General features: G+C 35.6%; 118 protein-coding genes and 3 pseudogenes (2 of these 121 only partly in view). 76 read left to right on the top strand and 45 right to left on the bottom strand.

The features are described from left to right. Both ACHRVL_RS09530 and ACHRVL_RS09525 read right to left on the bottom strand, forming a co-directional pair. Positions 1-1,564 (bottom strand): annotated as a pseudogene (locus tag ACHRVL_RS09530) (hypothetical protein); its annotated part reaches 4,230 nt to the left of the window's first position; the annotation flags it as partial. Beyond that, the gene (locus ACHRVL_RS09525) at positions 1,501-3,048 is read right to left on the bottom strand and encodes a hypothetical protein (protein ID WP_395412168.1); all 1,548 of its coding nucleotides are present in this window, start codon (positions 3,046-3,048) and stop codon (positions 1,501-1,503) included. The gene ACHRVL_RS09525 and the pseudogene ACHRVL_RS09530, both read right to left, overlap by 64 nt. 1,106 nt (positions 3,049-4,154) lie before the next feature. On the opposite strand from ACHRVL_RS09525, the gene ACHRVL_RS09520 reads away from it, so the two are divergent. From ACHRVL_RS09520 to ACHRVL_RS09465, 12 genes are all read left to right on the top strand, one after another. After that, on the top strand, positions 4,155-5,465 hold the full coding sequence (locus ACHRVL_RS09520) for a site-specific integrase (protein ID WP_395412166.1): 1,311 nt from the start codon (positions 4,155-4,157) through the stop codon (positions 5,463-5,465). Positions 5,466-6,139: 674 nt separating this feature from the next. Continuing rightward, the gene (locus ACHRVL_RS09515) at positions 6,140-6,517 is read left to right on the top strand and encodes a single-stranded DNA-binding protein (protein ID WP_395412186.1); all 378 of its coding nucleotides are present in this window, start codon (positions 6,140-6,142) and stop codon (positions 6,515-6,517) included. Positions 6,518-6,552: 35 nt separating this feature from the next. Continuing rightward, on the top strand, positions 6,553-7,626 hold the full coding sequence (locus ACHRVL_RS09510; RefSeq protein ID WP_395412165.1) for a DUF932 domain-containing protein: 1,074 nt from the start codon (positions 6,553-6,555) through the stop codon (positions 7,624-7,626). A gap of 52 nt (positions 7,627-7,678) precedes the next feature. Further along, positions 7,679-8,161, top strand: a complete 483-nt coding sequence (locus tag ACHRVL_RS09505) for a hypothetical protein (protein WP_395412163.1) — start codon at positions 7,679-7,681, stop codon at positions 8,159-8,161. A gap of 11 nt (positions 8,162-8,172) precedes the next feature. Beyond that, positions 8,173-8,508 carry a molybdenum ABC transporter ATP-binding protein gene (locus tag ACHRVL_RS09500; protein ID WP_395412162.1) on the top strand — a complete coding sequence of 112 codons (336 nt, stop codon included), beginning with the start codon at positions 8,173-8,175 and terminating at the stop codon, positions 8,506-8,508. A gap of 10 nt (positions 8,509-8,518) precedes the next feature. After that, positions 8,519-8,713 (top strand): hypothetical protein, encoded by a 195-nt coding sequence (locus tag ACHRVL_RS09495; RefSeq protein WP_395412160.1) that lies wholly within the window; start codon positions 8,519-8,521, stop codon positions 8,711-8,713. 11 nt (positions 8,714-8,724) lie between these two features. Next, complete coding sequence (locus ACHRVL_RS09490; protein ID WP_395412158.1) at positions 8,725-9,336, top strand: PRTRC system protein E; 612 nt, start codon at positions 8,725-8,727, stop codon at positions 9,334-9,336. 18 nt (positions 9,337-9,354) lie between these two features. Continuing rightward, on the top strand, positions 9,355-9,573 hold the full coding sequence (locus tag ACHRVL_RS09485) for a PRTRC system protein C (RefSeq protein WP_395412156.1): 219 nt from the start codon (positions 9,355-9,357) through the stop codon (positions 9,571-9,573). Between the two features lie 16 nt (positions 9,574-9,589). After that, positions 9,590-10,765 (top strand): hypothetical protein, encoded by a 1,176-nt coding sequence (locus tag ACHRVL_RS09480; RefSeq protein WP_395412184.1) that lies wholly within the window; start codon positions 9,590-9,592, stop codon positions 10,763-10,765. After that, entirely contained in the window at positions 10,762-11,484 is a 723-nt protein-coding gene (locus tag ACHRVL_RS09475) for a PRTRC system protein B (protein WP_395412154.1), read from the top strand. Before ACHRVL_RS09480 ends, ACHRVL_RS09475 begins: the two co-directional genes overlap by 4 nt. Next, positions 11,484-12,281, top strand: a complete 798-nt coding sequence (locus tag ACHRVL_RS09470; RefSeq protein WP_395412151.1) for a PRTRC system ThiF family protein — start codon at positions 11,484-11,486, stop codon at positions 12,279-12,281. Before ACHRVL_RS09475 ends, ACHRVL_RS09470 begins: the two co-directional genes overlap by 1 nt. Positions 12,282-12,623: 342 nt before the next feature. Continuing rightward, on the top strand, positions 12,624-13,616 hold the full coding sequence (locus ACHRVL_RS09465) for a hypothetical protein (RefSeq protein WP_395412149.1): 993 nt from the start codon (positions 12,624-12,626) through the stop codon (positions 13,614-13,616). Here the strand turns inward: ACHRVL_RS09465 and ACHRVL_RS09460 are convergent. The 3 genes from ACHRVL_RS09460 to ACHRVL_RS09450 all read right to left on the bottom strand — a co-directional run bounded on the left by ACHRVL_RS09460 (position 13,597) and on the right by ACHRVL_RS09450 (position 14,900). Then, the gene (locus ACHRVL_RS09460) at positions 13,597-14,031 is read right to left on the bottom strand and encodes a DNA-binding response regulator (protein ID WP_395412147.1); all 435 of its coding nucleotides are present in this window, start codon (positions 14,029-14,031) and stop codon (positions 13,597-13,599) included. The genes ACHRVL_RS09465 and ACHRVL_RS09460 overlap by 20 nt on opposite strands. A 280-nt stretch (positions 14,032-14,311) precedes the next feature. Continuing rightward, a complete protein-coding gene (locus tag ACHRVL_RS09455; RefSeq protein WP_395412145.1) occupies positions 14,312-14,608 on the bottom strand; it encodes a helix-turn-helix domain-containing protein in 297 nt (98 codons plus the stop codon). Further along, complete coding sequence (locus ACHRVL_RS09450; RefSeq protein ID WP_395412143.1) at positions 14,592-14,900, bottom strand: helix-turn-helix domain-containing protein; 309 nt, start codon at positions 14,898-14,900, stop codon at positions 14,592-14,594. The genes ACHRVL_RS09455 and ACHRVL_RS09450 overlap by 17 nt, the downstream gene beginning before the upstream one ends. 196 nt (positions 14,901-15,096) lie before the next feature. Between ACHRVL_RS09450 and ACHRVL_RS09445 the strand changes: the two genes are divergently transcribed. Both ACHRVL_RS09445 and ACHRVL_RS09440 read left to right on the top strand, forming a co-directional pair. Then, on the top strand, positions 15,097-16,695 hold the full coding sequence (locus ACHRVL_RS09445; protein WP_395412141.1) for a hypothetical protein: 1,599 nt from the start codon (positions 15,097-15,099) through the stop codon (positions 16,693-16,695). Beyond that, entirely contained in the window at positions 16,695-19,346 is a 2,652-nt protein-coding gene (locus tag ACHRVL_RS09440) for a hypothetical protein (protein WP_395412139.1), read from the top strand. The genes ACHRVL_RS09445 and ACHRVL_RS09440 overlap by 1 nt, the downstream gene beginning before the upstream one ends. 61 nt (positions 19,347-19,407) lie before the next feature. On the opposite strand, the gene ACHRVL_RS09435 is transcribed toward ACHRVL_RS09440, so the two are convergent. The 13 genes from ACHRVL_RS09435 to ACHRVL_RS09375 all read right to left on the bottom strand — a co-directional run bounded on the left by ACHRVL_RS09435 (position 19,408) and on the right by ACHRVL_RS09375 (position 30,197). After that, positions 19,408-20,697, bottom strand: coding sequence for a hypothetical protein (locus ACHRVL_RS09435; protein ID WP_395412138.1), 1,290 nt, complete (start codon positions 20,695-20,697; stop codon positions 19,408-19,410). A gap of 54 nt (positions 20,698-20,751) precedes the next feature. After that, entirely contained in the window at positions 20,752-21,054 is a 303-nt protein-coding gene (locus ACHRVL_RS09430; RefSeq protein ID WP_395412136.1) for a molybdenum ABC transporter permease, read from the bottom strand. 125 nt (positions 21,055-21,179) lie between these two features. Next, complete coding sequence (locus ACHRVL_RS09425; protein WP_395412135.1) at positions 21,180-21,629, bottom strand: DUF3872 domain-containing protein; 450 nt, start codon at positions 21,627-21,629, stop codon at positions 21,180-21,182. A gap of 12 nt (positions 21,630-21,641) precedes the next feature. Further along, complete coding sequence (locus tag ACHRVL_RS09420) at positions 21,642-22,202, bottom strand: conjugal transfer protein TraO (protein WP_395412132.1); 561 nt, start codon at positions 22,200-22,202, stop codon at positions 21,642-21,644. 21 nt (positions 22,203-22,223) lie between these two features. Further along, entirely contained in the window at positions 22,224-23,117 is an 894-nt protein-coding gene (gene traN, locus ACHRVL_RS09415; protein WP_395412130.1) for a conjugative transposon protein TraN, read from the bottom strand. Between the two features lie 24 nt (positions 23,118-23,141). After that, positions 23,142-24,458, bottom strand: coding sequence for a conjugative transposon protein TraM (gene traM, locus ACHRVL_RS09410; protein ID WP_395412128.1), 1,317 nt, complete (start codon positions 24,456-24,458; stop codon positions 23,142-23,144). Next, complete coding sequence (locus ACHRVL_RS09405) at positions 24,445-24,732, bottom strand: nitrogen regulatory IIA protein (protein ID WP_395412126.1); 288 nt, start codon at positions 24,730-24,732, stop codon at positions 24,445-24,447. Before ACHRVL_RS09405 ends, traM begins: the two co-directional genes overlap by 14 nt. Positions 24,733-24,743: 11 nt before the next feature. After that, entirely contained in the window at positions 24,744-25,367 is a 624-nt protein-coding gene (traK, locus tag ACHRVL_RS09400; RefSeq protein ID WP_395412124.1) for a conjugative transposon protein TraK, read from the bottom strand. 21 nt (positions 25,368-25,388) lie between these two features. Then, positions 25,389-26,384: a conjugative transposon protein TraJ gene (traJ, locus tag ACHRVL_RS09395; RefSeq protein WP_395412122.1), complete on the bottom strand. Its 996-nt coding sequence runs from the start codon at positions 26,382-26,384 to the stop codon at positions 25,389-25,391. 2 nt (positions 26,385-26,386) lie between these two features. After that, positions 26,387-27,019 carry a DUF4141 domain-containing protein gene (locus ACHRVL_RS09390; protein ID WP_395412121.1) on the bottom strand — a complete coding sequence of 211 codons (633 nt, stop codon included), beginning with the start codon at positions 27,017-27,019 and terminating at the stop codon, positions 26,387-26,389. Positions 27,020-27,046: 27 nt separating this feature from the next. After that, the gene (locus tag ACHRVL_RS09385) at positions 27,047-29,551 is read right to left on the bottom strand and encodes a TraG family conjugative transposon ATPase (RefSeq protein ID WP_395412119.1); all 2,505 of its coding nucleotides are present in this window, start codon (positions 29,549-29,551) and stop codon (positions 27,047-27,049) included. Beyond that, the gene (locus ACHRVL_RS09380; RefSeq protein WP_395412118.1) at positions 29,548-29,880 is read right to left on the bottom strand and encodes a DUF4133 domain-containing protein; all 333 of its coding nucleotides are present in this window, start codon (positions 29,878-29,880) and stop codon (positions 29,548-29,550) included. Before ACHRVL_RS09380 ends, ACHRVL_RS09385 begins: the two co-directional genes overlap by 4 nt. Before the next feature lie 11 nt (positions 29,881-29,891). Further along, a complete protein-coding gene (locus tag ACHRVL_RS09375) occupies positions 29,892-30,197 on the bottom strand; it encodes a DUF4134 domain-containing protein (RefSeq protein WP_395412116.1) in 306 nt (101 codons plus the stop codon). 210 nt (positions 30,198-30,407) lie between these two features. Between ACHRVL_RS09375 and ACHRVL_RS09370 the strand changes: the two genes are divergently transcribed. Next, complete coding sequence (locus ACHRVL_RS09370) at positions 30,408-31,208, top strand: TIGR02391 family protein (RefSeq protein ID WP_395412114.1); 801 nt, start codon at positions 30,408-30,410, stop codon at positions 31,206-31,208. Between the two features lie 14 nt (positions 31,209-31,222). On the opposite strand, the gene ACHRVL_RS09365 is transcribed toward ACHRVL_RS09370, so the two are convergent. Genes ACHRVL_RS09365 through ACHRVL_RS09355 form a run of 3 tightly spaced genes read right to left on the bottom strand, consistent with a single transcriptional unit; the run spans position 31,223 to position 33,045 of the window. Further along, a complete protein-coding gene (locus ACHRVL_RS09365; RefSeq protein WP_395412111.1) occupies positions 31,223-31,858 on the bottom strand; it encodes a conjugal transfer protein TraD in 636 nt (211 codons plus the stop codon). 3 nt (positions 31,859-31,861) lie between these two features. Beyond that, a complete protein-coding gene (locus tag ACHRVL_RS09360) occupies positions 31,862-32,266 on the bottom strand; it encodes a DUF3408 domain-containing protein (RefSeq protein ID WP_395412109.1) in 405 nt (134 codons plus the stop codon). An 11-nt stretch (positions 32,267-32,277) separates the two neighbouring features. After that, positions 32,278-33,045, bottom strand: coding sequence for a ParA family protein (locus ACHRVL_RS09355; protein WP_395412108.1), 768 nt, complete (start codon positions 33,043-33,045; stop codon positions 32,278-32,280). A 698-nt stretch (positions 33,046-33,743) separates the two neighbouring features. Here ACHRVL_RS09355 and mobA point away from each other — a divergent pair. The 21 genes from mobA to ACHRVL_RS09250 all read left to right on the top strand — a co-directional run bounded on the left by mobA (position 33,744) and on the right by ACHRVL_RS09250 (position 48,450). Next, positions 33,744-34,181: a conjugal transfer protein MobA gene (gene mobA, locus ACHRVL_RS09350; RefSeq protein ID WP_395412106.1), complete on the top strand. Its 438-nt coding sequence runs from the start codon at positions 33,744-33,746 to the stop codon at positions 34,179-34,181. 2 nt (positions 34,182-34,183) lie between these two features. Beyond that, positions 34,184-35,476, top strand: coding sequence for a conjugal transfer protein MobB (gene mobB / locus ACHRVL_RS09345; RefSeq protein WP_395412105.1), 1,293 nt, complete (start codon positions 34,184-34,186; stop codon positions 35,474-35,476). A gap of 100 nt (positions 35,477-35,576) precedes the next feature. Further along, positions 35,577-37,577: a conjugal transfer protein MobC gene (gene mobC, locus ACHRVL_RS09340; RefSeq protein WP_395412103.1), complete on the top strand. Its 2,001-nt coding sequence runs from the start codon at positions 35,577-35,579 to the stop codon at positions 37,575-37,577. Positions 37,578-37,658: 81 nt separating this feature from the next. Further along, the gene (locus tag ACHRVL_RS09335) at positions 37,659-38,282 is read left to right on the top strand and encodes a Crp/Fnr family transcriptional regulator (protein ID WP_395412101.1); all 624 of its coding nucleotides are present in this window, start codon (positions 37,659-37,661) and stop codon (positions 38,280-38,282) included. A 60-nt stretch (positions 38,283-38,342) separates the two neighbouring features. Beyond that, positions 38,343-39,140, top strand: a complete 798-nt coding sequence (locus ACHRVL_RS09330; RefSeq protein WP_395412100.1) for a sulfite exporter TauE/SafE family protein — start codon at positions 38,343-38,345, stop codon at positions 39,138-39,140. Positions 39,141-39,156: 16 nt separating this feature from the next. After that, positions 39,157-39,591 carry an OsmC family protein gene (locus ACHRVL_RS09325; RefSeq protein WP_395412098.1) on the top strand — a complete coding sequence of 145 codons (435 nt, stop codon included), beginning with the start codon at positions 39,157-39,159 and terminating at the stop codon, positions 39,589-39,591. A gap of 84 nt (positions 39,592-39,675) precedes the next feature. Then, positions 39,676-41,094 carry a rhodanese-like domain-containing protein gene (locus ACHRVL_RS09320; protein ID WP_395412096.1) on the top strand — a complete coding sequence of 473 codons (1,419 nt, stop codon included), beginning with the start codon at positions 39,676-39,678 and terminating at the stop codon, positions 41,092-41,094. An 11-nt stretch (positions 41,095-41,105) separates the two neighbouring features. Next, the gene (locus ACHRVL_RS09315; RefSeq protein ID WP_395412094.1) at positions 41,106-41,420 is read left to right on the top strand and encodes a rhodanese-like domain-containing protein; all 315 of its coding nucleotides are present in this window, start codon (positions 41,106-41,108) and stop codon (positions 41,418-41,420) included. Beyond that, positions 41,413-42,042 (top strand): methyltransferase, encoded by a 630-nt coding sequence (locus tag ACHRVL_RS09310; protein ID WP_395412093.1) that lies wholly within the window; start codon positions 41,413-41,415, stop codon positions 42,040-42,042. Before ACHRVL_RS09315 ends, ACHRVL_RS09310 begins: the two co-directional genes overlap by 8 nt. A gap of 5 nt (positions 42,043-42,047) precedes the next feature. Beyond that, entirely contained in the window at positions 42,048-42,257 is a 210-nt protein-coding gene (locus ACHRVL_RS09305) for a DUF2892 domain-containing protein (RefSeq protein WP_395412092.1), read from the top strand. Next, positions 42,254-42,511, top strand: coding sequence for a heavy-metal-associated domain-containing protein (locus tag ACHRVL_RS09300; protein ID WP_395412090.1), 258 nt, complete (start codon positions 42,254-42,256; stop codon positions 42,509-42,511). Before ACHRVL_RS09305 ends, ACHRVL_RS09300 begins: the two co-directional genes overlap by 4 nt. 2 nt (positions 42,512-42,513) lie before the next feature. Next, on the top strand, positions 42,514-42,747 hold the full coding sequence (locus tag ACHRVL_RS09295; RefSeq protein ID WP_395412088.1) for a hypothetical protein: 234 nt from the start codon (positions 42,514-42,516) through the stop codon (positions 42,745-42,747). Further along, positions 42,731-42,937 carry a DUF6132 family protein gene (locus ACHRVL_RS09290; RefSeq protein WP_395412086.1) on the top strand — a complete coding sequence of 69 codons (207 nt, stop codon included), beginning with the start codon at positions 42,731-42,733 and terminating at the stop codon, positions 42,935-42,937. Before ACHRVL_RS09295 ends, ACHRVL_RS09290 begins: the two co-directional genes overlap by 17 nt. Then, a complete protein-coding gene (gene trxA, locus ACHRVL_RS09285) occupies positions 42,934-43,227 on the top strand; it encodes a thioredoxin (protein ID WP_395412083.1) in 294 nt (97 codons plus the stop codon). Before ACHRVL_RS09290 ends, trxA begins: the two co-directional genes overlap by 4 nt. Beyond that, positions 43,228-43,926 (top strand): thioredoxin domain-containing protein, encoded by a 699-nt coding sequence (locus ACHRVL_RS09280; RefSeq protein WP_395412081.1) that lies wholly within the window; start codon positions 43,228-43,230, stop codon positions 43,924-43,926. A gap of 65 nt (positions 43,927-43,991) precedes the next feature. Then, complete coding sequence (locus ACHRVL_RS09275) at positions 43,992-44,348, top strand: hypothetical protein (RefSeq protein WP_395412078.1); 357 nt, start codon at positions 43,992-43,994, stop codon at positions 44,346-44,348. Between the two features lie 91 nt (positions 44,349-44,439). Continuing rightward, positions 44,440-45,453, top strand: coding sequence for a TQO small subunit DoxD (locus ACHRVL_RS09270; protein WP_395412075.1), 1,014 nt, complete (start codon positions 44,440-44,442; stop codon positions 45,451-45,453). Positions 45,454-45,533: 80 nt separating this feature from the next. After that, a complete protein-coding gene (locus tag ACHRVL_RS09265) occupies positions 45,534-46,097 on the top strand; it encodes a YeeE/YedE family protein (RefSeq protein ID WP_395412072.1) in 564 nt (187 codons plus the stop codon). 11 nt (positions 46,098-46,108) lie between these two features. Next, positions 46,109-46,597, top strand: a complete 489-nt coding sequence (locus tag ACHRVL_RS09260; protein WP_395412070.1) for a DUF6691 family protein — start codon at positions 46,109-46,111, stop codon at positions 46,595-46,597. A gap of 26 nt (positions 46,598-46,623) precedes the next feature. After that, positions 46,624-47,373, top strand: a complete 750-nt coding sequence (locus ACHRVL_RS09255) for a DUF2490 domain-containing protein (RefSeq protein ID WP_395412069.1) — start codon at positions 46,624-46,626, stop codon at positions 47,371-47,373. A 246-nt stretch (positions 47,374-47,619) separates the two neighbouring features. Then, entirely contained in the window at positions 47,620-48,450 is an 831-nt protein-coding gene (locus ACHRVL_RS09250; protein WP_395412066.1) for an RteC domain-containing protein, read from the top strand. A 3-nt stretch (positions 48,451-48,453) separates the two neighbouring features. On the opposite strand, the pseudogene ACHRVL_RS09245 reads toward ACHRVL_RS09250, so the two are convergent. After that, positions 48,454-49,362: pseudogene (locus ACHRVL_RS09245) on the bottom strand (DNA methylase); the annotation flags it as partial. Between ACHRVL_RS09245 and ACHRVL_RS09240 the strand changes: the two are divergent. The 15 genes and pseudogenes from ACHRVL_RS09240 to ACHRVL_RS09170 all read left to right on the top strand — a co-directional run. Continuing rightward, positions 49,356-50,312, top strand: a pseudogene (locus tag ACHRVL_RS09240) (TraM recognition domain-containing protein); the annotation flags it as partial. The pseudogenes ACHRVL_RS09245 and ACHRVL_RS09240 overlap by 7 nt on opposite strands. Before the next feature lie 187 nt (positions 50,313-50,499). Then, on the top strand, positions 50,500-50,892 hold the full coding sequence (locus ACHRVL_RS09235) for a hypothetical protein (RefSeq protein ID WP_395412064.1): 393 nt from the start codon (positions 50,500-50,502) through the stop codon (positions 50,890-50,892). A gap of 179 nt (positions 50,893-51,071) precedes the next feature. After that, a complete protein-coding gene (locus ACHRVL_RS09230) occupies positions 51,072-55,394 on the top strand; it encodes a CusA/CzcA family heavy metal efflux RND transporter (RefSeq protein ID WP_395412062.1) in 4,323 nt (1,440 codons plus the stop codon). 9 nt (positions 55,395-55,403) lie between these two features. Then, positions 55,404-56,531 (top strand): efflux RND transporter periplasmic adaptor subunit, encoded by a 1,128-nt coding sequence (locus ACHRVL_RS09225; RefSeq protein ID WP_395412060.1) that lies wholly within the window; start codon positions 55,404-55,406, stop codon positions 56,529-56,531. Between the two features lie 148 nt (positions 56,532-56,679). Continuing rightward, a complete protein-coding gene (locus ACHRVL_RS09220) occupies positions 56,680-59,178 on the top strand; it encodes a cation-translocating P-type ATPase (RefSeq protein WP_395412058.1) in 2,499 nt (832 codons plus the stop codon). 132 nt (positions 59,179-59,310) lie between these two features. Next, positions 59,311-59,904, top strand: coding sequence for a TetR/AcrR family transcriptional regulator (locus ACHRVL_RS09215; RefSeq protein ID WP_395412057.1), 594 nt, complete (start codon positions 59,311-59,313; stop codon positions 59,902-59,904). A 7-nt stretch (positions 59,905-59,911) separates the two neighbouring features. Beyond that, a complete protein-coding gene (locus ACHRVL_RS09210) occupies positions 59,912-60,367 on the top strand; it encodes a hypothetical protein (RefSeq protein ID WP_395412055.1) in 456 nt (151 codons plus the stop codon). A 43-nt stretch (positions 60,368-60,410) separates the two neighbouring features. Continuing rightward, complete coding sequence (locus tag ACHRVL_RS09205; protein ID WP_395412053.1) at positions 60,411-60,806, top strand: VOC family protein; 396 nt, start codon at positions 60,411-60,413, stop codon at positions 60,804-60,806. 3 nt (positions 60,807-60,809) lie between these two features. Next, on the top strand, positions 60,810-61,370 hold the full coding sequence (locus ACHRVL_RS09200) for a cytochrome b/b6 domain-containing protein (RefSeq protein ID WP_395412052.1): 561 nt from the start codon (positions 60,810-60,812) through the stop codon (positions 61,368-61,370). A 26-nt stretch (positions 61,371-61,396) separates the two neighbouring features. Continuing rightward, on the top strand, positions 61,397-61,723 hold the full coding sequence (locus ACHRVL_RS09195; RefSeq protein WP_395412050.1) for a cupin domain-containing protein: 327 nt from the start codon (positions 61,397-61,399) through the stop codon (positions 61,721-61,723). Between the two features lie 83 nt (positions 61,724-61,806). After that, complete coding sequence (locus tag ACHRVL_RS09190; protein WP_395412048.1) at positions 61,807-63,141, top strand: TolC family protein; 1,335 nt, start codon at positions 61,807-61,809, stop codon at positions 63,139-63,141. A 15-nt stretch (positions 63,142-63,156) separates the two neighbouring features. Then, entirely contained in the window at positions 63,157-64,206 is a 1,050-nt protein-coding gene (locus ACHRVL_RS09185) for an efflux RND transporter periplasmic adaptor subunit (RefSeq protein WP_395412046.1), read from the top strand. Between the two features lie 11 nt (positions 64,207-64,217). After that, positions 64,218-67,313 carry an efflux RND transporter permease subunit gene (locus ACHRVL_RS09180; protein ID WP_395412044.1) on the top strand — a complete coding sequence of 1,032 codons (3,096 nt, stop codon included), beginning with the start codon at positions 64,218-64,220 and terminating at the stop codon, positions 67,311-67,313. A 2-nt stretch (positions 67,314-67,315) separates the two neighbouring features. Then, positions 67,316-67,762 carry a DUF2141 domain-containing protein gene (locus ACHRVL_RS09175; protein WP_395412043.1) on the top strand — a complete coding sequence of 149 codons (447 nt, stop codon included), beginning with the start codon at positions 67,316-67,318 and terminating at the stop codon, positions 67,760-67,762. 81 nt (positions 67,763-67,843) lie between these two features. Further along, a complete protein-coding gene (locus tag ACHRVL_RS09170) occupies positions 67,844-68,668 on the top strand; it encodes an RteC domain-containing protein (protein WP_395412040.1) in 825 nt (274 codons plus the stop codon). A gap of 13 nt (positions 68,669-68,681) precedes the next feature. On the opposite strand, the gene ACHRVL_RS09165 is transcribed toward ACHRVL_RS09170, so the two are convergent. From ACHRVL_RS09165 to ACHRVL_RS09155, 3 genes are all read right to left on the bottom strand, one after another. Further along, positions 68,682-74,072, bottom strand: a complete 5,391-nt coding sequence (locus tag ACHRVL_RS09165) for an N-6 DNA methylase (protein WP_395412038.1) — start codon at positions 74,070-74,072, stop codon at positions 68,682-68,684. Continuing rightward, entirely contained in the window at positions 74,059-74,496 is a 438-nt protein-coding gene (locus tag ACHRVL_RS09160) for a DUF1896 domain-containing protein (protein ID WP_395412037.1), read from the bottom strand. The genes ACHRVL_RS09165 and ACHRVL_RS09160 overlap by 14 nt, the downstream gene beginning before the upstream one ends. A gap of 113 nt (positions 74,497-74,609) precedes the next feature. Then, positions 74,610-75,182: an MT-A70 family methyltransferase gene (locus ACHRVL_RS09155; protein WP_395412035.1), complete on the bottom strand. Its 573-nt coding sequence runs from the start codon at positions 75,180-75,182 to the stop codon at positions 74,610-74,612. 144 nt (positions 75,183-75,326) lie between these two features. On the opposite strand from ACHRVL_RS09155, the gene ACHRVL_RS09150 reads away from it, so the two are divergent. After that, the gene (locus tag ACHRVL_RS09150; RefSeq protein ID WP_395412182.1) at positions 75,327-75,521 is read left to right on the top strand and encodes a histone H1; all 195 of its coding nucleotides are present in this window, start codon (positions 75,327-75,329) and stop codon (positions 75,519-75,521) included. Between the two features lie 19 nt (positions 75,522-75,540). Here the strand turns inward: ACHRVL_RS09150 and ACHRVL_RS09145 are convergent, their stop codons facing one another. The 10 genes from ACHRVL_RS09145 to rpsF all read right to left on the bottom strand — a co-directional run bounded on the left by ACHRVL_RS09145 (position 75,541) and on the right by rpsF (position 84,315). After that, positions 75,541-76,437: an ORF6N domain-containing protein gene (locus tag ACHRVL_RS09145; protein WP_395412033.1), complete on the bottom strand. Its 897-nt coding sequence runs from the start codon at positions 76,435-76,437 to the stop codon at positions 75,541-75,543. Then, positions 76,437-78,524 (bottom strand): DNA topoisomerase, encoded by a 2,088-nt coding sequence (locus tag ACHRVL_RS09140; protein WP_395412031.1) that lies wholly within the window; start codon positions 78,522-78,524, stop codon positions 76,437-76,439. Before ACHRVL_RS09140 ends, ACHRVL_RS09145 begins: the two co-directional genes overlap by 1 nt. Before the next feature lie 17 nt (positions 78,525-78,541). Next, entirely contained in the window at positions 78,542-80,008 is a 1,467-nt protein-coding gene (locus ACHRVL_RS09135; protein WP_395412029.1) for a DUF3945 domain-containing protein, read from the bottom strand. A gap of 84 nt (positions 80,009-80,092) precedes the next feature. Next, positions 80,093-80,401 carry a helix-turn-helix domain-containing protein gene (locus ACHRVL_RS09130; protein ID WP_395412027.1) on the bottom strand — a complete coding sequence of 103 codons (309 nt, stop codon included), beginning with the start codon at positions 80,399-80,401 and terminating at the stop codon, positions 80,093-80,095. 11 nt (positions 80,402-80,412) lie between these two features. Continuing rightward, positions 80,413-80,766, bottom strand: a complete 354-nt coding sequence (locus ACHRVL_RS09125; RefSeq protein ID WP_395412026.1) for a helix-turn-helix domain-containing protein — start codon at positions 80,764-80,766, stop codon at positions 80,413-80,415. Between the two features lie 239 nt (positions 80,767-81,005). After that, the gene (locus tag ACHRVL_RS09120) at positions 81,006-81,851 is read right to left on the bottom strand and encodes an RteC domain-containing protein (RefSeq protein ID WP_395412024.1); all 846 of its coding nucleotides are present in this window, start codon (positions 81,849-81,851) and stop codon (positions 81,006-81,008) included. Positions 81,852-82,544: 693 nt separating this feature from the next. After that, entirely contained in the window at positions 82,545-83,018 is a 474-nt protein-coding gene (locus ACHRVL_RS09115) for a DUF6495 family protein (RefSeq protein ID WP_395412022.1), read from the bottom strand. Between the two features lie 144 nt (positions 83,019-83,162). Then, a complete protein-coding gene (gene rplI / locus ACHRVL_RS09110; protein ID WP_089052249.1) occupies positions 83,163-83,603 on the bottom strand; it encodes a 50S ribosomal protein L9 in 441 nt (146 codons plus the stop codon). 68 nt (positions 83,604-83,671) lie between these two features. Then, positions 83,672-83,968, bottom strand: a complete 297-nt coding sequence (gene rpsR, locus ACHRVL_RS09105) for a 30S ribosomal protein S18 (protein ID WP_002987043.1) — start codon at positions 83,966-83,968, stop codon at positions 83,672-83,674. A 5-nt stretch (positions 83,969-83,973) separates the two neighbouring features. After that, the gene (gene rpsF / locus ACHRVL_RS09100) at positions 83,974-84,315 is read right to left on the bottom strand and encodes a 30S ribosomal protein S6 (RefSeq protein ID WP_007810575.1); all 342 of its coding nucleotides are present in this window, start codon (positions 84,313-84,315) and stop codon (positions 83,974-83,976) included. A 176-nt stretch (positions 84,316-84,491) separates the two neighbouring features. Between rpsF and ACHRVL_RS09095 the strand changes: the two genes are divergently transcribed. Then, on the top strand, positions 84,492-85,187 hold the full coding sequence (locus tag ACHRVL_RS09095) for a LytTR family DNA-binding domain-containing protein (RefSeq protein ID WP_071637338.1): 696 nt from the start codon (positions 84,492-84,494) through the stop codon (positions 85,185-85,187). Between the two features lie 3 nt (positions 85,188-85,190). On the opposite strand, the gene priA is transcribed toward ACHRVL_RS09095, so the two are convergent. The 5 genes from priA to nadC all read right to left on the bottom strand — a co-directional run bounded on the left by priA (position 85,191) and on the right by nadC (position 90,709). Further along, on the bottom strand, positions 85,191-87,641 hold the full coding sequence (gene priA, locus ACHRVL_RS09090; protein WP_395412021.1) for a primosomal protein N': 2,451 nt from the start codon (positions 87,639-87,641) through the stop codon (positions 85,191-85,193). A 29-nt stretch (positions 87,642-87,670) separates the two neighbouring features. Beyond that, positions 87,671-88,411 carry a subclass B1 metallo-beta-lactamase gene (bla-B1-FLAV, locus tag ACHRVL_RS09085; protein ID WP_395412019.1) on the bottom strand — a complete coding sequence of 247 codons (741 nt, stop codon included), beginning with the start codon at positions 88,409-88,411 and terminating at the stop codon, positions 87,671-87,673. A gap of 10 nt (positions 88,412-88,421) precedes the next feature. Beyond that, on the bottom strand, positions 88,422-88,853 hold the full coding sequence (locus ACHRVL_RS09080) for a DUF2147 domain-containing protein (RefSeq protein ID WP_089052252.1): 432 nt from the start codon (positions 88,851-88,853) through the stop codon (positions 88,422-88,424). Between the two features lie 2 nt (positions 88,854-88,855). Beyond that, entirely contained in the window at positions 88,856-89,779 is a 924-nt protein-coding gene (locus ACHRVL_RS09075) for a YihY/virulence factor BrkB family protein (protein ID WP_370431668.1), read from the bottom strand. Positions 89,780-89,851: 72 nt separating this feature from the next. Next, positions 89,852-90,709: a carboxylating nicotinate-nucleotide diphosphorylase gene (nadC, locus tag ACHRVL_RS09070; protein WP_395412016.1), complete on the bottom strand. Its 858-nt coding sequence runs from the start codon at positions 90,707-90,709 to the stop codon at positions 89,852-89,854. Positions 90,710-90,972: 263 nt separating this feature from the next. On the opposite strand from nadC, the gene ACHRVL_RS09065 reads away from it, so the two are divergent. The 7 genes from ACHRVL_RS09065 to rlmH all read left to right on the top strand — a co-directional run bounded on the left by ACHRVL_RS09065 (position 90,973) and on the right by rlmH (position 96,402). Next, on the top strand, positions 90,973-92,073 hold the full coding sequence (locus tag ACHRVL_RS09065; protein WP_395412014.1) for a DNA alkylation repair protein: 1,101 nt from the start codon (positions 90,973-90,975) through the stop codon (positions 92,071-92,073). Positions 92,074-92,277: 204 nt separating this feature from the next. Then, complete coding sequence (locus ACHRVL_RS09060) at positions 92,278-93,159, top strand: pirin family protein (RefSeq protein ID WP_395412013.1); 882 nt, start codon at positions 92,278-92,280, stop codon at positions 93,157-93,159. Positions 93,160-93,162: 3 nt separating this feature from the next. Beyond that, on the top strand, positions 93,163-93,558 hold the full coding sequence (locus ACHRVL_RS09055; RefSeq protein WP_395412011.1) for an OsmC family protein: 396 nt from the start codon (positions 93,163-93,165) through the stop codon (positions 93,556-93,558). 5 nt (positions 93,559-93,563) lie between these two features. Next, positions 93,564-93,848 carry a GNAT family N-acetyltransferase gene (locus tag ACHRVL_RS09050; RefSeq protein ID WP_099719669.1) on the top strand — a complete coding sequence of 95 codons (285 nt, stop codon included), beginning with the start codon at positions 93,564-93,566 and terminating at the stop codon, positions 93,846-93,848. Between the two features lie 182 nt (positions 93,849-94,030). After that, entirely contained in the window at positions 94,031-95,446 is a 1,416-nt protein-coding gene (locus tag ACHRVL_RS09045; protein ID WP_395412009.1) for an adenosine deaminase, read from the top strand. A gap of 53 nt (positions 95,447-95,499) precedes the next feature. Then, entirely contained in the window at positions 95,500-95,802 is a 303-nt protein-coding gene (locus ACHRVL_RS09040) for an antibiotic biosynthesis monooxygenase family protein (RefSeq protein WP_395412007.1), read from the top strand. Between the two features lie 126 nt (positions 95,803-95,928). After that, positions 95,929-96,402 carry a 23S rRNA (pseudouridine(1915)-N(3))-methyltransferase RlmH gene (rlmH, locus tag ACHRVL_RS09035; RefSeq protein WP_026729408.1) on the top strand — a complete coding sequence of 158 codons (474 nt, stop codon included), beginning with the start codon at positions 95,929-95,931 and terminating at the stop codon, positions 96,400-96,402. Positions 96,403-96,442: 40 nt separating this feature from the next. Here rlmH and ACHRVL_RS09030 read toward each other — a convergent pair whose 3' ends face one another. Together ACHRVL_RS09030 and folP are read right to left on the bottom strand one after the other, a co-directional pair. Continuing rightward, complete coding sequence (locus ACHRVL_RS09030) at positions 96,443-97,090, bottom strand: hypothetical protein (protein WP_395412005.1); 648 nt, start codon at positions 97,088-97,090, stop codon at positions 96,443-96,445. A 146-nt stretch (positions 97,091-97,236) separates the two neighbouring features. Next, positions 97,237-98,061 (bottom strand): dihydropteroate synthase, encoded by an 825-nt coding sequence (gene folP / locus ACHRVL_RS09025; protein ID WP_395412003.1) that lies wholly within the window; start codon positions 98,059-98,061, stop codon positions 97,237-97,239. Positions 98,062-98,208: 147 nt separating this feature from the next. On the opposite strand from folP, the gene ACHRVL_RS09020 reads away from it, so the two are divergent. The 5 genes from ACHRVL_RS09020 (at position 98,209) to tpiA (ending at position 102,466) form a co-directional block, all read left to right on the top strand. After that, the gene (locus ACHRVL_RS09020) at positions 98,209-98,751 is read left to right on the top strand and encodes a DUF1599 domain-containing protein (protein ID WP_395412000.1); all 543 of its coding nucleotides are present in this window, start codon (positions 98,209-98,211) and stop codon (positions 98,749-98,751) included. Between the two features lie 99 nt (positions 98,752-98,850). After that, positions 98,851-99,951, top strand: a complete 1,101-nt coding sequence (locus ACHRVL_RS09015) for a BT_3928 family protein (protein ID WP_395411999.1) — start codon at positions 98,851-98,853, stop codon at positions 99,949-99,951. Positions 99,952-100,104: 153 nt separating this feature from the next. Beyond that, entirely contained in the window at positions 100,105-100,767 is a 663-nt protein-coding gene (locus tag ACHRVL_RS09010) for an alpha/beta hydrolase (protein WP_395411997.1), read from the top strand. A gap of 368 nt (positions 100,768-101,135) precedes the next feature. Further along, positions 101,136-101,630 (top strand): TlpA disulfide reductase family protein, encoded by a 495-nt coding sequence (locus tag ACHRVL_RS09005; RefSeq protein WP_089052265.1) that lies wholly within the window; start codon positions 101,136-101,138, stop codon positions 101,628-101,630. Between the two features lie 83 nt (positions 101,631-101,713). Beyond that, the gene (gene tpiA, locus ACHRVL_RS09000; protein ID WP_129055666.1) at positions 101,714-102,466 is read left to right on the top strand and encodes a triose-phosphate isomerase; all 753 of its coding nucleotides are present in this window, start codon (positions 101,714-101,716) and stop codon (positions 102,464-102,466) included. Between the two features lie 97 nt (positions 102,467-102,563). Here tpiA and ACHRVL_RS08995 read toward each other — a convergent pair whose 3' ends face one another. Continuing rightward, entirely contained in the window at positions 102,564-104,900 is a 2,337-nt protein-coding gene (locus ACHRVL_RS08995; RefSeq protein ID WP_395411996.1) for a hypothetical protein, read from the bottom strand. Continuing rightward, entirely contained in the window at positions 104,860-105,996 is a 1,137-nt protein-coding gene (locus ACHRVL_RS08990) for a hypothetical protein (RefSeq protein ID WP_395411995.1), read from the bottom strand. Before ACHRVL_RS08990 ends, ACHRVL_RS08995 begins: the two co-directional genes overlap by 41 nt. A gap of 114 nt (positions 105,997-106,110) precedes the next feature. On the opposite strand from ACHRVL_RS08990, the gene prmA reads away from it, so the two are divergent. The 11 genes from prmA to ACHRVL_RS08935 all read left to right on the top strand — a co-directional run bounded on the left by prmA (position 106,111) and on the right by ACHRVL_RS08935 (position 113,870). Beyond that, positions 106,111-106,944 (top strand): 50S ribosomal protein L11 methyltransferase, encoded by an 834-nt coding sequence (gene prmA, locus ACHRVL_RS08985; RefSeq protein ID WP_395411992.1) that lies wholly within the window; start codon positions 106,111-106,113, stop codon positions 106,942-106,944. A 30-nt stretch (positions 106,945-106,974) separates the two neighbouring features. Continuing rightward, complete coding sequence (locus ACHRVL_RS08980) at positions 106,975-107,250, top strand: ATP-dependent Clp protease adaptor ClpS (RefSeq protein WP_089052270.1); 276 nt, start codon at positions 106,975-106,977, stop codon at positions 107,248-107,250. Positions 107,251-107,314: 64 nt separating this feature from the next. Then, positions 107,315-108,598, top strand: a complete 1,284-nt coding sequence (locus ACHRVL_RS08975) for a sterol desaturase family protein (protein ID WP_395411990.1) — start codon at positions 107,315-107,317, stop codon at positions 108,596-108,598. Next, positions 108,595-109,272, top strand: a complete 678-nt coding sequence (locus tag ACHRVL_RS08970) for a lysoplasmalogenase (RefSeq protein WP_395411989.1) — start codon at positions 108,595-108,597, stop codon at positions 109,270-109,272. Before ACHRVL_RS08975 ends, ACHRVL_RS08970 begins: the two co-directional genes overlap by 4 nt. Before the next feature lie 90 nt (positions 109,273-109,362). Beyond that, entirely contained in the window at positions 109,363-109,815 is a 453-nt protein-coding gene (locus tag ACHRVL_RS08965; RefSeq protein WP_129055678.1) for a 2-dehydro-3-deoxyphosphooctonate aldolase, read from the top strand. A 7-nt stretch (positions 109,816-109,822) separates the two neighbouring features. Beyond that, a complete protein-coding gene (locus tag ACHRVL_RS08960) occupies positions 109,823-110,149 on the top strand; it encodes a hypothetical protein (RefSeq protein ID WP_395411987.1) in 327 nt (108 codons plus the stop codon). A 294-nt stretch (positions 110,150-110,443) separates the two neighbouring features. After that, the gene (kdsA, locus tag ACHRVL_RS08955; protein ID WP_129024589.1) at positions 110,444-111,262 is read left to right on the top strand and encodes a 3-deoxy-8-phosphooctulonate synthase; all 819 of its coding nucleotides are present in this window, start codon (positions 110,444-110,446) and stop codon (positions 111,260-111,262) included. Between the two features lie 19 nt (positions 111,263-111,281). Then, positions 111,282-112,178: a hypothetical protein gene (locus tag ACHRVL_RS08950; protein WP_395411984.1), complete on the top strand. Its 897-nt coding sequence runs from the start codon at positions 111,282-111,284 to the stop codon at positions 112,176-112,178. A 165-nt stretch (positions 112,179-112,343) separates the two neighbouring features. Next, on the top strand, positions 112,344-113,021 hold the full coding sequence (locus ACHRVL_RS08945; protein WP_395411982.1) for a YiiX family permuted papain-like enzyme: 678 nt from the start codon (positions 112,344-112,346) through the stop codon (positions 113,019-113,021). 87 nt (positions 113,022-113,108) lie between these two features. Next, positions 113,109-113,561 carry a hypothetical protein gene (locus tag ACHRVL_RS08940; RefSeq protein WP_395411981.1) on the top strand — a complete coding sequence of 151 codons (453 nt, stop codon included), beginning with the start codon at positions 113,109-113,111 and terminating at the stop codon, positions 113,559-113,561. Positions 113,562-113,564: 3 nt separating this feature from the next. Next, the gene (locus tag ACHRVL_RS08935) at positions 113,565-113,870 is read left to right on the top strand and encodes a hypothetical protein (RefSeq protein WP_395411979.1); all 306 of its coding nucleotides are present in this window, start codon (positions 113,565-113,567) and stop codon (positions 113,868-113,870) included. Positions 113,871-113,987: 117 nt separating this feature from the next. Here ACHRVL_RS08935 and ACHRVL_RS08930 read toward each other — a convergent pair whose 3' ends face one another. Then, a protein-coding gene (locus ACHRVL_RS08930) for a M20/M25/M40 family metallo-hydrolase (protein ID WP_089052278.1) crosses the window boundary here: on the bottom strand, positions 113,988-115,343 show its 3' portion. The gene runs 36 nt beyond the window's last position; only the last 1,356 of its 1,392 coding nucleotides appear in the window; the start codon falls outside the window, past its right edge — the gene reads right to left on this strand; the stop codon is at positions 113,988-113,990.

Here is a 115,343-nt window from a genome sequence, read left to right as displayed (position 1 = left end):
CTGACACTGTTGCTTCTTTAAATCTATAAGATGCCCCATAAATATCTAAGCTAGTTGCTACAGTTGCTAATCCTCCTAATCTTACTTGAATTGCTGTAAATGGCCCTGCTGCTGCAAAACTTGCTTTAAAGCGGTTTCCGCCTAATAACTGAACATTTACAAGAGCACCAATAGTGCTCAAATCACTGTTTGGCGTTGATCCATTATAGCTTCTTAAAGTAACATTGGAAACAAGTCCAATATCTACAATCCCGCCTGGCAAGCCCAATTCTACATCTATTATATCTCCTGCTTTTCCTATTATTGGTGGAGCAAAATTTAACATTTGCTCAATATAAGCTCCAACTCCTACAACTACTGTTAATCGTGTTGCTGTATTTAAATCTCCATCGACTGAATTATCACCAGGAGGTGGAGTTGCTGTACACAATGCACATAATACCCCATCCGTTTGGGTAATTTGCGTAGTTGGTCTCAAACAAGCATCAACTGTATTAATTACCGACACATTGATTGCTGCTCTTGAACTGCTTACACAATCTGAGGCCCCACGCGCTTCAACATAAAATGTTTTACTCGCTGTTAAAGCTGGAACAGGCATATAAGTACTAGCTCCATCACTTAGATTTAAAGGAGTTCCTCCTGTTGGTGTATCAAACCATTTATAAGAAACACCAGCGACAGGATTTGAAACCTCTAAAGTAATACTTTGTCCAGACTGAATAACCACGTTCGAATTTACAGGGACAGGCACTGAAGGTCGCGGACTTACATTAAGAGTTACCGATGAACGCGGACTTACACAATCTCCAATCACAGCTTCAACATGATAAGAAGTAGTAGTCGATAAATTTTGAGTTGTATAAGACGTTCCTGTAAAAACTAAATTTCCTCCAGTTAATGCATCATACCATTTATAAGTGGTACCGACAACTGGCGAATCGACTGTTATGGTACTTGATTGTCCTGCACAAAGATTTGACGGAGATGCCGTGATAGTAGATGTAACAGGATTATTTACAGTAACAAGAACAGCTGACCTTTCACTATTAACACATCCGTTACGAGTAACCTCTACATAATAAGTTGTATTTGCTGTTAAAGCAGGAGTTGTAAAAGCAGCCGTACTTGTTAGTAAATTTCCTGCTGTCGCAGCATCATACCACTTAATCGATTCACCTAAAGCGACATCGGCTGTTAATGTTGTTGTTTGTCCACTGCAAATAGTTTTATTTCCAGTTATAGTTCTTTCTTTAAACTTATACGAAGCTCCATAGATATCAAGACTAGTTAATAATAAAGCCAATCCTCCTAATCTAACTTCAACACGATCAAAGGCTGATTTTGCAGTTAACGTAACTCTAAAGCGTTCACCTCCCAATAACTGAACATTCAAAAGAGAGTTTACAGCCGCGCGATCGTTATTGAATGTAGCACCGTTGTAAGTTGCAAGAGAGATATAACTTAATAAACCAACATCAGCCAATCCACCCGGAATTCCTAACTCAACTGTAATAACATCTCCTGCCTGACCTGCATTATTAAATTGCAAAATCTGCTGCACCAATCATTAATGAGTCCAACAGGTACAGACAGCCTTGCGGCAGTATCATTATCGCCATCAACCGACTTATTCTGATCCAATGAACCACAAAGTAAACAAAGCCCACTCTGAGAAGTCTGCTGGCTATTTGCCTGCAAGCAGCTGCCTTGCGCAGCCGCAACCGTAACCGTTATAGGTACTCTTGCACTAACACAACCAGCAGCACTATTACGAGCCTCAACATAAAAAGTTTTTGTCGCAGTTAAAATAGGTGTCGTAAAAGTATCTGAGTCTCCTAATAATTTAGTTCCTCCCGAGGGCACATCATACCAATCAAAAGTAACCCCAGATTCATTTGTAAAAGCGCTTAAAATTGCATTTTGTCCTGATAGTATTGACACACTCTGAGTTAATACGGTCGGATTTGCAGGAACTGCCGTTGATGTAACAGTTACCGTAGTTCTCGTTGTTTTACAGCTTCCAATTGCCGCCTCAACATAAAATTTTGTAACACCTATTGGAACTGTCGGACTATAAGTATTTCCAGTTGTTAGAAGGTTTCCCCCTGTTTCTGCATCGTACCAATTATAATCTGTACCAAGTACAGGATTTATTACAGATAATGTAGTTAGCTGAGTTGCCCCAGCAGAACAAATCGTCGTTCCCGTAGTACTAATCGTTGGCTGTATCGGATTAATAACATTTATAGTAACAGGTAATCGTTCATTGCTTTCGCAGCCAACCATTCTCGAAGTACTTACATAATAAGTAGTTGTAGCTGTCAAGTTTGGTGTAGTAAATGTACCAAGTGTAGAAAGTGGCGTGGTCGATGTTGCAGAATTATACCATGCAAGAGTTGTTCCTGCAGCCGCAGTTGCAGAAAGCGCTGCAGATGATCCATAACATACAGATTGTGTCTCTCCGCCAACAATTGTTGGTTTAGCAAACTGCAAGCGAACATCATAAAGGAGCAAACTATTAAGCACACCAATACCGCCTCCAAGTTTAACAACAATTCGATCAGTATCTTTAGTCAAAGTGTATCGTACAACACCAACCTTATTACCAGAAAGTAATGATAGCTGTAGAATAGAGTTGCCTAATCCAATAGCTGCACCGCTATCTACATTATCCAAAAATGGCTGAATTGTCGCAGTTGAGAGCAGTTCTAAGTCAAGTAAATCATTGCCGCTGCCAATGTATAATACAATTTGATCACCAGCTTTTGCAATTTGATTAAAAATCAAGGTTTCCTTAAGAGTACAGCCAACTCCTACAACAGTACTAAAAGATGTAGCTGTCGAAGGTACAGCAATTGACTCTGCATCGTAAGCAAAACCAGCATTTGTTATACCAGAACCAATGCATAATCCCGTATTATTAATACTATGCGAAGTGGGTCTACAAAAGGTTTGCGAAAAAGTCATATTGCTCAGAAGCAATAGAAACACCAAACCAAATAATCTCTTCTTTAAGATGAGATCGTAAAAAGTAATTTTTTTCATAATTTGGAAGATTAGAAAATGGACAATAAAATACCTGTTGCGGTAAGCACGTATGCTTAGGCAATTTTAAAATTGTTAATAATCAAACAGTTAAAATGAAGTTTAAATTTTTAATAACCCAAAATGAAACTTCACCTTAATAAAAATTATGTTGTATTATGTATACCAAAGTATACTAAAGAGCACTTTTTGTTCTTTTTCAACAAAAAATGTCTCAAAACTTTTTGGAAATACTGATCTAGACCAGACTTACTCGCGGAGTGATTTGTAATAGGGGTAATTTTCATAAAAGAAAATTTAAATTTAAGTAGAACCAGGGTAGTTTTATTAAATACACTATCGTTCAATTTTCATAGAAAGTTGATTACTCTTTCTATAAAGTTTCTTTCATTAGAATAAATTCTAAAGTTGAAGTAAGTTTCATTAATAAAAAATATACTGTTTTAAAAAAAACAGAGAAACTATCTTCATCTACAAAATCGCCGATTGGGTTTTGAAAATGAAAAAATAAAATAATTATAAAATTTGGATAACAAGTTTGAAGTGGAACTAAAATTAAATTTCGAAATCCATTCAATTTTATACAAACTCGTAAAAAATAAAGCCAAAATAATACCTAATGCAAAAATGATAAAGAAAGTAATGATTAATTCCATACGCAGCTTAATTAAGTTATTATAAAAAACTTCAACTCTCATTGTTATAGAAGTAAACAACTAAGTATCAAAAAATACTTTCTTAAGAATGTAATTTCCAAAACAGAAAAAACAACTTTGTTTAACTTTTCTAATCTAAAATTAGAAAAAAGAAAAACACTAAACAAACGTAAAATTCTTATTTTTTCATTAAAAAAGATTAATAAAAAGCAAAAGTAAGCAAAACGATTAAAACCGTTTATATACAATGCTTTATGAAACAGTAGTCTTAGTTTGGAACTCGGTGTCTGATAGGTTTTAGTCGTGAAAGCACAAAGTTAGGTTACTAATTCGTTACCGATTGACAAAGGCGATTAATAAACTAACTATCTATATTACAGTGTTTTGCGTTCTTTTTCTTATTCCCTTGTAACTCAAAATAATTTAATTTTAACATTAAACATTTGAGTTATGGAACAGACAAAAAAATCCACGTTCAAACTACTTTTCTACCTGAAAAAAAATGAGCCAAAAAAGAACGGTAATGCCCCAGTTATGGCACGCATTACCATTGATGGAACAGCTAAAACTTTAGGGACAAAGTTAGAAATTAACCCTAATAATTGGGATTTAAAGCATGGAAGAGTTGAAGGCAAGAGTGCCAAAGCACTGAGTATTAATCAAAAATTAGATAATATACGGGGACGTATCGACACTATTTATGGAGATATGCTAAAACACGAGGGCTTTGTGACGGCACAAAAGCTAAAACTTGAATTTCTCGGTGTTGGTGTTATGGAAGATTCTTTGCTGAAAGTATTTAAAAAGAACAATGAAGACTTTGAAAAAATGGTGGCAAAAGGAGAACGAGCCAACAGTACATACTACAAATACAAAATTGTCTATAATCACGTTGAAGAATTTATAAAAAGTAGATACCATCGTGATGATATGGCTTTTCGGGAATTGACTTGTGATTTTATCAGAGAATTTGATTTCTTCCTTAGAATAGACAAAGAATGCTCCCATAATACTGTTTGGGTATATACGATGCCACTTTATCGTGTTGCGGAAATAGCTGTCAAAAGTAGTCTTATTAGGAAAAATCCTTTTGAAGATTATGAAATCTCTATGAAGGAAAATGACCGCAGCTATTTACTTAAAGAACACGTTGAATCCCTTTTATTACACAATCCTTCACAACAAAAGTATGAACTTGTAAAGGATCTTTTTATATTCAGTTGCTTTACAGGGTTGTCTTATATAGATATTAAACAACTTAAAAGGACTAACATTCAATCCTTTTTTGATGGTCACGATTGGATTATAAGCCGAAGACAAAAATCTGACGTTGCTTCTAATGTAAGACTTATGGAAATACCCAAACGGATTATTGAAAAATACAAAGGTACCACCCGAAATGATTTTATTTTTCCCGTTCCCACAAACAGTATTTGCAATAGTCACATAGACAAACTTATCAAGGAATTAGAAATTGTTACCGAACAAAAAGTAACTTTTCACACGGCAAGGCACACCTTTGGAACCATGTTTTTAACAGAGGGTGTTCCATTGGAAAGCCTTAGCAAAATGATGGGACACAAAAATATTTCCACTACACAGATATACGCCAAGATTACCAGCCAGAAAATTAGTAAGGATATGGATTTGGTTTCATCAAAATTTGCAACTATGGAATCAGCATTTATTGAAATGGAATCAGAAAATGTTTTATCGAAAGAAATTGCATTGACTGAACAAGAATTTGAACTTATGACTTAATTTTCTTTTATATACCGTTAACAAACAGAAGCAGGATTCAACGATCCTGCTTTTTTTATGCCCATACTTAATCCTCAAAGCACATTTATTTTCACAACGCAAATCCCAACACTCATAAAAGAGCTTTGATTGGATCTTTAAATCAAGAATATTGAAGAAAATGCCCTTCACAGCCCATTTCAATATTTTCTTCAATACCCTTTCCGTGGCTTCCTCAGCCACCTATTTACACAAGAAATAAATAGACTAACTGCAAGGGTGCAGGTTTTGTAATCACACAGACCATTTCTTAATGCCTTTTCCATTGGCTTCCACATAGGTTTTTATCCAAGAGCCAGTATGCTGTTTTGTCCCATTTCAAGAGCAAAGGTATTTCCGTGTTCTTAACGCAACATCAAGGTCAAGCCCTGCGGGTTTGCCAAAAAATCTCCACCCATTCGGGTCGTATTTTTTGTCAAAACCTTGTTGTTGCTAAACACGAACCTTTTATGCTCGTGAAATGAAACAAAGCATACTCCGGCTCTTTAAACGAATAAAAAAAAATGTCAGAAATGAAAAAATACAGCATTAGAAATGGTAAAAGAGAAACGAAACTTCAGCACCTCCTCTCATTACCGAATAAATCAAAAAAAAATAAAATCAGAACAAAATCAATAACGCAAAAAATAGAAATTATGAACATCACAGGACGATTGACGAGAGATGCGGAGGTACGCACAACGTCACAGCAAAAACAAGTAGTAAACTTTTCAGTAGCAATCAACGACAGCTACCGTAACAAACAGGGCGAACGCATAGAGCAGACAACCTATTTCGATTGCTCCTATTGGATAACGCCCAACGTTGCCAAAATCCTAACAAAAGGCTCGTTGGTGGAATTATCGGGCAGGGTAACTGCAAGGGCGTGGACAGGCAATGACGGAGAAGCACACGCAGGACTGAATTTTCACACCTTCCAAATCAAACTGCACGGAGGTGGTAAAAAATCAGAAACTGTACAAGCTACCTTAGAAACAGCCACTAAAGAAACAGAGGACGACCTCCCATTTTAACAACAAGTATTCAAATAATTTTAAAACATTTTATCATGGCACATAATATCAATTTCAACGAGAGAACAGGACGTTATTCATTCTTTAGCGTACAACAAAAAGCGTGGCACGGTTTGGGGCAAATCGTGGAGCAATACCCAACAAGCGAGGAAGCTATCAAACACGCAGGGTTAGATTACGAAGTTGTAAAATCACCACTATTTACCAAAGGTTCGGGTATTATCGAAACAGCTAACGGCATAGAGATAGGCAGTAGTGAATTGGAAGTTCCTAACTATTTCGCCAACATACGCACCGATAACAATGCAGTATTAGGTGTAGTTGGTAAGGATTACCACATCGTACAAAACCGTGAAGCCTTTAATTTCTTTGATGCTATTGTAGGCGGTGGCGAGGGCATTCTGTATGAAACCGCAGGAGCATTAGGCAACGGAGAACGCATATTTATCACAGCCAAATTGCCCGACTATATCCGTGTAGGTAATGGCGATGATGTAACAGAAAAGTACATTTTCCTAACTACTTCGCACGATGGTAGCGGAAGTATCACAGCCGCATTTACACCTGTCAGAATTGTTTGCCAAAATACGCTGAACGCTTCACTACGCAGTATGACTAATGTGGTTCGTATCAAACATACTTCGGGAGCAAAACAACGTATCGAAAACGCCCATAAAATTATGGGACTGGCGAACACTTTGAGCAAGCAATTAGAGGACATTTTTAATGAATGGGCAAGCGTAAAAGTAACAGACCGAGAAGTAAGAAAGCTAATCCAATTGGCACTTTGCCCGAATAAAGAAACGCTTGACTTAATTAAAAAAGGTGCAGAAGATGAAATTTCAACCTTGTTTAAAAACACCGTTGATGATGCTTTTTCTTATGCAATGATAAGCGACACGCAACAAATGGATACTACTAAAGGCACATTGTTCGGAGCGTACAATGCCGTTACAGGCTACTATCAGAATGTACGCAATTACAAAAATGATGAAGCCAAGTTGCAGAGTATTGTATTGGGTGGTAATGCCCAACTCAAATCACAGAAAGCATTTGAATTGTGTACTGCCTTTGCAATGGACGGTGCGGAAATCTTAAACCTTAATTAAATAACTATAGGCTACCGCTTTAAACGGTGGTAGTCTACTAATAACAAACATTATGGCAAATTGGTGTAGTAATACGGTTGTTTTCGAGGGCAAACCCGAAGCAATCGAACAGATACAGAAGCTATTCAAGTTAATGGCAGAACAGGAACTAAAAGAAAACTGTGGACAGTTACCCGACTTTATTTCGGAAGATAATGGAGGTTATTTCTTTGCTACCTACCAGTACGAAGGCGATACAGACGTATTTCAATACGAAACAAAATGGTCGCCTAATATAGAAGTGGTACAAAAAATAGCAGAACACTATAAAGTGAATTTCATACAGGATTATGAGGAATTGGGTTGCTTGATATATGGCAGAGCAATATTTGCTGACAGGCTACTCACAGATATTTATTTGGAAGATGATGATTTTGAAAAATATCAGTTTGACGAAGAAACCGATACTTACCTTTTTGAAGGCAAAGAATACGACAGCGATTGCGAGATTTTGGAAACCTTGTTAGAGCAGAAAATAGCCAATCATCAACCTTAAAAACAAGAATAATGGAAGCGAAAATAATAGCCACCAAGTTTGTCCGCTATGATGTACCCGAATTGGAAACCCTACAATTTGCAAAGGTTTATCTATTGAGAGAGAAACTGAACAAAGGCGAAAAAATGAACCGAGCCGAAAAGAATTGGCTTGCAGAAGCAGTAAACCGAAATGCCTATTTCAAAAAAGCAGTTCCCTTGCACGGTTATCGGTTTGGTTTTGAAGATGTTTTGAAAAACTATGTAGTGAAGCTATACGGCAATTGGGCAGAATATAATGCACCCGACAAGACAAGCCTTAGAAGCATTGTATATGGCAGGATTGAACAAATAGCACAAATTAATTAATCCAACAACTATGAAAATAACAGATATAAATGGTTGTCAAATCGAAGTAACAGATTTAAAGGAAGCTATAAAAATAGCAAGACGATACAAAGAATATCGCCACGAGGACAGCAATTTTTCGGAGTTTGACAAAAGACAAAAAACCTATTGGTCGGATATGTACGAGAAACTAACAGCAACCAAAATGCAATTAACAACATCTTAAATTTTACAACAATGAATACTAATTTTTTCAATCAGATAGCACAGTTGGACTTTACAGGAGTATTACAACTGAACATTTCAAAAGGAGTAGAAAATAACCTAATCGTTTCGGTTATCCTCAACAACGAACAATGCGGAGATAACGCCAAAAACCTAATTCCGCCACTAACATTTAACGCAACACCCCAAGAGTTTGACGATGGATTTTTTGAGCAGATAACCGCACCTATTAAAACCGTTTCGGGTTTAATGGTGGATATGGAAAAATTTCTAAAACAATTAGAAGAAGTCAAAAAACAATCGGCTATGGAGAAAGAAAAAGCCGACAAACAGAAGAAAGAACAGGAAGCCAAAGACAAGAAATTTAAAGACGGAATGGCAAAGGCGGACGAGTTAGAAAAAGAGGGCAAATTCCGTGAAGCGTGGATGAAAGTACCCGAGATAACGGAGTTTCCCGAAAAAGCGGACGAGATACGCAAACGTAAAAACGCATTGTCTGACAAGTTTGCAACACCGAGCCTTTTTGGAGCAATGGAAGAAGCAAAACCCGAACCGCAACAGGCGGAAGAAGTTACAGTAGATTATCTTACTGATGAAACTGACGAAGACGAACAAAATTATTAATCTAAAAAATTAAAAGTCATGTTATTAGCAACGCAATTAGAACGAGTTTTCATACTCAAAGATAAAGGAAAGGACATCAAACTGACCGACCCTGAACCACGTTGGAGCGTGGAAGCCGTAATGAATTTTTACGCCAATATGTACCCTATTTTGACAACGGCAAAAATATCTGCACCGCAAATAAAAGATGATGCAGTTGAGTACAAATTTGAAAGCGTAATGGGTACAAAAGGTTAAACCAAAAATAAAAATGATGAATAATGCAACCACATATCCTATCGGGAATTATCAGCATACCCGAACAGAAACGACAACGGCAATTGCACCGACAGTTAAACGAGTTCGCACAATGGATGCAAAGACCAAAAGATGCAAACGAAGTGCAGAAAGACAAGCGGAAAGCAGTACCAATAACGATGTTGCCAACTATTTTCTAAAGTCGGTATTCCTGCCTAAACTGAAAACGGAACAATCCGTACAGGCTTGTAAGGAAACCGCAAAAATAGAGCGGAATTTTTATCAATCCCTTTCCAACCTTGCAGAGCATTACAGTATTGAACCAATGCAAACACAAATTTATGGCTATCCCTACAATATAGCTTTGGCGATGTGGGATATAGAAACCCAGTTAAAACGTACCCATTTAAATTGGGATAGTTTGCAATTGGTACAGGATAGTAAGAAAACCTTTTTTGTTAGCGAGGAACGATACGATACAAGAACGACCTTGTATTATATTCCTATCGTTCCGCTCTTTAAAATGCTCAACGACAAAAGGCGTAAAAAGACCGCTCAGTTATTGGTTTCCGTATGCAGTTATCTGTATCACATCGCTGATATTCCGTATTACAGACAAGAAAACAGCTACCTATTTTGGATGTATGAAATGATGACCGATTGGGTGGAACAGGACGATGAAACGGACGAAACTGAGAAATATAAGAGTGAGTTAAGACAAGCCGAACAAATTGGCGACAAAATAGAACAGAAACTATTCAACCGTATCAATTTACAATTATTTAAACAGCATTTAAACAACTTCAAAAGCCTTGATGAATTTGACCAGGAATGTTGGCAAGTAGCTTATAAAGTTTTTGAACTTTTTACGGAATATCCAACAGCAAGTATATTTAAAAATGCCCCCTTTTCCGAACAAGACTCTTACAATGATGATTATGACAATGAAACCATTGGAATGGAAAAGTACATTTCATTTGTAGCAGATACCAAAGGTTGGTTATATGAAAGTCTTTCGGATAGCATTAACAATGAATTTAATGAGTACGGAGCAATGGCAGAACCCATCATTAGCAAATATTTTGACGGAAGTGAAATAACGGCAACCAATCTTGATTTTGAAAACCGCTTGTTTCCGATACTGAACGATTTATGCGGTTTATTAGATGAATATAAAATGACGACAAAATGAACAATTTAAACGACATCACCGAAAATTTAGGAACCTTATATTATCCAAAATCTGCTTTGGTTTTTTATGAAACCAAAGGTACAAATACAGATATGTATGTGGAGCACTTCGATATGGACAGGAACGGCAACCCTATCAATGCACACCCTTTGACCGTAAAAGAAGCCAATGTATTGGCAAAATCATTACAGACGGATGAAGAAATTAAAAAAGCTTTTTTAAAACCTAAAGGAATTTTACCGACCAACATTTTACACATCAATCCGAGCGAAAAAGCTACGGTACTTTGGTACACCAAATCACAGCAAAGGCAACTGTATTTTGTGAATGGTTTGGGCATTCCGAACGGAAAAGCGCAAGTACCGTCAATGCTTTGGTTTGCCAATAAAAACAGCCTTTCAGTATTTGCTTTGGCAAGCGATAGAAGACCGACAGAAAAAACGCTTTTGCATTACGCACCATTTTTCAATGTATATGAAAACGGAAATGTATGTATGGGAACAGTAAATATTGATATTCAAAATTCGGCTTCGGTGGAGGAATTTATACAGGCTTGGGAAAGTTATTTTTTCAACAGTTATTTCAGCCATTTATTGGGTAATTACAATCCGATAAAAGGAAATTGTGTAACCATTTGGAAAGACATAATTGGTATAGATAAAACCTTTCCGAAAGAGGTACTGAAACTGAATAATAAAACCCTCAAAAATCTATTGTGATGAAAACGAAAATACATTTTACAGATAGTGATTTAATCAATCCGACCAATCCGATTTTAGTAAATTTAATTGGTGCAGGTGGAACAGGTTCAAAGGTTTTGACTGCATTGATGGAAATGAACCACAGTTTAACTGAGTTGGGACACGCAGGACTACAAATCCGCCTTTGGGATGATGATGTAATTACCCAAGCAAATTTAGGAAGACAGCGTTTTGCCGAATGTGAAATTGGATTATACAAATCCGTTGCATTAATCAACAGAGCCAACCGATTTTCGGGAACAAATTGGAAAGCGGAAACGGTAAAGTTTGAAAAAGACCGTTTAGATAAATTGCCCGAAAATGCAGGAGCAAGTATTTATATTTCTTGCGTGGACAGCGTAAAAGCAAGGTTTGGGATTGCGGATATTTTGAATATTCTGAACAACGGTAAAGCCTATTCCAACCGCCCACGTTATTGGTTAGATTTTGGTAACAGCCAGCACACAGGACAAGTGCTACTATCTACAATAGGAACAATTAAACAACCCAATTCCGAGAAATACGAAACGGTGGCAAGCCTGCCATTTGTTACCGATGAATTTGGCGAACTTTTAAAACAGTCTGAAGAGCAGGACGACACGCCAAGTTGCAGTTTAGCTGAGGCATTAGAAAAGCAGGATTTGTTTATCAATTCGTCATTGGCACAAATGGGTTGTTCTTTACTTTGGGGCTTATTTCGTTATGGAATGACAGAATACAGGGGGTTTTTCCACAATCTGAAAGATTTCAATACCCACCCGATAAAAGTTGCCTGACCCGAGAAATCGGGCGACAAAAATGCAATTCCTTACTTCGGTCGGAAACGCATTTTTGCATTTAATTAGGTGCAACCACTTTGTCAAAATGCACCGCTCCACAGTTCCCTTCCTCTACATTTTACCAAACAGGTTGCGTTATTATTGCGTGGGATATTCATTATCCCATTTTTGGTTTTAGCGAACTTCTTTTCTTTTCACATCTGCGACCAAAGAAAAGAAGCAAAAGAACGTCGCTTTTTTACGTCTGGTTTTTGACCTAGCGTTTTTTAAATGATATTTTTAATTCATTAAATTTGTTGCTATTTCGTCTTCAAAAAACCACCCTTAAAAAGCTCATCAATGATAGAAACGTCGATTGCTATATCTGTAAACCGAAAATCAGATATTGAAATAATACAACAAAAAATTATTGAAAAGAGCTTGCAGTTCCCTGTTTATATCTGTGAATATGAAAATAGCTATCAAATAAACTTTACCAGTGATTATGAAGAATGGGAATTGGATACTGCGATACTAAATTGTTTCCCTGACTACGAATATACTACAGACCTTGAAAGAGGACGTAAAGAAATCAGAATTCAAATTTCAAGATACCAATCAGAACTTTGTACTGATGGTTGGGGAAGACCACTTGAAAGTCCTTTAGATGAAACAAAATATCTAATTAAAAAATCAGTCAATAAACTTGAAAATTTCAATCCTAAAATCAAAGTTTTATTTGAAGATAAAGAACAATATTATTATGTGAATATTGTGGATGGTATAAATAAAGCAACTGATGAAAAGGGATTTCTATTATTAGATAATTTCAAAAATAAGATTGAAGATAACACAGCTGAAATATTAAAAGATAGACTTTATAAATCTCAACTCGAAGCCTTTCATTCTGGATATAATAAATTGTCCGAATTGGTAGAAGGTGATTTTAGATTACATTTGGAGAACAAAAAGAAAAAAATTAGAGAAATTGAAAAATTGCCAAGAAAAATTATCAGAGATTTTATAAAGGCTTGTAATAGTTTTGATGAAGTTGGTATGTTTAAAAATCTTGATAAAGAACTTGTTTATGAAAAGCGATTAAATTGGAGAACCATTTTACAAACGGATGGAATAGCTGAATTTAAAGAATATCTAAATTCATCAGAGCAAAGCTTATGCAGTAAAAATTTCAAGATAAGGTCATCCTGGACTTTCAATTTACCTAGAGTAAGTATTGGTGTAAAATATTTTCCTGTTTCTACCGATATTGAAAAACAACCTTTTCAAAAATATGGACAGATTGGTTTCACTTTAGAAGATAATAGAATTATTGCTATTGTAGATGAGAGTTAAGAATATGCATTATTCCCGCACTTAAATATTTTTTACCATTGGATATAATCTCAATGGCTTTTTCTATTTCGTCACTAAGTAACACATATCCTGAAAAGCCTAAATCCAATAAAGCTTTCACAGTTTTTTCCTCATCAATATCACTATGTGCAATAAGTTTTATGGCTGGATATTGTGTCCTTAATTCTTGAAGCTGTGCCAGCACATTCCTGTCGTAAAAATCAAGGTCAATTACGCAAACTTTGGGAAGTGTTTTTAATGCTGATAATTGAAATAATCCGTCTTTAATATTCTCTGAACGGAACAATATTTCTGTTCCTGAGGTAGTAAGACTTTTGCAAATCTCATCCAGCACCGGGCTTTTATCATTGATAAATGCTACGCTAATTTCTTTTTGGAGGGCATCTGTTTCCATAACATCGATTTTATTGTTAGTGGACACCTGCAAAAAAATAAGGCGCAGGCCACTACACTTACCGCACATTGAGGTACTGGTATACCCGACAACGAATAAGCGAGCACCTACGCCTATGGCATAGGTGTTCTTTCTTATTGTCCCGTTGTCTAAAAATTACCAGTTTTCAATGTGGGACTTAAAGTAAAAACACTTTAAGATTTTCTATATTTCGTTACAAAGATACTAAACTGCTTTTGATACTCATCATACCTTTAAAGCCAATTGGGTCAAAAATTGATTAATAACCGGCTTTATTGGTTACATAATTCTGCTCTAGTGCAGTGAGTATATCTGATTGTTTAAAAATGATTTTGCCACCTATTTGGATAAACGGCAGTATTTTGTCATCCCTATATTGCTGTAATGTGCGTTTGCTGATGTGCAACATTTCACATACATCCTGACCAGACAGGTATATCTCACCGTTCATTACAGGACGGTAATATTTCAATATTTCCTCAATATAGGTTTTCAATAAGATTATCATTTCGTGATGGTCAATAATCTCTTCGGCTTCATTAGTCACTAAATCCATCGGTGTAGGTATTATACGGCTGTCCGGCTTCAAGCAAAGCCTTTACATCCGAGAGTTTATAATAATTTTTGCGGTTTAATCTGGAGTAACACAATATGCCCTTATCCTTGTAAGTCTGTAAAGTCCGTTTGGTAATGTTCATCATCAAACACACTTCCTGGATATCTAACCACTTTTCTTTATTGAAAATAGAGGCATATTTTTCGGTAGCATCTTTGGTCATTTCCAAAAGATCCTTCAGCTCATTTTTCATTCCATCGAATGCGGATTTTTGTATTGCGATCACTTCCATTTCTTCTCAGTTTTTCTGTGGAAGTTGAATTTATAAAGGATTGAAAAGAGATTTGGAAAGTTGGAATTGATTGGCTTTGAAAGGTAGGATTTGTCGTTAAACAATGAATTATGAAAGCGTTTATTTTGTAAATTTGAAAAATACAAGTTACTAAGGACTACTATAAATCACGATGCTAATCAATATGAAATCTTAAATGGCGGTTTTACAAAAAGGCAAATCAAATTATCCGTTTTGGGGAGCATCAATAAATTTAATTACGGGGCTTGACCCGTTAGGACTTCAAACAACATCTGAAGCAACTTACGCTACAATGTTGCCAGGTATTTCCAACTTGACTAACCGACTTCGTTACTATGGCTTTTATTGTTGGTTATTAGACTTCTATTTCAAGACTGAAAAGAAAGGAAATTCAAAAGAACAATATCGATTTATCCGCAGAGCAGAATTGATGATTGCTATAATTATGCAAAGTCAACGGAAAGAAATCCAACAAATTACCGGAAGTAATTTTGCATCTAACCTACTCAATACGATTGAGGGAAATTATTTTGACTTAGCTGAAGGAGCAGACAAAGATGATACCGATAAAAATGTTTATTGGAAATATCCATCAGGTGCTTTTGGACAATATTATTACGGGGCAATGCAAGCACTTTCACTAATCATTACCGCTGTAAATGATTTTGGCGATGTTGTCTATAATATTAGCCAGCCACACCCAAGGCAGAAAGTTTCAGGAAAACAATTAGCAGATGCTTTTGAAACTTCATTGACACCACAGATAAAGGAATTGCTTTATAGCAATATCAAAAAAGGAAAGCTTTATCAATCGGACATTCCAGAATTGATAAAATATTTTGCTATTGAAACTATAGATGCAAATAGCGATGAATGGCAACTATACGTTGAGATGTTACTTGACAAAGACGAGCCAAGCCAAGAAGTTGAAGAACTTGTTACTTTTCATAGACGGGAAACTATTTTATCGTTAATAAAAACAGCCGTTCAAAATGATAATGACTACGATTGGTATAAATTTTTGTTAGAGAGTTATCATAAAAAATTGGGAACAGACTATCAACCAGAAACAGAAACCAGTATCGGTTGGTATTGCTACCAACTTAACGAATATTGGCAATACAGTTGCGGAACAATTTTTTGGGCAGTGCTACAACATCTATATAATTTTCAGCAAGACCAATATTTGCCATCATTTGTAAAAGAATTTTCAAATAGAATCACCGAGGAAATTTGCAAGGAGTTAAAGCAATCTGCAAAGCCAACCACTTTAGTTTCAGAGATTTTATCTCTTATTGCTGATACGGTTGATGAAGAAGAAACAAAAAAAGAAATTACAACCGGTAATCCGGTTATTGCAGGGAAAAATGGTTTTATCCTTTTACTTCAACTATTCAAAAACAACAGGGAACAATTGCACCCGTTGAAAGAATTTATGAGTAGAAAACGAACGGAGAGAGATGGAAATATGGTTGACGGTATTTTAACAGTTCACACAGCAGAAAACGAAACACTGCAAGAGTTTGTTGAGCAGTTTATTTTACGCAAAATCATTTACAGGCATTCTATGGTTGCCCTTAGAAAAATGGGCAACGGCTCACAATCAACACATAAATTTTTTATTGAAGAACAATACATTCGCTTCATCGACATATTTCCACCAAGAAATACGTCTCCAAGGATGAATGCATTGCAAAACATAATGATTGACTTGCAGGTAATCAACGACCAAAAAGTTTTATTTCCGTTACACAAAAAACTTTTGGTGGACTGATGGCATTAGAAAGAGAAAACATATTGACCCTAATAGGAAGTAGAAGATACCATTCTTGTATTCTCACTACTTTCAGCTTTGACTTTTATTTTTTTGAAATGAAAGCAATGAAATGGTTGCGTTCGTGTGGCGTTCGAAATGTAAATGTGTTCATTGACGGACATTATTATTCGGAATTAATGCAACAAGCCACTGGAGAAGAAATGCAACTCACGGCTGGTTATTCACTTTACCCTGTTTTCCAAAAATCAATTTTCCACCCAAAAATTTGGATGTTATTTGGCGACAAAGAAGGTCTACTAATTGTTGGATCTGGAAATCTTACCAGTTCCGGAAACGGGAACAATGACGAAATATGGGGAGCATTTCACTTTGATATTCGTTCTCCTGAAAATGCACCAATTTTTTCATCAGCGTGGAATTATCTATCAATGCTTTCATCAACAGTTAAAGGGCAGATGAATGAAAAAACAACAAGATGGATAGTTGAGCATTCTAAATGGCTAAATGAATTACCCAAAGTAAAACCATTTCAATTTTCACAGACCTCACAAAAAGAGAAAGTTGCTTTTTTATTTAATTCAGAAACATCTTCCATTTGGGAAGAGCTTTTAAAGCATATCAGCAATGAAAAAGTAATTGAAATTACTTCTATTTCCCCTTTCTATGACAGTAAGGGTAAAGTATTGCAGGAACTAAAATCATTTTTTCCGAAAGCAGAAATAAATGTTGTGTTAGATGAAAGCGGTTTTATTCCTTCTTTGATGGAAGTGAACAAAACATTTACTTTTTATGATTGGCGTGATGCAGGTGTAAGTAAAGTTCAATATGCGAAATCTGAATATGCAAAATCTAAGCTTCACGGAAAAATTATCCATTTTAAAACAAAAAATGGAAAAGAATTTTGCTTATTCGGCAGTGCCAATGTTACGCCTGAAGGTATAGGATTAGCAGGGAAAAATTCAAATGCAGAAATTTCGCTTCTTATTCAATCCGAAAATGGAGGATTACTTAATGGGTTGGGAATAAAATTGAAAATAGGTAATAGCAAAAAACTTTCTGATTTTGCAGTTAAAAATAACAAATCAATTTATGAAACGGTAATCAAGAACAATAAATTCAAGGTTCAACTGCTTTCCGCAGAATTGATTTATGATGAACTTACATTGCACACAAATGGCAATTTTACAGAACAATTCCAAGTAATTTTCTTTGACAGGCAGAACAGATATTTGCATTCTCAAATATTTCCGAAATTTGAACAAGAACTAAAATTAAGACTAAATTTAGAGTTGGGTACTTTTCAGTATGTTCAATTAGCGAATAATGAAGGCGAGGTTATTTCAAATAAACTTTTAATTTCGGATTATTTTCTTCTTGCCAAAACACACCCCAACCCAAAAACAGAAGACATTGAAAGAATTTACAGCGAAATTCAAAACGGAGAATTAAGCAAAGTTCTTGACTTGCTACATTACGCAATAATTGACGAAACTGAAAACGAAGAAGGTACAAGTATTTTGCACAAAAATAAAAATACTGATGCTAAAAGGGATGGAAACAAAGAGCCGGAAAAACTTTATGACCTTTCTTCTTACAGACCAATTGAACATTCTGCTTATGAAAAAAGCCTGCTTTTATCTTCTCTTTCGCTTCGTGTTTTGGATGTTCTAAAATTTATTCATTCAAAAGCACTTTCAACAAACAGGCAAGCGGATATTAGTATTGACGAACAGGAAGAAAATTTAGGCAATATCAATGGAAATGAAGAAAACGAAGTGAAAACGGTTCGCAACCTGTCTTTCGCTTTGCTTAAATCTGAAAGAAGAAAGTTAGTAAGCTATTTTGATAATCTTTTCAATAACCAGCAAGCAATACTTTACGGAGACAACCGACCAAAAGCATATAAGCCAACACTTACAGATTTAACCAAGTATTTGATTGCTCTTGAATTGATGTTTGAATATGGAGGCAAGGCAGAAAAATATGACGAGCAAGACAAACAGCATTTCTTTAGTTATCTTCCATTTGCTGACAATTATGATAGCGACAATGTGAAAGGTTGCTGTTTAAATTTAGTTGGCGACTTTTTGATGTTGGCAAAAACTGGATTTAAAGAATATGAATTTGACTACACGAAAAAGAAAGTCGAAGAATTAAAAGATGATGCTTTTGTAAATACTGTAGTTTGCTTGGTAAATAACCGATGGAAAGACGACGAGTTGCACTACTTTTTTTCAATGATGTTAAATACGCTTCATTATTTAGGCTGGAAAAATGTTGATGATTTCAACAATAACATTGAAGAATTGAAAACTAAAATTAACTATAGGATTTCTCAGCTTAAACAGAGGGCAAACGGACTTGAACAAAATTTAGAATTATTTGACAAAAAGGTTTGTCCTGCATTTGAGAAAGTGATACAACAGCTTGCTGACAAAAACTTTGACACATCAGCAGTTCAGGGACAAATTATCTACAAATCGCCTTGGGGTTATAGCTATGTCCACTCTGTAAGTAAGACAAACGATTTTACACTAATTAGACCAGGATTTATGTGGGATGATGATAAAGAAGACTATATAAAACATAGCCCAGACGAAATATACTTACCGGTAAAGCTCTTGTCTTTTATATGTATCAACTTATAATCATCAAAAACCAGATAACCTTTTTAGGCTATCCGATTTTAATATTGCTTATTCAAAATATTTAAGCAAAGTATGTTTTTAATTTCTCTGGTATCTCAACATTATCAGTTTGCAGAATGTTTTTATATTCAATGGTAATGTTACTAGCACTTTCAAATACATTATTAAACCTTTCTACTAACCAATCAGAATTATCTCGTTGATTATAATGTTCAACTAATTTCATAATTATATCCTTATCGGCTGGGTAATTTTTAATAATTCCCGCAATGATATCTGCTTTTTCATTTACATATAAATATGACCTATTTCCAATAAAACTACTATTATTTAATATATCTTGTTTAAAAGTATTTAAGAAACCGTTTTCAGATAAAATTTGATGCTCATTAATAGTTGGAGAATACTCTCTTATAGCACTTAATATAGTTTTATTAGCTTCTGCTATTTCATTTTGTGGTATTAAACCATTTCTTAAGAAAGATGTGTATAATCCTAAAATGTTGTTCCCAGAGATTAATTGTGTTTTCCAAAATTTCCTAATTTCTTCCTCATTAAAATTAAAACTCAAAATTTTATCAGGATGGTTTGATAGAAAATCTTTTAAATGAAACTTGTTGGCCTTGACGATAGTAATCAAACTATCATTTACGAAATCTTTATTTACTTCTAAACTTTTACTAATTAGTTCTTGTTTCCTTTTAGATAAATCAAAATCCCACTCTCCACTATGCAATAATGCTTCCCAGAAATTTTTCAATTTCGACCTTTCTACTGAAAACTCAACCTCTTGAATTAATGGGGTAATATCTTTATCCGGAGGAGTAATAGTTGGGTCAAAATGTTTGTAAATTTTATTGATTAGAGATTGCATTCCGCCCTCTATTGTTATTTTAGACATATTACTCTCTATAAATGCCCAAAAAGCCTCTGTATGGAAAGTTTCAATAATATTATCTTTGTAGTGAGCACAATCATTCCGCCTATCCTTCCAATATTTTACTTGTAATCGCAGATTGTCATTAAGATTAAAAATTGGGTCTTTCGTACGTTGTTTGGTAGTCGTGTCAATTCTTTCTTGTTGTTGAGTTGCATCAAATACAATTGCTTCCCACAAGTCTTCATTCTGTAATTTTAAGATTGTAATGTCCCACTCTCCTTGTGGATATAAGTTTGGTTTAGTTGCGCCAATTATTCTTTCTTTCAGTATAGTCAGAAAAGCTAAATATGAAAATAATAATGAGGCTCTATTCGCTCCAGCTTTATAGCAAGTAACAGCATCTGTAAATAGTACATTTACATCTTCTGAAAAATTGCTATTATCAATCCAATTTTCAATTCGTAATTTCATTTAAATTATATTTTGCACAATGTTGTTTAGATGCTACAAAATTATACAAATATTCTAAGTCACAATTTGAACAAGCATATTGTTTATCGAGGATTTTGTATTTTCTACTTTCTGTTTTTCCTTATCCTTTTTCTCACGGGAATAAACCCATAATGACAATAGTCCGAAGATAATCAGTGCATAAGCTATCCATTTACCAACCCGTTCAATAAATTTAATACCAACCGATTTTTCATAAGAGGAAAAGCTTTCAGCACCCATAGGGCTTCGCCTGTAAAACTTTCGGCGGTTAATCCAGTAGCGAAGCGCCAAGCCTAAAACCAAAAATAGTATCCCTATAACTAATGATGCAACCATAATAATAGCTATTACATTTCTACATATGAATTTACAAAAAATATTTGTTTCACTACATCACAAAAATATAAAATGTGAGCGTGTTAGCATAAAAAAATCCTGCCTTGTGGACAGGATTTTATTTATTAATCATCACTATTGAACTGAAAATTCAGTTTCTTTTCATTTCCAAAACTATCAGAAATCCATACATCAAATGATTGCGACACAGTGGATGTAGAAGTGTAATACAATCGGAACTGCTCTGTTAGTAAAGGATATAAATCGTTTGGTAGATACGCTGGTTCATTATAATATCTTAAAGTTCCCTGCCCATCAAACTGAAAGTAACGGATAAAATATTGTGTATTGCTGTAATTACCGCTTCGTTTTATTGTCATCCTTATTTCTACGGTTTGTCCATTCGATACATCTTTTGGAACAGGCATAACCTGTACTTCAAAAGGAAAATCGTTCTGTATTTCGAGTTCGTCATCTTTGCTACAAGATACCAAAGTAACCGAACTTGTGAGGATTGCCAACAATACATATAGTGGCAGTAATCCTATTTTGAATTGATTGAAAAATGCTGTCATTATTATACGTTTTTAAAAGTTAAATCTTAATGCCACACCTGCGGACGGACGGAATTGTTTCATATCTGTACCCCATAAAACCTTTGTACGTCCTTGCAGGACTAACACAAATCGGTCGGATAGATACGTTTCAAAAGTCAGCCGACCGCCAGTTCCGTAAATGAGATTATCCTCACTCACTATTTTCGCTCCGTCATCCAACATTGCTTCGCCACGATTGATAGTTTCATAACCGATTACGCCAGTTATTCCGGCATTTAGCGTTATGTTTTTTCGGGCATCACCCAAGAGGAATAAACTATAACCGCCTTCGGCTGTGTAAGTTTCCTGCGGGATACGCAGTCCTTTATAAGAATGGTATTGGTGCGTATATTCCAACGCCCAAAATTGGTAATTGCCGTTTTTGCCATTTACGGTCATTGCTAAATTGATATAATAATCGTTTCCGATTTTATCGTCAGATAATACACCAGCACTTACTTCCAAGCCTTTTTGTTTAGGCAACATTCGTTGTGCTTGTGCAATCGTAATGCCCATTAATACGAACATTACGGTATAGATATACTTTCTCATATTATTACTTTAAAAGGGTTATTAAAATTTCAGGTGCATATCGTTAATCAGTCGAGCCTTGATTAGATCTGAATTCTCTACCTGAAGCGTTTGGTGTCTGCCACCGTTTTTCTCAAAGATTTCAATCAGCAAAACCTTGTCGTCGGCAATGGTAAACTGGTCTAAAAGGAATACGTTTTGTTCGATTGCTTTCCCGCCAATCTCATTCAATGGCTTATAAGTACGTAATGGTATCATTGGTCTTTCCTGCACTACGGTTCGCTTGGCTACTTTTTTATCTACTACTTTAAAATTGATGAAATCAATTCCGAAAGGCACATTGGTACGGTTTCTCAATTCTGTATGGAAATAGTATTTACCGTTGTGGATGTAAATTCCTTTCAGGATAAATTGAATACCGAAACTTTTAGCACCGATATGCTTAACAGTCCGCTTGTCTTTTTTGTAAATTGTTTCCAAAAGCAAGCCCGCCAATGATGGTGAATTGTTACCCAATTCTTCAAAAAGCACATCGTTTCCATTCTCTTTATCCACTGCTTTTTGCATTGTGAGCAGGTCGTAACTCAACGCTTCCGGATAAGCACTATAATATACATTGAAGCTGTAAAATCGACCGTCATTGGTAATTACCGAAAAATTGGTTTCCGTTTCGAAATCTTTTACCGATGCTTTTACACGAAGTACGTTTTCCGCATCTTCTGCTTTTCCTGCAATCAGGTATTCGCTTCCCAAATCCACATAACGTATGGCGGTTGGGAAAATCAAATGAGTAGTCTTGTCATAAGTTACTTGCATTTGGTACGGTTCTATCTTGCCTAAATTTAGCGGTGCTTTTATACTGTCTTGTGCAAAAGTGTTTACGGCAAAGCCGATGATAAGGGCAAAAGCCCAAAAAGTTTTTATATGATTTTTCATTTTCTTAATTATTTGAGTTCAATATTATTTTTTAGAAACAAGGAAAACTTGATGTCCTGCTTTTAGCGTAACTTTTGGTGTTCGTATTTTTTTGGCGAAATAACCCGAAATACCTTGTACGGCACTTTTACTGAGGTCGGAACCAATCTGTTGTCCTGTTGACGAGTTCATACTGAAACTTGAACCTGTGGCATTTCCCATATTGGCAACAATGTCTGTTACAGCATTACGTTCTGGCGAATAGGGAACGTACAAACCCTGCTGACCATCGAGGTCGTAGATGGTTATATCTACTGGGATAATATTGCCCTCAAGCTCAATAGATGTAACTTTTAACTGTAACCTGCCACCTTGAAACTTTCCGATTGCCGTTAAAATTGTTCCCTGCGGAATGGTACGGTTTGGAGTTTGTGCAGGTTCTAACAAACGCAGTCGTACACCGCTTTCGCCAATAATGGTCTGTGTTTCCTGTATGCTGGCTTTTACGCTATTTTTTGGTTGAGCGACTTGCTCTACTGTTCCAGCAGTATAGAAACCTCGGTTTTTTTTTTCGCTCCAGTCGGCTAAAAAAGCACTATCCGTAGGTTCTCTGTACAAAGCCGATACAGCTTTCTTTCTTGTAGGTGTGAATGCTACAAAATATTCTTTCTGAGAATTTGAAGAAGAACCTCGGCTAGCACTGTCGGTGCTTACAGGTTGTCCCGTATTTCCTCCCGAAGGCAGATACTTTGAAGCCATCTGATACGATTTTTCCATCAACGTTAATTGGTCATTTACAGTTACACCGGCAGGTACATCTTTTTCAGCCAATTTTTCTTTTAGTTCGTCCAGTTGCCTGCGCAACTCCTGTGTTTCGCTGTTATTATCCTGATAAAATGAACCTAATGTGCTTTGTGCATTTCGGTAACTGTTTAGTGTAGAAGTGCCCGATTTTCCAGTCATCATACCATTGTTTTGGTCTTCTTCGGGCAATTCTTCTTTAGTTTGCTGTGTACTATCGGTATTCCAATAATCGGATAAAGTAGTTAGCGCATTTCGCTTTTCCTGGTCTTTTTGTTCCAACATATCTTGCTCATAAGCTTTTTGTTTATCATCCTGCATTCCTGCTTCGGTAGCCTGTGGAAAAGCATCGTTTAGTCCGATGTTTTCCATCTCTTTTTTTTCTGCCGAAGGTTTAAATATGAGGTATAAACAACCCATAAAAACAATTCCCATCAAACCAAAAATGAGTGGTTTTTTAAATTTTTCTATGGTACTCTTTTTATCATCTGTAAGATTGGATACTTTGTTTTGGTCGCCTTCCTCAACCAGAATGCTAACCCTTTTTTCATTTTCTTTCATAAAACTTATTTTTAAAAATTGTTGTCAATGTATCCTGTAACTTTGCAGGATCTTCTTTCTTTTTGAGGACAGGGTTTTCGATATGTTCGATAACCAAATTGTTATCGGCTTTGCCTGCATCATACCATACTTTTAAAATAACTCCTGCGGTAAGCAGTAGATAGCCTATAAAAAAGTATAAGGTGTATTTATGCTGTTTTCCAACGGGTAATGCCCGCCATCGTTTGTCCAACTTGTTAAAATACCTATCCATATTTACTCTTAATTTTCTCATGCGGTTGGTTTTTAGCGTTGAATAACTTCAATGTCCTTATTCTCTACCACGGCAAATTTTTCAATATTGAAACCTTGCGGATTATTGTCTGAACGGACAGAGTTTACAAGGAAACAGGACGTTATCAAGCTTCGCCTTGTCACATTGCTGGAGCGGATGATGAATTGCTTAGCGTAAGTACGCACTGCATAAGGATGATTGTCGAAATTGCAGACCACACTATCCACCTCGATACGTTGCTGTACATTACCCGATATGATACGGTTGTAATAGCCTTTTTCGGAAAGATCTTTGTAATAATCAAAGGCACTTTTATCGGCAAGATTGAACGCCCGTTTCATATTGCTTTCAATGGCATTTTTGTCGGGTGCAAGCGTAAAAAAGAGTTCGTGAAAACGTCTTACGTGTTCCCTTGCCTCAACCGGACGGTTGATGGACGCATCTTGCGAAAGAGCCAACATTAATGATTTTCCATTGTCTAATACATAAATTTTTTGGCGCTGTTCTGTTGCAAAGCTGTAGGACTGCCATACGGCATATCCTACAACGCTAATGCATAGAACGGCAAACACAATGGCGTACAGCCTTATCTGTCTAAAGCTGTTTTCTATATTTCTGAGTGTTTTAAATTCCATTTCTTAAGTGATTAATTTTGTTTACTTATTGATTAGCCTGCCACCAATATTTCCTGCAACAGACCCAGCTCCAGCTCCGGCAAGATTTCCCGATTTCATTGCAGCTTGGTTAACATTACGGGTAAAGTTTCCTGCACCGCCTGCCTGAATAATCCAGCCCGTTACCGTTGGAATTGTAAAATATCCTACGATACCTATAATCATAAAGATGATATACACAGTATTGGAAGTATCAGGGATATAGGTTGGGTCGGCAAGCATTTCAATGTCCCGTTCTAATATCAGAGATTGTATCCTTGCCAACATTGAGCTGAACAAATCTGAAACAGGAAGCCAGAGGTAAACGCTTATATACCTTGTAAACCATTGCGAGAGCGTAGATTGAAAACCATCCCACACGGATATGGCAAAGGCAATTGGTCCGAGTATGGACAACACGATTAGAAAAAATGTTCTTATGGTATCAATAACCAATGCTGCCGCCTGAAAAAGTATTTCCAGTAAATTGCGAAACCATTCTTTTATTGCTTTCTCAATCTTGTAGGCTTGCCTATCCATATACATTCCTGCCATTGTTCCCACATCAGAAGGCGACCAGCCCAATTCCTCCAATTTCTTATCAAATTCCTCATCCGATGCCATATATGCGGTTTCGGGATTTCTTACCATTGCTTCATATTCCAATTGGTCTTTCTGCTGTTGCAATTTATTGAGGTCAAGTACCTGGTCTTCGAGAATGGAATGGGTTCCTGTAACTATCGGATTGAGAACTGCATTGATAGTTCCCAATACTATTGTTGGGAAAAACATAATGCAAAGTCCCAAAGCAAACGGACGTAATAATGGAAACATATCAATTGGTTCGGCTCGGCTTAAAGCCTGCCAAACCTTTAATGCCACATAGAACAAAGCGCCTAATCCGGCCACACCTTTAGCTACTCCTGCCATATCACCGGCAAGTGGCATCATATCATCGTACAGCGAACGCAGTACTTCGTGAAGATTATTCCATTCCATTTTTACCAGTATTTTTGGTTAGAAGTTCCATACAAGTCAAGCACTCTCTTGGCATCGTTTTTCTTTTTCGCTCTCAAATAGCTGACAGAGATATTCTTGTTGGTGTAATAGCGAACAAGGCTGTGATAGTCTTTCACTTCCTTGTACACACGGTCGATAACATCCATACGCTCTTTGTCATTTAGTGAAAGGCTGGACGAGGTTATAATCTGCTTCAATTCCTTTAGTAGTTCCGTACTTTCATTTAGCAATGAAGAATAACCGTTGCCGATGGCTACCAATTCCTGTGGCGAAAAATTTGGATCGTTCATCATCTTGCCAAAATTCTGCACATACATTTCTGAAACATCACCCACTAAGAGTACAGTTTGCTGTACCTTACGAGCATCTTTTACAAGGTTGTTTATAGCCTGTAGTTTGTCGTAATACTCTTTGCCTTGCTTATACACTTTTTCCACTTCCTTGAAATTCTTCACTACATTGCTTACAGTGGAAGAAGTCTGTATAATTTCGTTCGCACTATTGAGGATGCCTGAAGCCAGATTTGCAGGATCTGTAACCACGAATTGTGCTTTTGCGGACGGTGCTACGGCAAGCGTTAATGCCGTACACACCATAAAAATGATTTTTTTCATTTTCTTGAATTTTAAATTGTTAATGAATTATTGATTTGCACTATCACGCCGTTGCATAGCGATGTGCTTAATGGCGAGTTCTACGTTACCGTCCAGTTCAGATGCGAGTTGCATCACTTCCAGTTTTTCGGTTTCTTCGGTGGTGTATGCGAGATATTCCTCCAAACTAACTTCTGTGGCATATACCGCAGAGTGTGTTCCGCCCAAGCCAATCCATACTTCCTTGTAAAGACGTGATGGGTCGTTGTTCATATTAATAGAAAGTACTTGCGCTTTTTCCTTATCAGTCAAACCGAGCATTGCCTGTATATCATCAAACTTGTTCATATACTTTCGCTGGTCGAGCAGGATTTTACAATCGCTGTTGTTAATGATACTTTCCTTTACGATGGGCGACTGAATAATGTCATCTACCTCTTGTGTTACCACGATGGCTTCGCCAAAAAATTTCCTTACCGTTTTGAAGAGATATTTTATGTATTCTGCCATTCCTTCTTTGGCGATGGCTTTCCAAGCTTCTTCAATTAGGATGAGTTTTCGGATACCTTTCAGCCTTCTCATTTTGTTGATGAAGACTTCCATAATGATGATGGTCACAATTGGGAAGAGGATTTTATGGTCTTTGATAGCATCAATCTCAAACACAATAAAGCGTTTAGAAAGCAGGTCTAATTGTTTATCAGAATTCAACAGATAATCATATTCGCCACCTTTGTAATAAGGTTCCAAAACATTGAGGAAATTGGCAATGTCAAAGTCTTTTTCCCTTACTTGTTTTTCTTCCAATACCTTACGATAATCGCCTTTCACATATTCATAGAACCCATTGAAGGATGGAAAAATATCATCTTGTTTAATGCGTTCGATGTAACCGCTTACGGCATTTGATAATGCAACTTCTTCCGAACGGGTCGGTGGTTCATCATCACGTTTCCAAAGGGTAAGTATCAAGGTTTTGACACTTTCTCTTTTTTCAATGTCAAACACACCATCATCGGTGTAGAAAGGATTAAAGGCAATAGGATTATCTTCGGTATAAGTAAAGTAAACGCCGTCTTCGCCTTTGGTTTTGCCTTTGATGAGTTCGCATAAACCCTGATAAGAATTACCGGTATCAACCAACAAAACGTGAGCACCTTGCTCATAATATTGGCGAACCATATGGTTAGTGAAAAATGATTTTCCACTTCCCGAAGGACCAAGTATAAACTTGTTCCGGTTCGTGATGATACCCCGTTTCATCGGTAAATCCGATATATCCAAATGAATAGGCTTTCCAGTCAATCGGTCAGCCATCTTAATGCCAAATGGCGATGGCGAATTGTGGTAATTGGTTTCTTCTGTAAAAAAACACAAAGCAGGCTCAATAAAAGTGTAAAAACTTTCTTCACTCGGAAAATCGCCTGCATTGCCTGGCATTCCTGCCCAATACAATGTGGCTACATCCGTAGTGTTGTGGCGTGGTTTGCATTCCATCAGTGCCAATGCACTACCACTATCATTTTTTATTTGTTTGAGTTCGTTGGCATCATCCGACCAAGCCATAATATTGAAATGCGCTCTGATGGATGACAGTCCAAAACTATGTGCCTCATTCAGGTATTTTTCTATCCACTCTTTGTTGATTTGATTTGCCCGACTGTAGCGAGCCAATGAGTGCATATTTCTTGCAGACTTTTCAAACTTTTGCAGGTTTGCTTCACTGTTATCCAAAAACAAATACTGGTTGTAGATGTGATTACAGCTTAACAGCAATCCCACAGGTGCAGCGAACGACAAACGGCAGTCACTTCGGTCGGTAGACAGTTTTTCAAAACGGGTATCAGCAGATACTGTTCCGGGTAAATCGTCGGTATCGGATAAAGTGTGCAGGCACAATCTTTTGTTACCAATACGAATTTCTTCGCCACCCAATGCAATGTCTTGCATCGGTGTTCCAACTTCTCTGGATAGTGTTAGGTATTGCTCCAATAATCCCTGTTTTCCATCTGTACCGATGATTTCGTCTTCGGTCAATCGTTGCAGTTTGATAAACCCGCTATCGTTTACGATACGTTCAAATTGTGCAACCGCTTCCATAAAGCGGTGTATAACTTCCTTATCCCTGATTTCCTTCGGTATCAGTGTCCCTTTGCAAAGCGAACTGAAATTACTCTGCATTCGCATACGCTCTTTGCTCGTTTTAGTTAGGAACAGATAACAATAATGGTTCAGAAAAGGACGTTCATTGAAATGGCGTTGGTAGGATTTTGCTAGAAAACTTTGGTCATCTTTTGCCAAATCGGGCGCATAATTTTCTTTGATGTACCAATCCTGTTTATGGACTATCGTGAAATCTGGCAAGGTTTTGACAGCCTTATGCCAAGCGGAATGGATAGCTTCATATTCAGCAGAAGCCACGGTAAACAGCTCCGGCAGACGTACTTCAAAGCAGGCAGTAATGTCCGCATCTTTTGACAGAATACAATTGTTCTCTACCGCTAATAAAGGAAACTTGCTTTCCAGTGTTGTTGATTTTGCTGCATTTATCATCGTACATTGGGTTTAGTGGTAAACTTTAAATAGCGATGTACAGGCTTGCGACAAATGATGTAGCGAGGATGCCGTTTATTAGCCGTTATTTTCATTAATCCGTGTTCTCCATATTTTCTGTTCAGTGAGAAGGTTTGCCACACAATCAGCGAAGCACCACCTGCTCCAAGAAAAAGACAGATGTAAGAATTAACCCCGATCATATATAGTATCATCACCAGGATTAGTGTGCCGAGCAATCCACCTGCGAAAATGAACAAGTATTGTGCTTTCAACCCTTTAAATTCTACCGTTCTTCCAATACCCTTATTGATGTTATAATTACTCATAAGGCAAGGGATTAAAGGAAGAATGAACGAAGGACGGTTGCCGCTACGATGAGGAAAATACACGCACCGAACCACGAAGCCGCCGTTTTGCTTGTATCAGGATCACCCGAACTGAACTTGTTGTACACTTTAACACCTCCGATGAGACCTACTACGGCACCAATGGCGTAGATGAGCTGTGTGGCAGGGTCGAAATAAGACGTTACCATTTGGGTTGCTTCGTTGATACCGGCTGTACCATTTCCTTGTGCGAAGGCACCAATTCCTGACAGCATTGCTACCGCTGTCAGCAAAACTTTTTTTCTCTGTTTTTTCATAATTGAAACACATTAAATTGTTATTCTTTCCCACACCTTGCGGGTTTTCGTGACAAAGGTGTTTCGGAAAAAGAGGCCTTATAATAATGTGGCAGTGAGTGGAATTACTTGGCGGTGAGTGGCGGTTGAAGGCTCAAAAAACAATATATTAGCGTATCTTGCTAATTCTTTTATAGAAGTATTTAATAGCATTAATAAAGAAAAATAAGAATGGCAAGTATTAAACATCCCGTGTTTGGAGCTCACATATTGGAAGGGTTATGCAGAACAATTGGTGATACGGCAGATGGCTTAACGGGTACAGAAATTGGACAAATTCTTTTAAATTCTAATATTCCAGATATAGACCCCCAAAACACAAAATGGAGAAGATTATATTCGGCATTTGCTGAGTGGCAAAATCAGCATCAATGTTCAAATCACATATTAAGATTTGTACAAGATACTTTACAACCAGTACGTTATATTGGGAAAGAGGAAATTTTTCATAACCGTAGATTGGAAGTAAATAAGCGGTTGTCGTTTATAGGTACTGAACTTACAGAGGAAGGAAAATTTAGATTAGTCGCAAAAGCAACTACAATAGCCGATGCTGAACAAAGAGCTAGTCGCTTGAAACATAAATTAGAAAATAGAAACGTTCATACCGCTGTTTTTGAATATTGTAAAGCTGAATTATTGTTTGAAAATTATTTTCATTCTGTTTTTGAAGCAACTAAAAGTGTTGCCGACCGTTTGAGAAAGTTGACTGGATTGTATGCTGACGGCAATGCTTTGGTAGAAACCGCATTTTCAACAACCAATCCTTTAATTAAAATCAATAATTTATTGACCGATACGGATAGAAGCGAACACATAGGATTATGTAATCTAATTAAGGGTGTTTTTGGCTTAATTAGAAATCCTACTGCACATCAACCTAAAATTAAATTTGAGATTACTGAAGAAGAGGCTCTTGATATTTTAAATACCATATCATATATCCATAAACGATTAGATAAAGCACTATAAAAACATTGGGAAGTCTATACAAACTTCCCAATGTCAAAACCATCAAAATCATTTTTCCGCAAAGTGGAAGAACCGGCTTCCGTTTCAGAAGAAAGGCTACTGTCCAATAGCTCTGCTATTTTACGAGAAGCGCCTTCCATAGAACTTTCCAAAAGGCTGAATAATTCGGTTCCCTGTATTTTCTGAACTATAGCTATCGCTGTTTCCTTTTGAGATTGCTCCAGTTTTTCTTTTTGAAGCAATATCCCCACGGAGTTTAGTTCTTCAAAGGTAACCCCTTGGGCGAAACCGTTATCGCCATCGGATAATTCGTACCTATTCCATTCTTCCTCCTCTTCCTCAAAATCAGGCATATTACTGAAAACTTCGTCCAGCTCTTCCTGCGGAATTTGAATGCCGACGTTTTCATTTTCGTCGTATTCTATGTCAAAATTATCAGGATTTATTTCCGGTTTTTCAACTTGGCTTTCGCTGGCATTGTTTGGCACCGAAAGGCTTCTCTTAGGTCTAGGTTGCCCCATAATATCGGGCAGTTTAGGGTTGCTTTTTTCCTGTATCGTTTTTCTTTCTGAACTTTTTTTGATTACAATCTTATCCTGCACAAGCAGGGCAATTACAATCAGCAGGCATATCACAATTACTATTTCCATAACTTATAAAATGGGTTTAAAACGTTCGTTGAAATAATCAGTAATATCATCCCCAAACTCCCTAAAGTGGTGTTCAAGGATGTTGTCGATATAAGAATAGAGTGTAGTCTTTTCTTCTCTTGTTAATTGCACAATGCGGATTAACCTTTCGTGGTATTCGGGACGTATGTAAACGACCTTTCCGTTTCGACCTGAAGGAAACCGATTGACCAGAAATGTCTCCTCATAATCCACCTTCTTTGAGGAACTATTGCGGGCTTTTTCTTTTGGTTTTGTTTCCTTCTCTATTTCCTGTTGTTGATTGGCTTCGGGTACAGTAAAAGACTGATTACCACTCATGATATTCATGATTAATTCTTCATCAACAACAGGCTTATCGAAGTCTTTTCTTCTCTTATCTATGGACATCCTTAACTATTTTAGAGATTAACAATTTTTAAAAACTCCTCAACAAACAAATCCATTCTAGTTACTTTCATAAGCTGTGGTTCGGCAGGTAGCAAACTTGACCGAAATACACTGTTTAGGGTATCATCCGTTTCTTTCCTGAAACGTTTACTATCCATTATTTTTGAGGTCATTACAGATAAATCAAGCTCGTTAATGACACTTTGATAAGCCTCGTATATTCCTGTCTTTTCCCGGCCATCTACCTGGTTCCAAAACATCCACATTTTCTGATCCTCATTACTCTCAGCCGTTTCGGGTAAACCAAGGAATGCTTTAGTAAAGCTCAACGTACTTTCCATAACCAGACGATCAGCACTGATTGGAGAAAAAATAAAATCCATTGTTCTTAAGGTAGTAAGCACACCTTTTGTATTAGCTGTGCCGGGAAGGTCAAAAAAAGTTATATCAGGCTCTATTGCAGATTGATTTACGTATTCCAAAGCCTTTGACAAGGCATCCTCCGCTTTACAACTGATAATCGGATATGCCTTTTTATTGATGCTTTGATACAATTTCATTGCAGATCTTTTATGGTAATCATTCTGCATAATAGTTTTCAAATCCCTTTCTCTCATATTGGCTAAGCTGTGTTGTGGAAAATCACAATCCATTACAAGTACATTAAATCCTAAACGATAATGCAATACACTTGAAAGTAGTGCAGTCATAGTAGATTTTCCAACACCACCTTTAGGCGTTGAAAAACTGATTTTTAAAGTTTTCTTTTTTGTTTCCATTATTTAAAGATTTATTGTTACACATTTTATTTGTTTGGCAGGTTTGAATATTGGTGTATTTAAATAGTACCTATTTCCCGTATGCCTGTATTCCCTTTTTGGAAATTTTCTTGATTGTTATTTGCTTTCATTACCTCTTGGTGGGTAATCATTTTTAGCAACTGGTAAACCTTGCAACTAGTAAATTGCTTTACCGCTTTTATGCTTTTACATTTTTAAAGTTTTATGCTTTTAAAACCTTATGCTTTTATTCCAAAATATCTGTACTAAAACCCAATTTATTTTTTACCCCTAATACATTTTTTATTACCTGCACTAAAACTATACGGCAAATAAAGCGATTGAATTGGCTCGTTATTGATGTGTGGCAGTGTTTGGCTTCCAAAGGCAGAGTTTGTCCTAGTATCACATTGCAATACTCTTATCAACAGGTATTTACTTTGTACAATGATTTTTATTAACGGATTTATGCAAAAGTCTTTTGACAAAATGGAGGGTAACTGGAACGGCTTCAAGCCGTTTTTCCCTGCTACGTTTAATCCGTCCCGAAGGGCGGATTTTTGTGTTCATCAGAACACGGCAAGTTGTGTTTTGAGCATCTCGAAACGATTTCGGATGCTCAAAACAACTTGCCCTGCCGGGGGCCGAAAAACACCTTCCGAAGTCAGGGTTTTGTGTAAATTATAAATGGATTTGTGATGAACGAAAACAACAGAAAACAATTAAAAAAGACCGGACGCCGACCTAAAGAAGACCCGGCGAAGATTAGATATACAATTTCCTTTAATGAAGAAGAGCACAGCCGATTTCTTTCGCTCTTTGACCAATCGGGAATGCTGGTAAAGGCACATTTTATAACCTCTTGCATCTTTGAAAAAACGATAAAGACCATTCAAATTGATAAAGGAACAGTTGATTTCTATATGCGATTGACCTCGTTTCACAGTCAATTTCGCTCGGTAGGTGTAAATTATAACCAAGTTGTAAAACTATTGTACAAGAATTTTTCAGAGAAAAAAGGATCTGCCTACCTCTATAAATTGGAAAAACAGACGATTGAAATGGTATTGTTATGCCAAAAAATCATTCAGCTAATCGAAGAATTTGAAGCAAAACATCTGAAAAAACAGGTCTAAAAATGATAGCAAAAATTGGAAGAAGCAGTAACTTATATGGTGCTTTGGCATACAATAATCCTAAAGTGGAAAACGAAAACGGACAAATTCTGTTTGCCAATAAGATAATTGAAACACCAAGCGGGCATTATTCTGTAGCACAATTGAGCCAATCTTTTACGCCTTATCTTATTGCAAATCGAAATACCGAAAAACATACGTTGCATATTTCGCTCAATCCCGACCCGAAAGATAATGTTAGTGATGAAAAATTTAGGGAGTTGGCAGAGCAGTATATGCGTGAAATGGGTTATGGCGAACAGCCTTTTGTCGTGTTCAAGCATACTGATATCGACAGAACGCACATACATATTGTTTCGGTTTGTGTGAATGAAGAAGGCAAAAAGATTTCAGATAAATTTGAGAAAATGCGGTCTATGAATGTGTGCCGAGAACTCGAAAGGCAACACGGATTGGTATCTGCAACAGATAAGGAACACAAGCAGAACGATAAGATTTTTAGCCCTGTGAATTACCAGAAAGGTGATGTAAAAAGTCAGATAGCTTCGGTAGTTCGGCATTTACCGAACTATTACCAATACCAGACATTGGGCGAATACAACGCATTGCTTTCTTTATTCAATATTACTACTGAAAAAGTTGAGGGCGAATTGCAGGGGAAATCTCAGCAGGGTTTATTGTATATTCCGTTAAATAAAGAAGGCGAAAGAGCTGGGCATCCTTTCAAGGCTTCCTTATTCGGAAAGAACGCAGGACTTCTGGCTCTGGAATTGCAATTTGAGAAAAGTAAAACCACATTAAAAGACCACCCAACTAAACAGACTTTAAAATCAGCTGTCAATATTGCTCTGCAATCTACATCTGATGAACTGAACTTTAAAAAGCAGTTGGCAGACCAAGGTATTAATGTAGTGATAAGAAGAAATGATACAAAGCGTATTTATGGAATTACTTTTATAGACCATAATTCCAAAACGGTCTGGAATGGTTCCCGTTTAGCAAAAGAACTTTCTGCCAATACCTTTAATGATTATTGGAACAGTAACATCAAACCCGAAATCAAGGAAACTGATGAGCCACAAACTAAATTATCTCAATCAAACAACATAGAAGATTTACCTGCGGAAAAACCTCATCATTTATTCGACTTCCTGAATACTAATGAAAAACACGAAGATGGTTTGATTGAAGCATTAGGCGGATTGTTACCCGAAGCACAGGGCGAAGATTATGAGGAACAGGATTTTGCTAATAAGATGAAGAAGAAAAGAAACCGACAAAGAGGTCAAAAATAGAAATCAGCCAAACACTGCCACACACCGCCAAATACTACCACATTTTTATAGCCAGCCTTTACAGTCTTTAAATTCACGCCCGAACATTAAAATTAAAATAATGCAGGGAGAAGATGATTTAAGAGGACTTGCCAAGATTATGGCTTTTATGCGGGCAGTCAGTATTCTTTTGGTACTGATGCACCTTTATTGGTTTTGTTATGGTTTCTTTTTGGAACGTGGCTGGACACTGGAACTCATCAACAAAATATTAGGCAATTTCCAACGAACGGCAGGTTTATTTTCTCATACGCTTTACACCAAAGTATTTGCCACAGTATTGCTTGCTTTGAGTTGTTTGGGAACTAAAGGCGTTAAAAACGAAAAAATAACGTGGTCTAAAATTTATGTGGCTTTGGGAATTGGGTTTTTTCTGTTTTTTCTGAACACGTTTTTGCTAAAATTTGCACTAAATACCGCTACATTTCTTTACATCCTTACCACAGGTTTAGGCTATATTTCCTTAATGGTAGCGGGTGTTTGGATGAGCCGTTTGCTTCGTACCAACCTGATGGACGATGTTTTCAATAACGAGAACGAAAGTTTTATGCAAGAAACCAAATTGATGGCAAATGAATATTCTGTCAATCTTCCCACAAAATTTTATTACAAAAACAAATGGAATAACGGCTGGATAAACATCGTCAATCCTTTTCGGGCAACCATTGTTTTAGGAACGCCAGGTTCCGGAAAATCCTATGCCATTGTAAACAATTACATCAAGCAACAAATCGAAAAGGGTTTTTCGATGTACATCTACGATTTTAAGTTTGATGACCTTTCTGCGATTGCTTACAACCATCTTTTGAAACATCAGGATAAGTACGAAGTAAAACCAAAGTTCTACGTTATCAACTTTGACGACCCGAGAAAGAGCCACCGATGTAATCCACTCAATCCAGATTTTATGACGGACATCTCTGACGCTTACGAAGCAGCATATACCATAATGCTGAACCTCAACCGAAGCTGGATACAAAAGCAGGGCGATTTCTTTGTGGAAAGCCCAATTATTTTGTTGGCAGCAATTATCTGGTATCTCAAAATCTATGATAATGGGAAATACTGCACCTTTCCACACGCCATTGAATTACTGAACAAGAAGTATTCGGATGTATTCACTATCCTTACTTCATATCCTGATTTGGAAAATTATCTTTCGCCGTTTATGGATGCGTGGCAAAGTGGCGCACAAGACCAATTACAGGGGCAGATTGCATCAGCAAAAATTCCTTTGTCAAGAATGATAAGCCCACAACTTTATTGGGTAATGACAGGCGATGATTTTTCACTGGACATCAACAATCCTAATGAGCCTAAAATTTTGTGCGTTGGTAATAACCCCGACAGGCAAAATATTTATTCGGCAGCATTGGGTTTGTACAATTCACGGATTGTAAAACTCATCAATAAGAAAGGTCAATTAAAGAGTTCGGTTATTATAGATGAGTTGCCGACAATTTACTTTAGAGGACTTGATAATCTTATCGCAACGGCAAGAAGTAATAAGGTGGCAGTTTGTTTGGGTTTTCAAGATTTTTCGCAGTTAACCCGTGATTATGGTGATAAAGAAAGTAAGGTTATACAAAATACAGTCGGTAATATTTTCAGTGGACAGGTTGTAGGCGAAACGGCAAAAAGTTTATCTGAACGTTTCGGAAAAGTTTTGCAGAAACGTCAAAGTTTATCAATCAACAGGAATGACACCTCAACTTCAATATCGACACAATTAGATAGTTTAATTCCGGCTTCTAAAATCTCAACATTAACCCAAGGTATGTTTGTAGGTGCTGTTTCGGATAACTTCGATGAACGTATCGACCAGAAAATATTTCACGCAGAAATTGTCGTGGACAATGAAAAAGTAGCAACTGAAACTAAAGCTTATCAAAGGATACCAGAGATTTTATCCTTTGTTGATGAGCAGGGAAATGACCAAATGAAACAAGAAATCGAGACCAATTATAAACAGATCAAACAAGATATTGCCATGATTATTGAAGTAGAATTGGAACGGATAAAGAATGATCCTGATTTACAGCATTTGGTGCAACATGGGTAATATAGACAATAATCAATTAAAGCATAGTTTTATTCACAATATTACAGACAGACCACTAACCAAAAATCGTAACTTTACATAATGGAAGATTTACGACAAATAACAGAATTTAAGTCCTCGCCTGAATTGGTAGAGAAACTATATAAACATAGCATAAAGAAAACCTACGAAGCAGGAAGCGTTATTCTAAATGAAAACGCTCATATCCGTTCTATTCCGATTGTTATCAAAGGAGTGATGAGAGTTATCCGAACAGAAGAAGACGGCAGAGAAATTTTGTTGTATTATATCAAAGCAGGGGAAAGTTGTATAATGTCTTTTTTGGGTGGTCTGCACAACGAAACAAGTAAGGTAAAAGCAGAAGTGGAAGAAGATGCAGAAATTCTGTTCCTGTCTATGGATAAGGTTTCATTATTCATTAAAGAATATCCGCAGTGGTTGGATTATATTTTCCGTTTATATCACAAGCGTTTTGAAGAATTATTAGAAATTGTCAATGCCATTGCCTTTAAAAAGGTAGATGAACGGTTATTGAATCTGCTTAAAAAGAAATCTGAATTAACACAATCTAAAACCATTCAGATAACCCACGAACAATTAGCCAACGAGTTAGGAACTGCAAGAGTAGTCGTTTCACGATTATTAAAACAATTGGAAGAAAACGGAGTTGTTCAGCTCGGTAGAAACAAAATATTCCTTATGTAACTAAAGTAGCTGTATAGGTTTTTGAGTTGGTGCACCTTTGCTGTATCAATCTTAAAAACAATGGATATAGCAGGTTATATAGCTTCAATTTTTATAGGTATAGCATTAGGACTAATCGGTGGCGGTGGCAGTATTCTTACCGTTCCTGTTTTAGTTTATCTGTTCAGTATAGATGCGGTTTTAGCAACCGCTTATTCCCTTTTTATTGTCGGCACAACAAGCGTAGTCGGCTCTTTTTCCTATTTCAAAAAGGGATTGGTTAATATCAAAACGGCAGTCGTTTTCGGTATTCCGTCAATCATTTCTGTTTTTCTCACAAGAGCATATATCGTTCCTGCCATTCCGCAGGAAATTTTCAGTATTGGAAATTTTACCGTTACCAAAAGTATTTTGCTGATGTTGTTTTTTGCGGTGCTGATGATTTTCGCCTCATACAGTATGATTAAAAAGGACAAACCAACAACCGAAGCAACACCACAAAAACAACAATTCAATTATCCATTAATTCTTATCGAGGGTATAGTGGTAGGTATGCTCACAGGTCTGGTAGGTGCAGGCGGAGGTTTTTTAATTATTCCTGCATTGGTAGTATTAAGTAAGCTGCCGATGAAAGAAGCCGTAGGAACTTCGTTAGTCATTATTGCAGCAAAATCATTGATTGGATTTTTTGGCGAAAGTGATGAAACCGTTATTGATTGGATTTTCCTTTCAAAAGTAATAGCCTTTGCCATTGTCGGAATTTTTATCGGTATGGCACTTTCCAAAAGAATTAACGGAACAAAACTCAAACCCGCTTTTGGTTGGTTTGTGTTGGTAATGGGTATTTACATTATCATCAAAGAAACTATAATTCAATAATTTAAAATTAAATATTATGTCGAAAACACATTTTTACGAAGTAAACGTACAATGGAAACAGGAAAGAATTGGGGAATTGTCATCGCCTGTTTTAGAAAAAAGCATCGAATGTGCCACACCACCCGAATTTCCTAACGGAGTACCCAATATTTGGTCGCCGGAACACTTATTTGTTGCAGCTATCAACAGCTGTTATATGGCAACATTTCTGGCAATTGCCTACAATTTTAAGATAGAAATAGAAGATTTTAGTTGTAAGACTATTGCAAAATTAGAAATGATAGACGGGAAATATCTGATAACGCAGGCAGAAATGTTTCCTGTTATAAAATTAAGCAATGCCGAAAAAGATATTGAAAAAACTCAACGCATTGTTGAAAAAGCAAAAGCAGGCTGCCTGGTAACCAATTCAATGAAAACGGAAATACTATTGACCTCAGCTATCAGCTAATGTAACAAAAGTAGCTGTACAGGAAAAACAAACATCGGAAATTTGCAGTATCAAAAGAATAATTAACAATTAAAAATAGAAACTATGTTTTTTCAACACGTTTATGACAAGAGTTTAGCACAGGGCAGTTACCTAATCGGCTGTCAGGCTACGGGCGAAGCCATCGTAATAGATCCCCAAAGAGATATTGATGTGTATCTGGAAATTGCAAAGCAAAACAATCTCCGTATTACACACCTTACCGAAACCCACATTCACGCTGACTTTCTTTGCGGTTCAAGAGAACTTGCTGCCGTTACAGGAGCAACGATGCATCTTTCGGATGAGGGAGGCGAAGACTGGCAATATCAGTTTTCTCACAAAGGACTGAAAGATGGCGATGTAATCAAAGTCGGCAATCTCTCTTTGAAAGTAATGCACACTCCCGGGCATACGCCTGAAAGCATCAGTTTTGTACTGACTGACCACCCGGCAACGGACAAGCCCGTAATGGTATTTACTGGAGATTTCGTATTTGTTGGCGATATTGGTCGTCCCGACTTATTGGAAAAAGCCGCAGGGCTTATCGGTACGAAAGAAGCGGGAGCTAAGCAAATGTTCCTGTCGTTGAGAAAGTTTTCTGCATTGCCCGAATACGTTCAGGTATGGTCGGCACACGGAGCAGGTTCCGCTTGCGGAAAGGCTTTGGGAGCAGTGCATAGCTCTACGGTGGGTTATGAAAAAATCCGTAATTGGGCATTCCAATATGGAGAAGATGAACAAGGGTTTACAGATTATCTTTTAGCAGACCAACCTGAACCGCCTAAATATTTTGCTATGATGAAACATCTTAACAAGGTCAATCGTCCGCTATTAGTAGAAGTACCTAAGCATCCGAAATTATCAGCAGAGCAATTTTTAAATGCTTATGCCAATGGCTTGAAAGTCATAGATGCGAGGAATAAAGCAGATTTTGCCAACGGGTTTATTCCCTGCAGTTTGAATATTCAAGGCAATAATTCTTTTTCAACGTGGGCAGGTTGGCTACTCAATTATCAGGAACAGTTTATATTGGTTTGTGATGATAACCAAATAGAAGACCTGACCCGAAAACTGATGCGTATCGGTCTAGATAATATTTACGGTTATATTTCTGATGTGAACGATTTGGGTATGGAGCTGCAAATGGCAGATGTTATTTCCATTGACGAGTTTAAAACATACATCAACAATGAAGATGTTCAGATTGTAGATGTACGTGGCGTAACCGAATATGAGGCAGGACACGTAGAGGGTGCAGACAATGTTTTTGTGGGAACCATTCCCGATAATCTGGATAAAATCAGCAAAGACAAACAAGTAATCATTCATTGTCAGGCAGGTGACCGTTCGGCAGTTGCTTATTCTTTACTCAAAAAATATGGCTTCAAAAACGTGAAGAATTTTTCAGGTGGTATGAAAGAATGGCAGGCATCCGAGGGTAAAACAATTACCTGCAAAGAAGCATCTTGTATTGACGCTTAAAATAAATAACTATGGGATTTTTTTCAGCATTGTTTGGCAAAACAGACAACAGCCAATTAACAGAAGTTATAAAAGACGGAGCTTTTTTAGTAGATGTTCGCACACCTGCCGAGTTTTCGGCAGGTAGTATGAAAGGAGCGGTAAACATTCCGTTGGATAAAGTACCAAGTCAATTATCCAAATTCAAAAACAAGAAAAGCATCGTTGTTTTTTGCAGAAGTGGAAACCGCAGCAGTCAGGCAAAAAGCATTTTGGAAAACAACGGTTTTCAAAATGTAATCAATGGCGGAACGTGGCAAAACGTAAATCAGGCAGCAAATGAGTAAAGAAGAAAAAGACATACAATGTTGCGTAACGCAGTGCGAAAACCCGCTTGACCAAAACTATTGGAACGAGCGTTGGCAGAAAGATGAAACAGGTTGGGATATGGGACAGGCTTCGCCTGCCATTACCGAGTTTATGACCCAATACCCGAATAAAAATGCAAATATTCTCATTCCGGGTTGTGGCAATGCTTATGAAGCGGAATACTTGCTTGCAAACGGTTTTACAAACATCACATTGATTGACATTGCACCGAAAGCCGTGGAAACATTGAAAGAAAAGTTTGCCGATAAGCCACAAGTAAAGGTTTTATGCGAAGATTTTTTTCAGCACAAAGGCAATTACGATTTGATTATTGAGCAAACATTTTTTTGTGCCATTCCGCCTTTTCGCAGAAAAGAGTACGCAGAAAAAACGGCTTCATTACTCAACGAAAACGGTAAAATAATCGGGGTTTTGTTTGACAAACAATTTAATCAACCGTTTCCACCGTTTGGCGGTTGCCCTTGCGAATACAAGCCCATTTTTGAACCGCATTTTACTATTAAAACAATGGACGAATGTTACAACAGTATTCCGCCAAGAGCCAAATCGGAAGTGTTTATTAACCTGATAAAAAAATAGAACAGATGAAAAAGAATATGGGAACAGCAGACAAAGCAATTCGCATACTCATAGCGGTTGTAATTGGTGTTTTGTATTTCACAAATGCCATTTCAGGAATATTAGCAATCGTGTTGGGTATTTTGGCAGTAGTGTTTGTACTAACCTCATTCATCAGCTTTTGCCCGTTGTATTTGCCTTTCGGTATAAACACTTTTAAAAAGAAAAAACAATGACACACAATATAGCAGTAGAAAACATCAAATGCGGTGGCTGTATGAACAGCATCAAAACCGCTTTGCTGAAAATAAAGGGTGTTGAAAATGTAAGCATTGACAAAGACACCGAAACCGTAACCATTGACGGTACGGTAGAAAAAACAATCTTGATACAGGCACTTTCAAAAATGGGCTATCCCGAAAAAGGAAATAACGACCTGTTGAAAAAAGCAAAATCGTATGTGAGCTGTGCCATTGGAAAAATGAATTGATTATGAAAAACTATCTAAGAAATTGGAATTTTATGCGTGTGCTGCGATTGGTATTAGGTATTTTCATTATTGTACAGGGCATTATGGCAAAAGAATGGTTGCTTATCGGATTGGGTGGTTTGTTCTCATTAATGCCGTTGATGAATATCGGTTGTTGTGGTACTTCGGGTTGCAATACGCCTATATCAAAAAGCAATAAGAAAGTAGAAGATATAACCTATGAAGAAGTTCGCTAAAAAACATTTGCTTACCATAATTGGTGTGATTATAGGAGCAACAGCAGGTTATTTCTATTGGAAATTTGTTGGTTGCAATTCGGGGAGTTGTGCCATTACGTCCAATCCATACAACAGCACTATTTACGGAGCAGTAATGGGCGGGCTTCTCTTTTCGATATTTAAAAACAATAAAAACAAAGCAGTATGACATTTCAGGAACTCATCAATCAGGACAAACCTGTATTGGTAGATTTTTTTGCCGAATGGTGCGGACCTTGCAAAATGATGTCGCCCATTTTGGAAGATGTAAAAAACCGTAAAGGCGATACGGCAAGCATCGTAAAAATTGATGTGGACAAAAATCCGCAAGCAGCAGCAACTTATCAGGTTCGGGGCGTTCCAACGCTTATTTTATTTAAAAATGGTAAACCGCTTTGGCGACAATCGGGTGTTTTTCCGGCAAATGAATTAGAATGTTTAATCAACGAAAATAAGTAAATGAACAAAAGCATTTTTATACTATTCATCGCAATAATATTGAATAGTTGTAGTAACGGACAAACGAAACAACCTAAACTTTCGGCAACTGAATTTTTGGAGAAAATAAAAGCAACGGAGGATGCTGTTATTGTGGACGTAAGGACACCTGAAGAGTTTCAAAAAGGGCATATACAAAATGCGTTAAACTTAAATTGGAACGGCAGTGAATTTGAAAAGCAATTGGCTACCCTTGATAAAAATAAAACCATCTTTGTGTACTGCCTAAGTGGAGGAAGAAGCAACAGTGCGGCAGACAAAATGCGTAAAACAGGCTTTGAGGACGTAATAGAAATGCCGGGTGGAATGATGGAATGGCGGGTAAACAACCTGCCCGAAACAAAGATAAATATAGCGGAAAAAGGAATGAGCTTAGCACAGTATCAAGCCCTGTTGAAATCTGATAAATTGGTATTGGTTGATTTCTATGCAGACTGGTGTGCCCCCTGTAAAAAAATGAAACCTTATCTGGAGAAAATAGCCGTTGAAATGGCTAATAAGGTTACGCTTGTTCGCATTGATGCAGATCAAAATGCGGAGTTATGCAAAAAATTGAATATAACCGCCCTGCCCGTTTTGAAATTGTATAAGAACAATGAGCTTGTTTGGGAAAACGAGGGATATATTGAAGAAGAAAGTGTAAGAAAGCAATTGAAGTAATCCATTAAGCGGTTACGTAGAGGGAAATGTTTATATTTGAGTTTGGAAAAGTATAAGGCAATGTAATGAAAGGCAGTATCAGATATATTTTCACAAATGCGATCATTATTCTGATGATGGTCTTTGTGTGCCTGCCTTGCTCTGTAAAAAGAGAAGTCAAACAAGCGTTAAATATTCCTGTTGCTTCTTTGGAACATTCAGAAAAGCCGAATAAAACTATTGTCTGTCATACTTTCACAAAAGGAAAAACCCAAAAAGTTTCCGTTTCCTGTCAGAACAAAGATATACAAAAGCCGTACTATACATTCGATTTTGCTTTTTATCAAAACAATCTTTTACAGCATAATCGCCTTCCATTTTCGGAAACCAACCTTTCTGCACTTGTTCCGATTTATATACTTCACGAGCAATACCTAATTTGATTTTTGATTGAGTTTACTTAATGCTTCAATAACCCTGTTATTGAAGTTTTCTGCATTTCAATTTCTTAATCAAATTTCAATTCAAATCACAATGAACAATCAAACATATTCGGTTGCCGGAATGTTTACCACAGCTTTGCGTTGGGTAGCCGGCTGGACATACTTCTCCGCTTTTTGGAGAAGACTGATATTAGAGAACAAACTTAATCCTGATGAAGCGGGATATATTGGCGAAAAATTCAATCATTTTCTGCCCAATGCTTTGGGTATCAAGCCTATTATTGAACATTTAGTTTCCAACCCCGACAGCCTTTGGTGGGCAATGGCTACATTCACTATCATAGAGGGAATTGTAGGGCTTTTATTTATGCTTGGTCTGTTTACCCGATTAATGAGCATTGGCGTTTTTGGCTTGGCCTTTGGTATTCTGTTAGGTTCAGGCTGGCTGGGAACAACTTGTCTGGACGAGTGGCAGATAGGTGTTTTGGGAGTAGCCGCAGGATTTACTATTTTTCTTACGGGTGGTGGAAAATACGCATTAGATGAATACTTTATAGGTAAAAACATATCATTTACACGTAAAAAATGGTTCGGATTTTTAGGTTCGGGATTATTACCTATTAAAGAAAATATTTTAAACAGAACAGTTCTTATCGGGGCTGTATTTATCATTGGATTAACCCTATTTACCAATCAATATTTTCACGGAGGCGTGTATGGCAAACTGCACAATCTTTCCGTTCGTCCGCACGTAACTATTAGCAATGCTACTATTCAGAATGAAACTGTATCATTTACTGTATTCAGGGATGAGGGAGCAGATGTTTACGGCTCATTTTTAATTGGTATAAAACTGATTGACGAAATGGGAAACACTGTTTTTGAACAAACACAAACACAGCTTTCAAAATTATCATCATCACAAATAAAAAATGATTATGTAGCCAAAGTAAAACCGGGAAAACATAGTTTGATATTGCCTTTGGGAGCAAGAGCTAGATTACAGTTTCAGGATGATTTATTCAAGCATTTAAAAGGAAAATACAGGTTGGAGCTATTGGATATAAGTGGGGTAAAATGGGAAGCAATCATTTTAGTAAAGTAATTTTTCACTATGTAACTAAAGTAACTGTACAAGGAAAAGTAATATCGCAATTTTGCAGCATTCAAATAAATAAATTAAAAATGATAGAGATTATTAAACAGCCCTGGGCGTGGTATGTGGCGGGACCGCTAATCGGTTTAACCGTTCCTGCATTATTGATTTTAGGAAACAAATCGTTTGGCATCAGTTCATCGTTACGACACATTTGTGCTTCGTGTATACCTGCCAATATTCCGTTTTTCAAATACGATTGGAAAAAAGAAATATGGAATTTGTTTTTTGTATTCGGCATATTCTTAGGCGGAGCAATAGCCATTAACCTTTTATCAAATCCCAATCCTATTGAAGTCAATCCGAAATTAGCCGCAGAGCTTGCGGGATATGGGATTACCAATTACAACAATTTAGTTCCTGAAGACATCATCAATTGGCAATCGCTGTTTACGCTGAAAGGATCTTTACTAATGGTAGTCGGTGGATTTTTAGTCGGCTTCGGAACTCGTTATGCAGGTGGTTGTACAAGCGGACACGCCATTATGGGATTGTCTAACCTGCAATTGCCCTCATTGATTGCTACCATAAGTTTTATGATTGGTGGTTTCATTATGGCAAATTTGATTTTACCTTTTATTCTTTCACTTTAAACTAAAACGAAATGCAGCAAAATACAGATTTTGAAGTACGGTCATTAGACGCAATATGTGTAAACGAAAGCCATTTGGAGCACAAATGGTATCACGATTTAAAATACCTGATTGTAGGGATTTTATTTGGTATTGTATTCGTAAAAGCCGAAGTAGTGAGTTGGTTCCGCATACAGGAAATGTTCCGTTTACAATCCTTTCATATGTATGGAATAATAGGAAGTGCTGTAGTGGTAGGAATGATTTCCGTTTGGCTGATTAAGAAATTCAACATCAAAACCATTTATGGCGAAAAGATAGAATTTCATCCGAAGAAATTTAACAAAGGTCAAATCTATGGAGGCTTAATTTTCGGGTTGGGTTGGGCAATTACAGGAGCTTGCCCCGGTCCGTTGTTTGCACAAATCGGAACAGGTGCAACCGTTATTGTTGTTACACTTTTAAGTGCCATTGCAGGTACTTGGGTTTACGGATATTTCAGAGAGAAACTCCCTCACTAAACAGCAATCTTCACTAAACAGTAATTATGAATTGGTTTAAAAGATTGTTGTTAGCAGCGATATGGATTTCTATTACCCAAACTTTGCAGGCACAAGAACATTACAACATTTGGTTTCGTGGCACTTTGAGTGTTCCTGTCGGCAAGAAATTTAAAATAGACAACGAGTTTCAGCACAGGCGGCAAAATGGCTTTGAAAACGAAAATATGTTTGACCGAAATTTAATGTTTACATATAGAAATTGGGTGCATTATCAGCACAACGAAGATGTAAAGTTTTCACTTTCACCATTCGCTTATTTTTCAAATTATAAAATCATACAAAAGCAAACAGACGAAACCGCACAACCCCATAGTGAAATCCGTTTTTCGGCAGCCGTAGAATTACAACACCAACTTTTCAAAAAATTCTATGTGGTGGACAGAACAGCTATTGAATATCGTGTGTTTCAGGACAATCAAACAGATATTACACGACTAAGAAACCGCTTTGGGTTTCGCTACGACTTTACTGAAAAAATAAAATTGGGGATTTACGATGAATTGCTATTTAATGTAGCAGGTACAACATACGACCATTTCTTTGACCACGACAGAATTGGACTAAATCTTGAATGCAAAGTTTTACCTTATCTGAAATTTGACATCGGTTATATCCACCTTACCCGACTGCCTTTGACAAGTAAAACCAAACTGCACGAAAACAACATTTTTATGAACCTGACTTATCAGTTAAAAAAGAATACTGTTAGCAAAATGAAAACTAAAAAATCATAAAAGACCGGCAACTTATGGTAACAACTTGTCAAATAAAGCAAACAGTTCAATTCCCAGAATATATGGCTATTCCCAAAGAGTAGCCAGAAAATGCCTTGTTTGATAGGACAAATTACTTGAACATCTTTCCATTCAGCAAATACGGGTATTGCTGAAATTGTAAGCAAGGAGCTGGATAAAGCTTAAATATAACGGATTTAGGCTTTTATATTAGTAATCCAAACATCAAGATTTAAAACTAATTGAATGGAAAAATTTTACAATGAAACACTGTCAAAATTGGAAATGGAAATCAAGGAATTAGAGATTGAAGCCGATTGCTCGATACAACGGATAGAAGCCGTTATAGATATTATCCTTAAAAGCTTGTCTGAAATAAAGGAGTATGTTTTAAACAGAGGGTTTAAGAATATTGAAGAGGAAATCCATTTTTTCAAATATCAGAAACCTACCATTATTTCAAAACTGATTTACTATAATGCCATTTATAAAATTGAAACAAAAAAGCCTTATGGAGCAAAACCCATAAAGAAATATCTTAACAAAGAATTGAAAAAACTAAAAAGGTTCTTTGATCACAATCTTGATTTTTACAAGTATTACCGTAGCAATAACTCATTCCTTGATGAGAATTTTTTTATACGGGGAAAACATGATATAAAGTTATGGCTGGACACTTATTATTTTGAATCTGATCAAACTTTTTCGACTTCTCACGATTACAAAATAGCCAAGATAATGGCTAATGATTTGATACAGGTCTATATTGAAGATCAGCTATATAATAATAAAGACCATAGAGACATTTTAACAGACCCGCTAAAGTTGAATTGGACAGGTAGCAAAGCCTCCATGATAGAACTGATTTATGCGTTGCATTATCAGGGTATTTTTGATAATGGAAATACTGATATTAGATTAATAGCCAAGTATTTTGAAAACAAGTTCAATATTGATTTAGGTGATTTTTACCACACTTACTTAGAGCTAAGAAATAGAAAAGTCAACCGAACAAAATTCCTTGATTCCCTGCGGGATGGTCTCATTAGAAAAATGGATGACCAAGACGAGAGGTAATTATCACATTGCCTTTAAGCGTACTGTGGTTTTTTCTTGAACATCATTAGTTTTAAAAGTTTCAGCTTGTTCTTCTTTATTATCAGGAGCAATAGACCATTGTATTTTTCTATCGATAGAAGCCAATTCTGTTTTCAATTCGCTTAATCTACTTTCCTTAGTCCATGTACCGTTGACTATTTCTTGAAGAACGGGTAGATCCTTTTTCAGTTCGACAATTTTCTTTTGCTCTTGCTCAATATAGCTGGGCAATTTATCCAAAGCTTTTAGGAAGTTCATTCCTGCCAATTTAGGATCAGAAGCAATCAAACCATTATTGTACGTGTACTTGATGTTACCTTCTCCCTGAACCAAAAAACGGTTTACTCTCATATCTACACCTTCTTTCTCGGACATTTCGGTTTTAACCAATAAGGTAAATCCATATAAACTACCAATTTCTTCATATTGACCTCCGGTACGGGATTTGTCCGCAAGTTGGTTGAGCCTAGTTCCAATTTGTTTTACATCCGCATTGGGTGACAAACCGTTCAATTGTATTGGATTTGCAATTGTACCGTCTGAATATTTTTGTATGCGTTGCTGTAAATTTTGCCAATCAAGTTTCATGCGTTCCAAACGAGATTGAGCACCAGTAAGCATAGCGGAATTCTCTTCCAATTTGTGCTTCGAACTAAATTTGGAACGATTGAAAGCTTGTTTTTCACTTTCCAGTCCTGCAATCTGCTTTTCCAATTTTGCTTTATCCAATAGATCGGTATTACCTGACAGGATAGCCACATATTCCGAAAAATTCATGCCTGATTTTTCGTCCATACTGCCTTCGTCAATGGTACGTTTACCGAGGTGATTGGATTTTAACTGATCTATAAAAAGTTGTTTATTGTAGAGTAAATTGAACTTATAAGCATTGTACATTTCCACACGCTATTGAGCTATTGAATAAAAAGTATTCGGACGTATTTACTATTCTAACATCTTATCCCGAACTGGAAAATTATTTATCGCCTTTTATGGATGCCTGGCAAGGCGGAGCACAAGACCAGTTGCAAGGGCAAATTGCCTCTGCTAAAATTCCTTTGTCCAGAATGATTTCGCCACAGCTTTATTGGGTTATGACAGGAGATGATTTTTCCTTAGACATCAACAACCCCAAAGAACCTAAGATACTATGTGTTGGCAATAATCCCGACCGTCAAAATATCTATTCTGCTGCATTGGGATTGTACAATTCACGTATCGTAAAACTTATCAATAAGAAAGGTCAATTAAAGAGTTCAGTCATCATAGATGAGTTACCCACTATCTACTTTAGAGGACTGGATAACCTGATTGCAACTGCAAGAAGTAATAAGGTGGCTGTATGTTTGGGCTTTCAGGATTTCTCGCAATTAACCCGTGATTATGGCGATAAGGAAAGCAAAGTAATCCAAAATACAGTGGGTAATATTTTCAGTGGTCAGGTTGTTGGAGAAACGGCAAAAAGTCTTTCGGAACGTTTTGGTAAGGTGTTGCAGAAACGCCAGAGCTTGACTATCAACCGTAACGACAAATCTACTTCTATATCTACGCAATTGGATAGTTTAATACCTGCTTCAAAAATCTCTACATTAACACAGGGTATTTTTGCGGGGGCTGTATCAGATAATTTCGATGAACGTATCGAGCAAAAAATCTTCCACGCTGAAATTGTAGTAGATAATGAAAAAGTAGCCGCTGAAACGAAAGCCTATCAAAATATACCTAATATTTTATCCTTTGTAGATGTACAAGGTGAAGACCGGATGAAACAGGAAATTGAAGCTGAATTGGAACGTATAAAAAATGATCCTGATTTGCAGCACTTGGTACAGCAGGGATAATTTTTTATACATTTCTTGTTTTTTTCGATTTTAACATCGAATTTATTTTCAATTATTCTTTTTAAGGAATGATATTTCTTGGTAAAAGCTATTTTGACAAAAGAAGTTGTTTAACTCATTAATTTGAATAAATATAAATTACATGATCATAATGCAATGAATTATAGCTTTATCTATCTTTGTATCAATGAAAAAAATGTTCGCCATATTTTTTTTATCAGCTTACCTGATTTCAACAACAGAACTTTCTCAGTTGTTGAAATTTCCTGTATTGGTAGAGCATTATGTCGAACATAAAGAAAAAAATCCTGAAATATCTATTGTTGATTTTTTAGTTCTCCATTACAATAACCATTTGGAAAATCATCCACACGATGACGATTACGACCAAGACCAAAAATTGCCTTTCATTGTTCATACCGATATTTTGAGTTTTTGTTTTGTTTATGCACCTTCTCTTTCTTTTGATATAAAAGTTATGTTTCCCGTAAATCAGAAATCTAAAGTATTGTCTTTTGACGATACATTTTCGGATAATAATTTCCTTTCTTCTATCTGGCAACCGCCAAGATTCTGTTAATCTTTTTTGGTTTTATTTTTAGTTGAATTTGCTTTTGCAGATGCTTTTTCCATCTCGAAACTGGTTGTTTTGTATTCGTTTTTCGTAATTCAATTAATTTTTTAGGCTTTCAGGCTACACAAAAACGTGTACTGCCTGCAATTCATTATTCCATTTAATTATTATCAGAATCAAATAGTATGTTACATAAAATCATTGAGTTTTCCATTCGGAATAAACTCATTATCGGGCTATTTATCGTAGCCTTGGTTGGCTTTGGTATTTACGAAGCCACTAAATTGCCCATTGATGCACAACCGGATATTACCAACAATCAGGTACAGGTTATCACGGTTGCACCTTCTTTAGGCGCCACAGACATTGAACGTCTGGTTACTTTCCCCATTGAGCAAGCTAACAGCAATATTAATGGTATTACGGAAATCAGAAGTTTTTCTCGTTTCGGATTGTCATTGGTTACCATTGTTTTTGACGACGATATCGATGTGTATTGGGCGAGACAGCAAGTTGCAGAGCGACTTCAAAACGTTCAAAATGAGATTCCAGATGGTGTTGGAGTGCCGGAATTAGGTCCTATTTCAACTGGATTAGGAGAGATTTACCAGTATGTCATTCGCCCGGAAAAGGGTTATGAAGATCAGTACGATGCAACCGAATTACGGAGTATTCAAGACTGGATTGTACGGAGGCAATTATTAGGCGTAAAGGGCGTAGCGGAAGTAAGTAGTTTTGGAGGGAAATTAAAGCAGTATGAAATAGCTGTCAATTCCAATAAGCTGCAGTCCCTGAATTTGACTATAAATGATGTGTTTTCTGCACTGGAAAATAACAATCAGAATACTGGAGGTGCTTACATAGAAAAAGGACCAACTGTTCTCTATATCCGCAGCGAAGGATTGATCGGAAATAAAGAAGACATCGAAAACATTTCCATAACCTCAACTACTGGTGGAATACCCATTTTCTTGAGAGAAGTTGCAGAAGTAAAAACAGGTTACGCTACCCGCTATGGAGCAATGACTTACAATGACCAAGGGGAAGTGTCGGGTGCTATCGTAATGATGCTCAAAGGAGCCAACAGTAACGAGGTTATCAAAAATGTAAAGGAGCGCATTAAAACGATCCAAAAAACATTACCGAAAGGCGTTGTATTAGAACCGTTTTTAGACCGTACCAAGATGGTCAATAATGCGATCGGCACTATCGAAAAAAATCTTGCAGAAGGAGCTTTGATTGTGGTCTTGGTTCTGGTTTTGTTTCTTGGTAATTTCAGAGCAGGATTATTGGTTGCTTCTGTCATTCCGTTGGCAATGCTTTTTGCCATCATTATGATGAATATTTTTGGGGTAAGCGGTAATTTGATGAGCTTAGGGGCTTTGGATTTTGGACTGATTGTGGACGGAGCGGTTATCATTGTTGAAGCGGTTTTGTATCAATTGCATCACTCGAAAAAATTTACCATCGTCAATAGAATTACCCAAAATCAAATGAATGAACAAGTCAGCACTTCGGCAAGCAAAATGGTCAATAGTGCTGTGTTTGGTCAACTCATCATTTTAATTGTTTATCTACCTATTTTCACTTTGGAAGGTATAGAAGGAAAAATGTTTAAACCAATGGCGCAAACCGTTGCATTTGCGTTGATAGGAGCATTTATTCTTTCGCTGACCTATATCCCGATGATGAGTTCGTTAGTGTTGAGTAAAAACACAAAGCATAAACCCAATTTTTCCGATAAAATAATGAACCGTTTAGAGCGTCTGCATCATGATGCACTCACAAAAGTATTGCGATTTCCCAAAATGGTTATTTCTGGAGTTGTTACACTTTTTGCGATAGCTGTTTTTATACTGTCCAATTTGGGAGGTGAATTTATTCCGGCGTTGGAGGAAGGTGATTTCGCTGTGGACACAAGGGTTTTGACGGGAAGCAACTTGCAAACCACCATTGATTATACACAGAAAGCAGCTCATATCCTCAAAGCGAAATATCCTGAAGTAGAAATGGTGGTTACCAAAATAGGTAGTGGAGAAGTACCCACCGACCCCATGCCCATGGAAGCCAGTGATATGATGGTGATTTTGAAAGACAAGAAAGAGTGGACTTCTGCTAAAACCTTTCCCGAATTAGCTGAAAAAATGAGTAAATCATTAGAAGCTGTTTCTGGTATCAGTACCGGTTTTCAGTTTCCGGTACAAATGCGTTTCAATGAGTTGATGACTGGAGCCAGACAAGATGTAGTTTGCAAAATTTTTGGCGAAGATCTCGACAGTTTAGCTAACTATGCCCATCAATTTGGCGAAATCATAAAAACGGTAGATGGTGCACAGGATTTATACATAGAACCCATTACAGGAATGCCACAGGTTGTTATAAAATACAACAGGGCAAATATAGCACAGTACAACTTGAATATTACAGCGATTAATAAAGTCGTAAATACGGCTTTTGCAGGGCAAAGTACCGGAAAGATATATGAAGGCGAAAGGCGATTTGATCTCGTGGTAAAGTTGGATGAAAAGCAACGGGAAAATTTGGATGACATTCGTAATCTGCTGATTCCTGCACCCAACGGCACCCAAATTCCTTTGTATCAATTAGCCGAGGTATCGATACAAGACGGACCGGTTCAGATTCAGCGTGAGGATGCTAAAAGAAGGATTGTTGTAGGTTTCAATGTGCGTGGCCGTGATGTGCAAAGTATTGTAAATGAATTGCACATCAAAGCAGAGAAAAAATTAAAATTTTCACCGGGGTATTATGTAACCTACGGAGGTGCATTTGAAAATCTCAATAAAGCAAAAGACCGCTTGATGATAGCTGTTCCGGTATCGTTGCTCTTGATTTTTATTTTATTGTATTTTGCTTTCCACTCTATTAAGCAAAGTTTAATTATTTACAGTGCCATTCCACTTTCGGCTATTGGTGGCATTTTTTTTCTGGCGTTGCGTGGAATGCCATTTAGTATTAGTGCAGGAATCGGTTTTATCGCTTTATTTGGCGTGGCAGTTTTAAATGGTATTGTCCTGATTGCCGAATTTAACCGATTGCGACAATCTGGTGAAATCAACCTAAATAAAATTGTACTTAACGGAACACGTACAAGACTTCGGCCCGTATTGATGACGGCAGCTGTGGCTTCCTTAGGCTTTTTGCCTATGGCACTTAGCAATGGGGCGGGTGCCGAAGTACAACGACCTTTGGCAACGGTTGTTATTGGAGGCTTGCTAATTGCTACTCTTTTGACACTGTTCGTTTTGCCTATTTTATACATCGTATTCGATAAAATGAATTTTCCTAAATTGAAATTTAATAAGAAAAGTGCAAGTGTTATTGTTTTTCTTTTCTTCAATATTACTGCATTTGCTCAAAATATTACGTTGGATGAAGCAGTGAAAATGGCAACTGAAAACAACCTCTCGGCAAAGAGCAAAACCTTGTTATCCGAATATTATCAAAAGCGGATTTCAACGGGTGCTAACATTCCGCAAACTTCTGTTACAGCAGAATTTGGGCAGATTAACACTGCAACGTCCGATAATAAATTCGGGGCATCTCAATCGTTTAGTTTTCCGACAGTTTACACCAATCAGAAAAAAGTTTTAAAAGAGGAATGGAATTCCAGCATCATTGCCACAAAATTGAATCGGGTGGATATTCAAAAAACCGTTACCGAATTATTTTATCATATTTTGGTTTTGCGTGAAAGAGAAAAAATACTGAACCAATCGGATAGAATGTATGCCCAATTTTTGGAAAAAGCCAATCTTCGGTTTGAAAAAGGAGCAAGTAATATGCTGGAAAAAACAGCTGCCGAATTGCAACGGGAAAACATCAATATTCAATTAAAATCCTTGGTAAACGAAATGGAGTTGGCTAAAATCCAATTGCAATTAATGGTAAATACTGAAACTCGCTACGAACCAATTGCCGATACTATCATTATTGAAGCGATTATGTTTGATGCAGTTGTTGATGTGAACAGTCATCCTGCATTACAATTGTCTGCTCAAGAAATTGAAAAAGCCAAAGCAAGTGTGCAACTGGAAAAATCAAAACTCCTGCCGAATTTGTCTATTGGGTATTTTAACCAAAGTTTTAATGATTTGAATAAAAACCGTTTCAATTCGGTGGAAGTAGGTATTGGTATTCCGATTTTCTCTAAAGCTCAAAAAGCTCAAATCAAAGCAGAGGAACTGAAAATAAGCTATGTCGAAAATGAATTGGCTTACAAAAAAGCACAGTGGAAAACTGCTTATGATGCCGCTTTGCAGCAGTTTAAAACACAATTGGGCATAGTAGAAACCTACAAACAAAAACAATTGCCTGGTGCAGAACAGATATTCAAAACAGCTCAACAGCAATTTGTTAATGGCGAAATCAATTATCTGGATTGGGTGATGTTGAATAATCAGGCAATTCAAATTCAGAGTGATTATTATAATGCCGTGATGCAACTCAACCAAAGTATTATCAACATTCAATATCTTATTTCAAAATAAAAAAAGACAATGAAAAATATAGTCATCATCTTCGCTTTCCTCACTTTACTAAGCTGCGGAAATAAGGAAAACACACCCGCAGAAACCGCATCGTCAGATACGGAAAATATCCTGCAACTTTCTGACGAACAACTGAAATCATTCACACTTTCGTCCGTGGGTTTGCAAGAAAAAAACATTACAAAAAACCTAAAATTGAACGGAAAAATTGATGTGCCACCCCAAAACTTAGCATCAGTAAGCAGTGCATTAGGCGGATATGTAAAATCAACCAAACTATTGCCCGGAATGCACTTCAGAAAAGGAGAAGTAATTGCCGTAATGGAAGACAACCAATTCATTCAGTTGCAGCAGGATTACTTAACGGCAAAGGCACAATTGGCAAATGCAGAAGCGGAATACCTTCGTCAAAAAGACCTGAACCAAAGCAAAGCCAGTAGCGATAAAGCGTACCTGCAAGCTAAAGCCGATTATCAGACTTTGCAAATCAGTCAGCGTTCATTGGAACAAAAATTAAAACTCATCCACATCAATCCCGAACAGGTTTCAGTTAGCAATATTCGTCAAACCGCCAATATCTACGCTCCTTTTGACGGATTTGTATCGCAGGTTTTTGTGAATGTCGGCAAATATGTTTCACCATCCGATGTGCTGTTTGAGCTGGTAAATCCCAATGATTTGCATCTCAATTTAAAAATATTTGAAAAAGACTGGGATAAAATCAAAATAGGACAACCGCTACTGGCTTATACAAACAGTAATTCGGAAAAAAAGTATAAAGGCGAAATCATTCTGATTGGTAAAAATATCTCGACTGACAGAGCTGTTGAAGTTCACGCCCATTTCAAAGAAAATGACGGCAAGCTGATACCAGGAATGTATATGAATGCCGAGATAGAAATCCCGGAAAGTAGAACATGGGCACTTCCTGAAGAAAGCATCGTGTCATTTGAAGGCAAACAGTATGTGTTTGAAATGCTGGATAAAAACAAGTTCAGAATAATAACCGTAAAAACCGGTAATACAGGCAATGGCTGGATAGAAATCATCGACGGCGATCAATTAAACAATAAAAACATTGCACAAAAGGGAGCTTATACTTTGTTGATGGCATTAAAAAATAAAGCGGAGGAATAATAAAGTGAGCCAATCAAAACAAATAGGTTTAGGCATCATCAAAATATTTTAGTTATGAATAGCCCTCTTTAAAAATCTTCTAAATAGGCGGATAGCATCAAACCGAATAGAAAAATTCGGTAATTTTAAAAATTTACACTGATTATTTATGTCCTATAATATACCCGACCATCTGAAAGGTCTCAACGATAACGAAGTAGCCGCTTCAAAAAAGAAGTACGGCTACAACCTGATAGACATTGCCCATAAAAATAGCGGGCTGGAATTGCTTATCAATATCCTGAAAGAACCAATGCTGATATTGCTCTTTGCCATTTCAGCCATCTATCTCATCACAGGCGATTATGGAGAAGCCTTGTTTATGTTTTTGGCAATCGTTGCGGTTTCGGCTATTTCATTATATCAGGATACCCGGAGCAAAAAAGCGCTGGAAGCTTTGGAAAAACTGAATGAGCCTTTGAGTAAGGTTATCCGTAATGCACAGGTTGTTGAAATCCCGACAAACGAAATTGCGGTTGGCGACCTCTGCATTACCGAAGAAGGAAAAATGATTAACGCAGACGGAAAGATTGTGCACAGCAACGATTTTTCCGTCAATGAAGCCTCTTTGACCGGCGAGAGTTTATCGGTATTCAAAAGCAGTGAAATCGAAGATAATAAGGTATACAGCGGAACCTTAGCAGTATCGGGACTGGCAGTTTTTGAAGTAGAAAAAATTGGTGCAGAAACACAGTTAGGCAAAATCGGTCGATCCATTCAGGACATCAAAGAAGAGCGTTCTCCATTGCAAATCCAGATTACCAAATTTGTAAAATGGATGGCGGTGGCTGGCATCATCGTCTTTCTAATGGTTTGGATATTCAGTTACATACAAACTGATAATGTTATCGAAAGTCTGCTGGTCGGACTTACGATGGCTATGTCCGTTTTGCCTGAAGAAATCCCGGTAGCATTTACTACGTTTATGGCATTGGGTGCATGGAAGCTGATGCGTGAGGGTATCATCGTCAAACGAAGCAGCATTGTGGAAACTCTGGGCAGCACAACGGTTATCTGCACCGATAAAACCGGAACCATTACCGAAAACACGATGCACCTGAAGCACCTTTACGATTATCAGTCGGATAAAATTTTCGGTGAGAAAGATTTTGGTGATACCGCACTCTCCACGCTGATTGATTATGCAATGTGGAGCAGCGAGCCTGTTCCCTTTGACCCGATGGAAAAAACGCTTCACAAGGTGTATGAACAAACACAAAAAAATGATGCAAGAAAAGACTACCGGATGTTTCACGAATATCCGCTGGATGGGAAGCCACCAATGATGACACACCTTTTTGAGAATAAAGAAAAGCATCGGATTATTGCGGCGAAAGGAGCGCCGGAAGCTATCCTCAATGTTGCCACGCTTTCAGAAAGTGAGAAAAACAAAGTACAGGAACTCATCAAAAGTTTCGGGCAACAAGGCTTTCGGGTTTTAGGGGTAGCAAAATCCAATTTTGAGGGCGATGATTTTCCCGGTAAACAACAGCAGTTCAGGTTTGACTTTCTGGGTTTGGTGGTGTTCTACGACCCACCGAAAAAAGACATTCAGGACGTTTTTCAGCATATTTACGATGCTGGTATAAAAGTAAAAGTGATTACGGGCGATAATACGGATACAACAAAGAGCATTGCGGCACAGGCCGGGATTGTAAATACAGCCGAAGCCGTAGAGGGAAAAGAAATTATGGAATATTCGGAAGAAAAGCTCTTGCAGGAAGTCGAAGAAAAAGTATTGTTCACCAGAATGTTCCCCGATGCCAAACTCGCCGTAGTGAACGCACTGAAAAAGAAAGGTGAAGTGGTGGCAATGCTGGGCGATGGCGTAAACGACGGTCCGGCTTTGAAAGCCGCTCATATCGGTGTCGCAATGGGCAGTAAAGGAACGGAAATAGCAAAAGCGGCAGCAGCTTTAGTGATTACCAATGATGATTTGGACAAGCTCATTACCGGAATTGCATCCGGGAGAAGGATTTATGCCAATATCAAAAAAGCCATACAGTATATCATTTCCATTCATATCCCGATTATCCTTACGGTTTCTCTGCCCTTGTTTCTGGGCTGGGTATTTCCGCAGATATTCACACCTGTTCACGTGATCTTTCTGGAACTGGTGATGGGACCCACCTGTTCCATTGTGTATGAAAACGAACCGATGGAGAAGGATACCATGTTGCAGAAGCCAAGAAGAATGGCAGACACTTTCCTGAACTGGAAAGAGCTTGCCATCAGTATCGTTCAGGGGTTGGTGATTACCGCCGGTGTATTGTTTGCATATCAATGGGCTGTTCAGAATGGTGGCAGCGAAGAAAAAACAAGGGCAATGGTTTTTACAACTTTGATTTTTGCCAATATTTTATTGAGTCTGACGAACCGCTCGTTCCATTACAGTCTGTTTGAAAGTTTCAAGAACAGAAACATTTTGTTTGCAGCGGTTAGTGGCTTAACCCTAATCATGCTGTTTGCCATATTGTATGTTGAGCCTTTCGCTAATTTCTTTCACTTAACCGGATTGAATGCAGGGGAATTAGGTATAGCCGCCAGTATCGCTGCAGTATCCGTATTGTGGTTTGAAGTGTATAAATGGGTGAAACGGTTAAGATAAAACGACACAGAAACCGTACATGAATACAAGTAGCTTTTAATCATTTTTTCCGAAAAGCATTGCCAGTTTAAAAAGTATTTTTACCTTTGTTAGCGAACACTAACTAACACCAACAAAAGTTAGTCAATTGAGATGGAAAAGTTCACGGACAGACAAATAGAAATAATTGAAGCGGCAACAGCTCGTATTGACAGACACGGTATTCAAAACCTGACTATTAAAAATTTGGCGGCTGATATTGGTTTATCCGAACCTGCATTGTACCGTCATTTTAAAAGCAAGAATGATATTCTGCTTGGCTTACTCAATTATTTTATGATTGAAATGAAAGTCCGAATTGGTCGTTTATCTGAACTGGGGTGCGCTACGGCAGGAGTTGAACTCAAAGCTATTTTTAATTCTCAATTCCAAACATTTACTGATAAACCCGCTGTTATTAGTGTAATTTTTGCAGAAAGCATTTTCCATTTTGACAGAAGCTTGAGCAATAAGGTTATAGAAATAATGGACTTAATGCACCAATACATTAAAGCAAATATTGAGAAGGGACAAAAAGCTGGACAATACAGCAAGCTAATAGATGTCAATACACTGACTACTATCATTATTGGTGGAGTGCGGCTAACCATATTAAGATGGAAAATTTCCGGACATAAGTCCAACTTGATGAAAGACGGAAAAGCAGTTTTGGAAGGAATTTTAAAAATGATCGAAACAAATAAATAACTAGGATATGAAAAAAATAATTGTTTTAGGAATAAGTAGTTTCCTTTTATGGAGCTGTAATAGCAATGCTGAAAAATCAGATACGCACCAAGAAGCAGAAACCCACGTAGCGCATCAAAGCAATGAAAATTCGGAAATGATGGAGTTGAACAATGGCGAAAAATGGGTAGTAAACGAAGAAATGAAAGCCTTTGTGCTTAAAGGTTCTGAATTGGCAAATGCTTATATTGAGGACGGTCAGTCTGATTACAAAGCACTTGCCAGCCAGCTTAAAGACCAAAATAATCAGTTGATTAAAAGCTGCACAATGGACGGAAAAAGCCACGATGAACTGCACAAATGGCTGTATCCGCATTTGGAACTGGTTAAGGAATTAGAAAATTCATCTGATGAAAACGAAGCGAAAGAAATTGTCCTGAAACTTCAAAAATCCAATGAGATGTATCACCAATATTTTAAATAGCCGGTTTTTTGATAATGCAATTTAGAAAGAAAATTAGCAAGAAATGAAGCATATTCAACTCATAGAAACCATACTTTATGTAAATGACCAAAACGTAAGTACCAAATTTTACACGGAACTGTTTCGGAAAAATCCGGGTTTAAACGTTCCCGGAATGACTGAATTTCGCCTGGCTGAAAATTGCAAATTGGGATTGATGCCAAACAAGGGAATTGCAAAAATACTTTCGGATAAAATGCCACATCCTGACCAAGGAAACGGCATACCGAGATGTGAACTATATTTTTATGTTGAAGATATCGGACTTGAATTTGACAATGCTATAAACAGCGGAGCAACACTCATCAGTCCGATTGAAGACAGAGATTGGGGCGATCGCGTTTGTTACTTTTCCGACCCTGACGGACATATTATCGCATTTGCAGAACATAAATTTTAAACTATGAAAATCCAACGAAAATTTACAGGCTTTCACCGAATACTACACTGGGTAATGGCTTTGGCAATGCCCGTTTTATTCATTACCGGCTTTCTCCGTATGTACTGGATGAATAAAAATAACACTGTTGCAGTTATTGAAAGTAAAACATCAGCAATACCCAAAGAGCAAATGACGGACATTGCAAAAACAATTCTGGAACCTATGTGGCAATGGCACGAAGTATTTGCCTACATAATGATTTTTGCTTTTGTAGCCCGTATCATTTATATGCTTGCCAGGGGGATTCGTTTTCCTTATCCTTTCAAGAGTAATCAACCACTGAAAGAACGATTGCAAGGGTTTACATACGTCTATTTTTACCTGTTCGTTTTCATTTCTGCCTTTACAGGAATTTGCATAGAAAAAGAATTATTTTCTGCTTACCTCGATAATATTGAAGTTGTTCATAAATGGGGAATTTATTGGTTTCCGATTTTTATAGTGCTTCACTTAATCGGAATTGTGGCAGCCGAACTAACGAACAAAAAAGGAATTACATCAAAAATGATTGGAGGAGATTAAACCTTTATCATCTAAAAACAACGAATATGGCAACATTTGAAAAAGAAACCGTCTTCTCACTTGAAGACGTAATTGAGTATACGCAGGGAGGTGTTATCAGCAAACAGATAACAAAAAGCAAAGCAGGAAATATTACGCTTTTTTCGTTCGATAAAGAGCAGGGACTTTCTGAGCATACGGCAGCGTATGATGCCTTTGCTCAAATTCTTGATGGTGAAACTGAAATAACAATCAATGGGAACCTGTATCATTTGAAGAAAGGCGAGTCCATCATTATGCCTGCCAATATGCCTCATTCACTTAAAGCAACCGAGCGTTTTAAAATGCTATTGACTATGATAAAGAACGAGTAGTTTTCATTGCCGCTTGTACAGTAAACCATTTTATAAAGTCAGACGATATTTATAACAGCTAAAGAAAAAAAATTTATCCTATCATGTTAGTGAATACTCACAAACTTATTTTCATCTTGATAATTTTTATCGGGTGGAATACGGTTCAGGCACAGGAAGTCTGGACATTGAAACAATGTATTGACACGGCACAGGTTTACAATAAAAACCTGCAAATCAACCGGAACAATATCAGCATTAGCGAACAGCGGAAAAAGGAAGCACAAGCCAGTTTAATCCCTAAACTAACTGCCAATGCCGACTACAAATATTTTATGGATTTGCCCACACAACTAATGCCAATGAATATTTTTAATCCGCAGGTTCCCGAAGGGCAATTTAAAGAAGCTCAATTTGGCGTTCCGCACAACATCAATGCAAATGTACAATTGGCAATGCCTTTGTATAACCCACAGGTTTACGGAGCGATACAGAGCACACAGATAGCCAAAGAACTTTCTGAACTACAATACCAAAAAACGGAAGAGCAGGTTTTGTTTGACATCACAACACTTTATTACAATGCTCAGATTATCCGGCATCAATTAGATTTTGTAGACAGTAATCTCGTCAACACCAGTAAACTATTGCAGAATATGCAGCTGTTGAAAGAGCAGCTTTTGGCAAAGGGAACAGATGTGAACAAGGTGAAGCTTCAAGCCGAACAATTAAGCACTCAAAGAGAAAATGTGTACAGCAAATACTTACAAGTTTTAAATGCTTTGAAACTGAATATGGGTATTTCATTGGAACAAAACATTACAGTAGTTTCTCAAATCCAACAGAAAACAACATTACAAAGTAATTCAGAAAATATATTGGATTTTAAAATCATCAAAACACAAAATAAATTATTGAATAGTGAGCTTAAAACACTTAGCCAATCAAGGTTTTTGCCCTCTCTGAATTTAATCGCTTCTTATGGCACAGCAGGTTTTGGCTACGATAAAATCCCGAATGATTTCCTGAAATTTTACCCGGTAAGTTTTGCAGGTATTCAGTTCTCTTATCCACTGTTTAACGGAACGGTAACGCAACGAAAAATCAATCAGAAGAAATTGGAAATCAGCAACAATGAACTTCAATCCGAATTGATTTCCGAAAAAAATGAAATGGAAATTGAAAATGCAGCCAGACAAAAAACAATTGCCCAAAACACGATTATAAATACCGAAAATCAAATTGATTTAGCCCAATCCATATACGAGCAAACCATTTTACAACAAAAACAAGGAACAGCAAGCCTTACCGATGTTTTACTGGCGGATAATGCACTTCGTGAGGCACAGCAACATTACCTGTCGGCAGTTATAGATTATCTGAAAGCAGATTTAGAACTCAAAAAGGTAACAGGAACCATAAAATCAATTACGAATTAAGAAAAATAGGTAAAGATGAAAAAGACAATCTGGATAATAGCAGGAATTGCCATCATCGCATTGGTAATATTCAAACTCGCAAGCAACAAGAAGACTACCGAGAGCAAGGTATATCAGTACGACAAAGAAAAACCTGTTGCCGTAAGTGTGGACACCATTCGTTTGCAAAACATTAATGATGCAGGTACTTATACCGGAACGTTTGAACCGAATAAGGAAACAAAAATCAGTGCGGAAACACAGGGTAAAATCAATACTGTTTTGGTGGATGTGGGCAGTTTTGTTTCAAAAGGGCAAACCCTAATTCAGTTGGATAACGAATTGTTGAAACTGCAACTACAATCGGTTGAAGTACAAATTGAGGGCTTGCAGGATGATGTAAACCGTTATACCATTCTTACCAAAGCCGATGCGGTGCAAGGCGTTCAGTTGGAAAAAGTACAATTGGGATTAAAATCTGCAAAAGTTCAGAAAGCAACTTTACAAGAGCAAATAAATAAAACCACGATTAAAGCCCCTTTCAACGGTATTGTAACTGCAAAGCTCAATGAAGTTGGTGGGTTTGCAGCACCCGGAGTTCCGTTATTGCAAATCACCGATATTGGCAGTTTACGTTTTACCGTAAATGTTTCCGAAACCAATTTATACCACTTCCAAATCAACCAGCAGTACCGTATTTCGGTAGATGTATTTCCTGGTATTCCGCTTTCTGGAAAACTCATAATGATAGGTAGCAAAGCCAATATGGGCAATAGTTTTCCTGTTCAGTTTCAGGTTGCCAATACAAAAAAATTAGATATTAAATCCGGAATGTTCGGCAAAGTAAACATTGACGGAAACAAACAGGAAATAGGCATTCTTATTCCCTCATCAGCCATTATTGATGATGCAGAAAAAGCACAGGTGTATGTAGTAAAAAACGGAAAAGCAGCTCTGCAAACGATTAGCACTTCAAAAAATATCGGCAATAAAACCGTTATATCAGGCGGATTAAACGAAAACGATGTCATTGTTACCAATGGCTTTATCAACTTGTTTGACGGAGCAAATATCACAACGAAATAAGATCAGCGAAAATGAACATTACAGAAATATCAATCAAACGTCCATCGCTGATAATTGTACTTTTCAGCGTATTTGCCCTTTTGGGAATTATCGGTTACAAGAATTTGAGTTATGAACTGATGCCCGATTTTAATCAGCCTGTTGTGGTAATTAGAACCGTTTATCCCGGTGCTGAACCTAACGAAGTGGAAACTTCCGTTTCACGAAAAATTGAAGATGCTCTTTCCAATTTGGAGGGCGTTGATTATTTGGTAACAAAGTCTTTGCCCAATGCTTCTATCATCATTGCCAATCTGAAATACGGAACAGATTTGGACAAAACGATGCAGGATGCCCAACGCTACATTGATAATATCCGAAAGGATTTGCCTCAGGATATTTTAAGTCCGGTGATGAGTAAAGTTTCTCCCAACGATTTACCGATTATGTCGGTGAGTGCAACAAGTAATTTGAAGGCAACAGAATTTTACCAAAAAATGAAAGATGATTATCTGCCACAAATCCAACAATTAAAAGGGGTTGCAGAGATTACCATTTTAGGCGGAGAAGAACGGGAAATTCAAATAAAGGTAGACAAAGAGAAACTGAAGCTCTATAAAATTTCTTTGTATCAGGTGGTAGAAGCCGTTAATCTTTCGGGAATTGATTTACCTGCCGGAAAATTACAAACTGATACGGAAAATAATTCGGTGCGTTTGGTGGGGAAATTCAACACGATCAACGATATTCAAAATGTACAAATCGCAATGCCCTTTCCGGGTAGTCCTGTTTATGTAAAGGATATTGCAGAAGTAACGGACGGAATAAAAGAAACCACTTCGGTAAGTCGTTACAACGGCAAAAATGGCATAGGTTTAATGATTAAGAAACAAGGCGATGCCAATGCCGTAGACGTTTCTAAACTCATCAGAGAAAAATTCCAATCCATAGAAAACCAAAATGCCGGTGCAGGAGTAAATTTTGTAGTAACGGACGACAGTACCGACAACACCATTGCTGCCGTAAATTCAGTAGTATTCGACTTGATTTTAGCCGTAGTTTTGGTGTCGCTGGTAATGCTCTTGTTCCTTAGAAGTTTTAGAAATTCATTGATTGTATTGGTCGCAATTCCTACTTCTCTGATTACCGCTTTTGCCGTGATGTGGTTGCTGGGTTATACGCTTAACCTGATGACTTTGCTTGCAATGTCTTTAATCATCGGGATTTTGGTGGACGATGCCACGGTGGTTTTGGAAAACATACAACGCCATCTAGATATAGGAAAAGAAAAGCGAAAAGCAGCAATGGACGGCAGAATGGAAATTGGTTTTTCGGCACTGTCTATTACACTGGTGGACGTGGTGGTTTTCCTGCCCATTTTATTCCTGCAAGTTTTCGTTGCGGATATGCTACAACAATTTTCGGTTGTGGTGATTACTTCAACATTGACAAGTTTGTTAGTCGGTTTTACGCTCACGCCCTGGATGGCTTCACGCATCGGAAAAAAAGAAGATTTACAGCCAACCAATTTTTTCAATCGCTTTTTGTTGTGGTTTGAGCGGCAATTAGATGAATTTATCAACTGGTATGGAAGAACTTTAAACTGGGTTTTAAATCACAAGCTCATTTTTACGGGATTTGTCTTGCTTCTTTTTGTAGGAACGGCAGCAATGATGAAGCAAGGTATTATCGGGAAAGAATTAATTTCAACTGGCGACCAGGGGAAATTCCGTTTGGCATTGGAATTTGACAAAAGCACTTCAATCCAACAAAACAATTTGGTTTCCGAAAGAATTGAAAAATTTATTCTTGAACAGCCCGAAGTAGCTACACTTTTCAGCAATGTAGGTGGACCAAGTACAGGCGTTGGAAGCTTAGGTGTGGGTTCTGCTAATAAAACAGAATTTACCATTCAGTTAAAATCAAAAAAGGAAACTAAAAATATTCCTACCGAAGCATTTATGCGGAAGTTGAGAGCGGATTTACAGAAAGATTATTCGGGTATCAATTTTTCGATGATTGCATTGGGATTAATTCCCCGTTCTGCACCAATAGAAATTACATTGAGCGGAAGCAATATAAACCAAGTAATGCAAACAGGCAATGATTTAAAATCAGTGATTGAAAAAATCCCTGGAGCAGATAATGTCCGATTGTCGGTAGAAGCAGGAAGCCCTGAATTTAAAGTTGTTCCCGACAAAGACAAAATGCAACGTTTGGGATTGAACACGGCTTATGTAGGAATGAATTTGCGAACGGCTTTTACCGGAAATGACGATGCTACTTTAACCGAAAACGGAACAGAATATCCTGTAAGAATTTGGTTGGATAAATTCAGTCGCAAAAACGAAGATGATGTGAAGCAACTTAATATCGTAAACCCAATGGGTGTTCCAGTTGAAGTTGCTCAAATAGCCGCTATTGTGAAAGATAATTCACCTTCCCTTTTAGAAAGAAAAGACCGGCAACCGGCAGTTACACTTACATCCGATGCTTTGGGCAGACCTTCGGGAACGGTTGCCGATGAAGTGGTCGCACACCTAAAAAACAATCCTTTGCCCGATGGCATTTCAATGACTTGGGGAAGCGATATTAAAAGGCAGAACGATAGTTTCGGTGCATTGGGTTCGGTATTGATGATTTCATTCTTGTTGATTTACCTGATTATGGTGGCATTGTACGATAGTTTCATTTATCCTTTTGTTGCTTTGTTTGCTATTCCGTTGGCTGCAATCGGAGCATTTTTAGCCTTGAACTTATCATTGAGCAATTTGAGCCTATTCGCTTTACTTGGATTGATAATGCTAATGGGATTAGTAACCAAAAACTCCATTTTAATTGTGGACTTTACCAACCAACTCAAAGCCGAAGGCAAGCATTACAAAGAAGCCATCATTACCGCAGGTAAAGAGCGTATGCGACCTATTTTAATGACAACGCTATCAATGGCTATCGGTATGTTGCCCATTGCATTGGCAAGCGGAACAGCAGCCGAATGGAAAAACGGTTTGGCTTGGGTAATTATTGGCGGATTGCTTTCTTCTTTGGCGCTGACGGTCTATTTAGTACCAATGGTATATGATGTAGTGGACGGATTAAAAGCAAAAATTACTAAAAAAAGCATCTAATAATGAAACAAACATTCATTCTATTCTTAGCATTTTCTTTGCAATTGCTCTCTTCATTTTCGTATAACAAAGAAGAAAAATACAGTTTGACGGTTGAAGTTGAAAATCTGCGCAACTCAAAAGGTGTAGTTCAGTTTGCTTTGTACAATAAAGACGGTTCCATTCCTGATGAACATTATAAAAACTATTTCAAAATGGAGAAAGCAACCATCAACAACGATAAAGCTGAAGTCACATTTTCCAATTTACCGGAAGGAGATTATGCCGCTAATATTTTACACGATGAAAACAATAACGGAAAGGTTGACAAAGGATTTGTTTTGCCTAAAGAGGGAATTGGCTTTTCAAATTATGCTTCAATAGGCTTGACCAACCGACCTTACTTCAAAAAAGCAAGTTTTGAGTTAAAGCAAAATAAGACGATTAAAGTAAAAATAGTTTATATGTAGGTCGCTGAAAAATATTGTTTGAAAGCAGAGTTGCTGCAATTCCTTCTTTGAATAGGATATTATTAAAAAAAGTATAGCTAAATGACAGGATATTATAAAAAGGAAATTGATGATTTAGATAGCAAAATCAATGAGCTGACCATAGACCAAGATAATTCTTTCGCATCCTGTGAAAAAGTAATCGAACTTGTTTTGAATAAAGTTTTAAAATTGAAAAAATATGTCTTAATGAAAGGCTTTAAAAGTCAGCAAGAAGAAGTCCATTTTTTTAAACATATCAAACCACGTTTTATTGCAAAACTGATATACTACAATTCGATTTATAAAATCGAAATAAAACGTCCCTATGGCGGGGAAAAGACAATTAAAAAATATCTCACGTTTGAACTATCCAAAATCAAAAGATATTTTGACAGTAATTTAGAGTTCTATAAATATTACAGAACCAACAGCACATATCTTGACCACAAATATTTTGTCCGTGGCAAACACGACATTAAACTAAATCTGGATACTTTTTATTTTGAAGCAGACCATAACTTCGTTACTTCTCACGATTATAAAGTGGCTAAAATTATTGCCAACGATTTAATACAGGTCTATTTAGAAGGCCAACTCTACAACAACCAGAAAAAAGCACCGGATAAATCCGAATTGAACTGGACTGGCAGTAAAACCTCATTAATTGAACTAATCTATGCGCTACATTTACAAGGTGTATTTGATAATGGCAATGCGGATATTAAAGTAATCGCAAAAATATTTGAGAGTATGTTTAATATTGATTTAGGAGACTTTTATCATACCTACCTTGAATTACGGGGCAGAAAGATAAACAGAACAAAATTTCTTGATAATCTACGTGATATACTAATAAAAAAAATGGATGACCAGGACGAAAAATAATCCATCTCATTCATTACAGTACACATCGTGGCAAATAAACACCTTTTGTCCCTACAATACTCTCAGAAGTATTGGGAGTTTGTGTCTGTTTTTCGACCTGTTTCGGTGGATCTTCTTTAGGCTCGGGAGCAATAGATAATTGGATTTTCCGCTCAATGCCCGCCAGTTCGGTTTTTAGTTCACTCAACCTGTTTTCCTTTGTCCATGTACCGTTGACGACTTCCTGAAGTATCGGTAAATCTTTTTTCAGTTCCGTAATTTTCTTTTGTTCCTGCTCGATATAACCAGGGAGTTTTTCCAATGCATTGAGAAAGTTCATAGATGCCAATTTTGCATCGCTGGCAATGATACCATTATTATAAGTGTATTTGATATTGCCTTCGCCCTGCACCAAAAAGCGATTTACTCTTATATCCACGCCCTCTTTTTCGGACATTTCGGTTTTAACCAACAACGTAAATCCATATAAAGTACCTATTTCTTCATACTGACCTCCTGTGCGGGATTTGTCTGCAATCTGGTTGAGTTTGGCACCAATCTGTTTCATATCCGCATTGGGCAACAAACCATCCAATAAAACAGGATTTGCAATAGTATCGTCCGAATTTTTCTGTATGCGTTGTTGTAAATTTCGCCAATCAGTATTCATGCGTTCCAAACGGGATTGCGCACCATTAAGCATAGCGGAATTATCTTCCAATTTATGTTTCGAACTAAATTTCGAGCGATTGAAAGCCTGCTTTTCACTTTCCAATCCTGCAATCTGTTTTTCCAATTTCGCTTTGTCTAATAGGTCGGTATTACCTGACAGGATAGCCACATATTCCGAAAAGTTCATTCCTGATTTTTCATCCATACTGCCTTCATCAATGGTACGCTTGCCTAGATGGTTGGATTTTAGCTGATCTATAAAAAGCTGTTTATTATAGAGTAAATTGAATTTATAACTGTCCAATGATTTTTCCACGGCATAAATGATGACATCTACGTTGTTATTTGCAAAATTCTTTGCTATATCATTGCCTTTTCGGACTGCCCGTCCGTCCCGTTGAGCAAGATCGCTTGGTCGCCATGGAGTATCCAAATGATGAACGGCAACGGCTCTTTTTTGTGCATTTACACCTGTGCCCAACATATCGGTAGAGCCAAACAGTACCCGGATCTTTCCTTCGTTCATCGCGTTGATGAACTCTTTTCGCATTTTATCATTCTTCGCTTCCTGTATAAAGTGAATTTCGTTTGCGGGGATTCCGTGGTCTTGAACGAGTTTTCTCTTGATTTCTGAATAGACATTCCATTCATTCGGTTTGTAAGTACCTAAATCTGAAAAAACGAATTGCGTCCCTTTTTGCGCATTGAAACGGGTGTAATATTCCGCAAGTTTCAATGCGCAATGAGAAGCTTTACTATCGGGATGGTCTTCATATTTACTATTTATCATTCGCATATCCAATGACATTTTACGAGCATAGTCCGTTGCAATCAACATCTTTGCTTTCCCTTCATTTTGAGAAAGCGGTGCTCTTCCAAGTAACGTAGCATTACCCGATTTAGCAAACTCCATTAAGTTTTTAATGAAGACTTCTTGCTGTGGTGTTGGTGGGATATTGTATAATATTTCCTTTTTTTCAGGACGGTCAATACCAATATCCTTTGCCGTTCGGTAATCTGTGATTTCTGAATAGAACTGTGCGAGTTCAGGTACTTTTATAAAGTAGCGGAAACGTTCTTTTTGTACAATATTGTTAGCGACCGAAAATTCATAATCAGTTGTTTTTCGTGCATAAATGGCTGACCAGGCATCAAAACAGTTGATACCCTGTTTTTCCAATGCTTGTGGTCGAAGGTATTTGAATAAAAGATAAAGTTCCGTCAGCGAGTTGCTGATGGTTGTACCCGAAAGAAAGGTGGCACCCAAATCCTTTCTGGTACGTTCTTGAATAGTACGGATGGCAAAAAGCAGGTTCATTGCCTTTTGGCTTCCCTGCATATTGCCCAATCCGGCAACTCGATCATGGCGGGTATTGAACATCAGATTTTTAAAGCGATGGCTTTCATCTACCAGCAAATGATCAATGCCCATCATTTTGAAATCTACGACATCGTCTTTACGGTTTTCAATATCGTGTTCCAATGTTTTGAGTTTCACTTCCAAATTTTGTTTTCTGATAATGACTCCTTTGAGCATTCCTCTTGAAATTTCCTTGCCCTGCGCTTCCAAAGCGGAAAGATTATCTTCCACGCTGTTCAGTTCTGCTTGCAGAATTTCCTTTTGCATTTCGGGAGATTGTGGGATCATTCCGAATTGGTCATGGGTCAATATGACACAATCCCAATCGTTATTTTTTATATCTCCGAAAATTCGTTGGCGTTTTTGTGGCGTAAAGTCTTCTTTACCTGGGTATAATATTTTAGCGTGAGGATAGGCTTTGCGATAGGTTTCTGCAATTTCATGAACATTGGCTTTTAAACCCATAATCAAGGGTTTGTGTACCATTCCCAAACGTTTCATTTCCTGAGCAGCAGTACACATAATCAACGTTTTTCCAGCACCTACTTCATGGTCACAGATGGCTCCTCCATTGAGTTTTATCATCCAAACGGCATCCTTTTGACTGGAATACAAGTCCTCAATACCTAATGCTTTACGGTCTAATCCGGGGAATTCTTGATGACTTCCGTCATATTTTGGACGTACAAAACAGTTAAAGGTGTCATTGTATTGATTGGTCAATCGGTTTTTAAACTCATCGTTTTGAGCGTGTAGCCAATCGGAAAAAGCAGTACGAATTTCGTCAATTTTGGTATTTGCCATTTGTATGGCTTCCATATCTCGTACCTTAACTTCCTTGTCATCAATGAATATTTTCTTGGTGATATCAGGCGTGGTATTGACCAATGCGTGTTTAAGTAAAGTAATCCCATCAAAGGTTCGACTTTCAGATTTCACGGCATATTTATCCCATATATGCACATTTTTTTGGTCACATTTTATATTGAAATCGTCGCTGCTTTCGGCATAATGAATCCGTACTTCGGTGTCGAAAAGATGTGAAGCAAAACGAGCATAGATGCCTGTGGGAATCCAGCGTTCACCAAGGTTGAAATCTAGTTCTTCAAATTCGATAGGTCTTGGACGGGCTTCTTCCAAAGCCACCAAACTTTCTTTAGCCTGCGTATCTTCAGGATTGCTCTCCAGATAGGTTTTTACTTCTTGGGCTTTCTCAACCACATTACCTGATATCCAACGTTCGACTATTTCATATTCCTTTTGGAGTGGATTGTAAAAAATACGTCCCTGTAAGGTATCTTTCAACGTATCAGTAGGTATATTGCTGATTTCTGACATATAATCCAGATCCACGTTTCCGTATTTATTCAATGATGCAGCTAAGGCTTCATCGGGATTATCGGTAGCCAATGTTGTGATTGAAAAACTTACCGGTTGATGAAATATATCCGCTTTGTGTATCACACCACCAACCACACGTTCTAAATAGGGAATTTCTTTACCCGCACTGTCTATTTTGATGAACTTGATATTATCTGCACTGTTGAAATTCCCGTACTTTTTGACAAAGACATCGTATAAACTGTTTAGTTGCTCACGTTCTTTCTTATGTTCGATCTGAAGTACCACTTCTTTCTGATACAAATCGAGGTAACTATCCCGAACAGCAATATAACTTTCAGCCCTTGATTTTTGTAAGGGTGCTAATTGCAAAGGATGGAAAATCGCTTGCTGTTTATCGTAATCTAAATCTTTCAGATAACCAACCAAGCCGTTATCGACAGCCAAGCAATCGTTACGATGAAAAGATTGTATTTCTTTGCTATAAAAAGTCGGTTCAACAATGGTAATCGTTTCAGTTTTTTCGATTGGATCGTTTGTGCTGATTGTAGAAAACAAATCGCCTATAACTTCTGATTTATGTACATTATTTACTGTCTTGCTAGTGATAGATGTATTCGATACAGGAGTATACGGTTGTTGCATCAAACCACTGAATAGATTGGGTTGCTGTTTGTTCACCGCTCTTTTTCGTTGAACGAATTGCTTTTTTGTCCTAATGGTTTTAGGAATGGCAACTGTAATTTGTTCTTCTGAATTTTCAAACAGGTCAAAAATGCTTAATTGTTTTTCTTCTTTTATAATATCCTTGTGAATTATTGGAGCAGATAAAGGCTGTGTTTCCGCTTTAATAATTATCGGATTAGTAGTAATCGATGTGATTTTAGGTTCATTATTTTGCACACCTTTATATAAATCCACATTCAAATGTTTTCTAAAATCTTCTGAAAGCATTTGCTTCAAGTCTTTGGCAATTCCTTCTACAGCCTCTTTATGTGTGTAGATTAATGCAGGTTTTCCGTACGGATCGGTATCCAATTTCACATCAGTATGTACAATTCTTGTGTTGTCTTGAAATAAGGCATTGCTTGGTGTACTGTATTGCGTTATTTGACTTTGACAAAACAGTTCTTCAATTTCGCTCAGGTTTTGCTTTCCAGTGTTTTTTTGTAAAATAATCAGATCACTACCAACTTCCGTTCCTGCATAATCGGTAAAGAGGTTGTTAGGCAATCGGATGGCTGAAACTAAGTTGTTGTCTTGCATCAATGCTCTACGAATAGGCTCGTTTTTTTGACTATTTAGAACGCCTTGGGATGTTATAAAAACCAATAAACCACCTTCACGAAGCATATCGGTTCCTTTCAAAAAGAAATAATTATGGATGCTTCGAGCAGCTTGCTCTTTTGTTGGGTTTTTACTTCGGGAATAAGAAAGGTCGAATACAGACATATCACCAAAAGGAATATTACTAGCCACCACATCATAACTATTTTGTTCCTTTTCGGGTATTTCTTCAAAAGCACTAATGCGAATGGCACTTTCAGGATAAAGCTGTTTTAAAATTTTACCAGTTAGTAGATCTTTTTCATAAGCGGTAACTACCGTTTGTTTATTTTCTGAAAAGGATTGTATAAAAGAGCCAATACCAGCAGAAGGTTCAAGGAATTTATCTATGATGAGACCATTCTCTCGCAATGTTGCCGAAACGGCATCGATCACCTGTGGCGGTGTATAAAAAGCCGTCAGTACGGAGCTTTTCATACTATCCACATACCTGTGGTATTGTTTTTCGTCTTCGGAATTTTCCTTTAGTAATTGGTGGAGTTCCTGAGTAATGGGGAAAAGTTCGTGTTCGGTTTTTCTCCAATTATTGATGTCTCTTTCATTTCCTATGGGGTTCAACACGAATTTAAGACCGCCAAATCCGCTGTATCGCATCATGAGTAGCCTTTCACCTACGCTAGCTTGTCGGTTCTCCTTTTCTAGTTTAAAAATAATTCGTAGGGCATCAATGTTCTGTTGGAGATGTTGCTTTTTACTGAAGCCCATTCTCCTCGATCCATATTGCGATGGTTCCTGTCAGTTCGGTATAAAGCAGGTCAAACTCGTAACCGTATGCAAAATCATCAGTTAGTTTATAATTCTCAAAAATAGCTTCGCAAACCGAAAATATTTTTAGGGCAAATGGACGGAGCTCTTCATCTGCCATTTGGGTATCAAACTCATTGCAGACTACTTGAAAAATGGTATCAAACTTGGAAAAATGTAAATTCTCAAAAAGGATATATTCGGCAATATAATCGCATTGTTCAACTGGATTTCCCGAGCGAAAAGCACCTTCATAAGCATTGGTAGCCCAGCTTGAACGCTGATGGATGAATTTTTCATCATGAGCTTTTTCGGGAAAGCTGCTGTTTAATAATTCTTGCAGTCGCAACCTGAAATACGATAGGTCTTTTTGTTGTGTATTCATACTATAATTTTGTTTATAATTTTACTTGAACCCTAAATTATAGTAGTAGATAAGAGCCTTTAAAAATGTGGCAGGGTTTGGCTTTGAGAGGTAGGATTTGGCGTATTAGATGCCTATTTTGGAATTTCTATCGAATTATGAACTTCATTTCCGAATACGTCCCATCCCTTAAAAGTATTATTATCCTCTGCCGAGTTTTGCCTTGCGAAAAGTTCCAATCTGGTTACATCACCAAATAGGCGGACAATACGTTTTCTTATCTCATCCGGTTTTTCAGAATGTCTTGCACGGGGAGATATAAGTACCTGTGGAACATTCTTTGCGAGCCGGGCGAGAGGTTTGCCCTTCGTGAATAAGAGAACGATCTCGGTATTTGACCGCGTGTAATATCCCATCCCCATAAATGGATTTTCATTATTTATATTGGTTTTTACCCATGTAAAAGCTACGGTTTTGTAGGTAAAGCCCCAAGCCCGTCCCAACTCCAGAGCTTGTTCCAAAAAGGGGAATGCAACCCACATGAAAAGGGTGCAGTTGGGCTTGCATAATGCTTGAATATTCATTTTTTTCAGAAATTCAGCACTTTCGGTTTGATAATGGATCTCCGCACTACGTCCGGCTCCTTTCTTACTCCAAACCTTATATTGCCACGGAGGATCAGCATAAATGATGTCATATTTCTTCATCTTGATTTGTATTTTTTGTGCCTACTAAAAGTATCAAGAAGAAAAAGCGGTATAAAGAAAGTGGCAGGGTTTGGCTTTGGGAGGAAGTATTTGGCACATAGATGCTGTTATAAAACAGAAAAAAATTATTTTTGCTTGTTATAAATTTTATCCATCAACGGACTGAAAGATTTAATCGAAAAAATCAGCACAGGATTTGAGGCATTCAAAGCAGATGCGGAATTGCAATCTGGAAAAGAGAACAAAACCGCCAGAACAAGAGCCCGTAAAGCTTCTCTTGAATTGGAAAAACTTTTAAAAGAGTTCAGAAAATTATCTTTGGAAGCTTCAAAAGGCTAAAATAGACCCTCTGAAAATTTCAGAGAGTCTTATTATTCCTGTTGCTCAAAATTTGAAGCATCCTGCCAACCTCAATATCCATTCTCGAAAAGGCAAACCATTTTTTACCCAGGTCTTTTAGAGATGCACCTATATGGTAAAGTTCCGTACTGTCAATAATCATAAATCGGTCGTGAGCATCTGAAAAAATTTCGATTTCAATGGGAGGATATTGGCTGTTATACCGTTGTAAATCTAAACGTAACTGATTACTGATGTTTTTAGTATAGATGGTTGCGGTTACATTGTCATTGCGTTTTCCTAATAAGGTCAGTACCGTATCATCCACATAATTATCAATAAGGATAATGGAGCTTTCGGCACTCCGGATAATATCGGATACAAAAGTATAGGCATCGAAAATTTGTCCATCATAAAAAACACCTTTATCACTGTGGAGTTTATCGCTTTCTAAAGCCTTAAAGATTTCTTCAAACTTTTGATCGGATTCCAATTGCTTTAACTCAACTTTGTCTAAACGGTGAAATAATGAAGCATTGCTGATCAGTATTTTTCTCATTTCTACGAACGCTTCCATAATTTCAACACTGATTTTAATTGCTATATCGGAACGTAGGATGGTGGAAGCCATTGCTACGCCCATTTCGCTGAAAACGTAAGGTAGATAACGTCGTCCGCCGTAGTTCAAACTTGAGGTGCCAAATTGGAACCTCAAGTTTTCAACTTCGTCTTCGGTCAGTTGAAAACAAAAAGACAACGGAAATCGCTTAATATTTCTCTTTACCGCCCGATTGAGGTTCTTTGTTTCTACTTGATATAATGAAGCGAGGTCACTATCCACTATCACTTGTTTGCCACGTATGGTATAAATCAGGTTCTTGATTTCCATCGGGCTAATAGTAGGCTTATTTTCCATTACTTTTTGTAGCTTTTATTTTTAGCAAACTCAAAAGAGGTTTTGTAGTCTTCATTCAACACGATATAAGCATCGAATTGTTTGCCTGCCTTGCTTTTCATTCCTTTGATAAGCGACGTATTATTTTTTGTAATTAAACTTTCAATATCAATAATGCTGATTTGTACGCCACACACATTGCGGAACTGTACCCAGCTACAAACTTCATCAGGACATTTAACAATCTTGTCACGGATAATGAGTTGCTGGCTTTTGCATTTTGGGCAAACCAATTTAGGTAGGTTGTTTTGGGCAATGGAACTTTGCAACAATTCATTGGTAATAGTTGTCGCATACGTCTCCATTTCCTTTTGAAAAGTTCCTGCATCTGCTTCGTTATTTTCGATTTTCCGCAAGGTTAATTCCCATTCGGCGGTCATTGCCACGTCTGCAATTTTCTTGTCTTTGACCAAATCATACACTTGTAATCCTTTTTCGGTTGGGACTAAAGATCTCTTCTCTCTTTGTATATAATTGCGGGTAAACAAGGTTTCAATAATGGAGGCTCTTGTAGCTGGAGTACCAATACCTATATTTTGTAAAGCTTTGCGTTCCTCTGTATTTACAATCTGCTTTCCGGCACTTTCCATAGCCGATAAAAGTCCTGCTTCCGTATAAAGTACGGGCGCTTTGGTTATTTTTTCCAAAACTGTAGCTTCGTTTATTTTAATTTCATCACCTTTTTTTAGTTCGGGTAGATCCTGCACCGGTTCGGTATCCTCATCTGAAAAATATCCCTTAATACTACGCCAGCCAGGTTCCAATATTTTACAACCTTTCAATGCAAAATCATAATGCAATGCTTCTAATGTAATATCGGTTATTTCTTTAGTACAAGCTCCAGAAATGGCTTCGAGCAACCGAAAAGCAATCATATCATAAATAGCAGTTTCCTTCGCGTTTAAAGCGGAGGGAATTCTATCCGTAATTAATAATCCGTGATGATCGGTTACCCGAAGATCGTTTACAATACGTTTGTTGAACCGTCCCCATTTTACCTTGGTTACGGCTTGTTTGCAGGAATCTCTGTCTTGCAAAGCTCTTACCAAATTTGGGATTTCAGCCCATACATCTTCGGGGATATATTTGCTTCCGGTACGTGGGTAAGTGATAAATTTCTTTTCGTATAGGCTTTGGGCAATGTTGAGGGTGTCATCGGCTGAAAGATTCAGTTTTTTATTGGCCTCTTTTTGAAGACCTGTTAGATCAAACAATAAAGGTGCTTGTTCCGTAACGTTTTTACTTTCTACGGAGGTAACCTTAGCGACATTTCCATTTCTTTGGATAGACGTTAATGTGTCCTCTGCCAGTTTTTTATCTTCCCATTTTTTTAGAGAAAGGCTTTTAAAGTCAATGAATTCCTTATTATGCAATAACTGTATTTGCCAATATTTCTGTACCGTGAATTTTTTGTTTTCCAAATAACGTTTACAAATTAAAGCCAGCGTAGGTGTTTGCACTCTTCCAAGTGAATAAATACCATTGCCTGCGACAATGCTTAATGCTTGCGATGCATTAATGCCTACCAACCAGTCAGCACGGCTTCTGCCTTGTGCTGACTGATATAATCCATCAAAATCGCTTCCAGACTTTAGATTTTCAAAACCCTGTTTGATGGCTTTTTCGGTAAGCGAACTGATCCAAAGACGTTCAAAGGGTTTGTTGCATTTAAGGTATTCATAGATGTAGCGGAATATCAGTTCACCTTCACGTCCCGCATCGGTAGCTACGATAATACTATTACAACGATTAAAGATCTGTTCAATCACTTTCAGTTGCTTTAATGCACCTGTATCGGCTATATATCCTTTGTCTTTTTTTACTTTTCGGACAGTCAATAAAAAGGGATTTGGAAGTATCGGTAGTGATGCTTTTTCAAATCCAGAAATGCCATAATCTTGGGGCATTCCCAATCCGACCAAATGTCCGAATGCCCAGGTAACCAAATAGCCGTTACCAGTCAGGTAGCCGTCCTTTTTATCGGATGCTCCCACAAGTCCGGCTATTCCCCTTGCTACACTTGGTTTTTCTGCAATAATTGCTTTCATACTCTTTTTTTTATCGATTACATTTTTCTGCCTTTGGATTTAGCAGGTGCTTTAGGTTTTTCCTGTTGTTTCTTGCTATCTGGATTTTTTTGTCCCGATTTCAAAGGCTCTTTGATATTCTTGGTCGCTTCATTGGTTTTACCCTCCGAATTAACCGCAGTCTGTGTTTTATAGGCTTCGGTAGGTTTCGCCTGCTCTTTTAGCTTATTCGGATTTTGGAAAGAGAAATCTATTTTGTTCGTTTCTTTATTAAAAGTGATGTAACCATTATATTCCTTACCTTTTTTATCTACCAATCCGCTTACATAAACCGTCTGTCCGTCTTTGAATTTTTGATGTTGTTCATTATCCAATTCTTTGCCTCTAAAGGTTTTCGGAGCTTCCTGCGATTGATTCTGTTGATTAGTTTGTTGATTGTTCTGTCCGTTGCTTTGCGTTTGTTTATTCGTGTTGCTTCTGTCAAACAGAAATTCTACATATCGTTTGTCTGCATTGAACTGTACCGTTGCCGAAAATTCAGTTCCCTTTTTAGAAATCATTCCATCTAATTGAAGTGGTTTGCCTTCCATTAAGGTTTGCTTTTGCGCATCATCCAATTTTATCCCTTTGATTTCGTCAGGAATTTTTATTTTGTCTGTACGCAGGGCAACCAGCTCATTGGTCAATCGGTCCACACTGATAATGGAGGAAATGGTTTCGCCTGTTTTGGGATTGGTTAAATTAACTACTCGTCCCATATTGCCCGATTGAAGTAAATTGTCTTTGTCTTCTTTGGTAAACTTATGTCCAAAAAATTCAAAGTTCAGGTTGGGTTCCTTACGAATACCGTGAATAGCAACCACAACTGCTCCCTGATCATTTTGTTGTAGTGAAAGTCGGGCATCCATACGAGTAACCGCAGTGCCAAGATTAAGACTTACGGGTACCAATTCATTGGTTTTGAAACCTCTTAATAATGGATCAAGCAGGTTCATTTTTTCAAGTTTTTCTTTACTTAGTCCAAGATTATTCATGGTTTCCCAATCAATCTGTTCCGATTTGAAGCGATATTCACTTGTTTCCGGTGCTGTTTGTGTTGTTTCCATATCGTTTTTATTTTCTGGTTTTTTATCCTGTTGTGGTTCTGCTTTTACTTCATGTTCCTTCATCACTTTTTCACCCTCTGGAGTTGGATTATCCACTTGTTTTTGCATTTCTTTTGCTTTATTTACGGCTTCATCAGCAGGTACTTTGAAAAAGGAGAAATTGGTAGGGTTTTTCAACTGACTGAAAAAATTGGAAAAAAAATTGGAAATGAAGTCACCGTGTTTATCCACACGCATAAACTGGTTTTGGTTTTTCTTGGCGGGGTCAACGGTTTCCATTTTTCCGTTTTCGTCAATACTTTTTACGGCTTGGATTTTCATCTTCTCTTTATCCAATACCAGTAATATCTCGGATAGTTGTTCTGGAGATTCCTGTTTGTTTGCAGTTTCTTCGCTCATAATTTGAAAATTTTAAAGTTCGATGCCTAAAGTAAAACAAGCGGTCACTACATTGTATTAATTGGTATTCAAAGGCAGTGTTTGTCACTTATTGGCGTTCATTTTTTTTGCAGGAGGGTTAAAACTTTCCCTTATGAATTGATGTACATCGGATAGTTTATAATATAGCTTTCCGCTTATTGTATAATAGGGTAACTTCCCGATAGAGCGATACCGTTGTAAGGAACGGTTACTGATTTTTAGCATCTGAAGTAAATCCTGATTATCCAACAATTCCTCGCCGTCAATGTTGTTGCGTTTCTTTTGTGAATCATCAATATGGTCGCTAAGCATATCAAGGCGGTCAATTATGCGTTCCATCCACGCCAAAAATTCCATTCGGTCAATATTCATAGGGATACATTTTATAGTTTGCCTGATGTTAATTTTCTACCTTTTTCGATATAACTTTTACCTTTTGCCATAAGTTCTTCCACATACTCGTCACTGCTCTGTACGGCATTCGCATTGAGCATATCCTTGATCGTTCCAATGGTGTAGAAATATTGTCCGTAGATTTTTGAATAAGCAATCTCGCCTCTGGTACGCATACGCCATAAGGTTTTCTCACTGATATGTAGGTACTGGCATACCTCGTGGTTATTGAGCCACAGGTCATCATAGCTGGTGTTTTCCAATCTTTTCAGATAGTCAGCAATAGCATTGATACGGCTGTTTAGCTGTTCCCACGCTTCCTCTTCAATGGTTATAATTTTCATTGCATAGCTTTTTAATATTCACTATGCAAAATTGGTAAGGATGGCAGAGTTTCTCCGCCAAGCCTTGCCAATTGGTTTGGTAGTTTTTTGTAATCCGGATAAACCCTTGTTCAATGAGGTATTCAGGGCTTCTTGAAAGTTTGTAAAGGATTTTGGATGATATTCGCCAATTGGTAGATATGGGCAAAGAAAAAGCAATACATTTTTGTGTACTGCTTTCAATCTAATATATGATATAGCTAAAGCTCTTTATCCATATATTCTTCAAGTGATGATTTGAGTTGGTCTAAAAATGCAGTTCTTGATCCTGAACGGGTTTTCATCCGGTGAAACGCATGATGCAAATCGCCGAGAGGAATACGAAAAAGTATTTGAAATATCAGGCTTATTTTTCGGATACCAATTTTACCATGGGAAATAGCTCCCGAAGCATAAAGGGCATAAACTAATTCGATAATTGCATTCTTGCTGTCTGTCCAAAAGATATCTTTTGTTGATTCAGATTGTTGTAAAATCGTATCTGGATTTTCATCGGGGTTGATTTTCGTAAGCAGGAAAGTATAGAGTAATTCGTTGGAAATAATTCTTGCGAGCTTGTAATCGAAGAAGGTGGAGAATGATGGATCAATTTCAAACACAATGCTGTTAAGCCCATCATGATAATTTATATTTCCTCTTTTAAAATAGGTCTGATCACGATCCGTTCGTCCAGAACGGTAATATCGGTAAAAATCCGAATTACAAACATGCTCACTGTATTCTCGTTTCAGATTTGTTAACTGCATTGTGAAATAGTTGTAATACATTTTACCAGTATCGACAGGACAAGAAGTCTCAATACGATAAAGTTTGTTGTAGTAAATTAATTTACCAAGGATTTGAGGTTTTACGGTGCGGAAGAAATGTATTTCATCAGCATCATTTTTAAAGCCCTCGTCGATTACATCTTTCTTAACTGAAAATAACAAGTCTTGGAGATACAAGGTCATTTCATAAGCTTCATCAATCAGTCTTTTGCTTTGTGATGAAATCTTATCCTCCTTGTTGTGTATCTCTAAAATGATGTTTTGTAGAGAGTATTTCATAGCTTATAATTTTGTGAGGATTACCAAAGTTTCAATAAGAATTCCCCAGTTAAATCACAAAATTTACAATTACAGATGAATAAAACCCCCAAGTTGGGTGGAACTTGGGGGTTTTTATTTGGTCCGACAGAACCTAAAAAATTGAATGAGGAAGATAAAAATAGTATAAAAAGATAGAATCCCTTGACCTATTTTTTGTATTTTTGTTTTATTGTTACAAGGAAAAACAAGAGTAAATGAATGCAATGAGCACCATTACTAAATCGTTACCTTTAGTGTTTTCCATTCTTGTAAACTACTCTTTATAAGTAGCTTTGGGCTATATTAATTTTTTTAATATATAAAATGTAAAGAACATCAAAAACTGAGAAAAACCTATAGTTGAACTACATCTTTTATCGTCATAAACCAACCAAAATTCTTTACTATTTTTTCATTAATTTTATTAATGTAGTACATTTACTACATTAAAAAACAAAAAACAAATCAAAATAACATCATAACTGACTAAACAAGAGACAAATCCTACATTTTAGTCGTAAAAAAACAATTTCTTGCAGTATTAAGAAAAAACACGTAGAAATACGGGGTTAAAAAAGAAACAAACTTTAAACAAAAGTTAAAAAAATAAAAAAAAGGTAAACAATTGCAATACACAATTATTTACCTTTTACAGTCTTTTATTTAAAATAACTAAGATTCAATTATCGAATTAATCTGAGAAAATAATTGTCCATCACTTAAAAAAGCACCTTGTTGAATCAACTCAAATATAGATGCGTTTCTATCTTCAGTAAATACCTTCTTTCCAACCTTCATTTCAATGTTTTCAGTAAACATATTATCAGACAGCCATTGTAAACCTTCTGTGGTTAAAAAATCAGTTTCTTCAACTAGTGATTTCAAAACAATTGATTGTACATGAGTTTCAAAACACTGAAACAAGAAAATATGATTTCTCGAGAAATGTTCTAAATATTCAGCTCTTGACAATACCCCTTCCCAAATTAAATCTGAGAAAACATCTAATTCCTGCTCAGCAACTTCCGGCTTGTTTTCTTTAAGAGAATCCCATTCCGCTTTATCAATTGCCTGAGTAGCCAAAAAGCTGGCAAATTCAGCATGTAGTTCATCAAATTGTTCCTTTGTTAATCTTGCGTATTTCATTTTATGTTAGGCTTTATGCTTTACGTTGTAAGCTTAAGCAATACGCTATAAGCTACCAACCATAAGTCTAATTAATATTAATTTATTTCATTAAACAAAAAAATCCCGATTTTCATCGGGATTTTTATATAGTTTTTAAAACTATTACTTTTCAGCAACAATTTCATAAGCTAATTCAACGATTACATCTCTGTGTAGACGAACTGAAGCATTGTATTTTCCTGTACGTTTAACGATACCACTAGTGATGAATTTTCTATCGATAGCATTTCCAGATTTCTCTAAAGCCTCAGCGATATCAATATTCGTGATAGAACCAAAAAGTTTCTCTCCACCAGCTTTTGCTGTAAGTTTAATTTCAAGAGCTTTTAAAGTTTCAGCTAATGCTTTAGCATCAGCAACAACTTTAGCTTCTTTATGTGCTCTTTGTTTTAGGTTTTCAGCTAAAACTTTTTTAGCAGAAGGAGTTGCCAATGTAGCAAAACCTTGAGGAATTAAAAAGTTACGACCGTAACCAGGTTTTACAGATACTACATCATCTTTAAATCCTAAGTTTTGTACGTCTTGTTTTAAAATAATTTCCATGTTGTTGTCCTTATTTTTAGAAGTTAGGTTCTGATCTAACAGAAACCAGCGACTAGATTTTTTTTATACTATTTTAATAAATCGGCCACGTATGGCATTAAAGCTAAGTGACGAGCTCTTTTTACAGCTACAGAAACTTTTCTTTGGTATTTTAATGAAGTTCCAGTTAAACGACGAGGAAGAATTTTTCCTTGCTCATTTACGAATTTCAATAAGAAATCAGCATCTTTATAATCGATGTATTTGATTCCTGATTTTTTGAAACGACAATACTTTTTAGTTTTGTTAGTTTCAATGTTTAAAGGCGTTAAATATCTGATATCTCCGTCTTTTTTTCCTTTTGCAGATTGTTCGATTGTAGACATAATAATTACGCTTTAGTAGATTTTAATTTTGCTCTTCTTCTTTCCGCCCATGAAATAGCATGTTTGTCTAAACTTACAGTTAAGAAACGCATAACTCTTTCGTCACGTCTGAATTCAGTTTCAAAAGCAATTAGAACTTCTCCAGCTACTTTGAATTCGAATAAATGGTAAAAACCACTTTTTTTGTTTTGGATTTCGTAAGCCATTTTTTTCAGACCCCAATCCTCTTTCGATACCATTTCAGCTCCTCTACTAGTAAGAAATTCTTCAAATTTCGTTACTGTTTCCTTCACCTGAACCTCAGATAAAACGGGATTTAAAATGAAAACAGTTTCATAATGATTCATAAATACAATATTTATTTGTTAAAATTGGGTGCAAAAGTAACCATAATTTTTAAATATACAACACTTTTTTACTTTTATTCGTTGTAATGTAAAAAACAGAGCTTAACTTTAGTTTTTTTTACAAAAAAATAATACATTTACTATTGCTATCCTGAATTTATTCTAAATTTATTGTTATGAAACTAAACTGTGTTGTTGTAGATGATAGTTCTATACAAAGGACAATTATTGCAAAATTAGTCAATAATCACCCAGGTTTGCATTTAATCGGTGATTTTTCTAATGCAATTGAAGCGAAGAGTTGTATCTCTTTAAATAATATCGACCTAATATTTCTTGATATAGAAATGCCTGTTATAAACGGCTTTGACTTCCTTGATGGACTAAAGTCTAAACCGCAGATTATATTCATTACTTCTAAAGCCGAATACGCTTTAAAAGCTTTTGATTATGATGCAACCGATTATTTGCAAAAACCTATTGCCGTTGACCGTTTTAATGCTTCTGTAAAAAGAGCTATAGATATGCATTTGCTTAAAAAAGAAGTTAAAGAAGAGGAAGGCGAACATATCTTTATCAAAAGCAACCTTAAGAAACTTAAAATCTTCACAGCAAAAATCAAATGGATTGAAGCTTTTGGAGACTATGTAAGAGTGGTTACTGAGGACGACAGTAATTTGGTACTTTCAACTATGAAATCCTTTGAAAATGACTTATCAAAAGATAAATTTATTCGTGTACACAAATCATACATAATTAATATAGATAAAGTAGAACGTTTTAATAGCAAATTTGCCGAAATCGGGATTACTAAAATTCCGCTTAGCCGCAACAAAAAAGAAGACTTAGTAAAAGCATTGTCAACGTCGTAATTTTTAATAAAAATCGACATTAACAACAACCTTTACAGCTCTGTACTGAGCAACAGCCTCAAAACTATTCAATATTTTTTGGATAGTTTTTTTTGTACTCCCTAATGGAATTTCTTGTGGAATTTTAATCAAAATAGTTCGAATATACTCGTTTCGGATTCTATTTATTGCAGGTTCTTCAGGCCCGAGAACCGGCATTTTTAAGTTTTGACTCAAAACCTGATACAACCACATAGAACCCTCTTTTAGCTTTTCAAACTCACGATGTTTTAAAGTAAGTTTAATAATCCTGAAATAAGGCGGATATTTATAAATCATCCTATCATACAATTGCTCCTTATACATACCCATATAATTATGGTTTGTAACTTGTTGAATTGTGTTATGATTTGGATTGTACGTTTGAATCACCACTTTGCCCTGTTTTTCAGATCTCCCTGCCCTTCCTGCAACCTGCGTCATCATTTGAAAACTGCGTTCAAAAGCTCTAAAATCTGGATGATGCAGCATATTATCAGCATTCATAATTCCAACCAAACTCACATTATCAAAATCAAGACCTTTAGCCAGCATTTGTGTTCCAACCAAAATATCTACTTCTCTATTTTTGAAAGTATCGATAATTTTTTCGAAACCAAATTTACCTCGCGTTGTATCCTGATCCATTCTGGCTGTTTTAGCTTTTGGAAAAAGAGAAATCAATTCCTGTTCAATTTGTTCCGTCCCAAAACCTTTAGTTGTCAAATCTATACTCGAACAGCTATGACAATGTGTTGGCTTTGCAATTGAATAACCACAATAATGACAACGCAATTGATTTTTAAATTTATGAAATGTCAAACTTACATCGCATTGCTGGCAATGCGGTACATGACCACAAGTCATACATTCTATTATAGGAGAATAACCTCTTCTGTTTTGAAACAAAATTACCTGTTCACCTAAAGACAAAGCTTCGGCAATTTCTTCAATTAAAAGATCACTAAAATGCCCCGTCATTCTTTTTCTGAAATGTTTGTCTTTTAAATCAACCAAAACCACTTCAGGCATTCGAACATTTTTGTAACGTTCGGTTAAAGTGACCAAACCATATTTATTCGCTTGAGTATTAAAGTACGTCTCTATACTTGGAGTCGCAGATCCTAACAATACTTTGGCATTATGAAAGTTTGCCAAAACAATTGCCGAGTCTCGGGCATGATATCTTGGTGCAGGATCAGTTTGCTTAAAAGTCTGCTCATGTTCTTCATCAACAATAAGCAAACCCAAACTATTAAAGGGCAAAAACAAGGCAGACCTCGCTCCTATTACAATCTGTGCTTTTTCAGAGTCTTCTAGTGTTTGTTTCCAAACCTCAACTCGCTCATTATTACTGTATTTAGAATGAAAAACAGCTACTTTATCACCAAAATGAAGTCGTAATCGAGAAACTAATTGTGTTGTAAGTGCAATTTCTGGCAGCAAGTACAAAATTTGTTTACCCGTTTCTAAATATTCTTCAATCAGCTTAATGTAAATCTCCGTCTTTCCACTTGAGGTAACACCATGCAGAAGACAAACTTCTCTTTCTAAGAAACTATTTTTAATTGCTGTAAAAGCATTTTCCTGAGCTTCGCTTAACTGAAGTTCTTTCTCTGATTTTTCTCCATTAAATGAAACACGATCGTGCTGTAAATAATACTCCTCGAAAATTTCTTTCTCTATTAAAGCTTTTACAACAGCCGAAGTAGAATTTGAAACTTCAATCAATTTCTTTACCGTAATCGGTTTCTTTTCTGAAGCGCTTATCTGAAAATAAGCCAATACAATTTCTTTTTGCTTATTAGCACTTTTTAAAACCTCGAGCAGTTCTCCTAAACCATTATCAGATTCGTATTGCGAATGTAATTTCACATAACGAATCAGCTTCGGCTTGTAACTCTCTTTTATTTCTTCTTCTAAAACAATAATATCCTTTGCAATTAATTTTTGAAGAATTGGCAGAATATTTTTCTTATTTAAAATCGAAACAATCTCCTGAACTTTAAGCGAACTTTGATGCTGCAGCGCTTCATAAACTAAAAACTCATCATCTGAAAGTTCTGAATCATTTACAACAACTTCTGGTTTATGCGAAACAATAGTCTCACTTTCTAATAATAATCCCGTTGGGAAAGCACCACGATAAACATCGCCAATGCCGCACATATAATAATTGGCAACCCAAAGCCAATGTTTAATCTGCGTTTCGGTCGCAATAGGTTTTTCATCTAAAATCTGATGAATTTCTTTAGCCTCATATAATGTCGGTGCATTTTCGTGTATATCAATCACCAGCGCTGTATAAATTTTACTTTTACCAAATGGCACTGCTACCCGCATACCCTTTTTTATAAAATGATATTCAGATTCAGAAACACGATATGTAAAAGTTTTAGCTAAAGAAAGCGGTAAAACAACTTCGATAAAAAACATGTACTAATTTTATAGGATTCGGAAACTTATTATTTCCCTGAAGGTTTGGCTAAATAATCATTAATCAATTTCAAAGTATGATTTAGAGATTCTGCGTTAGTTCCATTGTCGTGACCAGGAATAACATAAACTGGCTTTTTGAATTTTGTTTGCACTTTATTCATCGATTTCTGCCATTCTTTTACGTCCGCATCTCCTAAATAACCTAAATCAACAGCGGATATACTTTTTACAAAACATCCTCCGTAAAGTACTCTCTCTTTATTAAACCATACCACAACATTATCAGAAGCATGACCTTTTCCAGGATAATAAACCTCAAAAGTATGCTGACCGACTGTAAATGTCGTGTCATTCGGAATTATAAATTCTGCCCTGCCTTCGTTGTTCTTTTTAAGAATCTCATCAGTTAATTTGATTGTATAGGTTTTGATTCCTTTTTTTCTATAAAAATCTAATCCTCCAGCACGATCTTCGTGAGAATGTGTTGCAAAATGCATTATAACCTTTTTATTATGTCTTGCTTTTATCGTATCCAATAAAGGCTGAAACTGTGTTTTATCCCAAGGCGCATCAAACAAGACCACTCCTTTACTTGTAACCAAATACAAAGCATTGGCAGAAATCTTTGTTCCTTTATAATCATGAAATGTTTTATAAACATAAAAGTCACCCGTAAGATGACTTATTTGCAATGGCGAGTTCTTAGATTGTCCAAAACTATTTGAAGCTAAGACTAAGAATAAAATTATCGAAGCTAATTTTCGCATATTTTAAAAATTAATTTTTCACTCGTGTCCAATATTGCGTTCTTCCCATTAAAGAAATTCCAACATAACCGCGAAGTTTCAATTTATCTGCAGATTCTAACGAAATATAACATTTGTATTTTTTTCCATTTGTAGGATCTAAAATAGTTCCTCCATTATATTCAGAACCATCTTTTTTAAGACCATTCATAATAACCATTCCTAAAATAGGTTTATTTTTCTCAGCACCGTCACATTTAGTACAAACATCCTTTTTATGATCAGCACGAAGAATCTCAACTATTTTACCATAAATTTTTCCAGATTTTTCATAAACCTCTACTACAGATTTTGCCTCACCAGTTTCGTCGTCAATAGTTTTCCATTTTCCGATAACGCTTTGAGATTGCATTGTACTTAATGCGAAGAAAAAAACACCAATTGTTAAAATCCAATTTTTCATACCTATTTATTTTTTTTTTGTTTTAATTTTCTGATTGAGGCATTCAATTCAAAACCCAAAAGCAGAATCATACAGTTTATCCAAATGTAAAACATTAGAATTAATAATGTTCCTATTGAACCATAAAGTTCGTTATATTTTGAGAATTTTATAACCCAAATCCCAAAAAAGAACGAAGATATAACAATTAAGATTGTTGTAAAAACCGATCCTATACTGATAAAAGGCACTTTATTATACTGCTTTGTACCATAACGCAATAATATTGAAGATGTTATCAAAATCATCAGCATAATAAATAAATATCTACTTAAAATGATCAACGGAATACGATCACTCAAAACATCCTGAATAATTGTTTTTTGAATAAAAACCTCAAAAACAACAATCGTAGCCACTGTTACAAACAATATAATAGTCATAACAAGCGAAATGGCTAATGCTACCAAATATTGCTTTAAAAAACCACGCTTATCAAAAACATGCTTAGAAGACTCGAAGCCGCTTAAAATTCCGTTAATACCATTTGCCATTAAAAAAATCGAAAGCAAAAATCCCGACGATAACAATCCAGAATGACTATTATTTAAAATATCACTAATGATTTTACTAATAGCATCGTAAGTATTTGGAGGAACTCCTTGCTGCACAAACTGTAAAAAATCGGCCTGAAAACCTTCTATCGGAATAAAAGGAATTAAGTTTAAAATAAATAATGCAAAAGGAAATAAAGCCATAAAAAAGCTGAAAGAAACAGCACTGGCATGATAAGAAAATGCACCTTCAATAATTCCTAAAGTATACATTTCAAGCAAATCATATAGCGAAAAACCTTCCAGCCAAGGCAATTTTATTTTCTTAAAAAATCGGGCTATAGAACGTATTACAGGTACTTTTTCAATCCGATCTTCTATTTCTTGAGACATACTATTTTAGATTTTAGATTGTGGAGTTGGATTTAGATTACAAAAGTTACAATTTAAAAACACTTTACTCAATTAAAAAGCTTTTAAACTCAAATCCATATTGTAAACGGAATGAGTTAATGCTCCAGACGAAATATAATTTACACCGCAAAGTCCATATTCGCGAATGGTTTTTTCACTGATATTTCCAGAAGATTCTGTCTGACATTTTGAACCAATCAAAGCTACGGCAGTTTTAGTATCTTCATAATTAAAATTATCAATTAAAATTCTGTGAACACCATCGCTCAAAAGAATTTCGCGAATTTCATCAAGATTTCTGGCTTCAACAATAATTTTTAAATCCAAATTATTCTCTTTCAAATACTCTTTCGTTTTTTTTATGGCAAGCGTAATACCGCCGGCAAAATCAATATGATTATCTTTTAACATCACCATATCATATAAAGCGTATCGATGGTTTTCTCCGCCTCCAATTTTCACCGCCCATTTTTCTGCAGCTCTAAAATTTGGAGTCGTTTTGCGAGTATCTAATATTTTAGCTCCCGTTCCTTCTAAAAGCTGTACACAATGATTTGTTTTTGTTGCAATTGCAGACATTCTCTGCATAGTATTTAAAACTACTCTTTCGGCCTTCAAAATAGATTGAGAACTTCCAGAAACTTCAAAAACAATCTCACCATATTCTACATGTGTTCCATCTTCAATAAATGTTTTTACCTTTAATTTCGGATCAACATAATCAAATATCATTTTCGCAAGCGCAACACCAGCAATAATTCCCTGATCTTTTACCAATAATCTTGCTTGACCATGAGCAGTGTCAGGAATACAAGCAAGAGAACTATAATCGCCTGTTCCAACATCTTCTCTAATGGCATTACGAATCAAAAGTTCTAATTCTGATTGAAATTGAGCTTCACTTATCATTTTTCTATTTTTTATAATAGGCTAAATTATGACTTATTTTATGGAATTAAAAGTTTCCATTGTACGAAAAGTTTCTTATTAACTTTTTTTTATCAGCCGCAGATTATTAAAATTAAAATGATTTCAAAAAATCTGCGCTACTCTTTTTAATCTGCCACATAAATCTTTAGTGGGAATATTTAAAGTTTATATTTTTTTCAACTAAAATCCGCATCCACAATTAAAAACATTAAATATCTTTGAGGTTCAAGCAAACAAAATTTATGGGATTAATTAAAGATATTTACTCCGTTTCTTTCTACGAAAAATTTGGTCAGGCTGTTGCCGAAGTACATCCAGCATTCAACAAACAAAAATTTATTAAAGCAATTTATGAAGGTGATTTTGCTCAAAAAGAATGGAAAGAAAGAATGAAACACACAACAGTTGTATTTCATCAATTTATGCCGCAAAATTTATCAGAAGCTGTTTCTCTAATTGATAAAATCATCGAAAATTTAAAGAAAAATAATTTCACAGACAGCAATCTGGCTTTTATCTTCTTTGCCGATTATATCGAAATGTACGGTTTAGATGATTTTAAAACTTCGGCGAAAGCCTTTGTTTCTATAACACAATTTATAAGCTGTGAATTTGCTGTTCGTCCTTTTATTTTAAAGTATAAAGAACAGATGATTGTCGAAATGACAAAATGGTCTCTGCACGAAAATCATCATGTACGCCGTTTAGCCAGCGAAGGTTCACGCCCAAGATTACCGTGGGCAATGGCAATTCCGTTCTTGAAAAACGATCCTTCTTCTATCCTGCCTATTTTAGAAAACCTAAAAAACGATCCTTCCGAATATGTCAGAAGAAGCGTAGCTAATAACTTAAATGATATTGCAAAAGATAATCCGCAAATTGTATTAGAAATCGCTTCTAAATGGAAAGGTCAAAACATAGAAACCGACGGAATCATCAAACATGGCTGCCGAACTTTATTAAAACAAGGACATCCTGAAATTTTAAGTCATTATGGTTTAGAAAGTACAAATATTGAACTTTCATCATTTGAAGTTAAAACACCTGTTGTAAAAATTGGAGATTATCTGCAGTTTCACTTTCATTTAAATAATAAAAATGAAGAACCCAAAACCATTCGTTTAGAATATGCCGTTCATTACAAAAAAGCAAAAGGACATTTAGCTAAAAAAGTTTTCAAAATAAGTGAGAAAGTTTACCCTCCGAATCAATTAACCAAAATTGAAAGAAATCAATCTTTCAAATTAATTACAACAAGAGTTTTTCATACGGGAACACATCAATTGTCAATTATTATTAATGGAACAGAGAGTGAAGTTTTGAGTTTTGATTTAATAGATTAAATATAACGTATTCTCACATCTTTGTCATTCCGAGGAACGAGGAATGACAAACAGAACTGCATAAAAAGAAGCATTTGAATTATTCTACATTTTCCTTACTTTTATAATTCTAAAAATTCAAAACAAACTTTTCTTAATCTAAATTAAGTTACAGACAAGCGCCGTTGCTTTAATTTTGTTTTCAAATCAAATAAAAAATACCACATGTCAAATATCAGTTTAATTATCGAAGAACGTGCTGCCAATATTGGCAACTTCATGGTAGGTCGTTTACTGCCTTTCCGTGAAAAAAGAGCTGTTGGTCCATTTGTATTTATCGATCATATGGGACCTGCACATTTAAGTGATCATGAAAATATGGATGTTCCGCCGCATCCGCATATCGGACTTTCGACTTTGACATTCTTGTTTGAAGGAAGCATTATGCACCGTGACAGTTTAGGAACTGAATTAGAAATAAAACCCGGTGCCGTAAACTGGATGACAGCTGGAAAGGGAATTGTTCACTCTGAAAGAACACCAGAATATTTAAGGCATTCAGACAAAATGCTTCACGGATTGCAGATTTGGGTAGCGCTTCCAAAAGAATTGGAACAAATGGATCCGAATTTCACCCATGTTGAAGCAGATGATATTCCAGCTTGGGAAGAAGACGGCGTTTCATACAAGTTGATTGCCGGCGAAGCATTTGGTAAAAAATCACCGGTTCCAGTTTATAGTCCGCTTTATTTTATTGAGATCAAAAGTACTGAAGCTAAAAAAATCAATATTGGAAGTCATTTATTTGGCGAAAGCGGTTTGTATATTTTGGAAGGAAGCATAAAAAGCGGAGAACATACTTATGATCCAAAACAAATTTTAATTACAAACGACAGTACACTTTGTGAGTTTGAAATTGCTAAAAATTCAACTGTATATATCTTTGGAGGTCAACCATTTCCTGAAGAACATTTTATCTTTTGGAACTTCGTTTCATCAGATAAAAACCTCATCGAAAAAGCCAAACAAGACTGGACAGCACAGACTTTTCCAAAAGTTCCAGGCGAAACTGAATTCGTTCCGTTACCTGAACCAAGAATCAGATAAATTATGAAAACAATATCAGCACAAATAGATACTCGTTTGTATCGCACCGAAATAACATCATCCAGCGGAAATATTGTAATCGCCGATGAACCTCAAGAAGTTGGAGGAAAAAATCTTGGTTTTAGTCCGTCAGAACTTTTAGCATCTGCATTAGCGTCTTGCACTTTGATTACACTGCGAATGTACATTAATCGCAAACAATGGGATGTTTCTGAAATTAACGTAAAAGTAGATTTTGAAAGAGATAATCATCAAAACATTTCTCTATTTACAAGAAAAATTGAAGTTACCGGCGAAGTAGACGAAAAACAACGACAACGATTAGAGACAATTGCAAACAGCTGTCCAATACACAAAACATTAACAAACTCAATAGAAATTAAAACGACCTTAATATAATTATCATGGAAATTCAACAAATAAACGATACAAGAAGAGGTTACTTTGAAGCTGTAGAAGACGGAAAAGAAGCTGGAAAAATGACTTATACTTGGGCGGGAGACTCAAAATTTATTATCGATCATACCGAAGTAAACCCAGATTTTAACGGAAAAGGTGTTGGTAAAAAACTAGTTATGGCTGCCGTAGAATATGCCAGAACTAATAATTTAAAAATTATTCCGCTTTGTCCTTTTGCAAAAAGTGTTTTTGATAAGGTTGAGGAAATTCGTGATGTACTTTTTTCTTGAGTTACAAAGGTTCAAAGGTTCAGAGGTTTTTGTATAGAGACGCACAACAGTGCGTCTTTTTTTATTTGATCATTTCTTTAAAAACTTTGTCCCTTTGAACCTTTGAGCCTTTGTCCCTTAAAAACAAAATTTTCAAATTTCCGCGAAAACTCGTATATTTGCGCGTAATTTAAACTTAGAGTATGACAAGGATAATTACGCTTTTCTGTATTTTTATAGCACAAATCGGCTTTTCTCAAACAGCTGAGAGTTATTTAGAAAAAATCAGAAATAATGAAGCTCTCTTAACAGCTTTCTTTCAACAAATGCCTAAAGGAGGCGATTTACACCATCATTTTTCAGGATCAATTTATGCAGAACCTCTTTTAGAAAGAGCAATTGCTGAAAACTTTTATTTGGATGTAGAAACTATGGCAGTTTCTAAAACAAAACCTGCTAATGGAAACTGGGAAAGCTTCTCCTCTCTTAAAGAAAAAGGAAAACTAGATTATTACGAACAGCAAATTATGCAGACTTGGTCTATCAAGGATTATAATGGTTCTGTGCCATCTGACGATCAGTTTTTTGATTCTTTTATGAAATTCGAACCAACTATCGCGGGTCATTTTGCAGAAGGAATGCTTGAATTAAAAAAGCGTGCTATTTCAGAAAATGTAAGTTATATCGAAACTCAATTATCAACGATTCCGTCTGACATGAATGTTACTGATTTAGCAGATTTTAATACAAAATTGCGTCAGGCTGCAACACAAAAAGATGAAAAAGCAGTTTTAAAACTTTTAGATGAATTGTATAAATCATTGCAGCAAAAAGATGCCAAAAAATATGCTTTAGATTTCAATAACAATTTTATTGCAAAACTGCATAAAGACTTAAAAATGGATGACGAAAAATTCACAATGCGTTATCAAAACTTTGTGCTGCGTTTTATGGATCCTGTAGACTTGTTTAAAAACTTAGTTATTGCTTTTATTTCCTCTAATGAAAGCAAACTGACTGCGGGTGTAAACATAGTTTCTCCAGAACACGGACAAAACTCTATGAAAGATTATTGGCTTCACATGGTGATGTTTAAATATTGTCATTCAAAATTTCCTGACGTAAAATATACACTTCACGCAGGCGAATTGACTTTAGGTTTGGTTCAGCCAGAAGATTTAACTTGGCATATAAATGATGCGATTTATATTGCCGGTGCTAACAGAATTGGTCACGGAGTTGATATTGCTTACGAAGCAAATTCATATGATTTATTGAAATATATGTCTAAAAATAATATTCCAATTGAGATCAATTTAGCCAGCAATGAGTTTATATTAAAAGTAAAAGAAAACAGACATCCATTTACCCTTTACAAAGAATTTAATGTACCTATCGTAATCAGCACAGACGATGCAGGGATTTTAAGAACTAATATGACAGAACAGTATGTTTTATTAGCCAAAAGATATCCTGATGTGAATTACGAAACAATTAAAAAATACGTTTACAACAGCATCAATTACAGTTTCATTCAAGATGCATCAGTAAAAAAACAATTAATCAAAGATTTAGATTCTCGTTTTAAAACTTTTGAAGCGAAGTTCTCTAAAAACTAAATTCTAAACCTAACAGGTTTTAAAAACCCGTTAGGTTTGTCACTATTAAAATTATGATTTTAGAAGCCGTATTTCTTTATGTAAAGCCTGAATTAGCAAATCAATTTGAAGCTGATTTTACAAAAGCAAGCCAATACATTTCATCAATCAACGGTTATTTAGGTCATCGATTAGAGAAATGTCTCGAAGTCGAAAACAAATATCTCTTATTGGTTAATTGGAATACGCTTGAAGATCATACAATAGGTTTCAGAACTTCTGAAGCGTATTTGGAATGGAAAAAGATTTTACATCATTATTATGAACCTTTTCCAATTGTAGAACATTTCGAAACAGTTTACGAGAATAAAAAATAGTTTTTTTTGCCACAGATTAAAAGAATTTAAAAGGTTTTTTTTTACTTTAAAATAATCAGTGAAAGTCCTTTAATCTGTAGCTAAAAAAATAAAATTCGTGCAATTCGTGGCAAAAAAACTTAACCAATGAACATCAAACTTATCGCAATAGGCAAAACAGACAACAAATCGCTTCAAACTTTAATTGACGATTATACCAAACGTTTGTCATTTTACATCAAATTTGATTTGGAAATTATTCCCGATATCAAAAACGTAAAAAACTTATCTGAAAGTCAACAGAAAGAAAAGGAAGGCGAATTGATTCTGTCAAAACTTTCGGCAACAGATCAATTGATTTTATTGGATGAAAACGGAAAAAACTTCTCCAGTGTTGGTTTTTCTGAAGAATTGCAAAAGAAAATGAATTCTGGTGTAAAAACTTTAGTTTTTGTTATTGGAGGGCCGTACGGCTTTTCTGAAACGGTTTATAAAAAAGCACAAGGAAAGGTTTCACTTTCGCTAATGACGTTTTCGCACCAAATGGTTCGGTTGTTTTTTATCGAGCAATTGTACCGCGGATTTACGATTTTACGAAATGAACCTTATCATCATCAATAAAGGTTGAACGTTGATTCGTTTAATCGTTTAATCGCAGTTTCTAGAAAACAAACTCTTCATCTTCGTTTATAAAAACAAACGGAATCTTTTTATCAATAATTGTTTTTACAAGAATTTTAGATTGAATGTAATCTCCATAACTCATGTTTTTATCATATGAAAATGTAATTTGAGCTTTTGGATTTATAACCAAACTATCCAAAAATGGCTTTAAATTACTTTTAGGAAAATCATACGTTTTTCTTCCACTGTATTGTATCATTCCGTTCTTTTTAAAATACAACTGACTTCTATTATTCGCAATTTCCATTTTATAAAACACTTTCGTGAAAGGCAAAAAAGCTAGATTCTTTCCGATTGAATCTGCGTAAGAATAATAGTTTTCAGCATTTTCGTTTTTGTGGGCGCTGTCCGCTCTTTTCTTTTCCTGCATTTTCATAACCTGCGGAATTACCTTTTTCAAAGGCAAACGCTTATCGATATTAAAAATCCAATTGGTCGAAATAATAGCACTTTTTCTATTTAGATCGGCGATCGTATCTTTTCCTTCAGTTTTAAAAAAGATATAAATTGGCGAATGATCTTGTACATCTTTTACAATTGAAACATTTGATTTTGGAAGTAAAACGTCTTCTTTTTTTCCACAAGAGAAAAGAAGGAAAGCAATAATTATAGTAACGTATTTCATATTTGTTTGTTTTTAAACTCAAAGTATGTCATTTCGACGAAGGAGAAATCACAGTAGTATTTCCTCAGAGAAATTCATCAATCTTTGTCGATCTAGCAACGAAGATTTCTCCTTCGTCGAAATGACAAACCAGACGATTATTTCAATTATAAATCTAATTTATTAAACAAAGTAACGCATTCCACCGCCTCCTTAACATCATGCACCCGCAAAATTTTTGCTCCTTTTGTTAAAGCAATTGTATTTAGAAACGTAGTTCCGTTTAAAGCTTCGTGCGGTGTAATATCAAGTGTTTTATAAATCATTGATTTTCTAGAAATCCCAGCTAAAACTGGTAATTCTAAAAGGTTAAAAAGTTCCATTTTCTGCATAACCTCATAATTCTGATCGGTTGTTTTGGCAAAACCAAAACCTGGATCTAGAATCAAATCATTAATTCCTAAACTTCTCGCTTTTTGCACTTTTTCAGAAAAATAAAAAAGCATTTCTTTTACAATATCATCGTATTGCGTCAAACTCTGCATCGTTTGCGGATTGCCGCGCATATGCATCATAATGTACGGAACGTTATATTTCGCTATGACATCAAGCATTTTATTGTCTAATTCTCCCGCTGCAATATCGTTTACAATTGCTGCGCCGCTTTCTATACTTGCTTTTGCAACTTCGGCTCTAAAAGTATCAATTGATAATAATGCTTGCGGAAAATGCTTTAAAATTAATTCGACAGCTGGAACAATTCGGTCAATTTCTTCTTGCTCTGAAACAAATTCAGCACTTGGTTTACTTGAATAAGCGCCAATATCTATAAAAGATGCGCCCTCCGAAAGCATTTTACCAACCTGCGAAATAATATCTTCTTCATCTTTATATTTTCCTCCATCAAAGAAAGAATTCGGTGTAACATTCAAAATCCCCATAACTTTAGGAATCGATAAATCTATAAGTTCGCCTTTGCAGTTAATCGTCATTGTTTGTTTTGTTTCAAGTTTCAGGTTTCAAGTTATCACCGTTAACACTTTGTTTAGAAAAAACTTGAAACAAAGAAAACACTAAACTTGAAACTCTTTAATTTAATCCTTATTTTTGGAAAAATTTTAGCAAATATACAGCAATAAATGAAGAATACTTCTCAAGAATTTGATAATGTAATCACGGTTTGCCGAACCTTGTTTATCAATAAAATGAAAGATTACGGCAGTGCGTGGCGAATTTTAAGATTGCCTTCGCTAACGGATCAAATTTTCATAAAAGCGCAAAGAATCAGAAGCTTGCAAGAAAACGATGTTCGCAAAATTGATGAAGATGAAAAAGGAGAATTTATTGGAATCATCAATTATTCTATTATGGCTTTAATTCAGTTAGAACTAGGCGTTGTTGACCAGCCTGATCTTGATGTTGAAAAAGCAACTGAATTATATGATGCTAAAGTAAAACTTACTAAAGATCTAATGGAAGCCAAAAATCATGATTACGGAGAAGCATGGCGTGATATGCGTGTGAGCTCTTTAACTGATTTGATTCTTCAAAAACTGCTTCGCGTAAAACAAATTGAAGATAATAAAGGTGCAACTTTAGTTTCTGAAGGCATTGATGCTAATTATCAGGATATGATTAATTACGCTGTTTTTGCTTTAATCTTAAATCCAATAAACAAATAAATTTCCAATTTTTATCCCGATAGCTATCGGAACCAAAATCCAAATAAAGAATTGGAATTTGGGATTTTCTTATTGAAATTTAAATTTTAAATATTTGCCATGAAAAACATTATTACTCAGTTCTCCCGCATATTTGTAGGTGTATTATTTATCATTTCAGGATTAATAAAACTAAATGACCCAGTTGGTTTCTCTTATAAACTGGCAGAATATTTTAGCGAACCTGTTTTCAACATGCCATTCTTAGAGCCTTTTGCTTTAGGTTTAGCTATTTTTCTAGTGATTTTAGAAGTAGTTTTAGGTGTAATGTTATTAGTTGGTTATAGAGCAACATTGACGATTTGGGCATTACTGCTTCTAATTGTGTTCTTTACATTCCTTACCTTCTACTCTGCCTATTTTGATGTAGTAAAAGATTGCGGCTGCTTTGGTGATGCTTTGCATTTAACGCCTTGGCAATCCTTTACAAAAGATGTAGTTTTATTGTTCTTTATTTTGATTTTATTCATCAATCAAAAATTAATAAAACCATTATTTGCAACTCCAAAAACCAATTTTGCCGTTTATGCAAGTGTTCTTTTATGTTCGTTAATGGCTGTTTGGGTTTTAAACCACAATCCTATAAAAGATTTCCGTCCGTACAAAGTGGGAACTAACATCGAAAAAGGAATGGAAATTCCAGAAGGAGCTCCAAAATCTGTAGTTGAGATGATTTTTATTTACAAAGTAAATGGAGTTGACAAAGAATTTACAGAGAAAGATTTAATGAATATTCCAGAAGGAGCAACGTTTGTTGACCGTAAAGACAAAGTAATTTCTGAAGGTTATGTACCGCCAATTCACGATTTTACAATGACAAAAGACGATTCTGATTATAAAGATGAATTCTTAAAAGAACCTAAATTAGTAATTTTTGTAACTTATGATTTGACTTTATCTGAACCGTCTGGAATGAAAAAATTAGCTAAAGTTACTGCAGATGCTAAAGCAAAAGGTTACAAAGTAATTGCCATGACAGCCTCTGGAGCTGATGAAATTGCAAAAGCTAAAAAACAATACAACTTAGATGTTGATTTCTATTTCTGTGACGCAACCACTTTAAAAACTGTTGAAAGAGCTAATCCAAGTATTGTAGTTTTACAAAACGGAACAATTATTCAAAAAGCACATTATAATGATGTTGACGATTTGAAATTGTAATACTTTCAATTAAAATAAAATTTTAAAACGCCAATTTTCTATTAAGTCAATTGGCGTTTTTTTTTATTAAACCAGTACGTAAGAAAAGTAATAAATAAGCTGTTTTGTTTTTTATATTTGTTTTAAAACTTTTCAAAAAAAACAAACCAATCTATGAAACCATTCCAAAAGTTATTGTTTACTTTTTTATTAGCTCTTCTTTTTAGCCTTACAAGTTTCAGCCAAACTGAGACAGCAAAAAAAGAACAACGTTATATTTTCTTTTTACATAATGCTTATGTTGAACAAAATGATTTAAGTGTCGCCCATCCCGAATATGGAAAAGCAGAATACAATGAAATTTTAGCATCATTTAGAAAAGACAACTTTATAGTGTATAGTGAAATTAGAAGCAAAAACACCAATGCTGCCCAATATGCAAAAAAAGTTGTAAAACAAATCAAAGGCTTACTAAAAAAAGGAATTTCTCCAAATAAAATAACAGTTATCGGAACTTCAAAAGGCGGATATATTGCACAATACGTTTCGACTTATTTAGCAAATCCTGATGTAAATTTTGTTTTTATTGGATGTTTTAGAGATTCAGATATAGACGAAATTCCAGATATTAATTTCTGTGGAAACATTTTAACGATTTATGAAAAATCAGATGTTTATGGAGTTTCGGCAATTAAACGAAAAGAAACTTCTAAACTCAAAATAAATCATTTTAAGGAAATCGAACTAAATACCAATTTAAAGCATGGTTTTTTATACAAAGCTTCAGATAACTGGATTGCTCCAAGTAAAAAATGGGCAAATGGAAATTATAATTAACCGCTAAAAAAACAGTCTCAAAGCCTTCAATAATTCATTTTTATTGAAGGCTTTTTCATTGAAATCTGACGTTTTTTTGCTTCAAAAATTATTCTATAAAATAAAGTTTTTACAATTCAGTACTCTTTTGGAAAGGCTTTTCAAAAAAATAGTGAATTATAGAGCCAACTATTACGATTTCATTCGCATTTTTTTAACCTAAAATTATCGTTTTGTTACAAAACAAGCGAGTATTCAAAATTTGTTAATCTGCATTTGGCTTTCAAATTGTTTGTTTAACTTTGTTCGGAAACATTAATTTATGAAATTATCGGAATTCAAAGTTTGAAGAACGATATGTCAATTACATTAAAAAATATAAATCTTATATGAAACAATTAGCTCTTGTCGTTATTGCATTTATTACGTTCTCTTGCTCGCAAGCACAAAAAACAAGTTTTTCTAAAGAAGCTTTGTCTGAAAAATTATTAACTACGGATGGAGGTCAAGCTGCTTTTAAAAGCATTTTAAAAAAATATAAAGGAAAAACTTTAGTTATCGAAGTTTGGGCTTCATGGTGCGGTGATTGTGTAAAAGCAATGCCAAAAGTAAAAGAGCTGCAGGCTAATAATCCAGATGTTTCTTATTTATTCCTTTCTGCAGATAAAACTGCCGAAAAATGGAAAGCTGGAATCGAAAAACACGAAATAAAAGGAGATCATTACATGATGAATGACGGTATGAAAGGTGTTTTTGGAAAAGCAATCGATCTAGATTGGATTCCGAGATATATTATCGTTGACAAAACAGGAAAAATTGTATTATATCGTGCTATCGAAACTGATTTTGATAAAATCAATGAAACTTTAAAAGGTTTAAAATAATTTTCAATAAAAACATCAATGTCAAAAATCAATTTCATTTTTTGACTTTACTTCAATAAAACAAAAAAATAAAAACTACCACAATGAGAAAAAAAATTGTTGCAGGAAACTGGAAAATGCATAAAAATGCAGAGCAAACTGAAGAATTATTAAATGAATTAATTGCAAAAATACCAGCACAAACAACTGCACAAGTAATTGTTGCACCAACATTTGTAAACTTACAAGCAGCTGCTGCAAAACTAAAAAACACAACTATCGGCGTTTCTGCTCAAAATGTTCACCAAGCTGAAGGTGGTGCTTTTACAGGAGAAATTTCTGCAGATATGCTAACAAGCGTTGGAGTTAATACTGTAATTCTAGGTCACTCTGAGCGTAGAGCTATTTTTCACGAAACTGACGCTTTAATTGCAAATAAAGTTGACACAGCACTAAAACACGACATGACAGTAATTTTCTGTTTTGGAGAAGAGTTAAAAGATCGTCAAACTGGAAATCATTTTAACATTGTTGAAAATCAACTGCGTGACGGATTATTCCATATTGCAAAAGAATCTTGGTCAAAAGTTGTTTTAGCTTATGAGCCGGTTTGGGCTATTGGAACTGGAGAAACTGCTTCGCCGGAACAAGCTCAAGAAATGCACGAATTTATCAGAGAAACTATCCGTAAAGCTTTTGGAGCTGAAATCGCTGACGAAGTTTCTATTTTATACGGTGGTTCTGTAAAACCAGACAACGCAAAAGAAATCTTCTCTAAACCAGATGTAGACGGTGGTTTAATTGGAGGTGCTGCTTTAAAAGCAGATGATTTCTTAGCTATTGTAACAGCTATCTAATTTTAGATTTTGAAATCTACTATATAAAAAAAAGCGTTCGCTGTGCGAACGCTTTTTTTTATATATTGACTTTTGACTTTCGACTTTTTGACTAAATTTAATTTATAAACGATTTCAAAAGCGGGCAATTGTACTTTTTAAATGCTGGCGTAGTTTTATAAATTGAATAAAAATTAACCAGCTCCTTCCCTGCTTTAAATGGATTTCTTTCCTCTTCTTCTGTAGAAATCAAATCGGCATAATGATTATAATAATTACATTCAAAAATCATTAAGCTTGCCATTGCTTTTTCGTTACTCTTTTTAGACATTTTTAAAGCTTTTTCATAATAGATTTTAGCCATTTTTAGGTTGTAATAATTTCCGTTTTGGTATTTCTTTTCATTTGCGCTGTTATCACCGTAAACATAATCTGTATACGATTCACCCGACGTCCAGTCATAAGCACTCATCATCCAGGAATTCCCTAAATATGATACGTTAAAATAAGCGTGTGCCAATTGCAGATTACTGCTCGCTGTATTTTGTTTTTTTAGCTTAATTAATTTGGAAATAAAATCGGTTTTATTGAAACTATAATCAAATTTGCGTTCTTTATCACTTTGAAGAATTTTAGGCAAGAATGGATTTTCGTTTAAATAGTTTTTATACTCATAGTTCTTTTCCCAAAAATCCTTAGGCATACTTGAAAACGTTTCATAAGCCAATTCAAGATTATTATTTCTAAAAGCGATTGTTCCTTTTAAATCTTTATAATAATTAATATTTGGAGCGATTGTTCCTGAACAAATATATTTTTCAAAAGGTGTTTTATCTGTCTTTTGCTGCAGCACCATTAAACGATCAACATCTTCAATAGTTGCTTTTCGGTCAAAATAACCAATATAACTATAAAAATACGGATTGTTATAAGATGCGTATTCACCTTCGTTTTTAATATCGGCTTTCATCGATAATAAACCTGCCGCAGCCGTATCTCCTTTTTTATGAAATTCATCGCTGGCAATTCTATACAAACTGTATAAATTTTTAAACAATCCGCGATCGGTTTCTACTAGATTTTCGACTGAATTGAAATAATTATAAAGCTGATTTTGAATCTTTACATTATTCAAATCATCTTGTTTTAACGAAACTAAAGCCAGCTGAATATTTTTCTGCATTTGTATCGAAGCATTGGCCTTGTCAGAAATCATATTGGTGTACTTTTTCCCTTCATCGATTTGATCGTCAATAAAACAAAGCTGAGCAATCGCAGCTGTAATATAATCTTTTTGTTCTCCTGAAGTTTGTTCACGAATCGAAATCAAGAAATATTCTAATTCTCGCAAGTATAAAATATCTTTATTAAAATTCTCTGCTTTTGCTTTAGCGTAATCTTCATACCAATTTGTATTACTAAAAGTTACAGACGGAGTTCCATTGTTAGTATATTGCGGTGTAAAAATCCAATCTTCGAGTTTGTTAACTTCTCTTCCAATTAAAAAACTCAAAAACAAGCTGTTTGGACTCAGCTCATACATTTCTTTAATCGATTTTAAATCAGGAGCTGGATTTCTAAGACTTTCGATAGCAAGAATAACACTTCGTTCTTCATCATTTTGTGCCAAAGCCAAAGTTTCGGCAGTAAGTTTCCTGTTATAATGCTGTAAAACTGCAAATGATTTTTCCTCGCAGCTATTAAAAACTTTACTCAATAAATAATTCTGCAAAACCAAATCATCAATACATAAAGCTTTATAATACAAAGCCCAGGGCTCTAAAATCGTATTCTTATTAGCAGCGAAATAAGTATCATATAGTTTAATTACTTCATTTTTATCCTGACTATAAAAACTATATCTTAAAATTAAAAAGGCATAACGTTGTTTTAAAAAAACATCTTTTGCTGTTTTAATTCTCTTTTCAAAATTATCTAAATCTGCAAGCTGATGATTCTGATTCTCATAACCAATCTTTCCCCAGGATTCCCATTTTACATCAGTATTACTATTATATTCCAGTTTTTTAGCAAATAGTATATAACTCAAAAAAGCTTTGTTTTTTGGTAACAATAAAGTTTTTATAAAGGTATTTTTTGCAAATACTTTATCGAGTGTTTTATTTTCATAGGCAGTTTCAAACTGTTCTGAATCTGTTTCATATAAAATAGAATAGACATCATCAGTAGTAATTTGATTTCCTAACTTTTTCTTCCACTCGAAACAATTTAATTGCTTATCAGCATCCGAAATTGTATTCACAGAATAATAATTATCTGCTGAATAATAAAACGGCGTAAGCTTAAAAAACCCTTCGCGCTGTGCTTTAAACAAAGCTAAACGACTAGTTTCCGGCGATATGCTCCAACCGCAGGCAAAAGAAACCTGAAAACTTAAAACGAAAAGTAAACTGCTAAAAACTCTCATAATATTTAGATATATTTTGGGTTCCATAATCGTTTATGTATTTTTTATCAAATGAGAAAAAAGTCACTTTGATTTGACTGTCAATCTGTATTTTATTTTTTACTATTGAAATCATTTTTTCAAGTTCGTTATCTGAAATTTTTTCAATTCTTATTTCATCGCCATTTCGCAAATAAGTCTGCCCCGCTAACACATCATCTTGCAAAATATATTTAGTATCTGATACTTTCTTTAATTTGATTGTATCTTTTATTAATTGATCGTAATCTGATAAAATTCCTTTAAACTGATTTCCTCTAAATGCCACAGCCCAGCTGTATAATGGAAGTGCAATATCTAATTTGAGTTTATATTCGCTGTGCGTAATGTATTGTGCTAATTCTTCGCTTGTTCCAATCGAATTTTTAGTCTGCTGATCATCTGGTTTTGTCATATTATAACACATCAATAAACCTTTGTCTACTGGCGGAATTCCAGCTTTTGATGCATATTTGTACTGCCAAAGCCTTATGGTTGACGCTATTTTTGCTGACGGAAACTGGTTTTTAATCTGTTTTAACAAATAGAAATAGTTTTTCTGCGATTTTTCAGTCCAATCACAATCAATCAAAATTTCTTTAAAATCAACTTTTAGTTTCGCCGCTTCAATAGATTTTACCGAATCATAATTTAACCGTTTGAAATTTTCTTGTTTGTAATAATCTTTTGGATAAACAATGCTTGAAGCAATATTTTCTGCTTTTCTGTCATTCATTCTTTTACCAATCTGTTCTACTCTTTTTGCAATTCTAACCGCTAAACTATCCAGCTGCTTTTTATCTGATTTCAGAACAACTTCATTGGTAATAAAAATACTTGGCGTAATTTCGGGATTGCTTTTTTGAAGTACGATATCACCAATTGTTGCCACTGGCAGAGGTTCTTTTGAATATGGATTGTAATCGACATCAAAAAAACGAACGTACATATGTTTTACATCTAATTTTTTAATTAGAGAATCATCCTCTTCCCAAAAAAATAGATCTGTTTTCCAATAACAAAATGAACGAATTACTTCGTGCTCTTTTTTGCAGCTGCCAGAGCATAAAACAACAAAAAGTAAGATAAAAACAATATTTTTCATGGTACTAAAAAACTTACATAATAAAACTCAAAATTAACATTAATAATTCAAAGAATATGATTTATTTATGAACAAATTCTGCTTTGTATTCTTACCTTTGCAAAAAATTTATTTATGTCAAATATATATTTAGGGTATCATTTTACGATTGAACCAAAAGAGCTTGGATCAGAAATTTTAGTAGCTGAATTAGGTGAAAAAGCATTTGAAAGTTTTACAGAAACGGACAACGGAATTTCGGCTTTTGTGAAGAAAGATTTATGGAATGAGAATATTCTAGATGATATTTATATTTTACAATCTGAAGAGTTTAAAATTGAATATACAATTGAAGAAATCGATCAGGTAAATTGGAATGAAGAATGGGAAAAGAATTTTGAAGCGATAGATGTTGACGGAAAATGCCATGTTCGCGCTCCTTTTCACGAAAAAACTGATGCCGAATTTGATATTGTGATTGAGCCAAAAATGAGTTTTGGTACAGGTCATCATGAAACGACGCACATGATGATCCAGCATTTACTTGAAATGGATGTAAAAGGCTTAAAAACTCTTGACATGGGCTGCGGAACTGCAATTTTAGCGATTCTTGCTGAAATGAAAGGTGCTGAACCTATTGATGCTATTGACATTGACAATTGGTGTTATTTGAATTCAATCGAAAATGCTGAACGCAACAATTGTAAACATATTAGTGTTTACGAAGGTGATGCGGCTTTATTAGCAGGCAAAAAATATGATTTGATTATCGCTAACATCAACAGAAATATTCTTTTAAACGACATGCAGGCTTATGTAGATAGTTTAAACCCTAAAGGCATTATTTTGTTCAGCGGCTTTTATGAAGAAGATGTTCCGTTTATCGATGTTTCATGCACTGAAAAAGGGCTGACATATGTTAAAAAATTTCAAAGAAACAACTGGGTTTCATTAAAATACGTAAATTAGTAATTGCAACAGTACAAAAACCTAAAAACAATGAGTACTAAAGAAAAAGTAAGAGAAAGAGTCCGTGAAAAGGAAGCAGTTAATTTCAATAACGAAATTATTGTCTACAATGACGATGTAAACACTTTTGATCATGTAATTGATACTTTAATGCGAGTTTGCAGTCACACGGCAGAGCAGGCCGAACAATGTTCTCTAATTGTACATTATAACGGAAAATGCACCGTAAAAACAGGGCCAATTGACAAATTAAAACCGCAATGCACACAACTTTTAGAAGCTGGATTGAGCGCTGAAATTGTTTAATTGCAAATAATTTAAAAAACATTCTATTTTATTTTATATTTGAAATAAAATAGAATGTTTTTTTATGGAAGAATACGGAAAAATATTGATTATTGCGATGCCTGTTTTTTTAGCTTTAATAGTAATTGAAAAAATATACGGCATTTACAAAAAGAACGATACTGCACCTTTGATAGACAGCGTGTCTAGTATTAGTTCTGGTATAACTAATTCTGTAAAAGATGTTTTAGGGCTGAGCCTGACTTTTATTTCTTATGAATGGATGGTTTCTAAAATTGCTCTTTTTCATCAAGAAGCTACTGTTCTCTCTTATATCATAGCCTTTTTTGTTATCGACTTTTATGGTTATTGGAGCCATCGCTGGGCACATCAAATTAATCTTTTCTGGAACAAACACGCTATTCATCACAGCAGCGAAGAGTTTAATCTTGCCTGTGCATTGCGCCAGCCTATTGCAAGTTTAGCTAACTTGTTTACATTTTTATTAATTCCTGCCGCATTGTTAGGAGTTCCCGCTTCAGTAATTGCTATTACACTTCCGCTTCATTTATTCCTGCAGTTTTGGTACCATACTAAACACATCAAAAAAATGGGAATTATTGAACATATTCTCGTTACACCATCGCATCATAGAGTACATCATGCCATAAACCCAGAATATTTAGATAAAAACCATTCGCAGATATTTATTTTTTGGGATAAGCTTTTTGGCACTTTTCAAGCTGAATTAGATGATGTACCGCCAGTTTTTGGAATCACAAGACCTGCTAACACGTGGAATCCAATAAAAATAAACTTTCAGCATCTAACGTTACTAATTAAGGATGCATGGCGCGCAGAAAATTGGAAAGACAAACTTACCATTTGGTTCAAACCAACTGGATGGCGTCCAGAGAATTTTGAGGAAAAATATCCTGTAAATAAAATCGAAAATGTTTTTGATTTTGAGAAATACGGTACACAAAACTCTCAAAAACTAATTTACTGGTCAGTTGCACAACTTTTAGTAACACTTTTGTTTGTGAGTTATTTGTTTGATAATATTGCTAAAATTGGACTTCCAAACATTTTTATCTATGGTTTTTTCATTTTAATAACTATTTACAGTTACAGTGAATTAATGGACAAAAGTAAGTACGCTGTTTTTTGGGAAGGTTTACGCTTAGCCGTCGCAGTAGCAATTATTACTTATTATGGTGATTGGTTTGGTTTAAATCAAGTTTTTTATCTAAGTAATTATATCATTCTAGGTTACCTAAGTTTATCCTTTTTAATATCGATATACTTTATAACAATTGATTTTAAAACGATCCAAAACCAACCCCTAAATACATTAACCACAAAATGAAAAATTCTACTTTATTTAAAATCTATATTGCATTTAGCACTGTTTATCTGCTTATTCTATTTTTAGGATATGAAAATTTAAACTTTTTTTTAAAGCCGATATTGATACCGATTTTAATTTTTGGGGTTTATTTTTATAAAAATTTTCCAACTAAAAACATTCTTTTAACTGCCTTAATTTTCTCGTGGATTGGTGATGTAATATTGCTTTTTTCAGATATATCCGAAATTTATTTTATTCTCGGATTAGTTTCTTTTTTAATTTCTCACATTGTTTATTGTATTCTTTTTAATCGTCAGACTAAAAGAAATTTAAAAAAGAACAGCATCGCGATAGGAATCGGCACCATACTAATTGCTTGTTATTTAATTGGAATGTTATCTGTATTATTGCCTTCTTTGGGCGATCTAAAAATACCTGTAATAGTTTATGCCAGTGTAATTTCGATTATGCTTTTGTTTGCTTACAATGGACTTTTAAATTGGAATGAACCAGGCAACAAACTAGTTTTTTCTGGTGCGGTTGTTTTTGTTATTTCTGACAGCATTTTGGCAATTAACAAATTTTACAACCCAATAGAAAAAAGTTCCTTTTTTATCATGCTCACTTATCTTGTGGCACAATATCTGATTGTAATTGGTATATTAAAACTGAATCCGAAGAACGTAGAATAGTATTTTGATACAAATACTCATTTCTTCTTTAAATGAAGTTATTCAGCAAAAAAAACCTTTTACATTTGTACGACCAAAATAGATCAAACCATGAAAAAAACAGCTCTTTTCATTATTTTACTAATTACTGTATCATCTTGTATCAGTACAAAATCAACATTAAAAAATGTAGATGATAATGCCCCTGATTTGGTACTTGGCAAAAACAATACTTTTGTTATTTCCTTATTCAGTAAAGACAAAAAGTATGGTTATGATCCTGATTATCCTGTAAATATTTTTTTTAGAAACACAAAAGATGAAGCTACAAACGAAATTCGTTTTTTAAATGCTTTAGCTGGTCCAAATGGTGAAAAAATCACTTATAAACGCTTAGAAACCTGCTGCCCGTTTCCTACCAAAAGAAGCGATATGGGTGCTGGATTTTTAAATGTCTACGAATTGACCTGGGAAGGGCAAAAAAAACCTATAACACTGTATTTGAACATTTACGAAAAAGGTATTTTGATGGTTCCGCTGGGATTGACTTTAAAAAAGGAGTAAAAGTAAAATGCTCAATATATTACCTTTACTTCTCATTATTTTTCCAGTACTTTCTCAATTAATACTGGGAACATTTTCTATCTATAAACCTGTTTCTTTAAAATTCAAAATTGTTTCTTGGATAAATTTTATATTACAAATTGTATTCTCTTTTGCAGCTTTTAATATTGCAGATTATAATCTTAGAAAACAATATGAACCAAATCCTGTGAGATGTGGTACACCGCTCGCAGGAATAGCAGCCGCCTGTTTCTTTCTACTTTTTACTCTAATTTTAATTATTGTAATTCAATTTGTAGTTAAAAGATGGAAAGCAAAAAGAAACATGATATAACATAATATTCCGTAGTAAAAAATAGCAGGAATATTTTCTAACTAAAATTGTTCATAATCTTGGAAAACATGTGCTAACTGCAAAACTTTAGAACATGATAAATGTCATTTATTAGTTTCTTTTCATGCTTTAATATTGCCATGGAAAAAGCATATAATTATTCAAAAGTTTTTTTTGAAATTCGTTTAATTCTGCTAAGCTCTTAGCCGGTTATTCGGGTTCTTAAAATAATCTTAAATCTTCATCTGCTATTCATAAATCATGACTACCTTTGCATTGCAAAAAAATAATTTTATGAACTTACAACATATTCCACAAATTAAGCATACTGACAGCGGAAATTTCTTTTTATTGGCGGGCCCTTGCGCTATTGAAGGAGAGGAAATGGCTCTTAGAATTGCTGAAAAATTAGTTGGTATTACCGACAATCTTCAAATTCCTTATGTATTTAAAGGATCTTTTAAAAAAGCAAACCGTTCTAGAATTGACAGTTTTTCTGGAATTGGAGACGAAAAAGCTTTAAAAATTTTAAGAAAAGTTTCCGAAACTTTTCACGTTCCAACAGTTACAGACATTCATACTAATGAAGATGCTGACATGGCAGCGCAATACGTTGATGTTTTACAAATTCCAGCATTCTTAGTTCGCCAAACTGATTTAGTTGTAGCAGCTGCAAATACAGGAAGAACAGTAAACTTGAAAAAAGGACAATTTATGAGTCCTGAAAGTATGAAACATGCAGTACAAAAGGTATTAGATTGTAACAACGAAAATGTTATGGTTACTGATCGCGGTACTATGTTTGGCTACCAAGACATGATTGTTGATTATAGAGGAATCCCTACTATGCAGCAATATGCAACTACGGTTCTAGACGTTACACATTCATTGCAACAACCTAATCAAACTGCAGGAGTTACGGGCGGAAGACCTGATATGATCGAAACGGTTGCCAAAGCTGGTATTGCCGTAGGTGTTGATGGCATTTTTATTGAAACTCACTTTGATCCTGCAAATGCAAAAAGTGATGGTGCTAATATGCTTCATTTAGACTATTTTGAAGGTTTAATGACAAAATTAGTTGCTATCAGAAAAACAGTTAACTCATTCTAAATTTATAATACTAAGTTCTTTGAAAACAAAATTTCTATTTTTCTTCTTGATTTGTGTTTCTTTAAGCACATTTGCCCAAGAGGAAATTCCGGTACAAAAATACGCAGCTCATAATAAAGGGAAATTCTTTGTAATGTGGGGCGGAAACAGAGAAAGTTACTCTAACTCTGATGTAAATTTCAGAGGTAAAGATTACAACTTTACGGTTGAAAACATGAAGGCTCATGATAAACCTAAAGGCTGGCATGTTGATTACGTTAATCCCGTAAACATGACTATTCCTCAGACAAACTTGAGATTGGGTTACTTTTTTAGTGATCACTACAGCGTAACAATTGGCGTTGACCACATGAAATATGTGATGTCGCAGAATCAAATTGCAAACGTTAACGGATACATAGATTTACCTGCAGATCAAGCTGGCTCAATTTACAATGGAGCTTACAATAACAGACCTGTAGATATGTCTATAGGCAGCGCACAAGAAGGTGGTATGCCTCCGGGAAGCACTGGAACTCCTTTCTTAATTTATGAACATACTGATGGTTTAAACTACGTTAATACTGAAGTTTCAAGATTTGATGATGTTTCTAAATGGTTTGGTCTGCCAAATATAGATAAGGTGCAAATTAACTTAACTGAAGGTTTAGGTGCTGGACTTTTATATCCTAAAACAAATACAACTTTACTAGGAAAAGATCGTCATGATGATTTTCATATTTCTGGTTACGGTGTTTCTGCAAAAGCAGGTATCAATGTTACTTTTTTCAAACACTTCTATATCCAAGGAGAGTTAAAAGGCGGTTACATCAATATGCAGGACATTAGAACTACGGTAAGTAATGAAGATAAGGCTTCGCAAGACTTTTTCTTTTTTCAAAGAATTATTGCTGTTGGCGGTATTTTTAGAATCTAATATCTTGTAAGAAAAGAATCAAAAAATAGTTATCATTTATTTGGTAACTATTTTTTTTATTATTTACTTTGTAATTCAAAGTTCTTTTTAGTTGTGTTAATTTTTTATCAAAACAAATTAGATATAACATCTAAAAAAGTACTTTTAGCTTTCAATTATAAAACCATGAAAAAACAAAAATATCTATTTCTCGGTATCACATTTCTACTAAGCTTTGGTCTTGCTTTAACTGTAGCCATGTCTGTTTTTCCGAATAATCCATTTTCTTCTAAAGCCAAAACAGAGAATAAATCTGTCAGTAAAATTCAAGATGGTGATATTATTTTTCAAACATCACAGTCACCTCAATGTGAAGCAGTGCGAATTGCCACAAACTCAAAATTCTCGCATTGCGGTATTATCTACGATATAAACGGAAAATGGTTTGTTTTTGAAGCAGTTCAACCTGTAAAACTAACTCCATTTGAGGATTGGATTCAGCATGGAAAAGACAATAAATATGTGGTAAAAAGATTAAAAGACAATGCTGTTTTAACTTCTGCTGTTCTTCAAAAAATGAAAGACTACAGTCAGCAATTTGACGGCAAAGAATATGATTCTTATTTTGAATGGACAGATAATAAGATTTATTGCTCTGAACTGATTTGGAAAATTTATAAAAATGCTGTGGGCATTGAGCTTTCGAAATTAAGAGAGCTAAAAGATTTTAATTTAACTGATGTCAGAGTTCAAAAAATATTAAAAGAACGATATGGTAATGAAATTCCGCTTCAAGAAAAAGTAGTTGCTCCTTCTGACCTTTCAGATTCTAGCTTACTAAAAACTGTCGTTGATAATTATTAAAAACAGCAAAAGCTAATTCGAAAAAACAATTGGCTTTTTTATTTATTATTTTACTTTGAATTTCAAAGAACTTTTAAAAATATATTTATGAGAGATTATCTAATTGAAAAACTTTATGAATGCAGTAAAAAACCATATCAAAAATATTTTAAAAAGAATGAACCTTGGGAAATTGATAAAACGCAATTAATAGATTATCCAGAAGGAAGTCTAGGTCGTGGATTGGGAAATTTTCTTTACAAGAACCATTTCGACATACAAGAAAAACTGGAAGATCATGACATTATTCATGTCTTGACAAATACGGGTATTTCTGTATATGAAGAAATTGGAATGCAGTATTATCTTTTTGGAAACGGGAAACGAAGTTTGTATTTATTTATGGTTATACTTTCTGGAACGGTGTTTTACCCAAACAAACTACAGTACTTTATAAAGCAGTACAAAAGAGGAAAACGAGCACTGCCGTTCCATTATCTTGATTTTTCAAAAATGCTTTTAAAACCAATTTATACTATTCAGCAATCCTTTAAAATTTAATTTATGAAAACGACTCATCAAAAACCTTTTGAAGAAAAGCAATCGACTGAATTAGCTGTTGGCACTTTTATTATTAGTACGATCTTGTTTGTACTTTATATTATTTCGAATGAGAGCCCGAATGTATTAGTTATTGCATGGCCGTTTGCGTCTTCTGCGATAATCGTAAATATTATAATGTTAGTGAATCTAACAGATCGATTTATTCATTTACCAGAATATCGAAAAGACATTGTATTCAAGATTTTAATGCTGCTTTCTAATATTCCAATAACCTTTTTGTATTATTTGATTGTGATGAAATTTTGATTTTTTTTGATTATAAAAAGCAAAATTATCTCAGCTTCAGAAAAGCACAATATTTATATCAAAAAAAATAGACTGGCAAAAATGACAGTCTATTTTATATATTATCGATTTTAAATCTTAATTCGCTTTCGGTAATTCAATTCCGTTTTGATCTAATAAATACATCAAAGAAGTCATTGTTGCCGCTCCAAGTTCTAATTCTCTTTTATTGATAGCATCAAATTTATCATTTGCAGCATGATGATAATCAAAGTAACGTTGTGAATCTGGTTTTAACCCTGCTTTAACGATGGCTTTAGATGTTAAGTGTCCAATATCTGAACCTGCGTGACCAATTGTAAAACTGTGTACTAAATAAGGCTCAAAAAGATCTTTGTATCCTTGGATTTTTTTCAAATTAACATCATCCGCTTCTATAGAAAATCCTCTTGGAGAAAATCCTCCTGAATCACTTTCTAGTGCAAAAATGTGGTTTTCTTTTTTCTGTTTTGAAACTTCTTCATATTTCGCTCCGCCTCTTCCGCCATTTTCTTCATTCATGAACAATACAACACGAATTGTATTTTTTGGCTTATAATTTAAGTTTTTAAGTATACGAAGGACTTCCATACTTTGTACTACTCCTGCTCCGTCATCATGAGAACCGTCTGCTAAATCCCAAGAATCTAAGTGTCCGCCCACAACCATAATGTTTTCTGGAGTTACTGTTCCTGTTAATTCTCCAATAACATTATAAGATAATGCATCTGGTAAAGTTTCGCATGATTGTTTAAAATAGAATTTTAAAGCTGGATTTCTTTTTAAAGATTTGCTCAACAATTCGGCACCATTTGTACTAATCGCCGCTGTTGGAATATATTCTTCTTTTTTCAAATCGCCATAGCTTTGCGCTCCTGTGTGCGGGAAATCGTCTAAACGTAAATTCATCGAGCGAACAATGGTTCCTACAGCTCCTAATTTAGCTGCTTCTTTTGCGCCAGCATATCTTTGATCTACACAAGCTCCATATGAAGTAAATGTTTCGATATTTTCAGGATTCATTGGTCTGTTGTAAAAAACAATTTTCCCTTTTACTTTATCAGCTCCTAATTCACTTAATTCTTTAATACCCTGCACTTCTATAATTTCTGCAGTAAGTCCAGTTTTTGCTGTTGCCACAGATCCTCCTAAAGCACAAATTGGAACGGCTGTTTTTACTTTTCCGTCAAGGATAAAAGCAGTTTCTTTTTCGCCGCGCACCCAGTGAGGCACCATAACTTCCTGTAAGTATACTTTATCAAGTCCAAGACTTTCTAATTGTCTTTTGGTATATTGAACTGCTTCTTCTGCAGTTGCAGAACCAGATAATCGCGCTCCAATATCATTAGACAGATATTCTAACCAAGAATAACATTTTGCTTCGGTTAAAGCTTTTTTATAGAATAATTTGATATTTTTCTCGTCATTTGATTGGGCAAATAATGTCAATCCGTT

It is taken from the genome of Flavobacterium sp. FlaQc-28, assembly GCF_044007415.1.
Taxonomy (GTDB): Bacteria; Bacteroidota; Bacteroidia; order Flavobacteriales; family Flavobacteriaceae; genus Flavobacterium.
The sequence above is the reverse complement of the archived record's forward strand: the minus strand, read 5'-3'. Positions and strand labels throughout refer to the sequence as shown.

What these genes read in the sequence shown, in the direction of transcription:
- ACHRVL_RS09525 (WP_395412168.1), bottom strand. Translation starts at nt 3,048, where the DNA reads ATGAAAAAAATTACTTTTTACGATCTCATCTTAAAGAAGAGATTATTT.
- ACHRVL_RS09520 (WP_395412166.1), top strand. Translation starts at nt 4,155, where the DNA reads ATGGAACAGACAAAAAAATCCACGTTCAAACTACTTTTCTACCTGAAA.
- ACHRVL_RS09515 (WP_395412186.1), top strand. Translation starts at nt 6,140, where the DNA reads ATGAACATCACAGGACGATTGACGAGAGATGCGGAGGTACGCACAACG.
- ACHRVL_RS09510 (WP_395412165.1), top strand. Translation starts at nt 6,553, where the DNA reads ATGGCACATAATATCAATTTCAACGAGAGAACAGGACGTTATTCATTC.
- ACHRVL_RS09505 (WP_395412163.1), top strand. Translation starts at nt 7,679, where the DNA reads ATGGCAAATTGGTGTAGTAATACGGTTGTTTTCGAGGGCAAACCCGAA.
- ACHRVL_RS09500 (WP_395412162.1), top strand. Translation starts at nt 8,173, where the DNA reads ATGGAAGCGAAAATAATAGCCACCAAGTTTGTCCGCTATGATGTACCC.
- ACHRVL_RS09495 (WP_395412160.1), top strand. Translation starts at nt 8,519, where the DNA reads ATGAAAATAACAGATATAAATGGTTGTCAAATCGAAGTAACAGATTTA.
- ACHRVL_RS09490 (WP_395412158.1), top strand. Translation starts at nt 8,725, where the DNA reads ATGAATACTAATTTTTTCAATCAGATAGCACAGTTGGACTTTACAGGA.
- ACHRVL_RS09485 (WP_395412156.1), top strand. Translation starts at nt 9,355, where the DNA reads ATGTTATTAGCAACGCAATTAGAACGAGTTTTCATACTCAAAGATAAA.
- ACHRVL_RS09480 (WP_395412184.1), top strand. Translation starts at nt 9,590, where the DNA reads ATGAATAATGCAACCACATATCCTATCGGGAATTATCAGCATACCCGA.
- ACHRVL_RS09475 (WP_395412154.1), top strand. Translation starts at nt 10,762, where the DNA reads ATGAACAATTTAAACGACATCACCGAAAATTTAGGAACCTTATATTAT.
- ACHRVL_RS09470 (WP_395412151.1), top strand. Translation starts at nt 11,484, where the DNA reads ATGAAAACGAAAATACATTTTACAGATAGTGATTTAATCAATCCGACC.
- ACHRVL_RS09465 (WP_395412149.1), top strand. Translation starts at nt 12,624, where the DNA reads ATGATAGAAACGTCGATTGCTATATCTGTAAACCGAAAATCAGATATT.
- ACHRVL_RS09460 (WP_395412147.1), bottom strand. Translation starts at nt 14,031, where the DNA reads ATGGAAACAGATGCCCTCCAAAAAGAAATTAGCGTAGCATTTATCAAT.
- ACHRVL_RS09455 (WP_395412145.1), bottom strand. Translation starts at nt 14,608, where the DNA reads ATGGATTTAGTGACTAATGAAGCCGAAGAGATTATTGACCATCACGAA.
- ACHRVL_RS09450 (WP_395412143.1), bottom strand. Translation starts at nt 14,900, where the DNA reads ATGGAAGTGATCGCAATACAAAAATCCGCATTCGATGGAATGAAAAAT.
- ACHRVL_RS09445 (WP_395412141.1), top strand. Translation starts at nt 15,097, where the DNA reads ATGGCGGTTTTACAAAAAGGCAAATCAAATTATCCGTTTTGGGGAGCA.
- ACHRVL_RS09440 (WP_395412139.1), top strand. Translation starts at nt 16,695, where the DNA reads ATGGCATTAGAAAGAGAAAACATATTGACCCTAATAGGAAGTAGAAGA.
- ACHRVL_RS09435 (WP_395412138.1), bottom strand. Translation starts at nt 20,697, where the DNA reads ATGAAATTACGAATTGAAAATTGGATTGATAATAGCAATTTTTCAGAA.
- ACHRVL_RS09430 (WP_395412136.1), bottom strand. Translation starts at nt 21,054, where the DNA reads ATGGTTGCATCATTAGTTATAGGGATACTATTTTTGGTTTTAGGCTTG.
- ACHRVL_RS09425 (WP_395412135.1), bottom strand. Translation starts at nt 21,629, where the DNA reads ATGACAGCATTTTTCAATCAATTCAAAATAGGATTACTGCCACTATAT.
- ACHRVL_RS09420 (WP_395412132.1), bottom strand. Translation starts at nt 22,202, where the DNA reads ATGAGAAAGTATATCTATACCGTAATGTTCGTATTAATGGGCATTACG.
- traN (WP_395412130.1), bottom strand. Translation starts at nt 23,117, where the DNA reads ATGAAAAATCATATAAAAACTTTTTGGGCTTTTGCCCTTATCATCGGC.
- traM (WP_395412128.1), bottom strand. Translation starts at nt 24,458, where the DNA reads ATGAAAGAAAATGAAAAAAGGGTTAGCATTCTGGTTGAGGAAGGCGAC.
- ACHRVL_RS09405 (WP_395412126.1), bottom strand. Translation starts at nt 24,732, where the DNA reads ATGAGAAAATTAAGAGTAAATATGGATAGGTATTTTAACAAGTTGGAC.
- traK (WP_395412124.1), bottom strand. Translation starts at nt 25,367, where the DNA reads ATGGAATTTAAAACACTCAGAAATATAGAAAACAGCTTTAGACAGATA.
- traJ (WP_395412122.1), bottom strand. Translation starts at nt 26,384, where the DNA reads ATGGAATGGAATAATCTTCACGAAGTACTGCGTTCGCTGTACGATGAT.
- ACHRVL_RS09390 (WP_395412121.1), bottom strand. Translation starts at nt 27,019, where the DNA reads ATGAAAAAAATCATTTTTATGGTGTGTACGGCATTAACGCTTGCCGTA.
- ACHRVL_RS09385 (WP_395412119.1), bottom strand. Translation starts at nt 29,551, where the DNA reads ATGATAAATGCAGCAAAATCAACAACACTGGAAAGCAAGTTTCCTTTA.
- ACHRVL_RS09380 (WP_395412118.1), bottom strand. Translation starts at nt 29,880, where the DNA reads ATGAGTAATTATAACATCAATAAGGGTATTGGAAGAACGGTAGAATTT.
- ACHRVL_RS09375 (WP_395412116.1), bottom strand. Translation starts at nt 30,197, where the DNA reads ATGAAAAAACAGAGAAAAAAAGTTTTGCTGACAGCGGTAGCAATGCTG.
- ACHRVL_RS09370 (WP_395412114.1), top strand. Translation starts at nt 30,408, where the DNA reads ATGGCAAGTATTAAACATCCCGTGTTTGGAGCTCACATATTGGAAGGG.
- ACHRVL_RS09365 (WP_395412111.1), bottom strand. Translation starts at nt 31,858, where the DNA reads ATGGAAATAGTAATTGTGATATGCCTGCTGATTGTAATTGCCCTGCTT.
- ACHRVL_RS09360 (WP_395412109.1), bottom strand. Translation starts at nt 32,266, where the DNA reads ATGTCCATAGATAAGAGAAGAAAAGACTTCGATAAGCCTGTTGTTGAT.
- ACHRVL_RS09355 (WP_395412108.1), bottom strand. Translation starts at nt 33,045, where the DNA reads ATGGAAACAAAAAAGAAAACTTTAAAAATCAGTTTTTCAACGCCTAAA.
- mobA (WP_395412106.1), top strand. Translation starts at nt 33,744, where the DNA reads ATGAACGAAAACAACAGAAAACAATTAAAAAAGACCGGACGCCGACCT.
- mobB (WP_395412105.1), top strand. Translation starts at nt 34,184, where the DNA reads ATGATAGCAAAAATTGGAAGAAGCAGTAACTTATATGGTGCTTTGGCA.
- mobC (WP_395412103.1), top strand. Translation starts at nt 35,577, where the DNA reads ATGCAGGGAGAAGATGATTTAAGAGGACTTGCCAAGATTATGGCTTTT.
- ACHRVL_RS09335 (WP_395412101.1), top strand. Translation starts at nt 37,659, where the DNA reads ATGGAAGATTTACGACAAATAACAGAATTTAAGTCCTCGCCTGAATTG.
- ACHRVL_RS09330 (WP_395412100.1), top strand. Translation starts at nt 38,343, where the DNA reads ATGGATATAGCAGGTTATATAGCTTCAATTTTTATAGGTATAGCATTA.
- ACHRVL_RS09325 (WP_395412098.1), top strand. Translation starts at nt 39,157, where the DNA reads ATGTCGAAAACACATTTTTACGAAGTAAACGTACAATGGAAACAGGAA.
- ACHRVL_RS09320 (WP_395412096.1), top strand. Translation starts at nt 39,676, where the DNA reads ATGTTTTTTCAACACGTTTATGACAAGAGTTTAGCACAGGGCAGTTAC.
- ACHRVL_RS09315 (WP_395412094.1), top strand. Translation starts at nt 41,106, where the DNA reads ATGGGATTTTTTTCAGCATTGTTTGGCAAAACAGACAACAGCCAATTA.
- ACHRVL_RS09310 (WP_395412093.1), top strand. Translation starts at nt 41,413, where the DNA reads ATGAGTAAAGAAGAAAAAGACATACAATGTTGCGTAACGCAGTGCGAA.
- ACHRVL_RS09305 (WP_395412092.1), top strand. Translation starts at nt 42,048, where the DNA reads ATGAAAAAGAATATGGGAACAGCAGACAAAGCAATTCGCATACTCATA.
- ACHRVL_RS09300 (WP_395412090.1), top strand. Translation starts at nt 42,254, where the DNA reads ATGACACACAATATAGCAGTAGAAAACATCAAATGCGGTGGCTGTATG.
- ACHRVL_RS09295 (WP_395412088.1), top strand. Translation starts at nt 42,514, where the DNA reads ATGAAAAACTATCTAAGAAATTGGAATTTTATGCGTGTGCTGCGATTG.
- ACHRVL_RS09290 (WP_395412086.1), top strand. Translation starts at nt 42,731, where the DNA reads ATGAAGAAGTTCGCTAAAAAACATTTGCTTACCATAATTGGTGTGATT.
- trxA (WP_395412083.1), top strand. Translation starts at nt 42,934, where the DNA reads ATGACATTTCAGGAACTCATCAATCAGGACAAACCTGTATTGGTAGAT.
- ACHRVL_RS09280 (WP_395412081.1), top strand. Translation starts at nt 43,228, where the DNA reads ATGAACAAAAGCATTTTTATACTATTCATCGCAATAATATTGAATAGT.
- ACHRVL_RS09275 (WP_395412078.1), top strand. Translation starts at nt 43,992, where the DNA reads ATGAAAGGCAGTATCAGATATATTTTCACAAATGCGATCATTATTCTG.
- ACHRVL_RS09270 (WP_395412075.1), top strand. Translation starts at nt 44,440, where the DNA reads ATGAACAATCAAACATATTCGGTTGCCGGAATGTTTACCACAGCTTTG.
- ACHRVL_RS09265 (WP_395412072.1), top strand. Translation starts at nt 45,534, where the DNA reads ATGATAGAGATTATTAAACAGCCCTGGGCGTGGTATGTGGCGGGACCG.
- ACHRVL_RS09260 (WP_395412070.1), top strand. Translation starts at nt 46,109, where the DNA reads ATGCAGCAAAATACAGATTTTGAAGTACGGTCATTAGACGCAATATGT.
- ACHRVL_RS09255 (WP_395412069.1), top strand. Translation starts at nt 46,624, where the DNA reads ATGAATTGGTTTAAAAGATTGTTGTTAGCAGCGATATGGATTTCTATT.
- ACHRVL_RS09250 (WP_395412066.1), top strand. Translation starts at nt 47,620, where the DNA reads ATGGAAAAATTTTACAATGAAACACTGTCAAAATTGGAAATGGAAATC.
- ACHRVL_RS09235 (WP_395412064.1), top strand. Translation starts at nt 50,500, where the DNA reads ATGAAAAAAATGTTCGCCATATTTTTTTTATCAGCTTACCTGATTTCA.
- ACHRVL_RS09230 (WP_395412062.1), top strand. Translation starts at nt 51,072, where the DNA reads ATGTTACATAAAATCATTGAGTTTTCCATTCGGAATAAACTCATTATC.
- ACHRVL_RS09225 (WP_395412060.1), top strand. Translation starts at nt 55,404, where the DNA reads ATGAAAAATATAGTCATCATCTTCGCTTTCCTCACTTTACTAAGCTGC.
- ACHRVL_RS09220 (WP_395412058.1), top strand. Translation starts at nt 56,680, where the DNA reads ATGTCCTATAATATACCCGACCATCTGAAAGGTCTCAACGATAACGAA.
- ACHRVL_RS09215 (WP_395412057.1), top strand. Translation starts at nt 59,311, where the DNA reads ATGGAAAAGTTCACGGACAGACAAATAGAAATAATTGAAGCGGCAACA.
- ACHRVL_RS09210 (WP_395412055.1), top strand. Translation starts at nt 59,912, where the DNA reads ATGAAAAAAATAATTGTTTTAGGAATAAGTAGTTTCCTTTTATGGAGC.
- ACHRVL_RS09205 (WP_395412053.1), top strand. Translation starts at nt 60,411, where the DNA reads ATGAAGCATATTCAACTCATAGAAACCATACTTTATGTAAATGACCAA.
- ACHRVL_RS09200 (WP_395412052.1), top strand. Translation starts at nt 60,810, where the DNA reads ATGAAAATCCAACGAAAATTTACAGGCTTTCACCGAATACTACACTGG.
- ACHRVL_RS09195 (WP_395412050.1), top strand. Translation starts at nt 61,397, where the DNA reads ATGGCAACATTTGAAAAAGAAACCGTCTTCTCACTTGAAGACGTAATT.
- ACHRVL_RS09190 (WP_395412048.1), top strand. Translation starts at nt 61,807, where the DNA reads ATGTTAGTGAATACTCACAAACTTATTTTCATCTTGATAATTTTTATC.
- ACHRVL_RS09185 (WP_395412046.1), top strand. Translation starts at nt 63,157, where the DNA reads ATGAAAAAGACAATCTGGATAATAGCAGGAATTGCCATCATCGCATTG.
- ACHRVL_RS09180 (WP_395412044.1), top strand. Translation starts at nt 64,218, where the DNA reads ATGAACATTACAGAAATATCAATCAAACGTCCATCGCTGATAATTGTA.
- ACHRVL_RS09175 (WP_395412043.1), top strand. Translation starts at nt 67,316, where the DNA reads ATGAAACAAACATTCATTCTATTCTTAGCATTTTCTTTGCAATTGCTC.
- ACHRVL_RS09170 (WP_395412040.1), top strand. Translation starts at nt 67,844, where the DNA reads ATGACAGGATATTATAAAAAGGAAATTGATGATTTAGATAGCAAAATC.
- ACHRVL_RS09165 (WP_395412038.1), bottom strand. Translation starts at nt 74,072, where the DNA reads ATGGGCTTCAGTAAAAAGCAACATCTCCAACAGAACATTGATGCCCTA.
- ACHRVL_RS09160 (WP_395412037.1), bottom strand. Translation starts at nt 74,496, where the DNA reads ATGAATACACAACAAAAAGACCTATCGTATTTCAGGTTGCGACTGCAA.
- ACHRVL_RS09155 (WP_395412035.1), bottom strand. Translation starts at nt 75,182, where the DNA reads ATGAAGAAATATGACATCATTTATGCTGATCCTCCGTGGCAATATAAG.
- ACHRVL_RS09145 (WP_395412033.1), bottom strand. Translation starts at nt 76,437, where the DNA reads ATGGAAAATAAGCCTACTATTAGCCCGATGGAAATCAAGAACCTGATT.
- ACHRVL_RS09140 (WP_395412031.1), bottom strand. Translation starts at nt 78,524, where the DNA reads ATGAAAGCAATTATTGCAGAAAAACCAAGTGTAGCAAGGGGAATAGCC.
- ACHRVL_RS09135 (WP_395412029.1), bottom strand. Translation starts at nt 80,008, where the DNA reads ATGAGCGAAGAAACTGCAAACAAACAGGAATCTCCAGAACAACTATCC.
- ACHRVL_RS09130 (WP_395412027.1), bottom strand. Translation starts at nt 80,401, where the DNA reads ATGAATATTGACCGAATGGAATTTTTGGCGTGGATGGAACGCATAATT.
- ACHRVL_RS09125 (WP_395412026.1), bottom strand. Translation starts at nt 80,766, where the DNA reads ATGAAAATTATAACCATTGAAGAGGAAGCGTGGGAACAGCTAAACAGC.
- ACHRVL_RS09120 (WP_395412024.1), bottom strand. Translation starts at nt 81,851, where the DNA reads ATGAAATACTCTCTACAAAACATCATTTTAGAGATACACAACAAGGAG.
- ACHRVL_RS09115 (WP_395412022.1), bottom strand. Translation starts at nt 83,018, where the DNA reads ATGAAATACGCAAGATTAACAAAGGAACAATTTGATGAACTACATGCT.
- rplI (WP_089052249.1), bottom strand. Translation starts at nt 83,603, where the DNA reads ATGGAAATTATTTTAAAACAAGACGTACAAAACTTAGGATTTAAAGAT.
- rpsR (WP_002987043.1), bottom strand. Translation starts at nt 83,968, where the DNA reads ATGTCTACAATCGAACAATCTGCAAAAGGAAAAAAAGACGGAGATATC.
- rpsF (WP_007810575.1), bottom strand. Translation starts at nt 84,315, where the DNA reads ATGAATCATTATGAAACTGTTTTCATTTTAAATCCCGTTTTATCTGAG.
- ACHRVL_RS09095 (WP_071637338.1), top strand. Translation starts at nt 84,492, where the DNA reads ATGAAACTAAACTGTGTTGTTGTAGATGATAGTTCTATACAAAGGACA.
- priA (WP_395412021.1), bottom strand. Translation starts at nt 87,641, where the DNA reads ATGTTTTTTATCGAAGTTGTTTTACCGCTTTCTTTAGCTAAAACTTTT.
- bla-B1-FLAV (WP_395412019.1), bottom strand. Translation starts at nt 88,411, where the DNA reads ATGCGAAAATTAGCTTCGATAATTTTATTCTTAGTCTTAGCTTCAAAT.
- ACHRVL_RS09080 (WP_089052252.1), bottom strand. Translation starts at nt 88,853, where the DNA reads ATGAAAAATTGGATTTTAACAATTGGTGTTTTTTTCTTCGCATTAAGT.
- ACHRVL_RS09075 (WP_370431668.1), bottom strand. Translation starts at nt 89,779, where the DNA reads ATGTCTCAAGAAATAGAAGATCGGATTGAAAAAGTACCTGTAATACGT.
- nadC (WP_395412016.1), bottom strand. Translation starts at nt 90,709, where the DNA reads ATGATAAGTGAAGCTCAATTTCAATCAGAATTAGAACTTTTGATTCGT.
- ACHRVL_RS09065 (WP_395412014.1), top strand. Translation starts at nt 90,973, where the DNA reads ATGGGATTAATTAAAGATATTTACTCCGTTTCTTTCTACGAAAAATTT.
- ACHRVL_RS09060 (WP_395412013.1), top strand. Translation starts at nt 92,278, where the DNA reads ATGTCAAATATCAGTTTAATTATCGAAGAACGTGCTGCCAATATTGGC.
- ACHRVL_RS09055 (WP_395412011.1), top strand. Translation starts at nt 93,163, where the DNA reads ATGAAAACAATATCAGCACAAATAGATACTCGTTTGTATCGCACCGAA.
- ACHRVL_RS09050 (WP_099719669.1), top strand. Translation starts at nt 93,564, where the DNA reads ATGGAAATTCAACAAATAAACGATACAAGAAGAGGTTACTTTGAAGCT.
- ACHRVL_RS09045 (WP_395412009.1), top strand. Translation starts at nt 94,031, where the DNA reads ATGACAAGGATAATTACGCTTTTCTGTATTTTTATAGCACAAATCGGC.
- ACHRVL_RS09040 (WP_395412007.1), top strand. Translation starts at nt 95,500, where the DNA reads ATGATTTTAGAAGCCGTATTTCTTTATGTAAAGCCTGAATTAGCAAAT.
- rlmH (WP_026729408.1), top strand. Translation starts at nt 95,929, where the DNA reads ATGAACATCAAACTTATCGCAATAGGCAAAACAGACAACAAATCGCTT.
- ACHRVL_RS09030 (WP_395412005.1), bottom strand. Translation starts at nt 97,090, where the DNA reads ATGAAATACGTTACTATAATTATTGCTTTCCTTCTTTTCTCTTGTGGA.
- folP (WP_395412003.1), bottom strand. Translation starts at nt 98,061, where the DNA reads ATGACGATTAACTGCAAAGGCGAACTTATAGATTTATCGATTCCTAAA.
- ACHRVL_RS09020 (WP_395412000.1), top strand. Translation starts at nt 98,209, where the DNA reads ATGAAGAATACTTCTCAAGAATTTGATAATGTAATCACGGTTTGCCGA.
- ACHRVL_RS09015 (WP_395411999.1), top strand. Translation starts at nt 98,851, where the DNA reads ATGAAAAACATTATTACTCAGTTCTCCCGCATATTTGTAGGTGTATTA.
- ACHRVL_RS09010 (WP_395411997.1), top strand. Translation starts at nt 100,105, where the DNA reads ATGAAACCATTCCAAAAGTTATTGTTTACTTTTTTATTAGCTCTTCTT.
- ACHRVL_RS09005 (WP_089052265.1), top strand. Translation starts at nt 101,136, where the DNA reads ATGAAACAATTAGCTCTTGTCGTTATTGCATTTATTACGTTCTCTTGC.
- tpiA (WP_129055666.1), top strand. Translation starts at nt 101,714, where the DNA reads ATGAGAAAAAAAATTGTTGCAGGAAACTGGAAAATGCATAAAAATGCA.
- ACHRVL_RS08995 (WP_395411996.1), bottom strand. Translation starts at nt 104,900, where the DNA reads ATGGAACCCAAAATATATCTAAATATTATGAGAGTTTTTAGCAGTTTA.
- ACHRVL_RS08990 (WP_395411995.1), bottom strand. Translation starts at nt 105,996, where the DNA reads ATGAAAAATATTGTTTTTATCTTACTTTTTGTTGTTTTATGCTCTGGC.
- prmA (WP_395411992.1), top strand. Translation starts at nt 106,111, where the DNA reads ATGTCAAATATATATTTAGGGTATCATTTTACGATTGAACCAAAAGAG.
- ACHRVL_RS08980 (WP_089052270.1), top strand. Translation starts at nt 106,975, where the DNA reads ATGAGTACTAAAGAAAAAGTAAGAGAAAGAGTCCGTGAAAAGGAAGCA.
- ACHRVL_RS08975 (WP_395411990.1), top strand. Translation starts at nt 107,315, where the DNA reads ATGGAAGAATACGGAAAAATATTGATTATTGCGATGCCTGTTTTTTTA.
- ACHRVL_RS08970 (WP_395411989.1), top strand. Translation starts at nt 108,595, where the DNA reads ATGAAAAATTCTACTTTATTTAAAATCTATATTGCATTTAGCACTGTT.
- ACHRVL_RS08965 (WP_129055678.1), top strand. Translation starts at nt 109,363, where the DNA reads ATGAAAAAAACAGCTCTTTTCATTATTTTACTAATTACTGTATCATCT.
- ACHRVL_RS08960 (WP_395411987.1), top strand. Translation starts at nt 109,823, where the DNA reads ATGCTCAATATATTACCTTTACTTCTCATTATTTTTCCAGTACTTTCT.
- kdsA (WP_129024589.1), top strand. Translation starts at nt 110,444, where the DNA reads ATGAACTTACAACATATTCCACAAATTAAGCATACTGACAGCGGAAAT.
- ACHRVL_RS08945 (WP_395411982.1), top strand. Translation starts at nt 112,344, where the DNA reads ATGAAAAAACAAAAATATCTATTTCTCGGTATCACATTTCTACTAAGC.
- ACHRVL_RS08940 (WP_395411981.1), top strand. Translation starts at nt 113,109, where the DNA reads ATGAGAGATTATCTAATTGAAAAACTTTATGAATGCAGTAAAAAACCA.
- ACHRVL_RS08935 (WP_395411979.1), top strand. Translation starts at nt 113,565, where the DNA reads ATGAAAACGACTCATCAAAAACCTTTTGAAGAAAAGCAATCGACTGAA.